The sequence below is a fragment of the Legionella rowbothamii genome (assembly GCF_900639985.1).
In the GTDB taxonomy this organism is placed as follows: Bacteria; Pseudomonadota; Gammaproteobacteria; order Legionellales; family Legionellaceae; genus Legionella; species Legionella rowbothamii.
On the sequence record NZ_CAAAIM010000007.1, the window covers coordinates 1 to 115,343 of the forward strand.

Consider the following 115,343-nt stretch of genomic DNA (forward strand, 5'->3'; position numbering starts at 1 on the left):
GGCTCTTGAGGCGACATTGTACAATTCTTTTTTTTTTTTTGCTATAAGAGCGGTAAGAAATAGATCAGTAATTCCCTACCCTGAATTTGAGTACATGACATAAAATACATGGAGCCTGGTTGCAATTACTAGGCCACGCCACCCATGGGTTTTATAAATGGGAAACCACAAATTCGGACATCAGCGCTGTAAATTGTCGTGTTGCCTGATTAGCAGCTACTACACCACCATAGGGATTATCTGCAGGGCATGGGATTTGCAAGCTAATAATTTTAGACCCCATCACTTTATTATCTGAAACGCGAGTCAACACTACCTTGGCTGAAAACTGGACAACGCTAGGCTTTCTTAGGAACGTTTGCTCCAAAGATAGTAATTGAGTGTCTAGACGATAATCAGCACCCTGGCTGTATGAGCTGGAAAGCACCGCATAGAAAACACCTGTTTTTTGTAAACTTTGTACCATTAACGGATAGAGCATATCCGCAGGTGGATTACTCCATGAATTTTTTACGAAAGATTCAAGCTGAAAAGGCTTATTCACATAAAGCATTTGCTCTGATTGATAGCCTGCAGCGGCATCAGGTTGAGTTACCCAAAGTGCAATACGTTGAGGATGTTTTGTTAGTTGTTTATTGCTATAAGCCGTTAATTGATACTGGTTCGTCGCAGGAATTTTAACTGGTGAGCAAGCAACAAGCAGCAAACTAATCAAACACAGCCCTAAACTCTTTAATCTTCTCATTACTTATTCTCCAGGCCCTGGTTTTGGAGCTGAACTCCCGCGAATCACTACTGAAGGGTTTTGACGCATTTCATTACTAACCTTTTCAAGGTTTACTGAAATAGCATTTAATCGACGTAATAATGTAGATGCAGGCGCCAAAGTTTCTTGGGAGAGTTTTTCTAAAGTGTTTCTTCCTGATCCCATAGTACTCGATACGCTTGTTCCCGCATGACTTAAGCTATCAGCCATTGTTTTAAATTTAGCTACACTAGTTTGCAACTCTCGTAGCAATTGCGGAACCTCTTTACTGGATTTAGCAATATTAGTCAAAAAGACATCTGCATTTTTTATACTGTCATCAATATGCTCACTATTCTTTGCAACCACCTGGGTTAGCTTTTCCACATTATGTAAAATATGAGACACATGTCTGGCATTTTCTTCATTGAAAATATGTTTCGCTTGAGTACTGACATTATTAATACTCTCAGAAACCTCTTTTAAAAGATTATCTAATTGGTTAAACAAGGAAGGTTTTGCTGGAATAACTGGGTAGGGTTCTCCCGGAAGCTTCACTATAGGAGTCAAGTCAGCACTGCTCGCACTTAAACCAATATAGGTAACTCCGGTAATTCCCTGAGAAATTAAGGTTGCGGCCGTACTCTTAGTAATTGGAGTCCCATCTTCAATCGCTAAAATGAGCTCCACTTGTCTCGGATCATTCTTATTCAATTTTATTTCATTAACATAACCTACTTGCACTCCATTAAACTTAACTGGAGCATCTTTACTTAAACCCGAAGCAGCCTCATGCAAATACACGGTAAAGTTACTATATGATTTTTGATTAAAACCAACAGATAGCCACAACATGGCAGACAAAAGCCCTGCGAATAGAACTAGGATGAAGACACCTATTAGGGTGTAGTTGGTTTTTGATTCCAAAAAATTGATCTCCGAAACATTAATCTTGAGTTAGGAACTCTATATTTTACTGAAATAATCAGCGATTAATTCGTTTTTATTTTTCATTAAGTCATTAATGGGCTCTACACTCAAAATTTGCCCATCGCCAACAAAGGCTACACGATCGGTGGTACGTTTTAATGACTCAATGTCATGGCTTACCATAACAATTGTAAGATTTAATGCGTCTCGTAAAAAAACAACTAAATCGTCAAAAAGTCGTGCACTACGCGGATCCAAACCCGTAGTAGGCTCATCAAGAAATAATAACTCAGGATCCATAGCAATTGCACGTGCTGCAGCCGCCCTTCTTTGCATTCCACCACTAAGTTCTGAAGGCAATTTGCCGGCGGCCTCTTTCGGCAAGCCAACTAAAGCTATTTTTAATAATGCCAACTCCTGCATGAACTCCGGATCCAGTTCCGCAAATTCTTGCATAGGGAACATCACATTTTCTAAAACATTCATCGCAGCAAATAAAGCACTGTGCTGAAACAACATGCCCCAGCGGCGTCTCAACATAAATGCCTGATGTGCATCAAGACGGCTAATATCCTGGCCAAATATTTTAATATCGCCGGCAGTTGGTTTCAATAACATTAACAAGCTGCGTAAAATAGTGGTCTTACCGCTGCCCGAGCCGCCAATAATAGCCAGAATTTCGCCTTGGTTTACCGTCAAATTAATGTCCCTATGCACCCATTGACCACCAAGAAAATTCTTCATCCCTTTGATTTCAATAATAGGGTCACTCATCTATAACTTCATCCAACTGTAAATAATTGAGTAAATTGCATCGGCAATAATAATTAAAAATAACGACTGAACTACACTTTTGGTCGTCTGACTTCCAATATTATTTTCTGTGCCCGGTTCAACTCTAAATCCTTGAAAACAACCTACTAAAGCAATGATTAAAGCAAATGCTGGTGCTTTATAAAGCCCAAGTCGAAATTGAGAAATACCTACAGAATCCCTTAATCGCTCTAAAAAATCAATAAAACTAATACCTAACATATTTTGGGCCATGAACATGGAACCTAAAATACTAAAAATGTCAGACCAGAAAATTAATAAAGGAAAAGTTATTAATAGTCCTATGACCTTTGGTAACACCAAATGCTCAGTTGGCGAGAGCCCCATAGTTAACAGTGCGTCAATTTCTTCATTTATCTTCATACTGCCTAGTTGCGCCGTAAATGCGGAGCTAGTTCGTCCAGCCACAATAATTGCAGTGATTAAAGGGGAAAATTCGCGAAAAATCGCCATTCCGGATAAATAGGCAATAAACGAGTTAGCACCATATGTAGTTAATTGCAGCCCCATTTGGTAGGCTAAAACAACACCTATTAAGAATGAGAGCAAGGCAAGAATGGGCAATGCCTGAACACCTGTCGAATCCAAATTTGACATAATGCTGGGAAATTGAAAACGCCGCCAGTTTCCAAATGCATCAAAAACTCGAGTACCAAGATCCCCAATCAAAACAACTAATCCATCAACCTGACGTAATTTTTTCTCTGCTGTTTTACCCAGCTGATAAAAAATATTTTCTTTCTTTGGAGCAGGGATTTTATAGGATATTACATCATGCTTGTCTGTAATTAAATTAAGAAGCTGGTGCTGTCTTTCAGAAAAATCGAGCAATTCAACTTGATTATCACGGCGCTTTAATTCGTCAATACATTGAATTAAGGTTAAGGCACCAGCACTATCAAAATGGCTAATCTCTTTACCATTTATCCGAACTTTCTGTGCTTTAGGTAACATTGTAGCAGTAAAGTTTTTGACTACATTACCAACATCCATAACAGACCAAGCACCTGTACAGTTAAATTGATCGAGCTGCTCATCAAATGTTAGTTGCGGGCTATTATGTGCCATAAGGTTTGATTTTAATAAAAATTATCACAAGAATAATACGAATATTGCTGAAGCGCAAAACTAATCATTTAATTTGGAACGAAGCCCATATTAGTATTGATCTAATATGGGCTCCTCCTGTTTAAGGCCAGAATTTAGATTAGTTCACTGTAAGAGCGGAAATCTTTTCATTCACAGCGCCCACAACATTTGCAGTCTCTGTATTAAACTCAAAGAACTTACCTCTATAAGCACAAACTGCAGCGTACCCCACTCCCAATCCAAGAATGAAATAAGCAAGATTGCCAAAAAAGTTTTTTGCCCAACCACGATGTTGATTTATGGTTTTCATATCATCAGTAGTTTCATCAAAAAGCGCGCGAGTTTGCTCTTGGTAATGCTGTAAATCACCATCTTTAATGTATTTATCAGTTAACTGTTGTAGTGCATCATGAATACGCCCTGTTGCCAAGGTTGCGCCTTCATACGCAGCTCCTTTTGCAGCCATTCTGGCGCGCTTCTTATCAACATTTACTAATTCAGACTCAATGTGAGCAGTTTCCAGCCTTCTAGTTACTTGGAGCTGAGGGTCAAGAGCTTCGTTATTCTCATCAACTAGACCTTCATCTCCCAAGCTAGGAACTAAATCAACTTCCGGTACTGAGAGCATTCTTTCTTTTGCTGCTATAGCTCTAGTAACTTGATCGTGTAAATCTATAAGTACTCTTTGCTTTTCATCAGAAAGTTTTCTACAAATAGTATCACCAACAAAATAATTATTATTTTTGTTTGCTTTATATTTTGTTTTAAGAGCTCCAAGCATTTCCTGGGAAGTGCATTTATCTATTTGTTCAAGAAGTTCTTTTTTGTTTCTTACAACTTTATTAAAGCTATCGGTAAGCTTTTGAGTATTTCTTCCCATTAGACACCTCAGTAATATTAATTTTGCAGATTGCGCATAAAGTAACCCAAAACAAACGAAAATACTAGTCAATCAGACAAATTAATCTCCAAATTTTTGTTAAGAACAGAAATAGCCGATGATGTGATATTTAATCCTATCGAACAATTGTTCTCCCTCTCTGCTCTTTTTTGAAAAAATCACTCGCTCCTCTCCTATTTCATGTGGTTTGTATTGCTATTTTATGATACAATTCACTTCATTTTTTCAAAACGAACACCAGGTATGCAAGGTAACAAAAGTCAATTTGACTCACGCGAACGCTGCCTTATTAAACTTGCGTAACGCCGGCTAAACAGAGGAGAAAGCATGCCTTTAGCGCCCAATACTGACGAATTATTTTCTGGCTTTTCAAAACTTTCCCGTGAAGAACGCTTTAAAAGATTACTTGCTTTAGGTGCAGTCACCCCTGAAGACATTGCGTTTCTCAAAAATGGCGGAGTAAAAGATTTAAATCTGGCAGATAAATTAATCGAAAATGTTATTGGCTATTTCCAGCTTCCTTTAGGCGTGGCAACCAACTTTAATATTAATGGCTTAGATTATGTCATTCCTATGGCTGTTGAAGAAACCTCCATTATTGCCGCTCTCTCCAAATCAGCCAAATGGATTAGGCAATGTGGAGAAATCAAAGCTTGGGTTCATGGAGATTGCATTCTCGGACAAATCCAATTAGCCCAAGTTCAAGACTTCGAAAAATTCTCTCATATTTTTACCAAAAACCGCCAATACCTTATTGAAAAAGCGAATAAAGATGTTGCAGCCAATATGGTGAAACGTGGTGGTGGTGTGATTGATTTAAGTTTACGCCATCTAAAAAGAGCAGATGGTAAAGACATGGCAGTAATTCATTTAATGATGAATAGCTGTGATGCCATGGGTGCCAACATCATTAACCAAGTTTTAGAATACTTAAAAGCTCCCATTGAAGAATTAACTGGTGAAGAAGTCACCATGTGCATTTTGTCTAATCTTAACGACCAAAAACTGACAACAGCGCAAGTGACGATCCATACTATTGATCCTATCCTGGGGCAAAAATTACAAGAAGCCTCTCTTTTTGCCGAAATGGACTCCTACCGTGCAGCTACCCATAATAAGGGTGTGATGAACGGCATTGACCCTGTACTTATTGCTACTGGGAATGATTGGCGCGCTGTGGAAGCAGGAGTGCACGCCTATGCTGCTCGAGAGGGCCAATATCAAGCAATTACACGATGGCGTTATCAAGATGGCGTTCTTACTGGACAATTGACTGCCCCTATTATCGTGGGCACTATTGGCGGTGTAACCGCACTTCATCCTACGGCCAAAATGTGCTTACGTATGATGAATATCAACTCAGCTAATGAACTATCTCAAGTAATTGCCTCTGTTGGATTGGTACAAAATTTGGGTGCCCTAAAAGCCCTATGCACCGAAGGAATCATTCAAGGTCATATGAAGCTGCACATTGATAACCTGCTCTTAGCTGCAGGAGCAAATGAAAATGAAATGCCTGAATTAAAAGAGCGCCTACAAAACTGGCTGCAAATGCACAAGCGAATTAGCCTCAACAACGCTCATGATTTACTCGCAGAAATCAGACAAGCGCCGATTGCTGTATGAAATGGTTAATCCCTGCTAAAACTTTTTTATTAGGCGAATATGCGGCGGTCGCGGAAGCTTCTGCAATCGTGCTAACGACTACCCCCTGTTTTCAACTCTCGCATAATACTGCCCCCGGTTTGGTCGGGATTCATCCACAATCGCCAGCAGGTTTATGGTGGCAGCAACAAAAAAATATAGAAACAGGCCTATCCTGGCATGATCCCTACGCGGGCATAGGGGGAGTAGGTGCATCAAGCGCACAATTTCTCGCAAGCTACCTTGCTAGTCGCATGCTTCAAGAGAAGCGACCGGATATGGATAGCATGCTCGAAGCGTACTATCAGTCTTCGTGGACAGGCAAAGGTCTAAGACCGAGCGGCTATGATGTGATTGCTCAATCCCAACACGGATGCGTTTATATTAATAGACAAAAAGAAATAGTTCAGTGCTATAACTGGCCTTTCCATAACTTGTCTTTTTTTCTCATTCATACTGGAGTAAAACTGGCCACGCACCATCATTTACAAGATACCGCCCTACCCACCCAAATTGATTATCTATCAAACCTGGTTGATATGGCTAAAAATGCGTTTGAACAACAAAAGTCGGAGCAATTAATTGCATGTATCAACAACTATCATGCAAAATTAGTTGAATTAGGCCTGGTAGCACAACATAGCTTAGAATTAATTAACCAATTTAAAAGCTACCCCGAAGTGCTCGCAATAAAAGGCTGTGGTGCTTTAGGGGCTGATATTATATTACTCCTAACTTCGCGGAGTGAGGCTCCAGCATTCGAGTCCAGACTACAGCAAGAAAATCACACACTTCTAGCAACTGAAAATTTATTAAATTTTAGCCAACCTCTTTTACCACTATAAATCCCATTACCCAAAAACCTCAGCATCCTGCCAGCTCCCTGAAGAAGCTACGGAGCATCAAAAAAATGGCTCTGGCGAAACATCATTCAAAATTGGAACTAAATCTGAACTCACCCACAAATGACAACTACATATTTCTCAACCCCCCTCATTACCTAAAAAACCAAATAACAAAAAATAATTATAAAACTCAGCAATATCATAAATATACAAAAAACAACCAACTTATTCACTTTAGTACCAACAATGCCCTACTTGACAAAATAAATGAGGCCTTGAACGATAAAATTACAAAAAAAATGACAAAGATTGCAAAAAAACACTTGTAATTCTGCGCCAATACGGTATTATTTCAGCCTCTTTAGGGCCGTTAGCTCAGTTGGTAGAGCAGGAGGCTTTTAACCTCTGTGTCATAGGTTCGAATCCTATACGGCCCACCAGTTTTTTGTAGTACAGTGTAGTAGTTTTAAAAGTTTGCCCTTTAGGGCCGTTAGCTCAGTTGGTAGAGCAGGAGGCTTTTAACCTCTGTGTCATAGGTTCGAATCCTATACGGCCCACCATTCTTGGTCATAAAACCAATCAGTCGACCAAGAACATTCAGCACCCAAATTCACACCCCAATGCGCTCGTAGCTCAGCTGGATAGAGTACTTGGCTTCGAACCAAGGTGTCGGGGGTTCGAGTCCCTCCGAGCGCGCCATTTATAATCTTGCGAAATGTTGTTCCTATTAAATCTGAAAAAGCAAAGTGTACTATAATTAATAATTAATGGCTCTTCCCCATTTCCGGGGGCACTAATCAAGAACACAAAACTTTAACCCTTAACCTATAATTTTCAAAATTTCTAAATCCATAAGCACGACGTTGAATCAGCTTCATCTTCCGATGAAACCCTTCTGTAATGCCGTTGTTTTTAGTAAACCGCCACATTCTAACCACTTCTTCCCGCCATTGATATAATGTTTTACCTAGAGTCTTTAGTGAGTCGAAAGGACTTTCCTTTAGACTGGCAACGAGTTTAAGAAAGAGAGGTATTAAACGCGTACACTGCTTTGCGGTGCGATGTTTTCGCATGAGTAATCGATGTAATCGCTGTTTAAAGTAATATATTGCAGCAATGACAGGCTGTTTTTGCAAATAACGTTCCCGTCTATTGAGTCGCTTTACAGTGAGATTATTGGGATTGGTTCTCAATGCCGCCAAGAGACCTCGCTGATATTTCATTTCAGGGTCAATCTGCTGATAAGTCTGCAAACAGAATTGATTCAACAAACGTATCACATGAAAGCGATCGGCAACAATCATCGCATTGGGAAAGTAACGCCTGATTAACCTGCGGTAACTGGAACTTAAATCAATACAGACTACCTGTACCTTATCTTTTCCTTCTAACGTGTTGAGATAGCCTTCTAAATCCTTTTCTGAACGCCCCTCAACCACATCAAATATTTTATGTTTGGCCAAGTCACAAAAGGTTGTGGCATAACCCACTTTCCGATTAAATGAATGCTCATCCAGGCCAAGGACTCTTGGGCAAGGACGGTTTAATATCTTTTTATGACGAAGCTCATAACCGTAATGATACCAGCGCTCTACAGTCGATTTACCCAGCTTTAAGTCACGCGCCAAATCCTTTTGACTGACTCCTTTGCTGTGGTAGTGAAACACCTGTTTACGCAAACTCTCGCTCGCTCTTTGATATTTACCTATCCCGGGAAATCGTTGATTAAAATAGCGACCACAAGCAGGACAATAATACTTATGAGCCTTGATACACAAGTAACTGCGACGCAATCCAATCGACTCATGGCGGATTCGTCTTATGAAACTGTCTTTTTTACGTAACTTCTTATTACCGCAATGAATACAGCGAACAACACAACGATAAGTTACTTCGATATTTACCGGGTTCTCTCCACTCACCTTTTTAATAGAATATCCCGGTAAATTTAAGATACAATCTTTCTTAGGCATTTTAATCTTCCTTTTGACCGTCAAATCAAAGGGTTAGTCTAGACTAACTTGATTAAAATGCCCCCTTATTTGGGGTAGAGCCCCTTTAATTTAGAAAAAGATGCTCAACAACGAAAAAGCCAGTTGTCCAAGCTCGTTGACTCCCCCATAGAAATTAAAAATCTCTCTGATAAACGCCTCTATCTTGTGCAAATCGGCCCAATTAATGATTACCCCACTGCAAGAGAATTACAGCATACTCTTTCTCAAAAAATAAATGCTGTAAAAAATACCGAAACTTCCAAAAATCAATCCCCCTTAGCAACAGCAAATTCCACAGCTAATGGTAGTGATACGACACAAACCATGCCTGAAAATACTCAATTGTGGAATTTACGCAACGCAGATATTCGCGCGGTCATTGCTGAGGTTTCACGTGTCACTGGCAAAAACTTTGTGATTGATCCAAGGGTGCAAGGAAAAATATCCATTGTATCCGCCACTCCAATGTCCTCGCATGAGTTGTATCAAGTTTTTCTTTCGGTACTCCAAGTTTCCGGATATGCAGCAATCCCCAGTGGCGAAGTGATTAAAATTATTCCCAATATTGACGCAAAAACCCAGTCATCTGATCTGAGAACTCGTCCTCGAGGAGATGACATGATGGTTGCGGTGGTTCCTGTACACTATGTGCCAGCAGAACAATTAGTGCCAGTTTTAAGACCATTAATGCCCCAATGGAGTAGTGTGTCAGCTTATGGTCCATCCAATATGCTGATTCTTTCGGGACGTGCAAATAATATTAATAGCCTTGCAGATATCATAAAACAGGTTGATAACTCAACAGCCAACGGTATTGATATTGTTCCCCTAAGACATTCTTTAGCGATGGATATCGCCAATACATTGAAAGATCTGATAAAGGCTCAGCCCAATATGGCAGGAGGACGAACACAAATTTCTATTTCTGCGGATGACCGTTCTAACTCTCTTTTAATTAGCGGCTCCAAAACAGATAGAATACGATTGAGAATGCTGATTCTAAAATTGGACAGGGAGAGTTCAGCTGGTCTGAATAGCAATACTCAAGTGGTGTATCTCAATTACATGCGTGCCGAAGATCTGGTCCCTATTCTAGCCGGTATTGCTCAAGCAAACTTTAGTGGAAATGTAGGCACAACGATTGGAACCATTACCAGACCAGCCTTAGATAGTACAAATCCGGCTTCAAATCTTGTAAATAATGGCCAAAATAACCAATTAAGCTCATCTAGCAATAGTAATAACAGTGGCAGTGGCTTATCGTCATCTGCAGCGACAGCGAACACTTCTTCAGCCAGCACTCAAAATGAAGGTTCCACTAAACCCACGGTGCAAATCATTGGTGAACCAAATACTAATTCCATTATATTGAATGCCCCGGCTTCTGTTATCCGCGTTTTAAAGCGCGTTATTGCGCAATTAGATATTAAACCAGCACAATTATTAATTGAGGCCTTGGTTGCCGAAATTAACCAGGATGATGTGAATGATCTGGGTATTGAGTGGGGTTCGAATCAACAAACAGGTAAGCCAAGCAGCTTTAGAAATGGCTTTGCTATTCTTAATAGCCAAAGTAGAATCGATGATTTCCAAGCCCAGATTTATGCCCTGGCTCGAGCTCATAAAGCCAATATTTTATCAACACCCTCAGTTGTAGTGCTTGATAACCGGCAAGCCAAAATTCTTGTGGGTAAGCAGGTTTCTGTTGCTTCATCTAATTATCCAAACAACGCGAATGGCACTGCAGCTTCCACCAGTCCGTTTACCACCTTTGATCGGGTTAACGTAGCACTGCATCTTTATGTAAGACCCCAAATAACCCGAGGTAATGGCATTCAAATGCAAATTGACCAAGGTAATGATACTCTAGATCCATCTGCAGCAGCAGAGACATCAACTACACCAACATTTAGAATCAGTAGCATTGTGACCTCAGTGCATGTCGAAAGTGGTAATGTGGTTGTCTTGGGTGGATTAACACAAGATAGTCTGAGCAGTGACAATAATCGTATTCCTGTTCTAGGTGATATACCTGGTGTAGGCAGATTATTTAAACGAAGCATACACATACGTGATAAACGAGTCCTTATGGTGTTTATCAAGCCCATTATTCTGCGTAATGAACGTGATACGGTGCATGCAACTGATCAAAGATACAATCATACTCGCCAATATCAATTAGATTGGTTACGTTCAGAGGAAGCCTATCTGCAAAGTAACAACTCCACCGTGTTGCCTGCGTTGAAGCGAGCTGACTTGCCTAGGCCCTTTAGTCGTCCACCTTTATTAGTGACTAAATAAGCCATGGACTCTGAAGAGAAATCACTTAAAGTTCCCTACAGTTTTGCGAAAAACCATGGAATTGTTGTTGGAAGCGAATTGGTCGATGGAAAAGCTATTATTTACCATCTACCCAATGTCTCCATGCAATCGTTTGCTGAAATAAAGCGACTATTACAATGTGAGCTGTCTTTAAAACAAGTTGATGAATCAGCATTCCAACAGCATCTAGCAAATACTTATCAATCTAAATCATCTATTTTAGAAGCTGCTGGTGGGATGGAAGAGGATATGGATCTTTCGTTACTAGCAAGCCAACTTCCCGTCAGTGAGGATTTATTAGAAAATCAGGATGATGCGCCAATTATCCGTTTACTAAATGCCTTATTTACGCAAGCAATAAAGCAAAAAGCATCCGATATTCATATTGAGACCTATGAGGATCGTGTATTAGTTCGTAATCGTATTGATGGTGTTTTACATGAAGTATTGGAGATTCAACGAGCTATTGCTCCTTTGGTTATCTCAAGGGTCAAGGTCATGGCAAAGCTCGATATCGCTGAAAAGCGCATACCGCAGGATGGACGTATTTCATTACGCATTGGTGGGCATAACATTGACGTGCGTGTCTCTACCCTACCCTCGAATCATGGCGAACGTGTCGTGTTGCGTATTTTAGATAAGCAAGCGGCGCAATTGGATTTAAGCCTTTTAGGGATGCCGGCTCCAGCGTTAAAAACAATTCGCCAATTAATTGCCGAACCTCATGGAATTATTTTAGTTACTGGACCAACAGGCTCGGGAAAAACGACCTCATTATATGCAATGCTTACGGAATTAAACGAGGTTACGCGAAATATTTTAACCATCGAAGACCCTATTGAATATGATTTAGAGGGTATAGGACAAACTCAGGTTAATACCAAAGTCCAAATGACCTTTGCTAAGGGGTTAAGAGCTATTTTACGGCAAGATCCTGATGTGGTGATGATTGGGGAAATTCGTGACCTGGAAACAGCCGAAATCGCGGTTCAAGCAAGTTTAACAGGACACTTGGTGCTTTCCACCTTACATACGAATAGTGCATTAGGGGCATTAACGCGTTTACGTGATATGGGTGTAGAATCATTCCTTTTATCCTCAAGTATTGTTGGTTTGATCGCGCAACGCCTAGTTCGTAAACTGTGCCCGCATTGTAAGACAGTTCATCAATTAAGAGATGATGAAAAAGAGCTAATGAACCTTGCTCTTGATGCAGATGTGTCTAAAGTATATGAACCTAAAGGCTGTGATTTGTGTAATCATCTGGGATATCGAGGTCGAACCAGTATTTATGAACTAATAACCATTGATGATACATTAAGAGGAATGATCCATCGGAATGAAAACTTACAGCTGATGGAAGAATATTTAAGACCCACCATGCCTAGTATTCGTGATGATGGTTTCAAGCGAGTTCTTGCTGGTGATACATCTTTAGCGGAAGTACTTCGTGTGACCACGCAGAATTAAATAACAGTAAAACCTGGTTGCGAACAACCAGGCTAAATCTAATATTATAAGCATAATTTCAATACAACTTTTTTGAGGAATTTGGTTGCCTTCAACCACGTTTTCCCTTTTACTTAACCAACTTTCTCCAGGTGGTACCTTTAGGACCATCTTCCAATTCAATTCCTTGCTCGAGTAATTCAGCACGAATTTGATCGGCGCGTGCCCAGTTGCGGTCTGCTCTTGCTTGTAGACGTTGGGCGATTAATTGCTCGATAATCACCTTGTCATCATCTGCTAAACCTGCTTGTAAAAATTCTGAAGCATCGGACTGCAATAATCCCATCACCTCGGCAAGGTGCCTTAAGGTGGTGCCTAAAACTGGATTGGCGTTTTTATTCACTTCATGGCTTAACTGGAATAAAACAGATAATGCAACTGGTGTGTTAAAATCATCATTCATAGCTTTGTTAAATTCAGCAATCCAATGCTCATCCAACTCTCCATTACCCAAAATCGATACATCTTTCATCGTTTGGTAAAGACGAGTCAATGCCTTTTTAGCATTTATCAAATTCTCTTCAGAATAATTTAATGGACTACGATAATGACTACTTAACAAGAAATAACGAACCACTTCAGGATGATGTTCATTTAATACATCAGCAATTGTGAAAAAATTACCTAATGATTTAGACATTTTTTCATTATTTACCTGCAGCATACCAACATGCATCCAATAATTTGCAAATGGCTTGCATGTAGCAGCCTCGCTTTGCGCGATTTCATTTTCATGATGAGGGAACTGTAAATCCAAGCCTCCACCATGAATATCAAATTGCTCGCCCAGCTCTTCCATCGCCATCGCGGAGCATTCAATATGCCATCCAGGACGCCCTTCTCCCCAAGGAGAAGGCCAGCAAGGCTCACCAGCTTTGGCTTTTTTCCACAACACAAAATCAAGTGGTGAACGCTTTTCTTTAACTACTTCAATGCGTGCACCAGACATCAAACCATCTAAATCTTTATGTGATAATTTACCGTAATCCGCAAAGCTATCCACTTGGTAGCACACATCCCCATTACCACTCACATAAGCATTACCTTTTGCGAGTAAACGCTCAATCAAACGGATAATCGTGCCAATATGCTCCGTTGCTCTTGGCTCGTAATCAGGTGGCAAAATATTTAAAGCCTGCATGTCTTCATGCATAGCCGCAATGTAATGCGTTGTTAATTCATCAATGGAAATACCGCGCTCATTAGCACGTGCAATAATTTTGTCATCAATATCGGTAATATTACGTACAAAGGTTACATCATAGCCTTGGGAACGCAGATAACGCACAATCACATCAAAAGACACCATAGAGCGTGCATGGCCTAAATGGCAGTGGTCGTAAACCGTTATACCACAGACATACATCCCAATTTTACCTGGATTAATAGAAACAAACGGCTCTTTTGTTCTAGTTAGCGAATTAAATAAATATAACATTTCTGCCCCTTAGCTCACTTTTCCCCAAGTATCTTTCAAGTCAACCACACGGTGGAAAACACTCACGAACCCGTCTTTTTTCTCATTAACACAATAATAGCCCAATCGTTCAAATTGGAATACTTCACCTTCGGGTTGATGAGCTAAAGAAGGTTCACAAAGCCCTTGCATCGTTTGTAATGAGTCATGATTTAAAAATTGGAAGAAATCATCTTCACGAGCTGGATTGGCATCAGTAAACAAGCGATCATATTGTAAAACAGTTACTGGATAAGCATGCTCGCTCGATACCCAATGGATAACTCCTTTGACTTTTCTATCTTCAGGATTTTTTCCTAATGTATTCTCATCATAGGTACATCGAAGTTCAACCACCTCACCTTGTTCATTATGAATTACTTCATGACATTTAATTACATAAGCATGACGTAAACGTACTTCAGCGCCCGGTGATAAACGGAAGAATTTCTTAGGAGGTTCCTCCATAAAATCAGAGCGTTCAATATAAAGCTCTTTAGTAAAAGGAAGGTCGCGTCGTCCTGCCTCAGGATCTTGTGGGTTATACGATGCATTAAGCTGCTCAACTTTTCCTTCAGGATAGTTTTCAATCACTACCTTCAAAGGATCCATCACACACAAAGCACGCTTCGCAGTGCGGTTTAATTCAGCGCGAACACATTCTTCTAATAAAGTCATGTCAATAACTGAATCACTACGTGAAATACCGATCATTTCACAAAATTGGCGAATTGCTGCTGGCGGATATCCACGTTTACGCATACCACGTAATGTTGGCATACGGGGATCATCCCAACCAGAAACCGCATTTTTTTCAACCAACTCTCGCAACTTACGCTTAGAAGTTACTGTATGAGATAAGTTCAAACGGGCAAATTCAGTTTGTACTGGTTTTGCAGGTACTGGTAAATTCTCAATAAGCCAATCATACAATGGTCGATGATCCTGGAATTCCAAAGTACATAAAGAATGAGTAATTTTCTCTAATGCGTCTGAAATAGGATGCGCATAATCGTACATTGGGTAAATACACCACTCATCACCTGTACGTTGATGGTGCGCATGACGAATACGGTATAAAACCGGATCACGCATATTAATATTACCCGATTGCATGTCAATTTTTGCTCTTAATACATGCGTACCATCTGCAAACTCGCCCGCTTTCATGCGCTTAAATAAGTCCAGACTTTCTTCCATAGGTCGATTACGGTAAGGGCTTTCACGTCCTGGCTCTTGCAAAGTTCCCCGATAAGCTCGAATTTCTTCCATACTCAAACTGTCTACATAAGCCAAGTCCGTTTTAATTAATAGTACGGCAAATTCATAAAGCTCATTGTAATAATCAGATGAATGGGTCATATCACACCATTCAAAACCTAACCACCGTACATCATCAATAATGGCATTAACATATTCTTCTTCTTCTTTGATGGGATTTGTATCGTCAAATCGTAGATAACAGATACCACCAAATTCTTGCGCCAAACCAAAATTGAGGCAAATGGATTTGGCATGCCCTACGTGCAAATAACCATTAGGCTCGGGCGGGAAGCGCGTCACTAATGATTTATGTTTGCCGCTAGCTAGCTCATCAGTAATCAATTGTCTGATAAAATGTGCTCGTTTTTCGGTTAATTCTGTCATCGGTTTTTCCATCGTTTCCATATGATCGTTAGATCGTTATTAAATACTTGGTTTTGTAGGTCAGGCCAAGCCCAACCTGCATATAAATCATTGCTCATCCATCGCACAGCGCATGGAATGTATTAAGCTTGCTCCGGCTTGCAGCATATCATGTTTTGCCTGATATGCCTCTAAAATCTGATCAATCAAAGCAGCACCCACAATAACCCCATCAGCAAAACTGGCAACCTGTGCAGCCATCTCCGGTGTTTTTATGCCAAAGCCAACCATCAAAGGCAAATTTACTTGCGCCTTGCGTTGTTGATATTGAGTCTTTAATGAAGCAGCATCAAGAGTACTCGACCCGGTCACCCCTTTTAAAGAAACATAATACAAATAGCCTTGAGCATGCTCTTGAATTAAAGCCATGCGCTCATCAGTGGTTGTTGGTGAGCAAAGAAAAATACTATATAAACCATGCTCTTGCCAAATCGAATTGATACCAGAACTCTCCTCCGGCGGTAAATCCACTAAAATCGTGCCATCCACCCCAGCCTCGGCCGCGTGTTGGGCAAACAATTGATAGCCATATTGCTCGATCGGATTTAAATAGCCCATGATCACAATAGGTGTTTCGTTATCTTGCTGACGAAACTCTCTGACCATGCCTAATACGTCTGTAGTATGCACCTGGTGCGCTAATGCACGCTCCATAGCTTGTTGGATTACGATTCCCTCAGCCATAGGGTCAGAAAAAGGAATACCTAACTCCAAAACATCAGCGCCCGCCTTCACCAACTCATGCATTAACTGTACGGTTATCTCGGGGTAAGGATCGCCCGCGGTAATATAGGGGCTCAGCATTTTTTTGCCACTGGCATTTATCTTAGCTAAAACTTTGTCTATTCGGTTCATACGCTTATCCCATCAATACTTGCAACAGTATGCATGTCTTTATCACCACGACCGGATAAATTCACGATAATATTTTGGTCCTTTTCCATTGTCTTAGCCAGCTTCATCGCATAGGCTATCGCATGGCTAGATTCTAATGCGGGCATAATCCCTTCTACACGGGTCAGAGTACGAAATGCATCAAGTGCTTCCTCATCATTAATGGCTTCATATTTAACTCGACCAATGTCTTTTAAATAAGCATGCTCTGGTCCAACCCCAGGATAATCGAGGCCTGCGGAAATTGAGTGAGTATCTTGAATTTGTCCATGCTCATCACAAAGTAAATACGTGCGATTACCATGCAATACCCCGGGCTTTCCCGCAATTAGGGAAGCAGAATGCTGGCCACTTTCCAAACCTTTGCCACCCGCTTCCACACCGTAAATAGCTACTGAGTCATCTTTAAGGAAAGGATAAAATAAGCCAATTGCATTAGAACCACCACCAATACACGCCACTAACGCATCAGGTAACCGCCCTTTTTCTTCTAAAAATTGAGCACGGGCCTCCATACCAATAACGGTCTGAAAATCGCGTACCATCTGAGGGTAAGGATGAGGACCGGCCACCGTTCCAATAATATAAAAGGTATCATCAATATGACTGACCCAATCACGCATTGCTTCATTCAGTGCGTCTTTTAATGTTTTCGAGCCTGCGGTTACAGGTACTACCTCAGCACCCAATAATTTCATCCGATACACATTGGTTGCTTGACGTTTTACATCTTCAGCCCCCATGTAAACGACACACTCAAAGCCTAACTTAGCAGCCACTGTTGCTGAAGCAACTCCATGCTGCCCAGCACCCGTTTCAGCAATGATCCGTGTTTTGCCCATTCGCTTGGCAAGTAAAGCTTGACCTACGGTATTATTCACTTTATGCGCGCCGGTGTGATTTAAATCTTCTCGTTTAAGATAAATTTGTGCTCCACCAACGAGCTGACTTAAACGTTCTGCATGATAAAGGGGACTTGGACGGCCCACAAAATAATTCAATTCTCGACTTAATTCCGCCAAAAATTCAGGATCATAGCGATATTTATTATAAGCTTGTTCTAATTCTTTTAGGGCATGCATCAATGTATCTGCAACAAAAATGCCACCATAGGGACCAAAATGCCCGTGTTCATCAGGAAGTTCTTTTTTATTCATTGCGTATATACCTCACTATGTAAACTAGGCTGTAGAACCTAGTAGTCATGGTATTTAATTTAAGGCAAGCGTTGAAATACGCTTCATAAATTGCGTCATCTTAGTGTGATCTTTTATTCCAGGAGACGCTTCGATACCACTGCATAAATCTACTGCATAAGGATGGCAACTTTTAATGGCATCCAGCACATTCGACTCATCTAATCCTCCTGCTAATATGTATGGTTTTTCTAATCGTCGGGGAATGACTCCCCAATCAAAAGTAAGTCCCGTGCCCCCTCTTGCGGCATTTGAAGGCGTATCCAACAACACAGCACGTGCATCACTGTAATCTTTTGCCATTTGTTGAATGTATGCACTTGAATCCGAATGAATGGCTTTAATAAACGGTTTATTAAACTGCTGACAAAATGCTACCGATTCTGCACCATGAAACTGAAGTAGTTGGATCGGTAGTTCTTCAATAATTTGCTGTACTAATTCCACTTCGGGGTCGACCAAAACAGCTACTGCATCAACAAAGGGCGGACTGTTTTTTAATAAAATCTTAGCCTGTTCAACTGTGACATAGCGCGAGCTTTTGGGATAAAAAATTAAACCTATAGCATCAACACCTAAGTGAACAGCATGAGCAATGTCGTCACTACGCGTCATACCACACATTTTGACTCGCACACGCGACGGATTCAATTATTTCTCCCAAAGAAAAGCTGGTCCAGGACTATTTTGTAATATTCCAAATTCTTGAGGATAAGTTACTTGCACTAAATACAAACCATAGGCCGGTGCTGTTTCAGCGCCTAGTCGTCTATCACGCGCAGTTAAAACTTCTTCAACCCAAGATACCGGATGTTTTCCTGAGCCTACAGCAATTAAAACACCTGCTATATTACGTACCATATGATGCAAAAAGGCATTTGCAGTAATATCGATGATGACTAAATCATTGGCACGGGTTACCTGGATTTTATGAACATTCCGCATGGGTGTATTTGACTGGCATTCAACTGAGCGAAAGGATGTAAAATCTTTTTCACCAACTAAAAACTGTGCGGCTTGGTGCATTAAACGATGATCTAACTGCCTGTACTGCCACGTCATGTTACTGCGCAGTAATGCAGGCCGAATCGTTCCATTATAAATTATATACCGATATCTTCTGGCTGTTGCTGAGTACCGTGCATTAAATTCTTCTGGAAGTTCTTTGCCCCATTTAACACAAACATCTTTAGGCAAAAAGGAATTTGCTCCATGAATCCACGCCCTTATACTGCGTTCTTTATCTGTATCAAAATGAACCACTTGATTAGTTGCATGCACTCCTGTATCCGTTCTGCCTGCACAAACAACAGAAATAGGGCTATCGGCGACTTTTGATAAAGCATGTTCTAAGGCTTGTTGCACGGTATGCAAGCCCGTTTGTGCTTGCCAGCCATGATAGTGGCTACCATCGTACTCAAGCACTAAGGCAATACGCATTCATTATTCCTAAATAAAATGGCTCAATTTATATTACTGTATTTGCTTTGTCTATACCTTAGGCGATTCATTTTCAAAGTTTTGTCTATTCAAGCCTCAGATAGTAATTATTTTTCTTGATCCATTTGAATAGCCATGATAATTTCGTGGGCTTTATTTCGAAAAAGCACATTGAGACGCATTCTATGAGATGGAATTTTTTTTGTCGCAGCATTGCTACTTTAGCATTTGTTTTTAGTCATCCAACTTATTCTCAAGATTCAGAAAAAAACTTAGAACCGTTTTGGAGTTCAACAGGAAATTGGGTTGTTTCTTTTGGAGCTGGCGTTCAGTATCCTCAATGGAATGATCTAATGAGAGTTAATAATACTCCGAGCCCTTTAACTCCTCGCAGTAATAATCTATTTTCCACTCGCAACCAAAGTGAACCGGTGATTGGTCTTGCTTTAGGACGACGCTGGCAACATGATAGCGTTTGGTTTCCAGCCTATTCCTTTAACGCTGTATGGAAGTATTTTTTCAGGACTAATATTGGTAATACAATTCTCCATAATTCAGGTCCAGAATTATCTAACTATAAATATGATTGGGATTTGACAGCAAATATGCTCTTAGCTTCCGCAAAAGTGAACCTCTTTGAATATAGGAAATTTTCTCCTTTTGCGCATGCCGGGATTGGGAGCTCATTTAATAGAACATCACATTATAGAGAAAGAGCGCCGGTCGGTGTAACTCCTCGAGTAAGCCCACAATTTACCAATTTTAGCACCAGTGAATTTACGTATAATGTGGGTGCAGGTGTTGATCTTCTGCTTACACCACAATGGACTCTATCAGTTGGATATAGTTATCAGGACTTAGGACAAATTAGTTCTGGCCCTGGGAAAGGAACCTGGTCTAATCAATCATTAAACCCTGGCTCTTACCATTCCAATGAAGTGTTGGTTTCTGTAAGCTATACTTTTGGTGGAAACCAGACAATACAAGCAGATAAGTAGACTTTGGCACAAATCTGTAGGTTGGGTCCATGGCCCAACCTACAAAATATAACCATTAATATAATATCCTTTATCCCTCATTTAAAAGCACCTTGAAATCGCTTGCATTAGCACTACCTCTAATACATAATTTACCCCCTGCTTTTTTCCCGGATTACTATGTCAGCATCATTGATTGATGGAAAAACTTTATCTGCTCTCCGTCGAGATCAATTAAAACATCGAGTGCATGAGCTCATGCAACAAGGACATCGTGCTCCAGGTCTTGCGGTAGTACTTGTTGGTAATGATTCTGCCTCATCGGTGTATGTTAATAACAAGAGAAAAGCATGTGTTGAAGTGGGTATTACTTCCCACTCTTATGACTTGCCCGAAAAAACCAGTCAGGAGGAGTTAATCAAACTTATTGATAAGTTAAATGATTCCCAAGAGATTGATGGCATCCTCATTCAATTACCGCTTCCCAGGCATATTAATGAATCAGTAATCATTGAGCACATTAAGCCTGCAAAAGATGTGGATGGTTTCCATCCCTATAATTTAGGCCGACTGGCCCAACGCAATCCCCTACTCCGCCCATGCACTCCTATGGGTATTATGAGTCTACTTGACCATTATCAGCTGAACGTAAAAGGCAAACATGCGGTGGTAATTGGTGCATCCAACATTGTCGGGCGTCCCATGAGTTTGGAATTACTTGCCGCCGGAGCCACAGTTACGGTTTGTCATCGTTTAACTCAAAATCTCGAGCATTTTGTGCGTATTGCTGATTTCATTATTGTTGCAGCAGGCCATATGGACGTTATTGATGTGGATTGGCTCACTGAAAACCAAGTTGTTATTGATGTTGGTATTCACCGTCTTCCTGATGGAACGATTCGCGGCGATGTAGATTTTAAAAAAGCGCTTAAGAAAGTTGCCTGGATTACTCCGGTTCCTGGTGGCGTAGGACCAATGACTGTTGCCAGCCTCCTTGAAAACACCTTAATGGCAGCATCAAAACCAAAATAGAGAAAACCTGGTTGCAAGCAACCAGGCTACGCCTAATCTATTTTAAGACTATTTTTCTTCAAAAGAATCCCAATCAAACTCCCCGTTGATTTCTTCGAAATCATCTTTAAATTCTTCCCGCAGGCGTTTGCGCTCTAAACGTTCTTCTAGCATTCGTCGTACATTTTTTCGATGATCGGTGTCTGTAGCATCATCATCGTAACTATAATCAGAAAAAGATTGATCATCATAATCTTCATGCAGATCTCTCATCGCTGTCTCCTATCAGACTTTATCAAAAGGGCACGAGATACTGTAAAATTTACCCTTCTTACAAAGAGTATAGTAGAAAATTTTTTTAATCTGATATAATTCATCGCATTACTCCTAATGCGAAAATTATTTTATGCTGAGCTATCAACACGGATATCATGCCGGTAATTATGCCGACGTCATCAAACATATTGCGTTAACCCGCCTATTAAACTACCTCACGATTAAAGATAAGCCTTTGTTTTATCTCGAAACTCATTCAGGTAAAGGGATTTATGATTTAAAGAATAAACAAGCCGAAAAAACGGGGGAGTACAAACAAGGCATCAAGCTAATTTGGCCGGATCATAAAACTCTGCCCCCTGTTTTTCATAATTACACTCAAGCGATATCAGATCTCAATAAAAATAACGAGTTGAAGTACTATCCTGGCTCCCCCAGTTTAGCTATTAAAAACCTGCGCGATCAAGATCGGTTGTATTTTTGCGAACTTCACCCAACAGAGTTTGATGAGCTGAGTACCCTACCCCGTTGTAACAAAAAAGTACATTTCAGCAATACTGATGGGATTGCTGCAATGCATGCATTACTGCCACCACCTGAAAAAAGAGGTTTAATCTTTATCGACCCTTCTTTTGAAATAAAAGATGAATATAAAACAATTCCCGCTGCTATAAAACAGGCTGTTGCTCGTTTTTCTACAGGAGTTTATTGTCTTTGGTATCCTGTAGTTGATAGAAGACTCGTTGATAGACTGGTACGTAACATGAAAGATATCAAAGCCAATAGTGCTTTACGTATTGAGTTTAATTTAACGATGGCACCAATGGGAGGAATGTCTGGAGCAGGTCTTTGGATAATCAACCCGCCCTATACTTTTGTTGAGGAAATGAAAACTGCCTTAGATGCCTTGCGCATCTATTTTAACCCAGGGGTTTCCTCTTACCTTATCGAGACTTACTAATATGACTATTGCCCCCATCTCTGCATTCACTGATAACTACATTTGGGCTATTATTGATAAAGAGGCAGGGGCGTTTGATTGTGTTGATCCTGGCGAAGCACGGCCAGTACGTCAATTTGCTAAAGAACACGATCTGCAGCTGCGGTCTATTTTACTTACGCACCATCACCATGATCACATCGGCGGCGTTGCCCAACTCCTTCATGATGCTCCTCACTGTACTGTTTATGGGCCTCATGATTCACGCATTCCATACATAAACCATCATGTAAGTGAGCATCAAACTATAAAAGTTGGGCAATGCTCTTTTCGTATTCTATCTAATCCAGGGCATACATCCAGCCACATTAGCTATTATGAAGCCCAGCAAGGCTGGTTATTTTGTGGCGACACGCTTTTTTCAGCAGGTTGCGGCAGAGTATTTGACGGGACAATGGAACAATTACATCGTTCGATGGAACTTTTCAAATCATTACCTCCTGAAACAAAAGTGTACTGTGCTCATGAATATACCCTGCAAAATTTACGCTTTGCGGAAACAGTAGAACCACATAACCAGTCTATCCCAATGTACATCCAGAAATTACGAGCCCAAGCCAATCCTTGTACTTTGCCGTCGACAATAGAAATTGAGCTCTCAATAAATCCTTTTTTACGTACTCAAAGTCCAGAGGTGCAGACATTTGCCAAGCATCATGGTGCATTATCTATTAACCCATTAGATATTTTTGCGGCATTGCGTGAAGCGAAAAATAACTTCAAATAAAACACGAAAAGACTTAATTGGAGACGTTATGATTCAATAAGAGACAAAAAGGGTTTAATCATCGAACAAACTTTAGTACACTGACAAGCTAATAGCATTCATAGGTAAATACCTTTGAAAATAATAATAATAATAAGATTTTTATTAGGTATTCTCATTTTTTGTGGTATTGCCAATACTCATGCCACTTCCGATGTATGGGAAGTGCTTCGTGGTGAATTTAAACTAGACCATGAAGTTTCACGCGCCGAGGTCCAGGGACAAATCCGATGGCTAATTGCTCATCCAAGTTATTTGCAAAAAGTCTTTCGTCAGTCTCAGCCTTATATCTACCATATCGTTACAGAAATCAAGAAAAGAAACTTACCCGGAGAGCTAGCCTTAATTCCTATGATTGAAAGTGCCTTTGATCCCTTTGCTTATTCGGGGGTTGGTGCAGCTGGGTTATGGCAGATTATGCCTGGAACGGGGAAAGATTTGGGATTAAAACAAGATTGGTGGTTTGATGGACGACGCAGCATTGGTCCTTCAACTGATGCAGCCCTCAATTACTTGGTCTACCTCAATAAAACTTTTGATGGCAATTGGACACTATCCTTCGCATCTTATGATGCGGGGGAAGGAACTATATCTCGTGCCATAAAAGCAGCCCAGCAAGATAACCGCAGTACGAGCTTCTGGGACTTGCCTGTCCCCAGAGAAACCCAAATTTACGTACCACGACTGCTTGCCTTTGCAGAAATTGTAAAAAATGCGCAGCAATATAAATTATCAATTCCAGAAATTCCCTATCAGCCCTATTTCCAAGAAGTGAACATTGGCAGTCAAATCGATTTAAACCATGCAGCCAAATTAGCTGGAATTAGTTATCGCGAGTTAATCAAATTAAATCCCGGATTCAATCACTGGACTACAGCCCCTTATAAACCCTTTAAATTATTAATACCTGCTGAAAAGGTACGTCAATTTAACTTAAATCTAGCGAACTTTCCTGAAGAGAAACGAGTGAGTTGGACCAAACACCAAGTGCAGCAGGGAGATAATCTAGACACTATTGCGAATAGATATCATACAACGGTGAATTTAATTAAGCAGTTAAACCAATTAACCACAAATCAAATAAAACTCAATCAATCCATCTTGATTCCCAGTACTCGAAATGCACCGCTTGCTGCAACTCCTACTAAGAAAGAAATTGCCCTAGTCAAAACTACCTATTATAAAGCACCAACCCAATACAATGCTCCTGCCCCTGCGCCCACCTTGGCACTGGGAAGCCACCGTAAGATCCATATAGTGCAAGCATCGGATAGCTACCAACGCTTAGAAAAGATGTATGGTGTTAATGTGAACGACATTCTGACCTGGAATAAATTATCCAATAACCAACGTTTACGTGTCGGACAGCAATTAATAATCTGGAAAACAGTAAAGCCAACGCAGCAATATATAGTTCGCAACGGAGACACTTTAGATATAATCGCAAAACGCCACCAACTTCCATTAAATCAAATTCTTTCTTTGAATCCTGGACTAAAACAGAATACGCCTTTATACCTTGGGCAAAAAATTCTTATTGGATAAAATTCACCTTTGACGAATATTAGTAATTAATATAAAAAAACCTCACCATGACCATTTTTTGGGCACTGGAGCAAAACGGTTTACGTAGGGAGTGGGGATAATTATCAGAGGATACATCAAGGCTTAACCACGTTAATTGTTGAGGATTATTTTACAAGAAAACCTTAAGTAAGTTTCATGAATTGCAAGCTCACATGCGAAATATTGTATACAACCCTGTTAGTTCGTTCATTTTTAACTAAATAGTTACAAAAATTTTTAATTTCCGGCGTGAACCTTGCGAGAGTGAAATCAAAACTTGTGTTATACTGAAAATAACTTGTTTATAGTATTAATGAATATATGAAATTACTATTTGATTTTTTCCCTATAGTTTTATTTTTTATCGTATATAAACTTTCTAACATATATACAGCCACAGCAGTGGCAATGGTTGCATCATTAAGCCAAGTAGCATTCTACCGTTTGAAATTCCAACATTATGAAAAAATGCACTTAATCAGCCTAGCAATCATTATGGTACTCGGTGGAGCAACCCTCTTTTTCCATAATCCATGGTTTATTAAATGGAAACCAACTGGAATTTATTGGCTTTCTGCTTTGATATTCTTCAGCTCAAGTTTTATAGGCAGCAAACCATTAATTCAAAAAATGATGGAAGCCAATGTATCACTTCCCTCCAAAATCTGGCATAGACTTAACATTGCATGGTCTTTATTCTTTATCCTAATGGGAGCGGTCAATATTTATGTCGCCTATCATTACGATACGGATGCCTGGGTTAATTTTAAATTATTTGGTGGTGTAGGGTTTACCCTACTTTTTGTATTGATTCAAGCGTTTTACCTAACAAAACATATGGATGAAACCGGACTTGAGAAACAATAGGAGCCAGAATGAGACTCTTGCTAGTTGAAGATGACGAATTACTAGGAGATGCTGTAAAAACAGGATTAACCCAGTTTGGTTATATAGTCGACTGGCTCAAGGATGGGGAAGCAGCACGTGCAGCCTTAAAATCAGAATCTTTTGAATTAATCATTCTTGATTTAGGTTTACCTAAATTATCAGGATTGGGATTATTACAAAATATTCGTAATGACGGTAATCCTACTCCTGTAATTATTCTCACTGCACGTGAATCAGTTGAAGATCGTGTTAAAGGTTTAGATAGTGGCGCGGATGATTACCTAGTTAAACCTTTTGACTTGAATGAGCTCAGTGCCCGAATTAGAGCATTGGTACGACGCTCTCAAGGTCGTGCAGACGCCGTACTTCAGTATAAAAATATTACCTTAGACCCTGCTGCCCATTCCGTTTTTGTTGATGAGGTTCTAGTTAATGTGCCTCGTCGAGAATTTGCGCTATTGCAAAAACTATTGGAAAACAGTGGGCAAGTTTTATCACGTGAACAGCTCATGCAAAGTATTTATGGGGGGGAAGAAGACGTAGATAGTAACGCACTTGAAGTTCATATTCATAATTTACGTAAAAAGCTTAATGCCAATTTTATACGCACTATTCGCGGTGTTGGTTATATGGCTGAAAAAAATGATGGTATTGTGGTATCGTGAAATCGTCTATACGAAAGTTCTTATTATTTAACTTATTGTTGGCGATCACCATTACCACCACTTTAACGGCCATTGGAAACTATTATCTTGATCAGAAGGATATTCAAGATCATTTAGATACACTAATGGCTGTTTCCGCCTTATCGTACCAGGCTTTGTTAGGCGACGACCTCCATCAACGCCCCCTCGTAAAAATCCAAGAAGCACTAGAAACAATCCCCCAAAAGGTAGATAACTTTTATCAAAAAAGATTTTTAAATGATGAACCACCAGAAAATTACATGGATAAATTTAATTTTCAGGTGTGGACTAATGGCGGAAAATTATTATTACATTCCTCTACTGCGCCTAAAATTCCTCTTGCTTCAGAAGTTGATGGATTTAGTGATAAAAAAATTGCCGATCAAGATTGGCGTGTATTTACCACCTATAATGCGAAAGCTGGAGTTCGCACTGTTTTAGCCGAGCGCTATGATACACGGAACGAATTAGGGCATCGTATTGCTCAAGACGATCTCTACATCATGTTACTGACCTTTCCCTTATCGGGTTTGTTAATCTGGATTATTATTGGACGCGGTTTAGATAGTCTGGATAAGGTTGCCGAAGAAGTAGCAAACCGTGCACCTAGCCATTTGGAGCCTGTAGATTTGCAAGAAGTACCTGAAGAAATAAAACCAGTCATCGATGAGTTGAATAAATTATTTTTTAGATTGAAAGAAGGATTTGAACGGGAAAAGCGTTTTGCAGCAGATGCTGCCCACGAATTGCGTACCCCTCTTGCTGCTTTGAAAACTCAAGCCCAAGTTGCATTACATACGAATAATATTGAAGAAAAAAACCAAGCATTACAAAAATTGATTGCGAGCGTAAACCGGAGTACTCACGTTGTGCAACAGCTACTAACTATGAGCCGCCTAGTCCCTGAAGCTGCGCATATGGATGGGAAGGATGAGGTAAATTTAAGTCGTCTGGCTCGTGAGACATTAGCGATGCTTGCCCCATCAGCAGTAGAAAAACAAATTGATTTGGAATTTGAAACCCGGGCAGAGAGTCTAACAATTCATGGAAACTCAACGGCACTCGGTATATTAATTCGTAACCTTGTGGACAATGCGATTCGCTATTGCAATGAGAATGGGCATATTGTTGTACGTCTTTCTAAACTGCAACATGAAGTGATGCTTGAGGTCTGCGATAATGGTCCTGGTATTCCTGCTGAATTACGAGCACGTGTTTTTGAGCGTTTCTTCCGTATCTTAGGTAATAAAAGTCCAGGAAGTGGATTGGGACTTGGTATTGTTCAACAGATTTGCCAGTTACATAATGGTCGAGTTGAGTTGGATGCACCACAGACTGGAACAGGGCTTATTGTGCGAGTATTTTTACCGCTTGATACAGAAGAGTAGATTTAATCTTCCCGTTACTTATAAGTAGTAGGTTTGGCCCATCGCCCAATAAAACATAGAACCATGCCAGGATTCAATGCTGGGCTATGGACCAACCTACACGTCATTGTTCAAATAGCAGAAGCCTATCACTAACGCGTAGCCAAAATCTGCAATGCCTCACGAATTAACTGCTCGCAACTCTTAATGCCGTCATCAACCTTATTCACCGCTTTTAAAGCTTCTTGAGGTTTATATCCCAATGCTTCTAATGCACTAACTGCTTCATCCTGGCCACGAATTAAACTTACCGGTGTCAATAAAGCGTCGGCACGTGAATCAGTAAATTGCTTAATACTGTCACGCATTTCCACAACCAAACGCTCAGCAGTCTTTTTACCAATACCTGGTAACTTAGTTAGAAAAGCAGCGTTTTCCTGCTTAATGCATTGAATAAACTCATTTGGAGTTGTGCTGGAGAGAATGGCCATTGCCATTTTAGGTCCCACACCATTTACTTTAATTAATGCACGGAACAATGCACGTTCTTGCTTATCTAAAAAACCATACAACAATAGTGCGTCTTCACGAACCACTGTATGAATATGTAAACCGACGGAGCCATTTAGGCTATCCAACTGGAAAAAGGTATTTAATGAAGTTTCCACGTCATAACCGACCCCTTGGACGTTCACCACTAGCTTTCCTGGTTGATGTTTATCAACTATATGTCCATCAAGCCATCCAATCATCGTTTTCTTCTCCTTAAACTAACACTGGTTTTGCCTAAAAGTGCAGATAAATTATGACGCATGTGACTATGGCAAATAGCAATTGCCAAGGCATCGGCAGCATCGGTTTGCGGCGCTTTGTTTAATGCCAACAAACTTACCACCATATGCCCTACCTGAGCCTTCTCTGCAGCTCCATAGCCAACAACTGTTTGTTTGATTTCTCGTGCAGAATACTCGCTTACTTTTACACGGTGTGATGCAGCAGCAACCATAGCCACCCCACGTGCATGTCCTAATTTCAAGGCAGAACTAGGGTTTTGGTGCATAAATACTTGCTCGATTGCTACCTCTTCAGGAGTGTAATGATCCATTAATTGGCAAATGCCATCATAGATTTGTAAGAGCTTTTGGCTCAGCTCTCCAGTGGGTGTAGTACGAATACACCCGCTATCAACGTATTCTATTTTTTGGCCTACTTGCCTGATTAAACCATAACCAGTAATTCGCGAGCCTGGATCAATCCCTAGAATGACAGTCATTAGCTCATTGATTCTAAAAGTTTTTCTGAAAACTCAGCATTACTGTAAACTTCCTGAACATCATCTAAGTCTTCCAGCATATCAATCATTTTCATCAAGCTCTCAGCTGATTCATCGTCAATAGGCACTAAGGTTTGAGCACGCATCGTTAATTGCGATTGTTCCACAGCCAAGTTAGCATCACTTAAGGCGTTTAATACGCTATGGTAGGCTTCAACAGGCGTAATTACCTCTATTTGCCCGTCTTCCACTGAAACATCATCAGCCCCAGCCTCAATTGCAACTTCCATCACTTGGTCTTCAGAAGCCCCCGGAGCCATGAGAATTTCCCCCTGATTAGTGAATAAATAAGCTACCGAGCCATCTGTTCCTAAATTACCCCCATTTTTAGTAAAGGCATGGCGCACTTCAGAAACCGTACGGTTTTTATTATCAGATAAACAATCGACTAATACAGCAACACCACCTGGACCATAACCTTCATAACGCATGGCAACCATTGCCTCGCCATCCAGTCCACCAACACCACGTTTAATCGCATTATCAATTGTGTCGCGTTTCATATTCGCCGCAAGTGCTTTTTTAATTGCGTCGCGTAATCGTGGGTTAGAAGACTCTTCTGCTCCACCCATGCGCGCTGCTACCGTAATTTCACGAATTAATTTTGTAAATATTTTACCGCGCTTAGCGTCTTGAACTCCCTTGCGGAATTTAATATTAGCCCATTTACTATGACCTGCCATAACTGACCTCTAACTCGAATTAAATTTGCATACGATTATACATTCTCTGTTATTAAAAATCTTCATCCTTAGATTAGATAATGTGCCTCAGAATATGAGTATCTGTGCCAGAAAACACCCACATTAAGGCTTCGTCTAATACGGGCTATAAAATTACCTGTTTTCGTGGCAAACTAACCCCTTAAACGATTATATAAGGAGATAAACAGTGTATCTGCAAGGTTTTGGCAATTATCATCAAAGCGAGGCGGTCTCAGGAGCATTACCAAGTAACCAAAATTCTCCGCAACACTGTAATTTAGGTCTTTATGCAGAGCAACTAAGTGGCACTTCATTTACTCGTCCTCGTCATGCAAATCAGCATAGTTGGCTTTACCGCATACTGCCTTCAGTAGTTCAAGGTAATTATGAGCCATACAAAAATGAACTGGTAAAACCCTACCATCCGGAACAATCTCCTAATCCATTACGCTGGTCCCCGATTCACAATGCAGATAACGAGTGCGATTTCATTGATGGCTTGTTTCATCTTGCTGGATGTCATTTAGTTACGACTTATCTTTATCAGTGTACTCGTTCCATGCAGCATACCTATTTTGCTGATAATGATGGCGAATTGCTATTTGTACCTTATATAGGAGAAATCAACCTTCATACGGAGTTTGGTAAGTTGAATATATGCCCAGGTATGATTGCCGTAATTCCGCGAGGGGTTAAATTTAAAGTCGAATTAGTCAGCAAAGAAGCCAAAGGCTATCTATGCGAGAACGCGGGTAATCCTCTAACCCTGCCGCAATTAGGACTTATCGGCTCTAATGGTTTAGCTAATCCACGACATTTTAAATACCCAACTGCCGCTTACGAGCAGCAAGCTCAAAATGTTACTTTAGTTTGTAAAAATCAAAATAAACTATGGACAGCTCCCAGTACTCACTCTCCGCTTAATGTAGTCGCCTGGCATGGAAATTATGCTCCTTATTGCTATGACTTAAGCTTATTTAATACCATTAATACAGTAAGCTTTGATCATCCAGATCCCTCTATTTTTACCGTGCTCACTTCCGAGAGCGATACTCCCGGTGTAGCTAATCTTGATTTCGTTATTTTTCCTCCTCGTTGGATGGTTGCAGAACATACCTTCAGACCCCCTTATTTTCACCGAAACTACATGAATGAGCTGATGGGACTTATTCGCGGTGAATATGATGCGAAAAAAGAAGGTTTTGTGCCTGGTGGTGTAAGCATTCATAACTGCATGACCCCGCATGGACCGGATCAAGTAAGTTATGAATTAGCAACTTCGAAGAAATTAGAACCTGAGGCCTATTTAAACACCCTAGCCTTTATGTTTGAAACCCGTGATGTATGGAAAATTACTGAGCAAGCAATGGATGCTAAAGAACGACAAAGGAATTATGCTGATTGTTGGCAAGGTTTAACGCCAGCGTTTAAGCTTTAATAAAACCCTTTTACGCTCCGTAGTTTGTAGAAAAACTTGGGTAGGCTGAGTTAAAAAGCCCCAGCATACAAGGATTGTGCTACTTCCCATGCTGGGCTTTTCAGCCCAGCCTACTCTCTACCGACTACATAGGATTTAGAGTCTTAAAATAGATCTTCCTGAGTTAACCCTACTTTCTCTAACAAACCGCGTAGCGTTTTTAGCGCTTCGACCTGAATTTGGCGTACGCGTTCACGAGTAAGATCAATTTCTTTACCCACGTCCTCAAGAGTTGCTTTTTCGAAGCCGCGTAAACCAAAACGTCGAGCAATAACTTGCTGTTGGTTTTCAGTTAACTTATCCAAAAGCGATTCAATGTGAAGGCGAAGATTCTCATTGGTTAATAGCTCTGCCGGATTCACACTATTTTCATCGGCGATGGTATCTAACAAAGATTTGTTTTCATCATAGCCTATGGGGGTATCAACAGAAGCAACTTTATCATTCAGCCCTAAGAGCTTTTGCACATCTTCTAAAGGCTTATCTACCATTTCAGCAATTTCTTCCGGTGAAGGCTCATGGTCTAGCTTTTGAGTAAGCTGACGCGCTGCTCGCAGGTATACGTTAAGTTCTTTAACCACATGAATGGGCAAACGAATCGTTCTGGTTTGATTCATAATCGCACGTTCAATCGTTTGCCTGATCCACCAAGTGGCGTAGGTTGAAAATCTAAAACCACGATTTGGATCAAATTTTTCAACGGATTTCATTAAACCCAAATTCCCTTCTTCAATTAGATCAAGTAAAGGAAGTCCGCGATTAAGATAGCGTCGAGAAATTTTAACAACCAAACGTAAATTCGACTCAATCATTTTTTTACGCGCTGCAACGTCGCCTTTTAAAGCAAGCGTTGCATAATGAACTTCTTCCTCAGCGCTTAATAAAGGAGAGAATCCTATTTCACTCAAATACAATTGAGTTGCATCCATCATTTTTATGGCATTTTTGCCGCGACTAAAAGAAGGAAAAGCAGCATCATCCGAAAAATCAGGCAACTCAGATTCTTCCTCATCTTTTTCAGCGAGGACCTCAAAATCGTCATCATCCATCAAGAACGCATCGTCGTCAGTACTTACTTCAGACAACTCCTCATCCTTAAATTCCGTATCTTTAATTGACTCATCGTCATTTTGCATGATTTTCACCCTGTAATGTTTAGCCGTGTTTCTAGAATTTACACCTTTTCAGGCAGTCATCCCATCACGAATCCCTTACAACATGACGAGCTGCAACCATATAGTACCTATATTGTTGCTACAACCACTCATACAATGTCAACCTTTTTGTAAATAATTCAACGGGTTGACAGGAACCCCCGCCTTTCTGATTTCAAAATGTACACCTGTGTACTTATGATCAATGACTCCAGAAATAGCAATCGTTTGACCGGCATTCACATGTTGCCCTTCCGAAACCATAATTCGCGCATTATTGCCGTAAGCAGTTAAAAACTCATTGTTATGCTTTATAATAATTAAATTACCATATCCTGACAAACCACTTCCAGCATAAGCTACTGTACCACTTGAGGCAGCAATAACTTTTTCCCCAGACTTACAAGCAATATTTATGCCTTTTTTACCTTGATTTGGAATAAAGGTAGTAACGACACGTCCACTAACAGGCCACAACCATCCAGAAGCTGAACGAACGTAGCGTCGAGCTGGTGAGTGAATTACCTTAGGAGCAACACTAGGTGCAGATCGATAGGATTTAAATTGGGATAACCGTCGTTGCACAGGGGCTCGTCGAGCGCCTCCTCGTACATTTAAAACCTGGCCAATTCTTAATGAATAAGGTGGGGAAATATGGTTTAAACGCGCCAAACTGCGGTAATCCGTATCATAACGAAATGCTATGGCAAAAAGTGTTTCACCACGTTGTACAATATGGGTTCCTTGATGTCTGGAGTAGGGTCGCCATTTTGACTCCGTTACGGGAGCTAAATTGGACCCACAACCCACAAGCACGATTGCCAGAAAAAGATATACAGATCTTTTGCAAAATGTAAGTATCATGAATTGCCTCAAGCAAATATTTTCATTAAAAAAATCTGCCGCAAATGTTTCTAAAACTTAGGGAACGCTTATATTTTTCGTTATTCCGGCTAAATCCCACAGACAAGCCACAGAACATAGAGGAAGACATAAACAAGCGAGTGTTCTCATCTTATTAAGAATAACGTCGATTACTAAAGTATCAAATTAACGCCAGTTAACCAACTGGATAATTGATCAAACATTTTATAGTTGGTCATATCCAAGTGTAATGGGGTTATAGAAACATAGCCCTCTCTAACCGCACAAAAATCAGTTCCAGGGCCAGAATCAGCTTCCTCTCCGGGCAATCCAATCCAATAAATAGGGCGTCCGCGGGGATCTTGATCTTTCACTAAAGGCTGCGCTCCATGACGAGTCCCTAAGCGGGTAACTTGCAAACCTTTAATTTGATCGATAGGTAAATCAGGAACGTTCACATTTAAAATTGTTTGCGATGGCAAACTATGGGTACTTAATTTACTCACCAATTGTTTAGCAATATAAGCGCCTGTTTCATAATGCTGAATGGTGTCACCCACCATAGACATAGCAATTGCAGGCAAACCTAAATAACGTCCCTCCATTGCTGCCGCTACAGTTCCCGAATACAGAACATCATCACCTAAGTTAGCACCATCATTGATTCCTGAAACAACCATATCAAAAACCGGGCTCAAAAACCCAGTTAACGCCAAATGTACGCAATCAGTAGGCGTGCCTTCAACGCTGTAATAGCCATTCTCTAATTGCTTCACTTTCAAAGGGCGGCTTAAACTTAAGGAATTACTCGCCCCACTGCGATTTCGGTCCGGAGCCACCACATCAATATCCACAAAAGTAGACAATTCCTTAGCTAAAATAGTAATTCCTGGAGCATGCACCCCATCGTCATTGCTTATTAATATTTTCATTGTTAACTCACTGGGGACTCTAACCATTTCACAACTGCCAAATATTCTTCCAAGTCATGCTGGTTCTGAGCAATACTTGCTTGCAATTCTTTGTTATTAGCGTCTGTTTTTAATTTCTGCGATTGCGCGGCAATAGTTTCTTGTAATGCTAAAATTTTATTACCAAAACCTTGTGGACTTTGTTGTAATTTATAAGCCAGGCTATTCATTCTTCCAGCAATCTCTTGAATCTGATTACAGGTCATACCTTGTGGCTGTTGTTTTGGACAACTTTTTATTGCTTGTTGTAATTCATTGGGATGGGTTTGGTAATAATGTTCATCTTTTTTCATGCAAGATGTTAGTCCCAACGTTACTAATATTGCCACCAAGTACTTATTCATACTCAACCTCTTGATGTAAACTACAAAAAGTCGATATTATCATCAGATAACCCCTAATTCCATCTTAGTGAGAATTTCCACATGTTAGATTTTAAATTGCAACGTGACGAACACACTGGAGAACAATATTTAGAAACCTCTTTGTGCGGTAAACCGTTACTTACAACACCCCAATTAAATAAAGGAACTGCCTTTACTCACGAAGAACGAAGAGCTTTTGGTTTGTTAGGAAAACTCCCGCATCGAGTGGAAACGTTAGACGAACAAGTTAAGCGCGCGTATTTACAATATTCCAGTTACACCACGCGACTGCAGCAAAATATTTATCTAAATAACTTACACGATAAGAATCAGATCTTATTTTATAAATTATTGCATCGTCACTTAGGTGAAATGTTACCTACCATTTACACGCCTATTGTTGGCACCGCAGTAAAGCGTTTTAGCCATGAATACAGACAACCTAGAGGTTTGTATATTGCCCATTCAGATAAAAATTTAATTGATGAAATCATTGGAAATCGTTCTAATCCAGAAATTGATGTGATTGTGGTTACCGATGGTGAAGGAGTTTTAGGAATTGGCGATCAAGGTATTGGCGGCATGGATATCCCAGTAGCCAAACTGATGGTTTATTGCTTATGCGGCGGTATTAACCCTGTACGCACCCTTCCCGTATTCCTTGATGTAGGTACCAATAACCAAGACTTATTGAATGATCCATTATACCTGGGTTGCCGCCATCCACGAATTAGTGGTGCGGCGTATGATGAATTTATTGCAAGCTTTGTTCAGGCCATTCATAAACACTTCCCTAATGCCTTTTTACATTGGGAAGATTTTGGCCGCGGTAATGCCCGGCGTATCTTGGATCAGTTCCAAGATGAGTTATGTACCTTTAACGATGACATTCAAGGTACTGGGGCCGTTACTTTAGCGGCACTCATGTCTGCGTGTAATGTCACTGGTACCAAACTTCAAGATCAGCGTATTGTTGTTTTTGGTGCGGGCTCTGCCGGAACAGGAATCAGTGATCAAATTGTCGATGCCATGATACGAGATGGTTTAAGTGAAGAAGAAGCCTATAACCGTTTTTGGTTAATTGATAGACAAGGCTTATTGCTTACTAACGATGCCGAACTGACGGGAGCACAAAAACCTTATGCGCGCGACCCCAATGAGATTACTCAATGGCACACCAAGAAACAACACCCTTCACTCACGGATACAGTAAGACACGTGAAACCAACGATTCTTATTGGCTGTTCTGCTCAAGCTGGTGCTTTTTCACAAGACATTATTGAAGTAATGACCCAAACCTGTGAACGGCCCATTATTTTCCCATTATCAAATCCAGATGAAAAATGTGAGGCAAAACCTGAAGATATTTTAGCGTGGACTCAAGGGAAAGCATTAATAGCAACAGGAACAGCATTTCCTGCGATTGAATACCAAAATCGTATGGTACAAATTGCGCAATGCAATAATGCATTAGTTTTTCCAGGCATTGGTCTAGGGGTATTAGCAGTTAACGCATCAAAATTAACTAAAGACATGATTCTTGCTTCGGCAGAAGCCTTGTGTCGATTTGCTCCAAGTGAGAAGGATAGTTTCTTACCATTACTACCCTCTTTAGATGATGCACAAACTGTTGCTAAAGAAATTGCCATTGCTGTAGCTAAATCTGCAATCGCTTCGGGGCATGCTCAAAAAAATCAGGATGCGGATTTGGAAAAGTTAATTGCGGATATGTTTTGGATGCCGAGGTATTTGCCATTTAAGAAGGTTTGATTTTTGATGTAGGCTGGGCTGCAAGGCCCAGCAAATACCATTTGGGCAACTCCCAATGCGGGACTTTACAACAGCCTAGATTGTTTCTAACTGTCTATTTCACAAAATTAACTTTAATTGTTTTTAGCGTTGCTGTTTTAGGCTCCCAACTGCGCGCGTATTTAAATTTCAGCTCTGTATTTGCAGGATAAGCTTTCCCCTTCTTTAACTGAAAAACATAATGCATTTGACCACCTGCGCCAATCAGATTCGTTTTAGGTTTCTCATAAGCACTAGAACTTAAGGTTAAAAAACCATGGTCATATTTAACAATTGACCACTGAAATCCTGTTGTAGGGTTTGCAGGTAAGTTAATGACAAATTCAGGAGCCTTCGCATTCACTGTCATTGTTTCTTTATCTGCATAAGCCATAATTGATATCCCCAAAAGCAAGCAGCTGAGTAATACCCTCATTCTATTCTCCTTTAGATGCATCTATTGTTAGTTTAGCTTATTTTAAGGAAATTCTATTTGTAAGCAACTAATAGCACCTAGAAGACAGAATTACCCTGGCTTAACCACGGCATCCAGAATCTTGTTCTTCACATTGAACTTATGGATACAGCGGTTAAGCCACGATAATTCGTGCGAAAAGATTAAGTAAGTACCGACTTTAAACAACTGGAACCCTGCTTCTTGATACTAATTTGACTACAAAGACCAAATTTAATACCATGTAGCGACTTCAATCAGCGGAGAGTTTTATGTTTAATGCGCAAGACTGGCAAGATTTAAATTTTATTTTTGATTTAAGCGATGAGGAAAAGGATCGCAGCTATATTTCTGGTGTTTCAGAACGAGGATTTGAAGTATACACACGCAGGATGAATTTTTTTAAACCCATTGAGAGCTGTCCTGATTTTTTTCATGACCTATTCACAATATTACGTTGCCCCCTTGCTTTTTCAATTGGCTCAGTCATTGCTGCGTATAGAACGGTTATCGGAGCGGTTGCCCTCGCCGGGGATTTATTAATCACCATGGCAAGCCTTATTTTTATGAGCGACAAGGCCGTGGATACCGCATTGACAAACACAGGCAACGCATTAGCTTATACAGGCACAATGCTCCTTGGTACTGCTATGGGGCTCTTATTGGCCGGGCTTAGTATCCCTTACAATACCGTATCTTTAGCTACACGTATGTCATCCATGGTAATACCTCCTTTAGCTGATCTGTATGTAGAGCCAGAAAATTCTTTCATGTTCTAATAAACCTATCTCCCATACCCGTATTACGACTTCGTCTAATACGGGCTATAATTATTTGAAAAATAGAAAAATTCTGCAATTGACGTTTATGTTGATTCCCTTAAAATAGATTATTATCAACAGAGCTAATTTTCTTTGCCATAATATATTAAAGAAGTTATCCCTTACATAAGAGATCTTATGTTTGACAAAATTTATAATGCGGCACTGGAAGCCCAAGATGTTTATGAGCTAAACAAGAGCCTCGCAGATACACATATTGATGTACTTGATAGTTCGCCCCCCTATTTTACACCAGCGGGTAAATTAGCTGCGGGAGGGCACTATAAAGCCACAGAAATGTTACGTAACATAGGGGCTCTAGTTGATCCGATCGCTATGGGATATGCCTGCGCGGGCAATCATCGAATAGTCGAAGAATATCGCATAAATCATCGAGCAGATCCCAGTTCTATCGCCATGGGGTATGCCCTGGCAGGGGATCACGAAAGTGTCGAGCTCTATCGAATTAAATGCCAAGCCAATCCAAGCACTATAGCAATGGGCTATGTCCATGCTCATAATGATGAAAAGGTCGAGGAGTATCGCATACAATACCGAGCCAATATAAATGCCATTGCTATGGCTTATGCGCAGGCCTGCAATCACAGCAAAGTCGAAGAATATCAAACCCAACATAAAGCCGACGTTAAAGCAATTGCCATGGGCTATGCTCTTGCAGGGGAACACAAAAAAGTTAATGACTATAGGGTCCAGCATAAAGCAGATGTAAATACTATTGTGATGGGATACGCACTCGCAGGTAATCACAGCAAGGTGGAAGAATACCGCATCACCCATGAAGCGAGTCCCAATGCCATCGCGGTAGGTTATGCTCAAGCAAGTAATGATGCGAAGGTTGAAGAGTACCATTTACAACATGATGCTGATGTAAGTTCAATTGCAATGGGCTATGCACTGGCCAATAACCATGTTCGGGTTGAGGAATATCGCTTATTATATAGAGCGGATCCTGGCTTGATCGCCATAGGCTATGCACGCACCGGGAATCATGGCAAAGTAGACGAATATCGATTAAGACATCTGGTTAATCCTGATTTTATTGCCATGGGCTATGCATTAGCAGGTAATCATAGCCGAGTTGAATATTACCGTAAGCACTACAATGCGTCACTAAAAACTATTGCACAAGGTTATGCTCGTTCTAGTGAACCCGTTCCTCGTCTTTATTTTGCAGTAAATATACTCGTCCGGCATGGGCCTGCTGGTCACGCAATCATTGATGTAATGCACAGACTAAGAACAGGCCAAGACCGGCGTTGGAATCCTTTTTGGATGAATAGTGGAACCAAATTAGATCATATTATTTATGCAGTTGAGGGGCTAAAATTTACAGATCGCATTGAAGAACTGATTAATAATCCTAAATCAGAACTCTATATTGCGCTTAATACGCACCGTGCAGCCATTGTTAATTTATTTAGGTGGCTAGGATTTAGCCATGCACGCTCACTTATTTATGTTAAAGACCAGCTTTTCAAAATGAAACAAAAAAAATAAAAAATATCTCTCGTTATGCTCTTGATATTAAACCTTATAAAGGCGATTATTTTACTTTTTTGTAGGTGGGGACGCGCGTGGAATACGAAACTATGGAATTTGATGTACTTATCGTCGGAGCAGGACCGGCGGGATTATCTGCCGCGATAAAACTAAAACAATTAGCCTTAGCCGCGCAACAAGAGCTTTCTGTTTGTATTTTAGAAAAAGGGGCTCAAATTGGATCCCACATACTTTCAGGAGCCGTACTGGAGCCAAAAAGTTTACAAGAACTGCTACCAGATATCTGGCAAAATGCACCCCTCGATACCCCTGTGAGCGAGGATCAATTTTATTTTCTAACAAAAAACCGCTCCTATAAGCTCCCTACTCCAAAACCAATGCACAATGAGGGAAATTATATTATTAGCTTAGGTGAACTCTGTGGCTTCCTTGCAGAACAAGCAGAAGCCTTGGGTTGTGAGATTTATCCTGGATTTGCTGCAGTCAGAGCACTTTATAATGACCAAAATCAGGTTGTTGGTGTGGAAACAGGCAGTGTGGGTATTAATAAAAATAATGAAAAAACAGAGCATTACCAGCCCGGAATGCATTTACTTGCGAAGCAAACCCTCTTGGCTGAGGGCTGCCGCGGCCAATTAAGCCAAAAATTGATGGCTCGTTATCATTTAAGAGATAAATCAAACCCACAAACTTATGGTTTAGGAATTAAAGAAATTTGGCAGGTTAATGCAGAGAAACATGAGCCAGGTAAAGTAATCCATACTGTAGGTTGGCCCATGGACCATTCTACTTATGGCGGCTCATTTATTTATCATTTGTCCAAACAACGGGTTGCAATTGGTTTTGTTGTCGGCTTGGATTATAAAAATCCTTGGCTCAGCCCCTTTTCTGAATTCCAGCGCTTTAAGACCCATCCAATGGTGAGTTCACTATTAGCAGGTGGGGAACGTATTAGTTATGGTGCACGTGCTTTAAATGAAGGTGGATGGCAGTCACTACCTAAATTGACATTCCCTGGTGGTGCATTAATTGGTGATGCAGCTGGCTTCCTTAATGTTCCCAAAATTAAAGGTATTCATATGGCGATGAAATCGGGAATGCTCGTCGCAGAAGCCTGTTTTGACGCATTAAAACAAACTGAAGAAACACCAATTGAATTAGTTAGTTACCCCGAAAAAGTAAAAGGCTCATGGTTGGAACAAGAATTATATTCTGTTCGCAATATAAGACCAGGCTTTAAATACGGGTTAATTCCCGGATTAATCAATGCCGGTTTTGAAACCTATATTACGAATGGAAAGTCACCATGGACTTTGGCAAATCATGCCGATTATAAAAGCTTCAAATTAGCTAAAAAGGCTAAAAAAATTGACTATCCTAAACCAGATAATGTACTTACTTTTGATCGATTATCCTCAGTATTTTTATCAGGTACATTTCATGAAGAAGATCAGCCCTGCCATCTTGAGTTAAAAAAGCCTCAGCTGGCAATCGATGTGAATCTAAAAAAATATGCCTCTCCAGAAAGTAGATACTGCCCTGCAGGGGTTTATGAAATTGTTGAGAATGAAGATGGGCCACGATTACAAATTAATGCTCAAAACTGCATTCATTGTAAGACCTGTGATATTAAAGACCCACGACAAAATATAGTATGGAATGCTCCTGAGGGAGGCGGCGGTCCTAATTATTCAGGTATGTAAAAATAACTTAGGCTGGGTTAAAAATCCCATCCCCCTTTAGTTACTCGGCTATTAACTGACATTTGGCTTATTAAAAAATTGAATTACCGCGGCTTGACCGCGGTGTTCAGATTTATCTTAGGCTTCACTCCGAACTATTGGGTACTGTAGTCAAATAGGAATTCGAGTTGCTAATCGAAGGCACTATTGCCGAAATAACATCTATAAGTAGCAGGGCTAAATCTCTTCCTCCACCATTTCACTATCCGTTTGCATGAGAATAAGCTCATCCCACCACTTACTTACAGAGTATTGATTAAAATAAATAGCCAATTGGTTTGAGAGCAACTCTCTACGTTCTTTGTTGAGATATAAACTGCAAGTAAGGACCATCCTAATCGTCTCTTCACTAAGCTCCCAGCACTCATCATTCAGCTTTAAAAAAACAGTAGGAATTAACTCCTGGCGTTCCGCATCAGAGACGTAAGGCAAACATGCAGTAATTACTTGTATTACAGCACGTTTAATTTCTAAAGGAGCCTGAGCAAGCAATGCGAGAGAAGCCTTCAATACTTCGTTGCGCCGTGGCTCATTAAAATATGGAATACACCCTATACAATCATGTAATGCAATCTCACAAATACCAGGGTCTTTGTCATGTACTTTTAAGAGTATTTGCTCAAGAACCAACTGCTGTGAATGCTCTGCCAGATAAGGCATAAATTTAATAATTGTCTTGCGTGCCATATTGCTCACAAAAGAGTTTTTATCGTTACCCATAGGCAGAATCTGATCAAAAACTCGCTGGCGATTTTTTTCATCTAACCCAGGTATCAAAGGGGTAATCACTTGCAATGCCATACCACGAACGATAGAGTGGTTATCATTTACCCTTGGAATAATTACATTAAGCGCTACTTGGTGATTCTCATCGTTTAAATATGATATCAGCGACAGCATTGCTTGCAATATCATATAACGATGACTCCAATCGTTATCCTCCAAATAAGGTAAAATGACATTAAGTACCTGTCGATGTTGCTCATTATTAAGATAAGGCATCAATTGAAGCATGGCCTGTAATATGGCATCCCGAACAATCCAATTAATATCATTTAAATTAACAAAAATAACATTAAAGGCCTCTTCACGTTTCGCATCACTTAAATGAGGAATGCATACCCCCATAATCTCTAAAACAGCTTTTCGTATTCGCCCATTAGTGCTATCTAAGTTAGGAAGAACTGCATTAAATACGTCTGAACATTGTTCCCTATTGAAATAATGTATGCATGCAGAAATAATTTTTAAGGCCGCTAGGCTTATCTTCCAATCACCAATGCTAAATTTAAGAGAAAGTGCGCGAATCACTACATCACAACATGTATTATCTAAATAGGGTATGCACGTGGAGATAATTTTTAAGGCGTCTTCACTTATGAGCCAATTTTTATCATCCATCTTTAATACAATCAATTCACTTACTTTTTGGTGCCGATCATCATCAAAATAAGCCATGCATGTAGCAGCTTCAGGAAATGCATTTTCATAAATGCTATTTATTCCGTTCGATAACTCCCAAACAGCATCGTTTGTTTGCAAGCTACTCTCATGTTGGGATAGATGCTCACTTACGATTTGTTGTGCCACAAAACGAACCTTCGGCTCTCTATCATTTAATTTAGATCTTATAGCAGCAAACATCAACTCACGATTTTTATCATTAAAATAAGGAATACATACGGAAATAATTTTTAGTATTGTCTCTCGAATAGAAGAACCATCATCATTTAGTTTTGGAAGAATGATATCAATTAATTCTTGATGTCTCTTATCATTAAGACAAAGAATTAATACTGGTAAAATTTGTAATACGGTCAGATTGTCTTCCCCATCATGCCCTTGTCTAAAATCACCAGAAGAAAAATGCGGATACTTTTCCCAGATATCATCGATGATATGTTGTACTTCGCCCTTAACTTGCTCTTTATTAATGCTTAAAAACTGCATCAAATTAATGTATTTTTTATGGGTATCCGCATTATTCAACAGCTCATTAAAACAAGCGATCCGCTGATCTTCCGTCATAAGCGGAATCCAGTGATTTGCATGATGTATTACTAGCAAATGCCGTGCTAACTCATCCGGCAAATAAAGGTTAGAACCTATAAGCAAAAATATTAAACCATAAAGATGGGCGTCTCCCGTCTTGTCTTTAATGTATTCTCTAATTAATTCATCAAGATGATTGATATTATGCATTTTACAAAAGAACAGATGCTCATTGCCATGCCTTTTAGCCTTAATTAATTTTTTTAAACTTTGGATTTGCCAACGAAGATCATCATCTTGATTCCGAGAAAGCAAAATTTTGACAGCCCAATAAAGAGACTCATTGCGTAACTCGTCAATTAAGTTAACAATAACCTCTGAAGGCATATTAGGAAAAGCCAGTTTATCAACAACATCCGGCGTTTTTAAAAAGCTCTGGAGCACCACAGGACACGCTGCTGCCATAGCATGGGTTAGCATATATTAAAATTACCAAAGAAAAAGCTATAGAGAGTAGAACATTATACTCCCTGAGTGCTCTGGGTCAATTTATTATATACGATGATTTGCCTTTCCTAGAGAGATTTGTTCGATTTTTGTCTATAATTAATAAAGATCAATTTTTTGTTGTTCCTCAATAATTATGAAGGAGGATACACCTATGAAAAGCTATCTAAGTCCTCAACCATACGCTGTTGATCGTGTCAGTAAGATTAACGAGAAGACGATTAAACCAGAGCACTTTAAATCTTATAAAAACAATAAAACTGCTAAAGAAATTTATAAAAATGAATCTGAAGAACAAGCATGGACCGATGTTCTGGAAAAATTTAACCCATATCAAAAGCTTAAGCATGATTAATCTTTAATCAGACACATCGTTTCAGATTCTGTGCTTCGATCCTGGGTTCCAGAATGTTACCTCCAAACTGAGTGCTTTTTAAAAATTTTAAACTATGAAGCTTGATTCGCGCACCACTTCCTGATCCTGCTGTGCTCCATCTAAATTAGGGTCAGTCTTCGATGCATCTTTAAGTTTTTTCTGAAATTCAATAACTGCATCACAGAGTTGTTCTACTTCTCCTTTTTCAACCCAAAAGCTTTGAAAGGCTAAGGGAGATTGTGCAAGTAGAGTGTCTTTGAATATCGAAGCATCTTCTTTATTAGAGACAACTGCAAGTAATTTATTTAATACAGTAATTTTATCTTTTGTTTTCGCATCATGAGGAGTTATATCTCCAGCACCATAAGCATCAATTTTTCTTTGGATTACTCGTGTAAGGTAGCTTGCAGCCTGAGCCACATTCATGCATTTCACATCGTTATTGTATGTGACTCGAGTAAATAATCTGGAGTGATTAGGATTTATTTCCTGAGCGCTCTCATCTGCCTGTGTTAAATCCTGCACCATCTGAAACTGAACATTATTCTGAGATAAATCGGATTTTCCTAAATGAAGCGCACCTTTAATCCATATTTTTCCATTGTGAGGAAGAGTGTGCCACATCATATCAAATAGAGTTAATGTGGCGGCAGACATTGCGCACGCCATACCCAACGTAGGAGCTATAGACGGAAAAAGCATAATAAAAAGGACTGAACCTACTGCTGCAGAAAGTAATCCCAGCACAAATAAATTATTAATTGCAGCCTGAACATAGTGCATACGCTGGCTACGATCGGACCATGATTCATAAGCTCTATAAAAATTAATTCCCATCATTACTGTTTGATGGGTGAAGGCTAGACTTAAACTACTTAAAAAGAACCATGGTCCTAAAGCAAAACTAAAGCCAAGAAAGGCTGATAACACCGCCCCATAAAGAGAGATGCTCGCTAGAACAGCACAGCTGACTGAAATAATCAGGTTAAGCCACTGATCCAAATTTTTATTATTAGCTTTGGTAAGCTTATAAGCATTCAATAATGCGTTAATAGTTAATAAAATCCCAATAAAAGGTAACATAATAAAGAATAAAGGAGACCCACCAAAAGCAGAGTACCATCGGGTATCAGCCATAGTTGAAAATAAAGCGACTTCTTGAGTTTCTCTAATGTATGTAATTGCTTTATGGAACTCATTAACTAACATTAATCACCTGTTATTAGAACAAATTAAGGTTACGCCGTGTGCTCCTGAACGTGGCACAGTGATGATCTGTGCTTTTGTTCAGAATAACGTACTTTTATTGAGCCTGGTTATAAGCAATCAGGCTCCAAAGACTATTTACTATTGACGTAAATGTGGAAATAAAATTACATCACGAATTGATTGCGAATTGGTAAATAACATAACCAATCTATCAATTCCTATCCCCTCTCCTGCAGTTGGTGGTAATCCATATTCAAGGGCTTCAATGTAATCGCTGTCATAATGCATTGCTTCCATATCCCCAGCATCTTTTTCCTCTACTTGCTTACGGAAACGCTCTGCTTGATCCTCTGCATCATTTAACTCAGAGAATCCATTCGCAATTTCTCGGCCTGCGATGAAGAACTCAAAACGATCGGTAACTTCAGGGTCCTGATCATTACGACGTGCTAAAGGTGAAATTTCTGTAGGATATGCCGTAATAAATGTAGGTTGAAACAGTTGGTGCTCTACAGTTTCTTCAAACAGAATCATTTGCAGTTTACCTAAACCATCAGTTTCCTTATACGCAAACCCTTTTTCTTCAAGTTGCTTACGACAGAACTCAATACTTTCTAATTGTTGGGCACTAATTTCTGGATGGTAGTGCAAAATCGCCTCTTTTACCGTCATGCGTGCAAATGACTTATTAAAATCAATCACTTGACCTTGATAATCAATCTGACGGGAACCAACCACTGCATCACATAAAAACTGTAATAGTCGTTCGGTAAAATCCATCAAATCATTATAATCAGCATAGGCCTGGTAGAACTCCACCATAGTAAACTCAGGATTATGGCGCGTAGAAAGCCCTTCATTACGGAAGTTGCGGTTGATTTCGTAAACGCGTTCAAAACCACCAACAACCAAACGTTTTAAGTACAGTTCTGGAGCAATACGCAAATACATGGTCATATCAAGACTATTGTGATGCGTAATAAATGGACGTGCAACTGCCCCACCAGGAATCGGATGCATCATGGGAGTTTCTACTTCGAGAAACTGATTTTTATCCATAAATTGTCTAAATGCTTGAATAAGGCGTGAGCGAGCTAGGAAGGTAGCGCGGCTATCTTCATTTGCGATTAAATCGACATAACGTTTACGGTATTTTACTTCCTGATCCGCCAAACCATGAAACTTATCTGGTAACGGTCTTAGCGATTTAGTCAATAATTCAACGTGTTCTGCGTTTACTGTCAATTCACCGGTATTCGTTTTAAATAACTCCCCACGAACACCAACAATATCACCTAGATCCCAATGCTTGAATTGCTCATATATTTCAGGAAGATCATTGGCTCTGATGTAAATTTGAATACGGCCAGAGACATCCTGAATGTGAAAAAAGCTGGCTTTTCCCATGATACGTCTTAGAACAATTCGCCCGGCAACTGCGGCTTTAACATGCTGTTCTGCAAGCACTTCTTTTTCTGATTCAGCATATTCATTAACTAAATCAGCAGTTAAATGCTCACGACGAAACTCATTAGGAAAATTAAATCCTGTTGTACGCAAGTCTGCTAATTTCTGCTTACGAATAAGATAGACTTCACTTTCATCTAAATGTTCTACTTGTTGCTCATCTGTCATGCTGCACCTACTCCTGCCTTTAAACTGGCTTCGATAAACTGATCTAAGGCACCATCCAATACGGCTTGCGTATTGCTTGTTTCCACACCGGTTCTTAAATCTTTAATACGGGATTGATCTAATACGTAAGAACGTATTTGTGATCCCCAACCTATATCTGATTTGCTTGCTTCCAACGCTTGTTGCTCAGCGTTTTTCTTTTGCATTTCCAATTCATACAATTTAGCACGCAATTGCTTCATTGCTTGATCTTTATTGCGATGCTGACTGCGATCATTCTGGCATTGCACCACAATGCCACTGGGCGCATGGGTTATACGTACTGCAGAATCCGTTCGGTTAACGTGCTGTCCACCTGCACCTGATGCACGATAAGTATCAATCCGTAAATCTGCAGGGTTGATTTCTATCTCAATGTCATCATCAATTTCAGGAGAAAGAAATACCGCAGCAAAAGAGGTATGTCGTCGGTTTCCAGAGTCAAAGGGTGACTTACGAACCAAACGATGCACCCCACTTTCCGTGCGCAACCAGCCAAAAGCGTATTCGCCACTAAAATAAATCGTGGCACTTTTAATTCCCGCAACATCACCGGGTGAACATTCAATGAGTTCCGTAGTGAACCCATGTTGCTCGCCCCAACGCAAATACATGCGCAATAACATTTCAGCCCAATCCTGGGCCTCGGTACCACCGGAACCTGATTGAATATCTAAATAGGCATTACAGGTATCCATTTTTCCAGAGAACATGCGTCTGAACTCTAACTCAGCAACTTTTTGCTCAATAACTTGTACTTCAAGTCCTATTTCATTAATTGCTTGCTCATCATTTTCTTCTCGAGCTAATTCAAATAACTCAATCGAATCAGTAATGGACTGGCCTAATTCGGTTAAGGTTAAAACAATATTTTCAAGTTGCGTTCGTTCTCGTCCCAAAGCCTGGGCAACTTCAGGATTATCCCATACAGAAGATGATTCCAGCTCCCGAACTACTTCCTCTAAACGCTCGCGTTTGACGTCAAAGTCAAAGATACCCCCTAAGCGCTTCCACTCGCTTATCCAGATCTACCAGATTAAGGTTAATTTGGTTTACTTCCAACATAAGTGTCTCATTTAAAAAATTAACTTCGCATTCTACCGCGAAAGTGCTTTTCTATCTAGAGTCAACTTAAATAACTGTGTTAAATATGACAAAACTGTGCCACCGTGCCGGCACAGTTCTATAATGAGAACAGCTGAAGATTAATGGGCTAAAAATTTTAAGGAGTGAGGCAGCAATTTGGATACCCCTGGCAGCCCAAAGCTAGTAAACAACCCATTATCTTGATAATCAGAAGGTAGTGCCGGATAATTACTATTAATCGAATAGCTCCAAGTATATCCTCCATCCCGGCTAACCGCTAATAATGGATAATTTTTAGTGCCATTAGAATAACCACCGGCAGCAAAACAGGTAGTTCCTCGGCACTGAACTGCATTAAAGTAACCCTCTATCATCGTATCATTTGTCATAACAGGATAAGCACTAGTAATTCTATAAGTCCATGTTTTCCCACCATCAGTACTATTTGCTAATAAGGGAAAATCGCCATTTCCGTTACTGTAATCTCCTCCGGCAACACAAATAGTACCACTACAACTTGAAGTATAAACTTGGCCAAAAGCATTCGTCGACAGAAAATCAGAGGGAAGCTGAGGAATAGAACTATCCATCGTATAAGTCCAAGTCTGACCTTTATCTGAGCTTGTAGCAATTAAGGGATAGGTACTATTTTGGTTATTTTCATAACGTCCTACAGCAATACAAGCATTACCACTGCAACTCGCACTATAAAACACAGCATTATTAGAAAAATCGCTAACAAGTGTGCTGCTATTAATTGGAAAGGTCCATGTAGAACCATTATCAGTGCTTAATCCTACCAAAGGATAATAAATATAACTAAAAGTAGTGTAAGAACCTACAGCAATGAAATTAGACCCCGTTGCATCCACCGCATTAAGAACCCCTTGATCATGGAAATCAGCCGGTAGTGATGTTGAGCTATTATCAAGTGTATTAGTCCAAGTCGTTCCCTGTGTTTGGCTCGTTGTAATGAGTGGGTATGTTAAAGAAAAATGGGCCAACGAATAGTTACCTACAGCAACACAAGTTGTTGGAGTACATTTTACATTTGAATACCCCAGACTGGTACCAAAACTATCAGGTGCAGGTAAAGATGCGTAAGTCCAATTAGTAGTATTATTAGTTCTAAAAATAAGTGCAGGATACCCTTTAGTACCATCAGAATAACCACCTGCCGCGACGCAAGAAAGTCCGCTACACGAAACACCTAATAAACTTCCACCAACAAAACCTGCTGGCTGTTGCGCAGCACTAGTGGCAGTCATTGTGTAGTTCCAAGTTTGCCCACTATCAGTACTGCTTACAATAAGAGGATATGGTTGGGTACCATAAGTACCTACAGCAGAGCAATTGTTTTGTACACAATCAACACTCATCAATGTAGGTGACATGACAACATTATAAGCAGGCAACCCACTCGTTAAAGCAGATGGAAGGGTTGGTCCTGTAACCCCGGAAAGGGTATAACTCCATTGTGCGCCATTATCAATGCTCGTAGCAACTAAGGAATTAGACTTGATACCATTGTAATACCCTCCTACCGCAACAAAAGGTGTTATAGAAACCACGCTAACATTTAAAGGTACCGATGCGGAAGTACAGCTGGATGCTTTACATAGGAAAAAGGCACCTGAAGCAGCTCCGTTAATGTCTAGCTGTAATACACAACTTGCTTTGGCAGCTAGGGTAAGGGGGAAAGTACAATTCCCATTACTAACATTAGGTATTGCTGTTGATGGAAGACCTTTTAAAGTGTAACCGCTACGTGTTGAATTTGTATTATTAGTTATCATGTAATATGCAGAAACACTTTTTCCAGCAGGTACAGTGGTCGGCAGTGTGGTCCCAGCTTTAGGACCTATTGTAAAATTAGCGCCAGCTGTTGCCTGAGCAGAGACAAACAGAGCAATAAGAGACAAGGCCAAATTATATTTTTTATTCATTTTATGAAAATCCTGTTCCAATGAAATTAAATTATGTAGCTGATTTGCGCAACTAATTGATTCGCATAAAGATTGCGAATGCCATAGGTAAATGGTACTGGAGCAGTATAATCACCAGCAATAATATGCCCGCCTTTAAATTCGCCCTTACCAAAGCCACTGAACCGATAACCTAATCCCACGCGAACATTCTGGTTCACATCAACATCAACACCAGCGCCAAGACTGTAACTAAATTGTGAGTTATTATTATTACTGAAGTAGGGTGTACTATTTAGGTCACCTGTTACTACAGTTGCAGTACGAAAACGTCCCAAATCATTAAATGCAGCTCCTAAGCCTAATGAAGCATAGGGATGATAACGCTCATGTGTAGTCACTAAGAATTTAGCGGATGCAAGAACTTGCTGTGTTTGAAAGCGATACTGGTAACGATATAAGGTAGAGGTTTCCGGCTCAATACCCGCGGTATTAAAGCCGTGCCCAGTTACAGGCCCAAAATAGCTGTATTCGACCCCTGCTTGCAACAACACATTATACCAAGGTAATGAATGTTCTAAACCTATAAATCCCCCAATAAAACCGTCACTGTGCACATCTTTTGAACTTCGATAAGTATAAACACTATCATCATCACCCAAGTAAGAAACGCTACTACCGGCATTAACACTGGCATATCCACCAATAAGGGAAACTACTGAACGATAACTGGGAGTCATGGATTTAATACCTGATTCACCTGCCAAAGCAAATGAAGAATAGAAGCAAGCCCCGGCTACGCCAAGAACAGAAATTCCTAAACGCATATCATTTATCCTTAAATTTATTTCTTTAATAATCTGCCGCTTACTTACATCATGACCTGTAAATAGCTCTACACCCAGTGATGGTAACATAATATTTTTTGTGTACAAGTAAGATTGGTTTAGTGTTGGCCTGACAAATAATGCCATCGCATTACCGCGGCTTATAAATTTATTTGATGTAGCCTGAGGGCGGGCAACCAGGCTATATCTATTATTATTCAAAGTGCCAGGATAAACGCTGAGTATTCCATGAATCTGTAAACGATTTGCTAGCTGACCATCGTAAACTGAGCACAAGCGAAGTCCTTTATTAGGTAACAAAGCATCTAGGCCTGCGTTGATGAGCAAACTATTGGGTGCAATAGGACCCTTAATGGATTAATTTTTATAGTCAAGAGCGGTGGCGAGAAAAATGAAACCTGGTTACTTGCAACCAGGTTACGTTTTTGATGGTTAAACTGTTTTCATTGCAGCACGGTATGCTTGCAAGTTCATTAGGAATTCTGCTTCTGCATGAGAAAGATGGCAACTATCAACAATCTCTTCGCGATTTCCACCCATTTCCAGGATTTTCATTGCATGCTGGTATCCACCATCATTATCGCGTTTATTTTCTAAACCTTGGATTTGACTATCCATACTAACTAATTGTGAGTTTAACTCTTTAAGTTGCTTTGAGAATAATAAATCAGCATGGATTAAAACAGGATGGTCTTTAGCAATTTGTTCTACAGACTTAACAAGACTTTCCATACGCTCTTCAAGGCCCATCATTTTTTTTCGCTGAGCCCATAAAAAATTTCCAAACAACACGAAGAGCCCTACATTTAAACTCATAATAATACTATTTATCATTTTATTTCCTTATTTCCCTACAACGACACTATGAACCTGTTTATTTAATGCTGGATTAAGAAGGCGTTTGTTATTTCTGTCTACAGCAATGATAATGCTTACCCTGCGATTTAATGCCCTTCCTACCTCTGAAGCATTATCAGACATAGGATATTGCTCTCCATACCCTGTTACCATCAAGCGACTCGTATCAATACCATAAGAGTTTAAAACACGACCTACTGCAGCTGCACGAGCGGCTGAAAGTTCCCAGTTTGATGGGTATTGCGGTGTTTCTATTGGCATGTTGTCAGTATACCCTTCAATGGAAACAATAGCATGTGATTTTTTAAGCTTTCCGGCAAGCCGCATCAATTTTACTAATGCATCTGCCTTTAAATCTACATCCCCAGAGCCAAATAAAGCACCTGATTTGATGTCTAGTTCAATCCAACCTTTCTGCCGATTAATCTTATAGTTTTTATCTTCTAACTCAGACAAAGATTGATTTATTTCATCTAAACCATCTTGATATTGCCCGTATACTTTCTTCGTATAAGGCCCCTTTTTTTGATCCTCCTTGGACTGCTCTTCATGTTCTTTATCCATTTTATTAAAAGCTGTTTTCATCCCTTCAGAAAGCGATTTATACTTTGCGGTATTCACGGATGAAATGGCATACATCACCACAAAAAACGCAAACAGTAAGGTAATAAAATCAGCGTATGAGATAACCCAACGATGATGATCTACGTGTTCCTCAGTCTTTGATTTTCTTGATCTCATTTTTCTTTTGCTGTCCAAAATTATTAAGTTTTAACAATAAAATGCCGGGACTTTCACTGGCTGCAATAGAAACCATGCCTTCCACAATCATTTCATCATAATGAACCTGACGAGCAATGCAAGCTCTTAACTTATTTGCTATAGGTAGAAAAACCAGATTCGCTAATCCAACACCATACACAGTTGCAACGAAGGCAACAGCAATACCTGCCCCTAGTTCATTTGGCTGAGATAAATGGCGCATTACTTGAATTAATCCGAGTACAGCCCCTAAAATTCCTAAAGTTGGGCTATATCCCCCCATACTTTCATAAACGTGGGCTGCACGTAAATTATTATGCTCAATGCGATCAATTTCTGCTTCTAAAACTTCTCTAATCGTCTGCTTATCCACCCCAATGACTAATAACTCTAACCCTTTATTAATCAGCGGCGTTTTTTCTACTTCTAAATGATCTTCAAGAGAGAGCATTCCCAGTTGACGTGCCTTTCGCGCTAATTCAAACATTCGTGTTCTGCACGCCTCGAAATCAAGATGAGGTGGTTTAAAAATCCAGGGTAAGATCTTTATTGCCCGCTTAAAGGTATGTAGTGGTGACTGCACGAGCACCGCTCCAATAGTACCTCCAAGGACAATAAGTAAGGCAGAAAAATTGAATAAAGATTGAAGAGTACCCCCTTCAAGCATTTGCCCAATAATGATGGCGAGAAAACTGGTCACCAGACCCATAAATGTTAGTGCATCCATACGTTCTACTATTCCCTACTATTCCGGTAATCGTGATTTAACACGATGTGTTGCTTGACTAAGAATTTGTGAAACACGTGATTCACTTACTCCTAGAACCTCCCCAATTTCTTTCAAATTCAAATCGTGTTCATAATACAAAGACAGCACCATTTGCTCTTTATGGGGTAACCCTTTAATTACCTCTGACAAACGGCTCATTAAATCATTATGAAACACGTTTGCGTGAGGCTCAGTAGAGGTTTGTCCATCCTCTCCTTGCAATGCATCATCCGTCACGCCTAAATCTTCAAAACCGTATAAGTGGCTACTGGCTGAGTCTTGCAGCATTTCATGATACTCATTAAGTGGAATACCAAGCTGGGCGGCAATTTCAAAATCTTTTGCCTCGCGCCCCAGTTGATGTTCTACATGCTTAACTGCTTCAGAAATCATTCTTGAATTTCGGTATACTGAACGCGGAACCCAATCATTTCTTCTAACCTCATCGAGCATGTACCCTCTAATGCGAATTCCAGCATAAGTTTCAAATGAAGCGCCTTTGGAAGAATCATAATGCCTTGTAGCCTCTAACAAACCAAGCATCCCAGCTTGAATTAAATCATCAAGCTGAACACTACTTGGTAAACGTCCCAACAAATGATGGGCAATGCGTTTCACTAACAAAGCATGATTCTTTACCAGCGTTTCCTGGATTTGTTGATTTACTTTGCTGTAAGCAGCCAAAGCATCCACGACACTCTCCTTATCGCAAACTACCCATCAAATTTATACTTCATCCATTACTAAACGCTCTAAAAAGAAACTTGTATTGCCACCCAATAAAGACTTTAATGGCCAATTAGCTACACCTGCAGCAATTTCTCTTATAGAAGCCGCAGCATTGGAATCTGGATAAGCCATTAGTACAGGTTTTTGATTTTTAACCGCCTTATGAACATGCTCATCAAACGGTATCGCTCCTAAATAGTCTAGCTTAACCTCAAGAAATTGCTCGGAAACTCGGAATAATTTATTAAATAAATCACGCCCATCTTTCTCACTTCGAACCATGTTGGCTACAATATGAAAACTTGGCCATCCATAACGCTTACTCATCACTTTAATTAATGCATAAGCATCAGTGAGTGAAGTAGGCTCGTCACAAACGACTACGAGTAATTCCTGAGCAGAGCGAGTAAAGCTTAAGACCGTATCCGAAATTCCTGCAGCAGTATCAATAATCAAATAATCCAAATCTTCAGTGAGCTGATTAAACGCATCAATAATCCCTGCATGTTGTCGACTTCCAAGTTGAGCCATAAACTCAGTGCCGGAGGCTGCTGGAATTATTTTTAAGCCATTAGGGCCTTGCAAAATCACCTCGTTTAATTGACATGCCCCTTGAATTACATGCGACAAATCATATTTGGTATGCAAGCCCAGCATAATGTCGATGTTTCCTAAGCCTAAGTCAGCATCCAAAAGCATCACTTTATGATTCAGCTGGGACAATGCAACGGCTAAATTTACCGAAACATTACTTTTACCCACCCCGCCCTTACCTGCCGTAACCGCAATGATGTTCATTGGCTTAACTCGAGATAAACTTCTCAGGCCCGAAGCTTGATCGCCAATAATATCATTAACTCTCAACATAATATTCTCTCCCAGCAGGCTGTCGCTCTTTACTCATGTAGTTGGCTTCTACTGGGAACAATTGCTGCTCTTGCTGAGCAAATAATTCAACAAGCTGATGGCGTGTAGCTAATTTAATATCTTCTGGAACACGTTGACCGTGTGTTAAATAACTGATGCGCAATCCTGTCTCAATTGCCGCACTTAAAGCACCACCAATTGCTTGGGCCTCATCCAGTTTAGTTAAAATACATTGATCCACACAATTAGTTTCATAGCGATGAATCGCATCAACCAATACTTGATAATGACTTGTTGCAGGTAGAACCAATACCTTAGAAATGGATTGCATGTGGTTGCTTAAAATTTGCATTTGCCGAATGACCCGCTCATCGGAAGGATTCATTCCTGCGGTATCGATAAGAATAAGTTTTTTATCACTTAATTGACGCAATACGCGAGATAAGGACACTTCATCATTGGCAAGACATACTTGCACACCCAAAATCTTCCCATAAAGCATTAATTGCTCTTGCGCTGCCATCCGGTAAGTATCCATAGTAACCATACCTAACTTGTCTGCACCAAAGCGTAGGGCAAAGCGCGCACCAATCTTGGCAAGGGTTGTTGTTTTACCAACACCGGTAGGCCCTAAAAATGCATAGATGCCACCCTCTTCGATTCGACGCGTATCACGAATAGGTAATTGCTCAGTAATGTGGGTTAAAATGGCTTGCCAAGCGCGTTGTTGATTTAAGTCAGGACGTACAGTACGAGTCCAAGCTGCTGCCGTTGTTGGACTAACACCTAAATACAAAAGCTTTTGTAGTAAGACAGTATGTAAAGGCTCCGTACTTCCCCCGACACTACCACCTCTTAATTGGGCTTCAAGCATGCCACGCAGAGTTTGAATTTCCATACGCAAATCATCAAATGGTGTTTGGGTTTGGAATTTATCGACTTGACTTGGTGGTTCTGCACATGCAACCGCAGCTTCAGTTGAAAGAATCGTTTCATCAAAATCAATCGCTGCGACGATTTCAACTCCACCATCAACATCACTGCTGGATAAAATAACTGCATCAGAACCAAATGTCGCCTTAATTTGCTGCATTGCTGTTCGTGTATCTGCGGCGACAAATCGTTTTAATTTCATAAAGCTCCCCCTGCTATGACGCGTACCCAATCGTCAATATTAAAAATTAAGTACTACTTCCGTTTTTTTATATAAAACAACTATTTACCTGAAAATTCATAAAAAGTCAGCCCCTTTTATGTTTATAATATTGTAGGCTGGGGCCCTGGGCCCACAAAAACATCGAGCCACACCAGAACTTAATGTTGGGCCATGGCCCAATCTACAATTCATTACAAAAATTCTATATTACTTACCCCACGGTGCCAATGATTCTTATTTGTTTATTATCAGGAATTTCCTGATAAGATAAAACATGGAAATCATGGGATATATTACGTACAAATCGAGCTAGTACAGAGCGTATTCCAGGTTGAACGACCAATACGGAACTTTCTTGTTTTGCTTGCTGCTGCATAGCCAGCTGCGCCAAAGAATGTTGTATTTTATCAGCCATACCAGGCTCAAAACTTACTCCATTGGAATTACCACTTTGAATCGTATTCTGCAGTAATTGTTCCAACTCTGGTTTTAACGTAATAATGGGTAGCTCTTCATTCATACCGCTTATTTTCTGCGTAATTAATCGAGATAAAGCAATGCGTACTTGGCTAATTAAAAATTCACTATCCTTAGACTTTGGTGCCATTTCTGCCAAAGTTTCAACAATCGTGCGAATATCGGTTAATGGTATATGTTCCGCGAGTAAGCCCTGAAGAACCTTATTGACCATTCCCAAGGTTAATCCATCAGGTACTAGTTCTTTCACCAACTTAGGTGAAGAAATTGCAAGCTTATCTAATAATTGCTGTGTTTCTTCATAGCCAAGTAGCTGCTGGCTGTTCCGTTCGAGAATTTGACTTAAATGTGTGGCAACTACGGTCGATACATCAACCACCGTATACCCTAAGGTATGTGCCTGTTCTTTTTGTGCTTCACTAATCCATACGGCTTCCATACCAAACGCAGGATCCCGGCCTTTTATTCCATCCAATTCCCCAAATACTTGCCCAGAATTAATTGCCAAAGAGCGATCTGGATGAATAACCGCCTCTCCCATAATCACGCCCGCAAGGCTAATTCGATATTGGTTGGGTTTCAAGTCAAGGTTATCACGCACATGCACGGAGGGAATTAAGAAGCCTAATTCTTGAGATATCTTCTTACGTATCCCTTTAATGCGTGCTAACAAAACACCCCCTTGAGAATTATCAACAAGCGGTATCAATCGATAACCAACTTCAAGGCTAATCACATCCACGGGATTTACATCATCCCAGGACAATTCAGTTGATATACTTGGCCCTTGAGCTGCAGGCGTATCGCTTTCTTTGACCACCTTCTTTTTGTGTTTTTCTTTTTCTTGCTGTGCAAATAAATAAGCCATTCCTCCAAGCCCTACGGACAAGAGAATAAATGCAACATGAGGCATTCCAGGAATAATACCAATCACGCCTAAAATAGCTGAGGCAATAATTAAGGAGCGGGGATTAGCAACAACTTGAGAAACGACTGCTTGCCCCATGTTTTGTGCACTGGAAACACGCGTGACAATAATTGCAGCTGCAGTGGATAAAACTAATGAAGGTACTTGCGCAACTAAGCCATCACCAATAGTTAACAAAATATAATTGTGTAAAGCATCAGAGATACTCATATTATGTTGGAATACACCGATGATTAAACCACCAATAATATTAACTACGAGAATCAGAATCCCCGCAACCGCATCCCCGCGTACGAATTTACTCGCACCATCCATCGAGCCATAAAAATCAGCTTCCTGAGCCACTTCCAGGCGACGCTTAATTGCTTGCTCTTGATTGATTAGGCCAGCATTCAAATCGGCATCAATCGCCATTTGCTTTCCAGGTAAGGAGTCCAAGGTAAAACGAGCGCTCACCTCCGAAACACGTCCCGCCCCCTTGGTGACCACCACAAAGTTAATCACCAGCAAAATTATAAACACTACCAAACCAACAGTGTAATTACCGCCAATGACCACCTCACCAAATGATTGAATCACATGCCCTGCAGCATCTGTCCCATTATGTCCATTCAATAAAACAACACGGGTGGAAGCAACGTTTAGCGCTAAACGAAGCAAGGTAGCAAGCAAAATAACTGTAGGAAATACTGCGAAATCCAAAGGTCTTTCGCTATAAATTACTGCCAATAAAACCACTAGCGATAAAGCGATATTAAAGGTAAAAAACACATCCAGTAAAAACGGTGGTAAGGGTAATATCATCATGCCAAGCATGACTACTAGCATAAGTGGCGTGCCTAAACCTTGGCGCATCCAAAATTGAACATGTTGCCAGGCATTTTTAGTACTGCTCATTAAACATCCTCCTCACGCGCTAATTCAGGTGGAATAGGCACATTTTGTAATACTTCCGGCTTATGGTCATAACGTCTTTTATCACTTAGTTGAAACACGTAAGCTAATACTTGTGCTACTGCAACATAAAGTCCTCTGGGAATCTCCGCATTCAATTTAGTCGAAAAATAAAGTGCTCGTGCTAAAGGAGGCACAGAGATAATTGGGATGTCATGTTCTTTAGCAGCGCCATTAATTTGAAAAGCGACTAAATTTTTTCCTTTCGCAATTACAATAGGAGCTTTACTTCCCTTTTCCTTATACATCAGTGCTACGGCATAATGAGTTGGGTTAGTTAATACAACACTGGCTTTGGGTAATTCCGCCATCATTCGTCGTCTGGCAATTTCTTGTTGTGCGCGACGAATAGCATTTTTAACTTCTGGCTTTCCTTCTGTGTCTTTATACTCTTCGCGCAATTCCTGTTTCGTCATCTTTAAACTTTTATTGTGCTGATACAATTGAAAAGGGACATCCATCGCAGCAATTAAAAGCAAGCTTGCAGAAACCCAAAGAAAGGATTTGATTACAATCAGTGCACCAGTACTAATGGCTATTTCAACAGGCGTATGCGCTAAAGCGAGCAACATCGGAACTTGTAGATTAAGGACTACAACGGCAACTACAGCCACTAAAACGAACTTAAAAAAGGACTTAATCATTTCGACAAAGTTCTTGAGCGAAACCATACGCTTCATGCCTTGTAATACGTTTAAGCGGGAAAATTTTGGTTTTACAACTTGGCCGCTAAATATCCAGCCTCCCATTAAAAGGGGTGCGGCTAAAGAAACAAGGAAAATAACAATCAGCAGAGGAAATAGCGCCAAAACACCCATTTTAGCTGTAAAAAACAAACGCTCCAAACTGACTACGGGAGTAATAATTATTTCCGTATCAAACTCAAACGCCTCGCGCATCATCAATGCTAATTGCGTTGATAACTGTTTGCCAAAAACCAAAAAACCTAGTGCTGTAAATAATAAAGCAAAGGTAGTATTAAAGTCTTTCGAACGAGCAACCTGACCTTTTTGACGAGCTTCTTTAAGTCGTTTGGGCGAGGGCTGTTCGGTTTTTTCATCGTTCTCTTGTTCTGACATTAACGTAACATCCCTACTACAAAGCGCATTCCATCATCAATAATATCTGTCATCTGAGCTGCCACACTAGGCAAGCCAATTTTGATCACTACAATACCCATCACCAACGTAATAGGAAAGCCTAAAGAGAAAATATTTAACTGTGGCGCTGCACGCGCCATAACCCCAAATGATAAACTAACTATGAGTAAAGACAATAAAGCAGGAATAGAAATTAGTAATGCTTTTTTAAACATCCATCCGGAAAAAGTAATAACATTCCATAACATAGTGGAGCTTACCGATACCTTACCTATAGGCATTGTTCTAAAACTATCCATTAACGTTTCGACAATGAGTAAGTGTCCATTCAAGGCTAAAAAGATTAAGGTCATCATCATTAAATAAAGTTGACCAACTAAAGGGACACTTGCCTTACTGGCTGGATCAACCATTACTGCAAATCCCATCCCTGTTTGCATGGAAATAATTTGCCCACCTAAAATAAACACTTGGAAAGACAGCTGCAACACAAAGCCCATCAACATACCTAATAATACTTCCTGGGCAATATATAAAGGATAAGCAGCATTAAAATTAAGAAAACTAAGTTCTGGAGGCACTAAAGTTGAACAAATCCAACTTAAAACAAAAAGAAAAATAATCTTCACTCGAGTCGGGATGAGCACTGAGGAAAAAACAGGGACAGCAATTAATAATCCGCCAACACGTGCAAACGGCCAGACAACCTGGCTGACATAACGTATTAATGTTGGATAATCAATATTCATTGCCGCATTAACCTATTAAATAAGGAATATTACTAATCAAAGAGCTTGTATAATTGATCACCGTTTTTAATAGCCATGGTCCTGCAAATATCATCACTAAAAAAGTGGCAAATAATTTGGGAATGAAGCTGATACTTGATTCATTTATTTGCGTTGCAGCCTGAAACATAGAAACAACTAATCCAACCAGCATACCAGGTACAACTAACACAGTAATCAGCAACAGCATGAGGTAAACACCTTCACTGAATATCGCAACAACCGACTGCGGTGTCATTTGCTCTCCCTGTAAAAATACATAAAAAATCTTAAGCGTAGCCTAAACAGCAAAACTCGATGCCAAAGAACCAAGAATTAATGTCCAACCATCAACCATGACAAACAGCATAATCTTAAATGGTAATGATATAATTAAGGGCGATAACATCATCATCCCCATAGCAATCAATACGCTCGACACAACCAAATCGATAATTAAAAACGGTAAAAATAAAATAAATCCAATTTGAAAAGCTGTTTTCAATTCGCTGGTAATAAAAGCAGGAATAATCACACTCATCGGCAAATCATCTAACGACGCAGGCTCTTTATTGGCGAACTTTTCAAATAAAGCCAAATCATTTTTACGGGTTTGATTGAGCATAAACTGCCGCAATGGCGCTTGCGCGTTCGCCATAGCCTGAGGAAACTCCATGGTTTCGGCTAAATAAGGTTGAATAGCAGTATCATTAATTTTATTAAATGTAGGTGCCATAACAAAGTAAGTCATGAATAAGGCAATACCAATTAATACCTGATTTGTGGGAGCCTGAGCCAAGCCAATTGCCTGACGTAAAATGGACAAAACAATAATGATTCGTGTAAATGCGGTCATTGCCATCAATAATCCCGGTAAGACCGTTAGCACAGCCATAAAGATTAAGATTTGCAAATTGACGCTATATGATTCGCCGCCATGAGAGCCCGGTTGCACTGTCATTGCGGGTAAAGATAAAGAGTTTGCTGCTTGCGCCACAAAAGGTAAAACACTTAATAAAGCACCAAAAATTACATAACTTTTTATTTTCATCTTATGATTTCACTACTGCCGATTTAAGCAGCTCCGCAAATGAAGGTTTATTTGGTGCATCAAAACCTGGAGGTAACTCTTCGCCAAAATCATACAGAAGTGTGATGTGACCGGAACCAGAACCCAGTAATAAATATCGTGTACCAACTTTCAACAACATAATCTTTTCTTTAGGCCCTAGAATCATACTAGCAACAGATTGAAATCCTTTAGACGCCCCCAAGTGTGCTCCTTGCAATCGCTTTACTACCCAAGATAGAACCATGATAACTAACAGAACAGAAAACAAGCCCAGCACCAGGCGCACAAGCTCGTTTTGAGTAATTGCGTGCTGAATCATCTTAATCGTCTAATCCGCTCAGCCTTGCTCACAATGTCTGTTAATCGAACGCCGAATTTATCGTTAATTACAACAACCTCTCCATGAGCAACTAAAGTCCCATTAACTAATACATCAAGGGGATCTCCTGCTAAACGGTCAAGAGGGACAATGCCTCCCTGGTTTAATTGCAGTAAGTTGCGAATGGTCATTTTAGTACGACCAATTTCTACCGTTACCGAAACAGGTATGTCTGAAATCAGCGCCATTTTTTCTTCGTCATTTTCATGAGGCAGTGCACTTACTTGTTTTGGTTGCTCCATTGCTGAATCTGTCATCTGAATCCCCTAATAACTAATATGCTTGATTATCTTTACAGCGCGTTTATCACTTGCCGTGCCTTGAGTTGCTGTAAAACCCGGTGTCCCTTCAATATCCAGTGTAACGATTTCCTTCATTTCTACCGGTATAAAATCACCCGCTTGCCAAGCCATCACTCCACCCAAAGTCGTTTTTGCTTGCGCCATGGCCGAGCTAACGATCAATTCAACATCCATTAATTCTTCTTTTAAGGAATTGACCCAATTCGGATCGATTTCATCCTCTGGACGGGCAGCACCTAACTCTAATTGCTCTTTAATCGGTTCAATCATGGAATAAGGTAGAACAAAATAAAAATCCCCTGTTTCCTTACCAAAATCCAAAGTAAAGCGCACCACCAACAACATTTCTTCAGGTTCGGCGATGTTCACGAGTTGAGGGTTTGTTTCATCATTAAATTTAGTAATGTCTAATTGAGTAATGGGCTTCCAGGCTGACATCAAATCAGCAACCAACTTTTTGGATACGGCATCCATCACCCGCAACTCAGTTGCAGTAAAGTCAGTGCGATCTTTTTGAGCGAAGAATTGAGAACTACCACCAAAATAATAATCAACCAAGTCATATACAAAGGTACTATCAAACATGATAATTCCTTTGCCGCGCAAGGGCTTGAATTTATAGACATGCATCAAACTGGGATTGGGAAGGCTTTCCATGAAGTCACGATTTTTAACAATTTGTAACTGGTCTTGAGTAATATCAAAGTCTTTGGCAGTTAATTGGTAAATATCTGCGGCAAATGAACGTACTGCGCGATCATAAATTCTTTCGAGTACAGGTAACTTACCTTTTATGATCCGTTCTTGACTCGAAAAGTTGAGTGTTTTAACTTCACTCTCTTCAAAAGTAATAATAAACTCAGAAGCTCCATCCCCAGCCGCATCGACTTCATTCTGCTTAGCAGAACTACTTTTTTTTCGGGAAGGTTTCTTCTTGGCTGCTTCTTGAGAAGCTGTACTTTGTGCCTCTTCCTCAGAAGAATCATCAACTGACTTTAGAAGAGCATCTATTTCTTCTTGTGATAAAACATTTTTCTCAGCCATAAGCAATCCATACTAAAAATACTAAAATTTAATACTGTTTTTTGATGTTTCTATGCAAATTGCATATATTTTTAAAAATTAATTAAAAATCAAACAGCTGATCCATTTAGACTACGCAATTTGACATAAAAAAGAGGCCCTCGTCAATGAGTTAACAAAAATAAGGCTTTGCAATAAGAAATACTGTAATGAAAACGAACTATTTGTATTTACCACCAAAATATAGCCAACAATTTCTTTTCAATCATTATCTAAATCGTTATAGTTTTATATCGTCACTAATCAGGCAATGGTACATGCACAGTAAAAAAATCCTACTGTCCAATTTTAGCCATGCAATGTTTAGTCAATCTTTATGTTTACGCCCAGAAAATGAACATGAGTTGATTGAATACAGCGCCCAGCATCCAAAGCAATCGATGCTTCCTCGTGGAGCAGGATTAAGCTATAACGACAGTTGCTTCAATACGAATGGCTTTATTGTTGATACACAACGATTCAATCACTTAATCAGTTTTGATGTAGATACGGGCGTTGTTGTCTGCCAAGGAGGCCTGCCTATTAAGGATTTGTTTTTAGTACATCCAAATTTTATTCCACCAGTAATCCCTGGAACAATTCATGCAACCGTTGCTGGGGGTATAGCCCACGATGTTCATGGAAAAAATAATCCTCATGCAGGAAGTTTTGGCCATCATATTCTTTGGTTTGACTTGCTTTTAGGCACAAAAAAAATACGCTGCAGCTCAGAAGAAAATCCTGAATTATTCCATGCCACAATTGCAGGCCTTGGATTAACCGGAATCATTATGCGTGCAGCCATCCGACTACAAAAAAAAACGCGACTGCTGCAAATCAAACGCGAGCAATTTAGCGCTTTAAGTACCTTAACTGAAGCTATGGCGAGTTATGGCCGTGAACATGACTACCAAGTTGCATGGCTGGATCTGTTGCATACAACTCCACGCTCTGTGCTCTCATTAGCAAATCATTGTGTTTCAACTACGCTTCCCCTTCAAAGAAACAAAGCGCTCACAGTACCTAAGCTGCCCTTTGGCTGCATTAAAAAATGGAACATAAAATTATTTAACTCTCTGTTCTTTAAACAGCAAAAGGCAACTGAGACACTTGAACTCCTTCACTTTAATAATCCACTTGATAAATTAAATCATTGGAATCGACTCTACGGACCTAAAGGACTAATGCAATTCCAAGCGGTATTTGCTCGAGAGCACGCAACAGAAATCTTAGATCAGTTAGTACAATTAATAAAAGTATACAAAGCAACGCCAACTCTTGCTGTACTTAAACTATTCAACCAAGCAGGCCTTGGCTTGCTTTCATTTTGCCAACCAGGTTTTACTCTGGCTGTTGACTTTATCCATAATGACTATGCGCTGAAAGCTGTAAATGCCATGAATCAATTAATTGCAGAGCGTAATGGACGAGTATATTTAGCCAAGGATCAGTTACTCAATGAGGAACAGTATCAACAAATGTATGGGCAACAAAATGAATTTTCTTCCGTATTAAAACAGTATGGATGTAGTACTGAGTCGGATCTAGCTCGACGTTTAGGAATAATAAAATGACACAAAGAACATGGGTAATTTTAGGGGCAACATCAATTATTGCAGAGAAATTCGCCCATATCGCAGCCCAGGCAGGGCATCGCTTACGTTTAATTGGTCGTCAAGCAGAGCAATTAAACTTAATAGCACAAGACATTCAACTGCGTTATCAAATTCCTTGTGAGCATTTTATTCTGGATATGACCGCAGAACCGGCAGCCTTACTTACTGCTTTAAATAAAAGTGAACAAGAACTGGATTTATTTATTGCCCATAGTGATTTTACCGAGAATGACCAATTAACCCCACAATCAATACAGCAATTAATCCAAGTTAATATTCAAGCAACTGCCCTACTTATCAATACCTACCTAAATACAACACAGACGCAACATCATCTGCTGTATTTAAGCTCGGTAGCTGCCTGTCGTGGACGTGCTAAAAATAGCCTTTATGGTGCAACTAAAGCATGCATTGAAGTTTATCTGCAAGGCTTACAACAAGGGGCAAGCCACAATCAACAAATTACAATAGCACGCCTAGGCTTTATTGATACGCGTCAAACCTATGGCCGACCAGGAATCTTTTATGCAGGGTCTCCCAAGACTTGTGCCCAAGCCTGCTGGAATGCTTTGCACAAAAGAAAACGGCTCATTTATTATCCTTTTTTTTGGCGAGGAATTATGGTGCTCATATGTCACATGCCTTTTTTTATTTATAAGAAAATGGGGTCGGTTTAATTTTTCTTTAAATACTATACCTGCTGAGTCTAAAGTTAATCATCCATGCTCCCATATCTTTCCAATGCTCCAAAGTACGTTCCATGGGGTATTCAATAATCGGCATTTCCATTTTCCAGTTTCAAAACGCCTTTTTATTGTAGAGGCGAGTAAAATGGTTACAAAATATACATTGCAGCAAGCCATTTACCGAGGATAAGTAAAAAATTACTCTCTCCTTTAAACTCAATTCGTGCTTGCAGGAAGCGTGGTGAAACTTCTCTATAGAACGGTATTATGTGGAGCAAATTGCCCTTGCAACAAAATATAAAGCATGTATACTTTGCGCATTTAGTGATCAGTTAAGCGAGTGACATCGATGAAATTATACTTCCCAACTTTTTTTAGCGCATCATATGAAACAAGAATTAACCGAAAACTACGTCAACCAGAAATATTGGCTTGGGACAATAAAGACTATAAACGGTTATGGACATTAAAAAAGCATGCAGAAAAAGTGGCCGCAAGTATTCACGAATTAGAGTCGTTTGTACACGATGAAGAAACACTTAAGACTTTAAATAAGTATGCCACGATAGCATTTGAACGAGTAATTGCAGGTCACACACTTGATCCAAAGCAACACATTAATCCATTAAACAATACTTTGTATCGCTTGAAAAATGAAATTTCAGATTCTGAATGCTGGGATATTACTTTGAGTTGTTTGAACGTCATGTCGAATTCGTTCATTACCGGACTAAGTGGTGCTGGTACTCTTTTATTTGCCGCTGCCGCGCTTACCGGTCCTGCCAGTGCGGTACTTTTCTCTTTGGGAATGGCAGCTTTAGCTGGCGCAATCACCATTCTTGCTGCTTATAGTTTGTATGTTGATGTACGTTTTATAGCTGAGGAACAGCTTAGGGAAATTGAAAGCGGTATTAATTTTATAACCAAATACATCCCTGAAGATACACCTAATTCGGTTAACGTGTACGCATTTATTTAATCCTGAGGAAGCTCCTAGAAGGGTTTACTACCGCTTTGGGGAGCTCCTTTATTGTAACCCTTCAGCATTGATTACCGCTATTTATCGAGGTGTGTCAAACTACCCTTTCACACATAAAACCTGCTTCAAAGTATAAACAATCTCAACTAAATCAATTTGCGCAGCCATCACCGCCTCAATATCTTTATAAGCCCTAGGTGTCTCATCCAATGTGCTTGCATCCTTTTTACATTCAACGCGATCCAGTGCTCGTCTATGCTCATCCAAATTAACCAATTGCTTCGCCTTAGTACGTGACATAACACGTCCTGCACCATGACTGCAACTATGATAACTTTCAGGATTGCCTAATCCACGAACAATAAATGACTTAGCCCCCATTGAGCCCGGGATTATTCCCATTTGCCCTTTTTGCGCCGAAACCGCTCCTTTACGAGTAACCCAAACCTCCCTTCCAAAATGTTGTTCCCGTTGCACATAGTTATGATGGCAATTTACTGAATACTCATTACAAATGATGTCGCGTCCTAAATGGTTACTCACAGTATCGATAAGAAGTTTCATCATAATGCGGCGGTTTTCTGCTGCGAAATTCTGTGCCCACTCAACTGCATGACAATAATCATGAAAATAAGTACTTCCTTCAGAGAAATAGGCTAAGTCTTTATCCGGTAAATGAATGGCATGTCGCTGCATGTCTTGTTTGGCCAATTCAATAAAATGAGTTCCAATCGCATTGCCAATACCTCTTGAACCACTATGCAACATAAACCAAATGGCTTGATGTTCATCCAAACAAATTTCAATAAAATGATTCCCTCCACCTAAAGTACCTAAGTGATTAATATTATTTGTTTTGATAAAACGCGGGTATTTTTCACAGAGTTTATCAAAAGAAACAGCTAAAGAATGATTCCATTGCTGGGTCACATAATTTGGAATCACGGTCCACTGTCCTATCTTTTGTCTCGGACTGCTGCCAACAGGAATTGCCTCTTCAATTTTACGGCGTAATAGACCTAAACTATCAGGTAAGTCCTTGGCCATTAAATTGGTCCGAACCGCCATCATGCCACAACCTAAATCGACACCTACCGCCGCCGGGATAATTGCTTTTCTTGTGGCCATAACTGTACCAATAGTAGAGCCTTTGCCCACATGTACATCAGGCATCACTGCTAAGTGCTTATAAATAAAAGGTAACGTAGCTAAATTTGTAAGCTGTTTCTGTGCCTCTTCATCAAATAAAACTCCATCAGTCCATGCTTTGATTGGCACATTTGACGTAGTAATCATTTTCATTTCTTTTCCTGTTTCGTTCTAAGACCGGCGAAATCAGAGACTGACTTATATAGTTTACATATAATACTATCTTAAAACATATATTGATGCTTCATGTGTGTGGAAACAATCCATGTTACTCTTATTGGTTTTGTTCTAGCGGTCAAATTAGGGTCTGTTGACAATTCACCGACCGCCTACGTGCGGCGGCTTGTCTGCCGCATCCAGTAGATCTCCATCATTGGCAAATTTCTTCATATAGATCACGCCATTCGGGATTAAGTTTCTCGATTAGGTTTAATTTCCATTGTCTTGGCCAATTTTTAAAACGTTTTTCACGACGAGCTGCTTCAATATACACTTCATGCATTTCATAATAGACGAGTATGTGGACGTTATATTTGGCTGTGAAGCCAAGAGTAAATTTATTTTTATGCTCCCAAGTGCGCTTAATTAGGTCAGAGGTAACTTATAATATCCCCTCGACTACCATACGAAGATTAGGCTTATTATAAATTCCATGCTGTAGCATGCTCTTCCTTAGCTTGAACCATAACTCTTCATTAGAAATGAACTTATTTTAATTTAACCATCTACTGGATGGCGCGGGCAAGCCGCGGCACGTAGGCGGTCGGTGAATTGTCAACAGACCCTAATAATGCTTAGCAGATTTATTTCTTTAACCTAGGTGCAACATGTTAATGAGACGTGTTAAACCCTTGCCGGGTGAATATTTTTTACAAATAGTGTATATTACGCGAACTTTTATTGTTTATTATTCGGCTTATGTTTCTCAGTTTGTTCCAATCTGTCTTTAAATCTTCAGCTGTTAGCACTGCTCTTGCAAAAATAAATAATGATTTTTTTGCTAATCCCACTATTTATTCCTTCAATGCGGGCAACAGTCTGTATTTTGATGAGGCCTCGTTGCAAAAAACAAGCTCTCTTGATGATGAGCGACGTCTCTACATCTGGGTTTCGCAAATCACTCGGTATTTTAAAGTAGGTACTGACATAAAAGGTACTAATTCTAAAGAAAATACTAGTACTTTGATTAGTAAATTTCTAAAAGAGATTAACACGCTTAAAGACAGCACTAAGAAATTTTTATGCACTGACGAACACGCCTTAAATTGTTTAACACTCACTCTTTTATTCAGTAATAATAAAAATGACTGGAACACCACCCTAGAACTAATACGTAAATATCCCCCCCTTTCCCCAACCATATTAGTGCAATTAGAGTGGTTTTACGATTTTATATTTAACGCAGCCTCGCCGTTATCATGCGAACAATTATTTGCCACACAGTCTGAGCAATTACCCTTAAGTTCTCAGCCTGTATTCCCAATTATCAAATTCATGATTTTGGCCCAACATTACCTGCAAAATCCCAACAGCACATTTAGCGAACTAATTTATCTTAAACTTCCATTTACAGAGCCAAGCACTAAGTTGGAGATTTTAGCCGCACTAATTCAACAAGGTATTATTGCCACTCAATTTACTAAGCATCCTTTTATTCATGATTTGCAAAATGAGCTAAAACAAATTTTTCGAGTTGAATTTCAGAACCTAGAAAAAGAACCAGCCATCAAAAAATCGCTTAAAAAACCAGAAGACAAATTATTTTTAGAGTATTTTATTATTGACTCATTAAATAATATCAAGGAACTAGAACAAGCAGAGCAACTCGTTGGCTTATCTCAACTCATCCGCTCATTCTCTATGAAAACACTTGAATTTTACAAGAAAACTAAGGAGAGCAGTTGTTTACTGGTGCAAAAGCTTTTTGCTTTAGGAAAATACACAGAAGCTTACATGCTGCATGATGACGTCATCCAGTTTGTGGTGCATTCAGATAAAGAAATGATCGACGCCAGAATTGCTTTATATTGTGTATGCTGCCGACTCGAACAATGGTTATCAGGTAGCCCCCCTACACTTATATTTAACTCAATGGAAAAGCCTTATATCGAGAAATTTAAACAATCAAAACTTGATTTTAAAATGGGAGCACTTGCTACTGAGCAATTATTTAAACTGGCAAAAAAAATAGTTCAACAATTTGCGCAAGCACAAGATAAAACAAGCCAAGATCAGTGTAAGAGCTATTACAACATCCTTATTAAAAAATACTTATCGTCAGCGCAGCAAAAAACAGTTACTAAACTTTTTGAGTCATCTTTAGTAAATAAAGTTAAAGAACTATCTGAAGTGACAACCACATCAAAACAAAAAAAGAATAGAACACCTTCAATTCAACAGGTTCAGAAACCATCGGAAAAACAACAGGAAATACCAACTACACTCGGCCCCACACCAACCCCAATCACTCCCCCCACCTTGCTCGAAGAGCCGGTGGTGCTTCACGAGATGAGTGCTCAAGAAAAAGCCCCCGACCTGAACTGTGTCCCATCTGTGGTTCAAACCCCAAAGCCTATTTCTAAAACGAGTACAGCTGACGACGCTCATCCAAAAATGACCCAAACTGAAGTTACGTGCCCAAAACCAAAGAAAAATAATCAAGAAAAAACAGTACCTTCTGCCAAAAAAACATCAGCGTCAACAAAGCAAGCCCCGCTTATTGCAAAGCCTATAGCAGTGCAAACTCATCCAATAAAGGTGGTAACAAAAACTTCATCCAAGAAAAAAAATAATAAAGCTACTGAACCTACTTCCGTAGGGGTTGTATCTCAATCACCCTTAGTACTTAGCAAAACAAATGACGCGGGTACGCCGGTAAAAACTGTAGAGCAAACTACACAGCTTCCTCCCCATTCATTTTTTACCGCAGTAAAACCTGCTTTATATCTAATACGCTCACAAATACCTCAAGAGTTACTGCAACTCATTGATGAATTACGAAAAGAGTTTCCTAAGGCAGTATTTTATTTAACTGGAGCGGCTCCAGGAAATATATTGGAAAATAAAGAGCCAAATGACTATGATCTACTGGTTTTAAATACCTCATTGTTTGAACTCCAAAATGCCCTTGCAAAGAAAAAGATTTCTTCAGAACAGCGCAGTGTGAAATACCCCATTTTATATTGTCCCTTAACCCCTAATATCACTATTGATTTTTCTATGAAATTTTTAGCATCAAAGCAAACAGCTCAAGAATTATTAAGGGAAGATTTTCTGGCGCGAGACTTTAATCTCAATGCCCTCTATATGGAGTTTACGGATAAAACTCAATTCCCTATCTTTAGCTTTTCTAATGCCTTAGCCAAAAGAGCAGAAAAAAAGATAGTACCCGTGTCCGACTCACCGGTTGAAACACTTAAGCAGGATCCCACTCGTTTGTTTCGTTTAGCAAAATTAATGATTAGTTATCCTAACTATACCTTAGACACAACCCTGCAACAGGCATTAATAGAGTTACAAGCTCAATGGCCTGATATTTTAAGTACCTATTTACAACAGGATAAAGCAAATCTATTCAGAATGAATCATGCTTTAAGAAAGTTATTCTCAAAATGCAGCATGGAAGCTATCAACGAGACATTTGCTAAGCTGCATGTATTACCCTTATTCACTGGAAACTCAAAAACATTAAGTGATACGGCTTGTTCACGAATTCCTAAAAGCCTTCCTAAAGAATACCATTGCTTTAGTTGGGTTTTAGCTAACTCCTTGCAATATTTAGAGGAGAAAAAGCAAATTTATTGTCCACTTCTAATCACGTTAGCACTCAGCCCAAATGAATCGTTGTGTATGCAATTTGCTGCTCAAAAAATAAATACGAATGTAGTCAATATGCAGATAATCGAAATGATTACTGAGCCCACATTAATCGAACTTCTTCAGGAGTTCCATTTGATAGAGTCATCGCCTAAGCCCTCGTTGTAATCAATTGAGTAGCCCGTGTTAGCTAATACGGGCTACGACGCCTCAGAAACTGAGTCATTTTAAGATATGGATCATCGGCAGAATGGTTTTTATTAAGCCAAAAAACTGCAAAATATAAATTATTAAAACAATTAATACTAAAATGTTTAAAAGGCTTTTAATTGCACCAGGCATTGGGATAAATGCATTGATTAGCCATAAGACCACTCCAAAGACAATAATTATCGCAATCAGGTTCAGTAGCTCGCTCATAAATTTCCCTTTTTAATTGCTAGTAATGAGATTATAGCATAGAGAGAATTTTTTTTGTTCAAAAAGCAATCAGATAATGAAGAACTTATTTTGCTTTTTCAAAGAACGTCCCCTGATTATAAGCAGCTAATAGCCTTTTAAAGCATCGTCAATTTAACTTTTGTTAACCCAAGAAAGAGCCGCAGGTGAAGTAAAGAAAAAAGAGAGCCCAAACTCTGGGCTCTTGCAGTATGAACCGCTGGGAGATGCCTAAAACCAAGGTTGTGTACCACCCAGGGATTTAGATACAAAGGGTTTGGAATGAGGATTGAGTCCGGGAGAAATAAAATGGTTGGGGTTGAAGGTATTGGATTGAACCTGGCGGGGTTGAATAGACAGCTCAAATACCCCCTGATTAGTTCTATTTTCTTGACCAGAAACCCCTTGGTCTGAGAGTTCATCGACCACGCGCAATACGGCCTGTTTGACCGGATGAATCTCTTCCCCTGAACAACTACTATGCAGCCCTTTCCCATAGATTAAAGTAAGCGCTGAAATAGAGTCCTTTGCCTTCATCTCCTGCTGCACACGACTTTTGAGTCCGAAATAGACCATACCAAATGACATTCCATGCAAGTCTAATCTTACCTCATTCTTCATATCATCCAGCTTAAATTGCTCTATGGCCTCATTAATCAAGGCTTCTGCCAGTTCGGCATCCGGCTGCTTACTCTTGGCAATCGCATCTAAGGTGCTGTTGTAGGTAATGGCATTGGCCAAGCCTTTGGTTACAGCCATCTTATGTACAAGTAAAGAGTACTGAGGTTGATGCAATTGAGACAGGCGTTTAATGAGTTGATTTAGAATTATCGTATTAGGGAAAATATGCTTATCCAGCATCTCAGTCAATAACGAAGTGACCTCATCCAGGCCTTTGTCTTTTAACTGTTTGCTGTAGAAAATGTAAGTGCGTTTATCAGCATCTGCTTTTATATTGCACCCTTCTATTCGCATTATTAATAAATTAAAAGGAGCGCCTTGGTTTCCAGTATTTTTGTTTTGCTGTCTAGTTAATCTCATCGATGTAATCCAAAAATCAAACTGGCAAAGATGAATTCAAAATAGATATTTATTGAACCATGATTTGGGCGCCGCTGCTGGCTATATGTAGTATAACTCTACTGGATATTTGTTTTATTTTTCAAAAGATCGCGAATTTCAATTAATAATTCTTCTTCGCGCGTCGGAGGAGTCTCTTTTTTCTCCTCTTTTCTTATGAGAGACATGCATTTTACAGCAACAAAAATTGAAAGAGAAATTATTGTAAAATCAATGATGGTCTGGGTAAATTCGCCCCATTTGACTACTGCATCTCCTACCGTGATTGATTTACCAGCAATATTAATTCCGCCTAAAAGCAATCCAATCAAGGGCATGATGATTCCACTCACTAAGGAGCTCACTATTTTGCCAAATGCAGCGCCGATTACCACCGCAACAGCTAAGTCAACCGCATTACCTTTGACGGCAAACTCTTTAAACTCTTTCATAAAACTCATGTTATCTCCTTATAGCGAGTTTTGATTTGAAACTACGTAGCCCATACTAGACGGTGGCCTAATACCATATTACGCTGCGCTAATATGGGCTACATTTTATTTTTTATTGCGAATTACGAACCATGTCCTTGATTTCATTAATTTTCGCATCTAAATCAGCAGGAACAACTCCTCCACCTTGTGCCATGTCATCACGTCCACCACCTTTACCACAAAGATGACGTACTAAAGCTGCAGCTGCCGGTACTTTTCCTAGAATATTTTTGCTCACACCAGCAATCACATTCATTTTATCTTGCTCAATAACAAAGAGTACAATAACCGCTGAATCTAATCTGGATTTTAATTGATCTAAAGTGGCGCGCAGAACCTGACTGTCAGCTCCTACAAGCTGTTTCACCAATAAATGCACCCCATTGATGTCTTCCACTTCATTAGCAAGATCGGCACCTGATTTCTGAGCTTTCTCATTTTGCAGCTTAGCAACTTCCTTCTCCAGGTTTTTACCATCGAGAATTAATTGGGAAACTTTCTCTGCTAAAGTAGCCACATTAGTTTTCAATAATGAAGCAAGCTCAGCCAGGAGATCTTGTTGCTGATTAACCCAAGCTAAAGCATAGCTTCCGGTAACTAGTTCAATACGGCGTACTCCACTGGCAATACCATATTCTGCAACAATCTTAAATAAGCCAATATCGCCGGTACGTCGTGCGTGCGTTCCACCACAAAGCTCTTTAGAAAACTCGCCCATGGCCAATACACGTACATCATCTGCATACTTCTCACCAAATAGAGCAACCGCACCACTCTTTTTAGCGGCTTCAATGTCCATGACTCGAGTTACAACTTCATTATTAGCACGAATCTGCTCGTTAACCAAAATTTCAATCTGTTGTATTTGAGCAGCTGTTAGTGCCTCAAAATGAGAGAAGTCAAAGCGCGCACGTTCTGCATCAACTAGAGAACCCTTTTGCTGTACCTGTGGGCCCACAATAATTTTTAATGCAGCATGTACTAAATGCGTGGCGGTATGATTTAAACGAATTGCTTCTCGGCGTTGTGCGTCAATGTGCGCATCAACCAATTGGTCCACAAAAATGGAACCTTCAATCACTTCACCATAATGCACAATAGCTTGACCATTCTTTTGCGTATCGTCCACCCGGAAGCACAATTGGTTTGCAAGCAGAACACCTCGGTCCCCTACCTGTCCACCACTTTCAGCATAAAAAGGAGTATGATCAAGTACCACAGCACCTTTCATACCCGTGCTTAAGGACTGGACCTCTGCCCCATCTAGCAATAAAGCAATGACTTGCCCTTCCATTCTGTCTTTTTCATAGCCGTGGAAATCTGATTGGTAGTCAAGTTGAGATGCAGCATGATAATCAGTTGTAAACTGACTGGCAGCTTGCGACTGTTCTCTTTGTTGTTGCATTAACTGGTTAAAACCATCCATATCAACATATAAACCCTGCTCTCTTGCAATGTCGGCTGTTAAATCAACGGGAAAACCATAAGTGTCATAAAGCTTGAATGCGATTTGTCCGGTAATTTCCTGACCACCTAGAGAATGCATTTGCTCTTGTAATAGACGCAATCCTTGATCCAAAGTACGCGCAAACTGATTTTCTTCTTGAGCTAAGATTTTTTCTACATGCACTTTGGCAGTGACTAGCTCCGGATAAGCATTCCCCATAACATCAATTAACGGCTGTACTAATTTAGAAAAGAAGGGAGTTGGTAAACCCAGTTTATTCCCGTGACGTACCGCACGGCGAATAATTCTTCTTAATACATAACCACGCCCTTCATTACCAGGGATAATGCCATCAGCAATTAAAAATGCGCAAGAACGGATGTGATCGGCAATAACTTTTAAGGAAGTGTGATTAAGATCAGAAATAGTGCCCAGCTTAGCAATGGATTTAATTAGATATTGGAATGAGTCAATTTCATAGTTACTGTGCACGCCTTGTACTACCGCCGCAAGACGCTCTAACCCCATCCCGGTATCAACAGAGGGTTTAGGTAATGGGTGCAAATTACCGTCTTTATCACGGTTAAATTGCATGAATACTAAGTTCCAAATCTCGATGTAGCGATCACCGTCTTCATCAGGGCTTCCTGGAGGGCCACCAGCAATGTCCGCGCCATGATCGTAGAAAATTTCCGTACATGGACCACAAGGACCGGTATCCCCCATAGACCAGAAATTATCTTTTTCTCCACACCGTGAAAAACGTTCAGCAGAAACCTTCATTTCTTTAAGCCAAATATCCTCTGCTTCTTGATCGTCTTTATATACAGTAATCCATAGGCGTTCTTCGGGCAAACGCAAAACTTCGGTCAAAAATTCCCACGCAAACTTAATGGCTTCTCGTTTAAAATAATCGCCAAAGCTGAAATTACCCAGCATTTCAAAAAAGGTATGATGACGTGCAGTATAACCAACATTTTCTAAATCGTTATGTTTTCCCCCGGCACGAACGCAACGTTGTGCAGTGACTGCTCGTTGGTAAGAACGAGTTTCAAGCCCTAAAAATAAATCCTTAAATTGCACCATACCTGCATTGGTAAACAATAAAGTAGGATCATTAGCAGGAATCAATGAGCTGGACTCTACTGCCTGATGGCCACGTTGTGCAAAAAAATCAGTAAATGCTTGTCTAATTTCAGAACTTTTCATATTCAAATCGATACCAAATAGAGGGGAATGACTAAAAGAGTAAACGTAGGTAATCCATACGCATCAAACCCCAAATTGAGTTAATTCTTGCTACAGTTCCAACTCCTTTGTTACCTGAGCAATAATATCCATACTAAATCCACGATAAAGTAAAAAACGCTGTTGTTTCTGCATATCACTAAATGACATATCTTCCTGACCTTTGCTTTTTTTCTGCCAAACATCTAAAGCATAAGTCAACCAATTGTCCTCTTCTTGCAGCAAAACATCTTGAATTATGTCTTTATCGATCCCTTTACTATTTAATTCCTGGCGAATTTTTAAAGGACCATAGCCCTGGCGAATACGTGAACGAATGTATACTTCGACAAAACGATGATCATTTTGTAAATCCATTTGTTGGCACGTATCCACTGCTTCTTGGGCTTCGCTCGAGCTAAACCCCTTCTGCCTTACTTTATCATAAAGCTCTATTGCACCGTGCTCACGCCTAGATAAAAGGCGCATAGCACAGTCAAATGCTTTAGTCATCAACAGCCTCAAACTCATCTTCTGTTGCAGAAGCCAGCATTGGTTGCTTCTTCTCTAATAATTCAGAGCGAATTTGCTTCTCTAGATCAGCAGCAATTTGAGGATTATCCTTGAGATACAAGCGAACATTGTCTTTACCTTGACCAATTTTCTCTTGTTTGTAGCTGTACCATGCACCAGCTTTTTCAATGAGGTTCAATTGAACTGCCAAGTTAATAATTTCGCTTTCGCGAGAAATACCCTCATTATAGAGGATATCAAATTCAGTCATCTTAAATGGTGGAGCTACTTTATTTTTAACCACTTTAACGCGAGTCTCGCTACCTAAGATCTCTTCACCTTTCTTAATAGACCCAATACGGCGAATGTCTAAACGTACAGAAGCATAGAACTTTAATGCATTACCACCTGTAGTAGTTTCAGGGCTACCAAACATCACACCAATTTTCATACGAATTTGGTTAATAAAAATTACCAAGGTATTTGAACGCTTGATATTAGCAGTCAGTTTACGTAATGCCTGAGACATAAGACGCGCTTGTAAGCCTACGTGAGAATCACCCATTTCCCCTTCAATTTCTGCTTTAGGTGTTAATGCAGCAACCGAGTCAACGATAATCACATCAACGGCAGCAGAACGCACGAGCATATCGGTAATTTCTAAAGCTTGCTCACCAGTGTCTGGTTGAGAAACTAATAACTCATCGACATTGACTCCAAGTTTTTGGGCATAGCTTGGATCTAAGGCATGTTCTGCGTCAATAAATGCAGCGGTGCCACCCATTTTTTGACACTCAGCAATAACTTGCAGAGTAAGAGTAGTTTTACCAGAAGATTCAGGACCATAAATTTCAACGATTCGGCCTTTGGGTAAACCGCCTATTCCCAAAGCAATATCCAAACCTAATGAACCGGTTGAGATTGCTTCGATATCACGAGATACATTGCTGTCTCCCATACGCATTACTGAGCCCTTACCAAATTGGCGTTCAATTTGCGAGAGAGCTGCTGATAAAGCTTTTTGTTTGTTCTCTTCCATAGTTTTTTCCAGGTAGAAGTTAATGCAAGGACAAAATTATCACACAGATAAGAACAACCAGCAAACTGAATTAAGCAGGATTGATGGGAATATTTTTTAGGAGGGAAAGAACACCAGTTAAAGCCTCTTCGCAGGCAGCCAAACGAATATCATGGCGAGTGCCCGAAAATTGCCTCCTCACGGTTTGAGCACTACTCATATCTTGAGCAAACCAGCCAAAACATACAGTACCAACTGGTTTCTCCGTACTTCCTCCATCGGGACCAGCAATACCTGTAACGGATACGGCGATCTGTCCAGCACTGTGCTGTAAAGCTCCAGTTACCATAGCTGCCGCAACGGGCTCACTAACTGCCCCATACTTAAGAAGTAATTGTTTAGGAACCGCTAGCATTTCTTCTTTTGCTTGATTACTGTAGGTGACGAAACCGCGTTCAAACCAAATTGAACTTCCAGGTATTTCGGTAAGAGCTCCAGAAACTAATCCGCCAGTACATGACTCAGCCGTAACTAATTGCCAATTCTTTTTTTGTAGCAGGGTTGCTATTTCGAGGATTAAGGAGTTCATTAAGCACCAGAAAAGAGATCGAACCTTGGCCTAAAACCGTTAAATACATCTCCACCGACAGCCCGCAAGCAAACCGCGGCATGTCGGAGAGGTGTAAAAGCTTAAAGCTAAGAAATCTTAGTGGCCTTGGCCTTCAGCAGGTTGTTGTTGTGGAGCAGGAGCAGCACCTTGTTGTTGCTGAGCATTGTCAGTAGCTACTGGTGGTTGTTTGTTACCATGCTCACCGCAAGCAGTTAAAGCTAATGCCAAAAACCCAGTCGCAGCAATTAGAGCCAAACGATTCATATTAATTCTCCCTATTAGTTTTATATAATTCCATCTTGAGTTTAGCAAAGAAATTTAAATTCAACCATGAGGTACTGATAATTAAAAGGAAAAAGACCTTTCCTAATACACGGGAATATTTTGAGATACTGACTTCCCGAGGTGCTTTTGTTAGAATCGAGGCAATTTTATTGTTAGCCCATTACTATGACTGCTGCACACACGCCCATGATGCAACAATATTTGCGCATCAAATCTGAATACCCCGATATGCTATTACTTTATCGTATGGGTGATTTTTATGAATTATTTTTCGATGATGCAAAACGTGCGGCTCAATTGCTTGACCTTACGTTGACACATCGGGGCCAATCTGCTGATAAACCAATTCCCATGGCTGGTGTACCTTATCATGCAGTAGAAAACTACTTGGCAAGGCTAATCAAAAAAGGGGAATCCGTCGCCATATGCGAGCAAATAGGTGATCCCGCCACGAGCAAAGGCCCGGTGGAACGACAAGTAACCCGTATAATTACCCCAGGGACAGTCACTGATGAAGCTCTGCTGGATGCTAAAAAAGATAACTTATTACTCGCATTGCATCAGCAAAAACAAAAAATTGGTCTCGCTTGGGTTGATTTAAGCAGCGGCCGATTTCATTTACTTGAACTCATAGAAAGCACTCAACTCAGTGCGGAGTTAACCCGCTTACAACCCGCTGAATTACTCTTGCAAGAAGCGTCTCCTTTGGAAGAGTACTGCTTGAACTTCCCTGTGAAACAAAGGCCAGGCTGGGAATTTAATATAGACAGTGCGCAACATCGTTTACGCGAACAATTTAACGTAAGCGATTTGGCAGCCTTCGGCGAACACGACTACCCTACTGCCTTAATTGCTGCTGGAGCGCTATTATCCTATTTGCAAACAACTCAGAAACAGGCCCTACCTCATTTAAATTCCATCACTCTGGAAAACTCCCAGGATTATTTACAACTGGATGCCTCAACGCAAAAGCACTTGGAATTATTTGAAAACGTGCAAGGGAGTCAAGAAAACAGCCTAATATCCGTGTTGGATAGAACGGCATGTACCATGGGTGGTCGTCTTTTAAAACGTTGGTTAAGTAGGCCGCTCAAACAACATCATTTGATCCAAGCGCGGCAACAGACAATTAGCGAAATGATTCAGCAGCAATCTGAGGTTGGATTACATCAGCTTCTACGCCAGGTTTGTGATGTAGAACGTATTGTGTCACGTATCGCACTTAAATCAGCCCGCCCACGTGATTTGCAAGCATTAGGCAATACAGTAACTCTGCTTCCCGAGCTTAATGCAGCCCTTAGGCCCCTTCAAAGCATGCTTGCTCTAGAACTTAAAGAGCACACCAAGCCTTTACCTGAATTGCAGCAGCTGCTTGCCGCAGCAATTATTGATAATCCTCCTGTGTTAATTCGTGATGGTGGTGTCATTGCTCCAGGCTTTGATGAGGAACTTGATGAATTAAGAATGTTAAGTACTCGTGCTAATGAAACTCTAGATAAATTGGAGCAAGATGAGCGGCAACGTACTGGCCTGTCCAGCTTAAAATTTGGCTTTAATAATGTTCAAGGCTATTATATTGAGCTATCAAAAGCTCAATCAGAAAAAGCGCCAGTCCATTACCATCGAAAGCAAACATTAAAAAATGTTGAGCGCTACATCACCCCAGAACTCAAAGTCTTTGAAGAAAAAGTTCTTTCCGCTCAGGTAAAAGCCTTAGCGCGGGAAAAGTGGTTGTATGAAAACCTATTGGAAGAAATCCAGCGCAGTATTAGGGAACTCACCCAACTAGCCCGAGCATTAGCGCAATTGGATGTATTGGTTACACTGGCTGAACGCGCCCAGAGCTTAAATTGGTGTTGCCCAAAACTAGTTACTCAGTCACAGATATCTATTGAGGATGGCCGTCACCCAGTTATTGAAAATTTACTGCAAGAACGGTTTATCGCAAATGACTTACGGCTAGATCCATCACAAAATATTTTATTGATCACTGGGCCTAACATGGGTGGAAAGTCCACCTATATGCGACAAACTGCACTAATTGTCCTTTTAGCGCATATCGGCAGTTTTGTGCCCGCAAAAACAGTGACCCTTGGACCGATTGACCGCATTTTTACCCGGATTGGCGCAAGTGATGACTTAGCCTCTGGTCGATCCACCTTTATGGTTGAAATGACGGAAACCGCACAAATTTTAAGACAGGCAACTGAAGAAAGTCTGGTTTTAATTGACGAAATTGGACGTGGAACCAGTACTTATGATGGTATGGCCTTAGCATATGCCAGCTGCGTGTACCTTGCCACATCAATTAAAGCGTACACTTTGTTTTCTACTCATTATTTCGAGTTAACTAATTTACCCGAACAATTTTCCTGCATACGCAATATACACCTACAAGCCTCATTAGATACAGGACGAATTATATTTTTATATCGTGTAGAACCTGGAGCTGCCAATCGCAGTTATGGCTTGGAGGTTGCTGAACTAGCCGGCATCCCTGCAGCAGTACTTAAAATCGCCCATTCTCATTTAAATCATATGCAAAATAGCACCCCAACCATGGTGCAATATCAACCAGTAGTTGCAGCCCAATCCCCAATATTGCATGAATTAGAGCGTATTGACCCAGATCAATTAACTGCTAGAGAAGCTCTTGATTTGATTTACCGGTTAAAGCAAATGGAGACGGTGGATGCGAGGTAGCCTGGTTGTACTCTGCCTAATACTTCTCATTGTATGCTCCTCCCCTTTTGCTAAAAGTAATGATGCCCTGTCGATTACAATCACTGGCATCAGCGGCAAAGTACAAACAAATGTCGAGAAACATCTGCAAGAACTTCAGCAGTTAAAACCATTAACTGCTTTTTCTCAAGATGAATTACGTGAACAAATCATCAAAGCAGTACAACCTTTTGGCTATTTTAAAGCCGAAGTATCTATTGATCAGCTCAATGCGAAAAATCTTGTTGTATTCGTACATGCTGGCCCACAAATTTTAATTTCTCGATTAACAATCGAAGTCATTGGTGAAGGGGCACATAACGTGGCAGTGCAAAATGCTTTAAAAAATGCCCCCTTACGATTAGCAACTCCCTTACTTACGGAAGACTATAATCTAACCAAACAAAATCTTCTTAACGCAGCAGAAAGCCAAGGCTATATGCACGCTAATTTTAAAACAAATGAAATTTTAATTGATCAAGTACGCTATACCGCCGAAATTACCCTGATCTTTGATACAGGCCCTCTATATTATTTTGGCCAGGCCCAATTTGATCCAACTTATATCAATCCTAAACTACTGCATCGATTTGTTCCCTTTCATCCTGGGCAAGCCTATTCGGGGGATAAAATTCTGCAACTTAACAACGATTTATCAAATAGTGGATACTTTAGTTCCGTGGTCGTAAAGCCACAAATTACCGACAACTCAACTGCCCCTGTACTGGTTCATGTTGAGCCAGTACCAAAATATTCATACACTTTAGGTGCAGGGTATGGAACAGACACTGGAGTTAGAGGCCGTGCAGCCCTGCATGTCATTCCGGTTAACCGCAATGGCCATAAATTTAATGCTCTTGCACAAGGGTCGTTTGTACAAAGTGCGTTGCAAGGTCAATACGTTATTCCTGGACTCAACCCAGTTACCGATCAATACAGCATTACGGGAAATTACTCCAATTTAAATTACAGTGCAGGGTATAGTAATGCCTGGTTACTGTCTTTAGCACAACAACACCATCTGGCACGCTATAAGCGAATACTTTCAGTAAATGGCCTCTACGAAGGATTTCATTACAACGCACAAAAAAATACAAAACAATTTTTGCTCTATCCCAAAGCCACCCTATCCTTTATTAAAACGCAAAATATCTTGTTCTCCCCATCAGGTTATAACATTACCCTTAATGGTTTAGCTGCAAGCACTGCAACCTTATCAACCATTAATTTTGCCCAATTTTCGGTAGATGCTAAAGCAGCCTTAAGAATTGAACCCTGGCGTTTACGCTTATATGGGCATGCAATACAAGGTTTTACTGCCATTGATAATATTACACAACAGCCTCTCTCCCTCGCCCTGTTATTAGGGGGTATGGACAATTTAAAGGCATATAGCTTTAACTCCATTGGCCCCGGAAGAATATTAACTTATGCAGGCTTTGAGATTCAAAAAGAGACGAAAAAAAATTGGTACCTGATTGCCTTCTATGATCTCGGCGATGTGTATAATCCAAGTCCAGCCGCGTTCCAACATGATGTAGGAGGAGGATTGATGTGGGTATCTCCAATTGGTCCCATCAAGGTAGGATTAGCACAAGAAATTAATAATCATTGGCAACGCACCAGTCATAGTCCACGGTTAGTTATTAGTATGGGGCCCGATTTATGATTCGCTTCCTGGTAAAAACATTATACTGTTTGATGCTGTTTTTTATTTTACTCGCAGGAATTGTGGGTTCTTTAATTTCTACAACTCCAGGATTAGAAACCTTAATTGATTTGAGTCGAGCCTATATTCCTGGCACCCTAAAAATCCAACGAGTTACCGGTAGTTTGCTCAGTGACTTTACCTTAGAATCGCTTGAGTATCAGCATCAAAATACCAACATAAAAATAAACCGCCTCCAGATACAATGGCATCCAGGCCCCTCGTTAAAAAATCATCAATTATTAGTTCAGTGGAATACCTTAGAAGGAACACTAAACCCGGAACAAAAGTTCAGTAGCCCACAGGGCAAGCTTACCGCAACAGCAACCCTTCCAGACTTAAGCGTGGAATTAAATACCCAAATAAATCCTTCTGCTGAAGAACATTGGCAAATGAATGCCAGACTATTAGGAGCTGTGCCATGGCAATGGACTTTTAGTGCCAATATGTCCCCCATTCCAGGTACGTCTACAAAACATACTGGCTTGCATGCCAAATTATCTTTAGATGGCACAACGAGCGCGAAGAATAAGGGAAACTTAATATTTACCCTCTCTCCTGGCACCTATCAAGTCCCAGATAATACATCTATTCCCATGTTAGAATTTAAAGGTGGCAAAATCAATGTAGCCCTTTCGCCACAAAAACTGTCTGGTTCAGGCAGCTTTATGATTGATCCGCATAAGAATTTAAAACTAGCATTTCAATTACCGAAGTTCTCGCTTGAAGACGGCTTTACTGCTAAACAAAAACTGAATAGTGAACTTCGTCTAGAAATTAACAGCCTGGACTTTTTAGAAAACATCAGCCCTGTGGTGGAGAAACTAAAAGGACAATTAGAAGCCTTACTTAAGGTAACAGGTACTATTGGGAAACCACAAATAGATAGTCAATTACTTCTAACTAAGACCAGTCTATTTATTCCCAAGCTAAAATTGAATTTAGATTCGGTTGATCTTGATATTCGCAGCAAGAAAAAAGCTTGGGATGCCCATGGATCTATCACCTCTTCAGGACATATGTTGCTTCTTAAAGGCAAGGGCTCTCTTGATACCACTTATGTTGCGGATCTAAGCCTTGAGGGCAGCGATTTCCCCCTGATGGAAACCAATGAGCTCAACATCACGATTTCCCCACAGCTTAAATTCCATGCAACCCCTACTGTACGTGCGATTTCAGGCTCCGTACTCATTCCCAATGCGCTAATAAACCTTCAAACATTTAGCAATAGTGTGTCGTTACCCGATGAGGTTGTTTATAAGCAACAAAGACCTGAATCCCCCTCCTCCATTACTGGTAGCAGTATGGATATTTTAGTTAAGCTTGGAGAAAATGTTGCATTAAATGTTAAAGGATTAAAAGGCCATCTAGACGGTGCTTTAAATCTAAAGCAACAGCCTCAAGGTGCAATCAATGCTTATGGCGAATTGTCTGTTCGTGACGGTACTTATAAAGCATACGGGCAAGACTTAACCATTAAGCAAGGTGAATTAATCTTTACCGGCGGCCCCATTGATAATCCAGGTATAAGTCTTCGTGCGGCAAAAAAAATTAATAATACCTCAACCTATACTAATGCATCTCAGCTTTTTGATTTTAATAGCTCAAACTTGCAAAATACTGGTTTTGGCGACACGATTACTCTGGGTGTGGAGGTAACGGGTAGATTAATGAAACCGCAAATCCAACTTTATTCAGAGCCAGCGATTTTTTCTCAGGCAGATATTCTGTCCATGCTGGTACTGGGACGTCCAGCCAGTCAGGCAAATAAAGCTGGCGCACAATTGCTTTTAACTGCCATTTCCTCAATGAACGTTGGCGGCCGGAGCAGTACTCAACTATTAGAACAATTGAAACAAAGTTCAGGCTTAGATTTTAACGTACAAACCAACACGAATTACAATCAATTAACGAACACAGTAAGTGACTCAACCGCTTTTGTTGTGGGGAAATCCCTTTCCAAACGACTTTATTTGAGCTATAACATCGGCTTGTCACAAACTGATACCAACATGTTAACGTTAAAATACATGCTGAATAAGTTTTTTAGTATCCAAGTCAGTACCAGCGATACGAGTAGTGCAGTTGATTTTTTATATACTTCACACAAGAAAAAGCACAAGAATACCAAATGATCGTGTACAACCCATTAAAGAGACAATACTTATGACCGATTACAACATCCCCCTGCGTTTAACACGTTTAAGAAGCAATCCAGCAACGCGCGCACTAGTTAGAGAAACACGGCTGCATACTCAGCAATTGATTATGCCCTTATTTATCAGTGAAGAATTAACAGCTCCTAAAGAAATCAGTGCAATGCCAGGGCAATATCAGTTAAGTCTTGATTGTCTTCCCAAAGAAATTGAAACCCTAAGTGCATTAGGTATTCAAGCCGTGCTGCTTTTTGGTATTCCCAAACACAAAGATGCTTATGGAAGTGAATCATTTAACGACGCAGGTATTATCCAACGAGCCATAAGAATAATACGTTCGGTGAATAAAGACATTTTAATTATTTCTGATTTATGTTTTTGTGAATACACCGATCATGGCCATTGTGGGGTAGTTTCGAAAGAACGTATTGATAATGATAAAACTTTAGAGCTTCTTGCTAAACAAGCAATTAGTCATGCCAAGGCCGGGACTGATTGGGTAGCTCCTAGTGGTATGACAGATGGTATGGTTAGTGCCATTCGCGAAGCTCTGGATTCTGCAGGATATCAAAACATACCCATTTTAAGTTACAGTGCAAAATATTGTTCGTGTCTGTATGGTCCATTCAGAGAGGCAGCGCAAGGGGCACCTAAATTTGGCGATAGAAAATCCTATCAGATGGACCCAGCTAATGCTAATGAAGCAATTCGTGAAACCGCACTGGACCTTGATGAAGGTGCCGATATGATCATGGTTAAACCAGCCGGGTACTACCTAGATATAATTGCTAAAATGAAGCAAAACTTCCCTGAGGTTCCTCTTTGCGCTTATCAAGTTAGCGGTGAATATTCCATGATTAAAATTGCAGCACAACATCAACTCATTAATGAAGAACAAGCAATCATTGAAAGCTTAATTGCGATTAAACGGTCTGGTGCTGATTTTATTATTACTTATTTCGCCAAAGATATTGCCTGTTTTTTGGACAGCAATTCATAAAGTATATATAATAGTCACCTTTTTTACGATATAATCAGCCCGCGTTGTATAGAGTAATAAAATTACAATTAAATTGGCCGCGGGCCAATTGCTTATAATTACAATGGAGAAATAATGAATTTATTTGCTAAAAGCCTTTCAGCAGTAGCGTTGAGTTTAAGCGCAATCACTTCTTTTGCTGCTCCGGCTTATTTAATAACTCACAATAATACAAGTGAAGAATCTAATGCATTTGTCGCAGGTGCCCCATCAATTTACCCAACGCCACCTTATTCAACTCGCAAAGTTTATTGGAATTTGGTTAAGTTAGCGTGCCATGGTCACACTACTAATGGCAAATGCCCTGCTGTCATTAAAATGGCTACTAATACTGCAAATCCAATCGTAGTTGGTACAGTTGAGATGGAAGTTAGTACTGGCGATATTAGTCCAAAGCAAATTGTAGGCAATGGTTACACGCTAACTGTGACTGGTCCTGGCGAAGCGACTATCAACAAAAACTAGATTTCCTATAACGTGCCTGGAATGACCTTGGCACGTTGTACACGTAGATTTATTCCCTTCAAACCTAATACTCTTTTTACTTTCGCATTATTGGCGCCCATTTACATGGACGACTACGTTCCACTCTGCGATTGCACAATTTTAAAATTTAGGCAGACTCAAATAAAAAAGCCACGCAAGCGTGGCTTTTAACTCTTTGAAAAAATTAAAAATTATTTCATTGGTGCAGGTGCTACTTTATCAAGAACCCAAACAACTTGCCCACCTACTAGATCAGCAGCAAACTTACCATTATCAGAATCAACGCTATAGGAAGATGTTGTAGACAATTGTTGATAAGAATGAATACTTGGTCTGCTACCTGGGAATAGGTGAGTATATCCCAAATCAAATCCAAGATTTGGTTTCATTTGGTAATGAGCACCTACCGCAACCGCCCAGCGATCAACGTCTGGTAAACGAATGTTTCTGTCTTTATTATTAGTTGGGCTCTGATCATACCCACCACCAAGACGAAGCATTACACGGTCATTAACATGATAGTTCGCGCCAATTGCAACACGCCAGGCATCAGAAAAGTTTTCTGGTACAGAGCTAATAACATTCGCCTGGCTCACAGGAAATGGAGGCGTAGAGCTGATGTTAGGAACAGGAACATTATTCAATTTAATGTCTTTGAACGTACTCCACGCAGTATAAACAACTGAACCTAATAAAGCGAGTTTGTCATTAACATCTTGATAACCACTGATCGTTACCACATCTGGAAATACAATTGAATTACTGAATAGATCATAGTTTTTCCAAACATTAGAAGCTGGAATTTCGGGTGAAACTAAATCAAAATCATTTGCCAAACGGCCTTTAAAGAAGCTATGTCCGTTGAACACATGTCTTACTCTAGATTGGTAATTTACCCCAATACGAGTATGATTATCATTAAACATTGCCAAAACACCCGCATGGAAACCTAAGCCCCACGAAGCACCTTTATTCTTACTCGATGAGTCCACAATGGCAGGGTCCTCGCCAAGATAATCGAATAAAGCTGGCGCACCAACCATTTGATTGAACTTAACACGTGACCACTGGAAATCCATACCCGCACCAATCGCAAAATGCTCAGATACTTGAGTACCAATTTCAGGAGAAATATTCGCAGTTAACAACTCAGTAAAGGTAGCAGAATAACGCACTGGAGAAGAAGGCTTCCAATCTGTAGCCAAACCAAAGGGGGCAGTAACACTTAAACCAAGTGTAGTACGCTCACCAACTGGTAAAGCAAAATGAGAGGATGGGACAAAACCATTATAATCCCCGGCTAACCCGCGATAGTATTCACGATAAGGAGGCAATCCTGCTGTATTAAAAGTGCTCGAGCCATCCATTTGGATAGTAGGGAATATGCCTACTCCACCAAACACTGCTTCTTTTTCATGAAGAAGAGCCAAACCAGCGGGGTTGTACCAACCAGTTGACGCGTCAGCAGCTTCTGCTGCAGCACCAGCGGCGTAGTTACCAGTTGTATAACCAGCACTTTCTCCATATAAAGCAAAACCAGCCGCATGAGCTGCACCAGTTGTTAACACACCAAGAACGGCTGCACTAACCAGCGTTCTTAAGGGCTTATGCATATTCATCACTCCTATACACTCCTTTAATAATCAGTAGATCAACAGTTGAATAAAATCCATTCGATGGAAAGAGTGTACCTTGTTTTCAAATCTTTAAAAACATTTTTTTCTGTTTGCATTCAATAAGTAAGAAATATTAATCCATGATGACTCAATTGAATCCATCATTGGCAATTAATGAGCATTTGGGTCGGGGATTTCGTCGATGAATAGCAATTTTAGTTTATCTGCAGAATAATTTTTAGGGTTATATCTGCTCAAAATAACCTCTGATTTAAAGCATAGTGATAATTTGTCTAAAGAATCTTGTATCCCTACTTCAGTCCATGCTAAGGTGTACTAATTTAGTGCGGAAATAGACCATGCAGCAGATCGTAACAAAATTTGGCGGGACTAGTGTTTCAACGCGTAGTACTTGGAATAATATTGCATCAATTACTAAAAAGCACCTAAGCACTGGGGTTCAGCCAGTCATCGTTTGTTCTGCGTTAACTCAAATTTCAAATAAACTTGAAAAGGCAATTGATGCAGCTCTAATTAATGAGCATCAAAGTATTTTACTTGATATTCGTAATAGTCATCTTAACCTTGCTGAAGCATTAGAAGTTAACCCTGAAGTCATCACCAATGACCTACACCAATTAGAACAATGGCTGACAGGTATTGCCTTACTAAAGCAAGCCCCAGCCAAAACTCATGCGCAAATACTAAGTATGGGGGAATTAATGATGACCCGTTTGGGGCATCAATTTTTAGAACGCCAGGGAATTTATTGCAAATGGTATGATGCTCGTGAGTTATTAACTAGCACCCCCTTCCCTGATGGCCTATCAGCAAATTATCTTTCTGCTCGCTGTGAAAGCGAACATGATCCTGAGTTGGTGGAGAAATTCCTTTCTAGTGGTGCTCAGGCGATCATCACCCAAGGTTTCTTTGCTGCAAACCCCGAGGGTGAAACTGTATTATTAGGTCGTGGGGGGTCTGATACTTCTGCAGCCTTGCTTGCCGGGAAATTACAAGCCGCGGGCTGTGAAATCTGGACAGATGTTCCTGGGATTTACACTGCCAATCCTCATCAATTACCGCATGCACGCCTATTAAAAAAATTGAATTATGATGAAGCTCAAGAAATTGCATCCATGGGCGCGAAAGTATTGCATCCTAACTGCATTCCGCCTGTCCGTCGAGCCAATATTCCCATGTCGGTGAAATACACTCAATTACCAGAACATTCAGGAACTTTGATCACCAAAGATATTGATGAATCAGCTCCGTTTATTAAATCAATTCAAATTAAAAACAGCATCCTGCTTATTTCTATAGATACCTTACATATGTGGCAACAAGTTGGTTTCTTATCCGATGTATTTTCTGCATTTAAGCATCATGGCTTTTCTGTAGACTTACTGTCTTCATCCGAATTCAATGTGACCTTATCGCTGGATATTAATACGAAAATACACGATCGGGCAGCAATCAATGCATTATTAGATGAACTAAACCAATTTGGCCGTGCAAAACTGATTGAGCCATGCAGTGCGGTTAGTCTAGTAGGGCACCATATTAGAACGGTATTACCCCAACTTGGTCCTGCTTTAGAAGTTTTTGATTCCAAGCAAGTGTACTTAATGTCATTAGCCTCTAATGACTTAAACCTAACATTTGTAGTTGATGAGTCTCAGGCAAATTTATTGTGCCAAAAACTGCATCACTTATTAATCGAAAATAATCCTCAAATTTTCTATTATTCTAAAAGCTGGCATGAAGAATTTGGAGCACCTTCTGTACGATTCGTCCCCTGGTGGGAAAAAGAGCGTGATCGTTTATTAACTACCGCGATACAGCATTCTCCTTGCTATGTCTATCATAGCCCAACACAAGCAGAACGTACGAAACAATTATTAGCGTTAAAGTCTATAGACACCGTATTCTACGCAATTAAAGCAAACCCCTATCCTTCTATTTTGCAAACCTTAGAAAAGGAAGGTGTTGGCTTTGAGTGTGTTTCGATTCAGGAACTTGATAGAGTCTTAGAATTATTCCCAGAAATCGATCGCAAACGTATTTTATTTACACCAAACTTTGCACCCAAGTCTGAATATGAATATGCACTGAAGGTCGGTTGCTATATCACCATCGACAGTCTGTATCCATTAGAAAACTGGGCACCATTATTTAAAAACAAAGACGTCATTATTCGTATTGATCCTGGTACTGGGGCAGGCCACCATAAACATGTATCTACCGCTGGTAATGAATCCAAATTTGGTATTACCCAAAATGATATAGGTCAGGTTGTGGCGCTAACTAAAAAGCATAATATTCATGTAATTGGTTTACACGCACATTCAGGTAGCGGCATCCTTACTCCAGAATTGTGGCAACAAACTGCATCCATGTTAGCCTCACTAACCCATCAGTTCCCTGAAGTTAAGGCGATTAATCTAGGCGGTGGCTTAGGGATTGTTGAAAAACCAGGGCAACAACCATTAGACTTCGCCAATCTTGATGCCTTACTCATGGCAGTGAAATCACGCCATCCGCACTTGGAACTATGGCTAGAGCCCGGACGTTTTTTTGTAGCGGAAAGTGGTGTTATTTTAGCCAAAGTAACTCAGTGCAAAGAAAAAGGTAAAGTTCGATTTGTCGGCATTGAAACGGGGATGAATTCGTTGATTAGACCCTCCTTGTATGGTGCTTATCACGAAATCGTCAACTTAAGTCGTTTGTATGAAGAAAAAGCTGGTTTTTCTCACATCGTTGGCCCTATTTGTGAATCAGGAGATACTCTTGGTTATGATCGCTTATTGCCGGTAACTCAAGAAGGCGATATTTTATTGATTGCAAATACAGGTGCCTATGGGCGTTGTATGAGCTCTCATTATAATTTACGCCCACCCGCTCAAGAACTTGTCTTGGCATAAAAGTTTTACCGTAAAAGTGGCCTGGATGGGGCGAAGCACCATCCAGGCTATGATTCATCTAAGTTGACTGTAAGGAGTTTTACCTCAATCATGCTTGTTGATAGCCATCAAAGAAGTCAAGCGACTAACCCGACTCAATCCTTCATCGTACAAGCTCCTGCCGGCTCTGGAAAAACAGAAATATTAACGCAACGCTATTTACGATTGTTAAGTACGGTCACCGCACCAGAACAAATCATTGCCCTCACCTTTACTCGTAAAGCAGCAAGTGAAATGCGTGAACGCATTCTCTTAGCCTTACAGCAAGCTGCGCAAAATACCGAAGCTAAGAGTGCTCATCAACAGATGACGCTTGAATTTGCTCAGAGTGCGCTTCAGCGCAATAGCCAATATCAATGGGATTTACTTAATCAGCCCAGTCGCTTAAGAATTGTCACTATTGACTCGTTATGCCAAAGCATTAATCAGGCTATTCCATTACTGGAGAAACAAATTGCCTATTCACAAATTACTGATAAAGCAGAAAGTCATTATTTAAATGCAGGCAGAGCGTGTATTCAATTTGCTTTAGCTAATCCGGAATACCAGCATGCAATTAAAGCCCTCTTATTACATGTAGATAATCGCCAAGAACGGTTATTGGATTTATTTAAAGAGCTCCTCGCTCAGCGTGATCAATGGCTCTATCCCCTTTTTCAAGCAAGGACACAAGATAAATCTATTTTTGAACAAGCATTAAGTTTAATCGAGGAGCATGAATTAGCCCGTTTTAAACAAAGCCTTCCCTTTCAGTTGGCTGATGAACTTGTACAACGGGTACGTGAGCTCGCACGTATTGAAAATAATCCTGATTCACCTCGCTATTTGCTGCAAAATTGGCAGGACTTTCAACAAACAAATCAGGAAATTGCAACGGCATTGAGCAAAGCGTTATTAACAGGTGACTTGAGTTTACGTAAAAGTTTTGATCATCATGTGGGCCTGTTAAGTAGTTCCTGCCCGGCTGCTGAATACAAACAGCTTAAAAATGCCAGCAAAGAACTATTAACACAATTGGGTGACTATCCAGATTTTCTGGAAGCATTAATCCAAGTTAGTAATTTGCCTAAGCCTGAGTACGATCTAGAACAGTGGGAGGTATTACAAGCTCTATTTCTATTACTACCGCTCCTTGTAGGCCATTTGTATCTGCTCTTTAGCGAGTATAATGAAGTCGATTTTACGGCGATTTCACAGCAGGCCCTCATCGCTCTGGGTGAGTCTGATAATCCTACTGACTTAGCCTTATATTTAGATAATTCCATTCACCATTTATTGGTTGATGAATTTCAAGATACTTCCATCACACAATTTGAATTACTCAATAAATTAGTTCATGGTTGGCAGCCGGGAGATGGTAGAACATTATTTCTGGTGGGCGATCCCATGCAATCGATTTACCGCTTCAGACAGGCAGAAGTTGGCTTATTTTTCCGTGCAAAAGAACAAGGAATTGGTCCTGTGCAACTCACCTCATTGGAGCTTAGTTGTAATTTTCGTTCAACCGAAACCATTGTCAGTTGGGTTAATCAACAGTTCGCACAAATATTCCCACAAAACGTGGATATTGAGTCAGGCGCCGTATCCTTTCATCCCAGCGTTAACGTGATTCAGAACGATAAACACAGTGCTGTTTATGCATGGCAATTTCAAAGTCGTGAACAAGAAGCAGAAAAAATGATGCAACTTATTCAAACGGAGCTGCAAACTAATCCAGAGCAAAGCATCGCTATTTTAGTACGGTCACGCAGCCAGCTTGCCGAAATTATTCGCTTATTGCGTCAATATCAAATTCCCTACCAGGGGACAGACATTACCTTATTGGCAAACCTGCCTCACATACGGGATGTTTGGTCACTAACTCAAGCTTTATTATCACCAGCTAATCGCCTTACGTGGTTATCCATGCTACGTAGTCCTTATTGTGGTATGTCTTTAGCAGACATACATACCATTGCCCAATTTAATAAAAAGAAATCCATTTATGCTGCTTTATTACAGTTAAATAAAATCTCTGGGCTAAGTGAGGATGGATTAATTAGAGCTCAATTTTTTATTCGTATTATGCAACAGGCATTGTCTCATCGCTATGAGAGCAAGCTATCAACTTGGGTCATTAATACCCTTAATGCCTTGCAAGTTGATAAGGTACTGAATCAAGCACAACTGAATGACTTAGAGCAATTCTGGACCCTACTCGATCGCTACGAGCTCGATGGGCGATTGGCAAATATGAAAGAATTCATACACGAATTTAATAAACTTTATTCCCAGCAAGTAACACCATCCCTATTGCAAGTGATGACTATTCATAAATCGAAAGGCTTAGAGTTTGATACTGTTTTTTTACCAGGTTTAGGATCCCAAGCGAACCGTGGTGATTCACCAATGCTACGCTGGCTTAATTTACCCACCCAAGATCAAGGTAATTTATTACTCATGTCCCCCATACAGGCAGCGCATCATGATCGTTGTCCAGTCTATGATTATCTGGGGCAATTGGATGAGGTCAAAGGAAGCTATGAAACACAACGCCTGCTTTATGTTGCCGTGACGCGTGCCAAATCACGTTTATATCTGATGGATCATAGCGAAAAAACGTCAAAAAGCTCGTTTCGTAGCTTATTAAAAAATCAAAACTTTGCTGATGATGAATCTGCCGGCAGTATGGAGGAACAAGAACGCCCATTGCCCAAATTAGCACAACTCCCCTTACATCACTACCAAGATCAACAGCTGGAGATGGATGAGCCCTTTTCGAGGAATGCGCCCTCCACTTTAGTATCGAACCTACCCCGTTTAACCGGGATTGTGACTCATCAACTTTTACAGTGGATCTGTGATAATCACCCTGAGTCATTAGATGATGTGCCCTGGAATTTAGCACTCTACGAATTCAAAAAGCTAGGCTTTGATGAATACATGCAAAAACAGGCATTACTGGTGCTCCAAGAACAAATAACTCGCCTTGTTCAAGATCAAATTGGTTCCTGGATTATCGCCACCCATGATAAAGAACAAAACGAATATGAATTGCTAGTGGCTCCACAAAGTCGACCAATTACGCGCATCATTGACCGAACTTTTGAAGAAGATGGCAAACGATGGATCATCGACTTTAAAACAGGTAAGGAAGATAAAACTACCTTAATAAAACATCAGGCTCAGCTAAATGAGTATGGCTCGTATCTCTCCGAACGCACACATCTTCCCATTTACTGTGGAATTTATTACCTACCTACAAATCACTGGGTAAAATGGCAATACGAACCCACTCATACTCTGTAGTATTTATTGCTCTTGTTATGAACAAGCCCCTGAGCTATTATTCGTCTTTTGCATAAAGGTTTGTAATGACTGTTGAAAGCACTGTAATAAGCTTATTAAATACACTAAAAGACCCCTTTTTAGATCGTACTGGCAAAGAAATGAATTTACAGAGCAAGGTCGAGACTACAGCAGATAAATTGATTATCAATTTACTAGCAGGTTTCCCCGCACTCTTGCTTGAGGCGAATTATAAACCGCTGTTACTTTCCGCATTACAAACTCAATTTCCCAATCAAGAGATTACAATTACTATTGAGCAATTGATTAAGCCACATCGAACCCAATTAGTTGGTAAAGGACTGCGGGGCGTCAAAAATACCATTGCGGTCGCCTCAGGTAAAGGTGGGGTCGGTAAATCAACCGTAACCGTTAATTTAGCCACCGCTTTAGCCCGTACTGGCGCACGTGTGGGTATTCTTGATGCGGATATTTATGGTCCGAGTATGCCGCTTATGCTAGGAAAAACAGAACCCGTACAACTTAAAGGTGATTTCTATTTACCGGTTGAAGCTCATGGAGTCCAAGCCATGTCTATTGGTTATTTAACCAATGATGAGCAAGCCTTGATTTGGCGTGGCCCTATGCTTGCTAAATCATTAATTCAGATGTTGGACATTACTCTTTGGGATGAATTGGATTATTTGTTTATTGATTTGCCACCTGGAACGGGGGATATCCAGCTTACCTTAGTACAAAAAATCCCGCTTACTGCTGCAATTGTAGTTACCACCCCACAAAACGTTGCGACCTTAGATGCACAAAAAGCGATAAACATGTTTTCTAAAACTGGAATCGATGTCCTTGGTGTTATTGAAAATATGTCCACCCATATTTGCAGCGAATGCGGGCATCAAGAAGCCATCTTCGGTGCTGGCGGTGCCGAGGCTTTGTGTGCAACCCATCAATGCAGCCTATTAGGACAACTTCCGCTGAATAGCTCGATACGCGAACATTGCGATGAAGGCCGTCCAACAGCAACTCAAGCGCGTAGCAATTTAACTGATGCATTTATAAAAACAGCCATGCGTGCCGCGATTGCTCTTAGCAAAAAACCTATTAATTATGCGGACAAGTTCCCTCCGGTTGTTATGGAATAAAAAAAGTGGATCCTGCTGCCTGCAATTACCTCTTCTCATATCTTATTAAAAGAGCATTACAAACAACTAGGTCACTTAGACCTTTTAGGACCTGTAGTGGTGATGGAACTTGATTGCGAATTTGCCTCTAAATATGAACACTATGCGAAAGGCTTGGATTTACTCAAGACCTGCCTACAATTGGTAAACAAGTGGGTGAATCCCTTTCGCGAAACTTTGTCCCTGAATTTTCAGCAATCAATCCACTTCAAAAATTACCAACACTTTAGAAATTTTTAACCAGGGTTAAAGAGCAAGAACAACATGCATATTACTAAACTTAAGCAACAGGTGAAAAATTCCCTGGAAAAGGAAACAAGTCCGGTAAGTCAAAACAGGAATTCATTTTACCCACAAGCTCCGGCAGTTGACACCAAGGCAACGAGAAATAGTTGTTGTGTTGCCCAGTAATTGAAACAAATTTTATATCAAAAATGCTCTCCTAATTCCCACGGTCATGCAGCGGGAAGGGCAAGGGATGTTCCCGGCCATATTATGGTAAAAGCCTAATAGCGTTTTGGTATTTCTTGTGTATATAATGCTGAAAAACTAAAGAATTTGAATCATGCAACGACTATTGATAATAACAACAACCCTGCTGTATTCTTGCCTCAGTTTCGCAAAACCAAGTTATCAAATTGATCTCATTGTCTTTGCGCAACACTCTTCATCTGCACAAAATTCGGGGCATAACTTAGATTCTCCACTAATTCCAATGACCTACACGAATGCTATTTCCCTAAGGTCTAGTTCAGAAAAAACACCTAAGCCTTATTGCTTACTTTCTAACTCCTCCTCCAGCTTAAAAGATCAATATTACTTACTAAGCCGCCGTTCCCCTCATCCAGTTCTAGGGCATTATTCATGGAGACAACCTGCGAATAGCCAGAGCACTGTTGCACTGCCTCTGGTAGAGCATAATGGATGGCAAATGCAAGGCACTCTGCGTATAACGCAAAGCAATTATTATAATTTCGATGCGAATTTGCAGATTTCTCCTCCTAACAACCCGCAAACATCAATGACAATAAGTCAAAAACAACGTTTAAAAGGAGATACGGTTTATTATTTAGATAATGATCATTTGGGAATGGTCGTGAAGATTCATCAAGTATCATAGCCAGACTATAGATCCCTTTCTCCAGATTTTATAGATTGTAGGTTGAACCCATGGCCCAGGAAGTGAGTTTTTCCTTTGTTGCGCCATAGAGCCAACCTACGAAGGATTAATTAAGAATTTTTAGGCATCCCAGACTCCATGTACCAATCAAGCCTCGCTCCTATATTACGCAGGGATAAAACGCGTACAGTTTCTATCTACGATCTACCCTCAGAGAAAAGCTGTTGATATACAGAATCGCCACCGTTAACTATATTGCGAACAGCATTATCTAGCTCTGTACTCGGATCACCCGTATATGGCGCAAAGAAATTATTCATTCTATTAACCATATTTGAGCCTGGCCGTCTCGATTCGCCTATCTTATTAAACTGATAGAGCGCTGCTCCGGTTAGAAGTAGACATATACCCGCCCCCAGCCGAGAATCAACAAAAAAAGCGGGCAGTGCGATTACATTGAGCAAGCCCACTACGATTGAAGTATTCTTCACTTTTTCCGTACTTATTGCTTGTTTTGGCATAGACAACTCCTTTTGCAAAATAATTCTAATACAGACTATTGGAGCACCAATAAAATTGCAAGTGTTCTTAACTGTACGTAAAACCCTCATCATTTTTTCAATACAGATTGTATTTCAAGCACAAATTGATTACAATTTCACCAAACGATTCATTAATATCTGAGGCTCTATGCCAAGTCAAATTAGAATTATTAATGCAGTTAACCTGTGTCTACAACAGAAAGAAAATATTGAATTTGCCTTAAATCGTTCAGGAGTTTGTGCAGGCCTTGCTGGTTTATATGTAAAATACAGTCTAGAAAACAAAACCCATCAATTTTTTTCCATTCTCGAGCGTTTAGCAAATTTGTCTCCAATTTACCGCATTGGAAATGATCCGCTAATTGATGACTTTATCATTCAAATAGAAAATGTCTACAACCCAGAGGATTATAGTGGGCATCAACTAATTCAGGGGGATTTGGACCGAATACAGCATGTTGGTGCAAAGCCCTTGCGCAATGAGTTTAACTTGGGTTTCGTTGCTGAAGAGCAAGAATGGGCAAAGATCTTAGAGTCAATTACCCACACAGATCGCTCCTATTATATTAGCAGTCACGATCATGCGATTGCCGTTTCTTTTAAAAATGGAAAATATTCCATTTACGACCCAAACTACCAACAAAAAACCAAAGAATTCGCTTCTGCGAAAGAAGTCATTCAAGAGCTTAAAAAGTGCTTTGGATATAAAGATGATGTGTTTGGACTTACTATTCGCGCCTTTGCAAATCCCAATGCCCCTGCTGTAAACTACCCGACTCAAACAGAACTTCATCCGCTCATCACTCCAAGACCGATGAACGAAACAGAACAGCGTGCCTTTGAATTTGCAGCTGTAGCACGCGATATCACGACTGTAGATTATTTAGCAAAGAAAGATGCTGTTTATTGGGAAGATTTAACTAAGGCTCATTTAATTCAAGAAGTCATAGAAATCTTGTTAAAACAGCCTAAATCAGTCTCCGTACAAAAAGCCTTGCTCCGAAGCATTGGGCTTAATTTTTATATTGGAAATATTGAAACAGCAAAAAAGCTAATTGCTCATTATCAAACACACTACCCTAGTGCAGAAGAACAAGAGCTTTTAAAAGAACAAGTGCAAGAAATACTTATTAACCCGGTAACAAATCATTCTCGATGCCTGAAGACAATAGCTAACTTCAACGAATTTATTAACCTTTGCGAACACTTAGGACTGACGCCGGAGCATCAAACCTATATTGACCACTTGCGATTCCTAAGCCTCGTGCACCAGAACGACCCAAGAGTACTAGAAAGGTTTTTAGGTGATCTATCATCGGAACAGCTAGTAAAACATATTCAATATGCTGCAATCACCAATCAACAACAATTACTAGATATATTACTTAATATTCCTATCAGCTCAGAAGCCATAAAGACTGTTTTTACCCCCAACGTAATTGAACATATTGGTGTTGTGAGTTTAAAAAAATTGCTCGATAAGGGATTTATTCCTAATGTCGAGGATGCCCAATTACTACCGCGCTGCATGAATAGAAAAGATAAATCTATTTTTAAATTAATCGCCAGCGCCTGGGTAGTGCAAAGCAAGCAACAAGGCTTATGGGAACAGATTACCAAAGGTCAGGCAAAAGAATTAGATCTAAGGACCACCATAGGTTCAATTTCTCTTTTAGGTATTTTGGTCTTTTTACATAAAGAGAACCTTATTAAGACAGCACCTGTTAATTTTTCCGAGGACCAGTTACAAAGCGCATTAATGATTTCAATCATGGATGGCAATGCTGAAATGAGTATATGGTTGCATAAAAAAATGCTAGAGCACGGCTATACGTTGGATATAGATACTTTGCAGCATTTTTATGAAGACGCATTAGAGCATGAAAATTTAACCGTGCTGAACATCCTTGCAGAAATAGGTTTTGATGTCCTACCTTTAGGAAAAAATATCGATAAACTATTAGCTTTATGCCGTGATAATAACAATTACTCCATCATTTTTAACTCATTTGATGCCGCACAACCCAAGGTAAAACAATACATTGTGGACAGCAGTTTACGAATGAACCTTGTCCCTGTTGCCAGATATTATGCACAACATGCCCCTCAGCTCTTTAATGTTGCATTGAATAGTTCATTAAACAACCAGCCCAAATTAATAAAGCTAAATCAGGCCGCTCGTTTTCTTCCTCCAAATACACTGACTGTAGAACTTCCAGACCCAGACAATAAAACATTTATTGCGAATTGTTTTAAACAAAAATTACCTCATCTAGCAGGAGCATTAAGCCAGACTGTTAACTGGACTGAAAAGGAATTAAGTGAATTATGTGATGACTTAATTAGGACCCAAAAGGAAGAGGCTGTGATTAAGCTAATCCAAATATATCCTCAGTTAAAACAAAGACCGGAATTAATTCCGCTGCTAATCCAAAATAGTCTGCTTGACGTGATTACTCATTTGGCGCCAGAAGAACAAGCTCTAGATGTTAAGCAATCTGAAGAGTTATTTGTTGCAGCCCTTGCTCATAACAAAAAAGACTTGGTAGAGAAATTTTTAACTCCCAACCGCCTTGCCACGCTTGAGCAACCGCTCATGAGCTTAGTAGAACAAGCTATTACTCGAGGCCATTATGACGTGATTGAAACACTAGTTCAATCGCCAATTGATTTAGGATTGAATTACAAAGCACTTTTTCTATATAGCTGTGCTCAAAAACAAGGAAAAATAGCGAACTTGCTTCTTGCTAAAGAGCCTAATTTAGATGCAGAAGAAATAAGTGAGGCAATTCAACAACTTTTTGGTGAGCAGCCTCAATCAACTTATTTTGAAAACACCTATCAACAAAGCTATGGCAGACTGTATCAACTTTTATTAAAAATTGGTTTAAAAAATCCAAGAGAAGAACTTCTAAAAGCTATTAAACATCCTGAAACCGATCTTAAGTTTCAAAAAACCAGCCTGTATTTATCGCCTTTAAAACGAGCGCTAAAAGAAGAAAATGAACCGCAGTTTAACATCATGTTTAGTGAGGCAAATGATTTACCTCCCAATGTGGATGAAAATGTACTGAGTTTCTTACAAGATCCTGTAACTACGGGCAAAATATTACCCCTGTTCCTCAGAAAATATACATTAGAAGCATTGCTTTCTGAAGCGCTGACCCAACACCAATGGGAGGTGGTTGCCAATTTACTTGAACAATCCCAGCTAAATATTTTGGGTATTGAACTGCAAAAGCAAGTCCACGACAATGCCGAACAGATCATGATGGCCTATATTGCGAATTTAGAGATTCATTTTAGTAAAGCAGATATGCGACCTCGTTTATTTAATTTGCTATTAACTCAGAGCTCTAATGCGCTCCAACACATAGCCTCTCCTTGGAATAAAGAAATTCAAGAGGGCCTAACTCGCATTGAATTGGCGATGATTGCAAATAATCTTAATTTGGATAAGCAAATTTATCGCCATGCCTTCAGTAAGATATCCTCCGAGTTAACAACGCAACAACAAAAGTGTACTCAAGCCATAGAACATTATCTTAGTCATCGAGATAAAACCCTAGGTTACTTATCCTATCTTTTTGATTATTCCCGTGGTAAAACGCGCGCTGAGCATTATGAAAATCTCATTAAATCCGCAGAAACCAAAGAAGAACTTTATGTGATTGAATATGCCATTTTAATTAATTCGCACAGTAAACAATTTAAAAAAGATATGGTTCAAGGGCTTGAATTAACCGATGAACACAGCGCTAGAGAACAACTAAAAAGAAGCATCAAAAACTCTCGCCTAGGAAAATACGTATCGCAATTAGACGAGATTATTGAACGCATTAACAAAAAAGCGAATGCGAATGATACAGCTCCAACTGCGAGCTTATTTCAGGAGGAATTAGCTAATTTAAGAAAAATATGTAAACCACGAAGTGCTTTAGAACAACACTCATTTTTCCAAGCCCAAGAGCCTACTCAACAAACGGGGTTCTGGCATTGGCTTACTCATTTGTTTCGTGGTGAAAATAAGGATAAGTTGGCTTCATTACCTTAAAAATGCATGGAATACCCCCGAACTAGACTAAAAAATGCGTCACCAATGGTGTGCCACTATGAGTTTTCGTTAGAAAACATTCCGTCTTGCCTTGTAAAATAGGAATAATTAAGTCCAACATCTAAAATAAATTTACACATGTACTGCAATCCTATATATTCGGGCTTTTATTTAAAATGTGTTCTAAGTGCACGGTTAAATATGGGGAATGCTCGTATTGAATACATCACCATTACAAAGCTCAAAAAGTATTATCATCTGGCTAGTTGGCGTTTCCTTTTTATTATTTCAGTTTTTTTTACAATTATCATCCGGAATCGTTATCGGCGCAATCATGCACGAACAAGGCCTGTCTGCACTTACGGCGGGGCTTTTAAGCAGTTCATTTTATTATGTCTATACGAGTTTACAAATCCCCGTAGGCTTACTGTTTGATCGTTACAATACTCGAACATTATTATCCGTTAATGCACTGTTATGTGCCTGCGGTTGTTTTATCTTTGCGATGGGGCATACCCTGCCTGTATTATTCTGTGGTCGCCTGATTATTGGTGCTGGTTCTGCTTTTGCTTTTGTGGGTTTAACGCGAGTCTTACGGCAAAATTTCGCCTTAAAACAATACGCATTTATGATTGGTTTATCTGAAACCTTAGGATTTACTGTCACCGTAACGGGTATGGTGGGTATGGGAGCCCTAATTAGCCAAATTAGCTGGAGATATTTCATTACTATTGCAGGCGCTATAGGAATATTTATTGCTGGCTTATGCCGTCTGGTTATTCCTAGTAATAAGCCTAAACCGCAAAACCAACAGCAATACAACAAGCAATTAGTGCTCATGCTAAAAGATAAACTGATTTGGATTAATGGTTTATTTGTCGGGCTAGAATTTTCAGTAATCACCGTTTTTGCAGCAATGTGGGCAGTCCCTTTTATCCAGTTAAAATTGCATTGTGATATTAAAACAGCAAGTATACTGACCTCTATGGTGTTATTCGGCGCTGGCTTAAGCTGCCCTATCTATGGCTGGTTGTCTATTATCCTCAGCAAGCGCAAGCCGCTAATTCATTTTTCTTGCATATCAACTGCATTACTGCTTTTGATTGTTCTTTATTTACCAATGCACAGTACCCTATTTGCCGGACTCTTTCTCTTTTTAATTGGACTACTCTGTGGTGCTTATATGCTTGCATTTACTATTGCTAATGAGCTTGCCCCATCGGAATCTTTATCAGCATGTACCGGATTTACAAATACCTTAGGAATGCTCTCTGCCCCACTCATGCAGCCACTAATAGGCTATTTTTTGGATTACTCGAGTAATAACTTGGGACATTATACTTTAGCGGATTACCAATTTGCGCTTTTGAGTGTTCCTATAGCCTTAGTTATTGCCAGCATTTTGTCACAATACCTACCTGAAAAAAGCAGTAATGGGATAGAGAATATTCAAAAGGATAATTCTACCTTGCAGAAATGTACTCAACATTGAACATCCTTTAACTACCCAAAAACACTGAGTAGGCTGTACTGTTGCATGGCACAGAGTAGTTTAGGATACTCCCAATTCCGGGCTTTTCAGCCCAGCCTCCATCCGGGGACCATTTTTTTATCATTTTGCAAAAGCTTTAATTTAATGTAAAATTTCAACTCATTTTAAATGGAAATTGTTCAAATGGCTTTTATCATACGACAACTTATTCTAGGAATGGTACTATTCTTTTGCAACTATAACGCCATTGCTCAATGTGAATTACGCATAAATAATCTTACCGATAAACCAGCTTTCGCCTGGATTCAGTATGACCAAAGACTAAATGATCAAGTAGCTATTGCCCCTCACCGTTCTTTATTCATTGATTTATACTACGATGGCTATTGTCATAGTGGCGCTTATATCCAATTGTATCGTTATGCTTATGAATTATATTTTTCTGGCGTATTAGCACCGGAGCAAATAGTTGATATTACCCCTTAATCAGTATCTTATTATTAGAAGGACAACTTGATATGCCAATAATTTCTGTATCAGGTATTCACAGCGATGCTGGTGAAATAAACATTGAACTTGAAGATAACTATGACGCGACAATTGAGATAACAGGCTCACATAACATCACTATGCCTGTTGATGAAAAGCTATGTTTATTAGCCCTAGGTGGTAATGGCCTTGATGGGGAAATAGGCGCGGACGGTCAAGATGGCTCTCCCGGTATTGATGGATGTGATGCAGATAGGTACCGTTCTGGAAAGAGTGGTAGTCCCGGTGAAAATGGGGAGCATGGAAAAGCCGGTACTAATGGTGGCTCAGCAGGCAATGGCGGCAAAGTCGATGTTTGCGTAAAGCATGAAAATTTAGCACTTTTAGATGCAATTTCCTCAATAGATGTATCGGCAGGTATCCCAGGAAAAGCAGGAAGACATGGGCTGGGTGGACGTGGTGGGCAAGGAGGACGTGGTGGAGCATCTTATTCCTGGAGAGAGCCCTATACAGTAGATCGTACAGAACATTGGACCGATACCGAAGGAAATAGCCATAGCCGTGTAGTAAGCGAGACACACTATCGTGATCACTATTCTTCTGGGGGATTCAATGGTCGTGATGGTTTCGATGGAGGTGCTTACACCTACCCTTTACACCCAGGGGCAGAAGGAAAAACAGGCCAGATTCACTTTCATGTTATGCATAAAGAGACGGAATCACTTCATCTAGAGCCCTATAAATTAATTACGCGAGCTATTCACTTTCAATCTGCTGAAGGTAGTGGAGTATGGGAACCAGGCGATGTCATTACCGCACTCTATGGGATTGAAAACACCGGCACAACAATGATATCCCCACCTGAATTAATTCCGTTAACGTTAGAAAATAATGAGCTTTTGGAGTTAATACAAACAGGTAGCGTTACGGGTAGTATTCTGGCTGGTACAACACACTCTAGTGATTTAACTCCTTTGCGGTTTCGCATAAGAGAACCACACAGTCATACTGGAAATGAGCCGTACAAACCTACTGCAAAGGTTAATGTGGCAGCACAAAATACTCGCCTTAATCAGCCATTTCAACACAGCTGGGCTAACGATGTTCTAAACATACAATATCCGGTATTGCTAGAGCCCCAACCAATTTATTTCTCTATTGCGAAAGATGAATCTCACTGGTTGCAAGCAACGATAGAAAATATTGGCATAAAGCCTCTGGGAAAATATGCTGGACGTGAACTATTAGTTGAGATGACGGCCGTTGATACTAATTCTACTTTAGTTTCTGAGCACATTTCCTTATTAGGACCGCAGGAAAATCATCAAATAACCTATAATGAATCCTTTAAACCAGACGCGGAGCTCGGTGAACAACAAACTTATCATATGAGCCTGTATTTACAGCCAATTAATCGCAGTGATACAAAAACACCGATTCAAAGGCAAACAATAACCGGACAGCTCAGCCCTCAATATTCCCCTCCGGCGAACAAATTTATATTAGTTATTAATTGCAATACGACCAAGCAACAACTTAGATATTGGACAAAGTTTCTTGGTAAGTTATCAGGTGATAGCCAAATAGCTATTTGGAATACCTATTATTATCAAGGACTGAATTTGAATGGAAGCCCCTGTTTATTAGAAGATGCAGCTCATGGCACTATTATTATTCTGGATGACTTATTCCCAGAAAACACATCCAATAAACTACAACAGAATACTCATTACATTACTCAAGAACAGCTATTAAAGGCATCACAGCAGTATGATGTCTCATTGATAGCTTTAGGACCCCAAGCACAAGCGAAACCCTATGCGCACACCGATATGGTATCTTGGCCAGATCCCCCACAAGAGCATGCATCAGTAAAACAACTAATGGGCGTATTGCTTCATGAAAACATCAACCAATACATATCAGTGCATCAAGTCACTGTCCCCTTAGAAGAACGCTGGTTCTGCAGAGGAAGAGAACAAGCAGATGAGGTGCTTACATTAGTAAGAGTTCAACTGAATAAAGTGTTCCCTAATCGAACTTATCACCTAAGTGTTATGGACGTTGAAGAACATCAGGTCACTGTAATCGTGCGCCGTTTAGCAGATACATTAGAGCAAAATATCCATCAAATTTCATTAACGGATGAGCAGTTAGGTGATCCTGAAAATAATCATAATCTGATTGAGTCTGAGGTAATTGAGGGCTTATCTTTTTCGCAAAAATTAGATTTATTTATGCAAAAAAGTAATCCTTATCATCAGCATTTAGCTAAGGCAATCACGAAAGATTTATTGCATGAATTCAGTATAGTAATACAAACAGAGGCTTATGGTAGTTGGCTAGAGCGAATCATGCGAAAAAATCAGCGTGATTTTAGTTTGGAATTAAAAAAATTACGTCAATTGGTTAATTTATTAGAGCAATTTGTTCAGCACGGGGATTTTGAAAATGTTCGAACCTGGTCTCCACTTATAATTCGCATGATTGCTCAAGTGCACTATCATGCAAAGCAGCACTCTTCCTTTTGGACCCGATTCATTCATTGGTTTCTACCGCAAGCTAACGAGCAAATGATCGAAAGTAGTCTCTCGTTATGTAATAAGGTTTGGGATTTGCAAAGCAGGTGTTTAAACATTCCTATTCAAGAAATCAAAGCATCAGCGCAACGTGAGGAACAAATTATAAACCTTACTGTGGAACTGAGAATGTTTTTGAAAAAATGCGATGTGAGAAGCTCGGAACAATATTGTTGGTTCTTTAGTAAGCCGGAACTAAGTGATAGGGAGCGAAAAGCAGCGCAGCAATTATTGAGGATATGTATAGAGAGAACCGCTTTAGATACTTTAGATTGGCAAACGGTAGAGCATAGCCCTAAACTTAAAACCTTTTCTTCACAATTTAAACGATTATTTCCAGAGTTTATTCACGACGAATGTACGGTTTTAGCGATTAATTAAGGAGTTAAAGTACTAATGAAATGCCCAACGTGCCAATCTAAAGTAGCGCTCACACCCTTTGTTATATAGCCATATAAAATTTAATGATTTTTGTCACGGACAAAGATCTCTTCTATTGGCAATTGATTTCTTTTGCCTCCAGAGTGGACAATTTTATTACTTTTGGCTAAAATATAAAGCATTATTGTTTATCTAAAGGCTTTAATTCTTCATGAGTAACGAATATAGTGATAACTTAAAGAAAAGATTACTCGGGGAGTCAGAGAAATTAGCCCCCTTGGAAAATACGGTTAACATGGATGAATTAATAAAGTCAATAGGAATAAATGCTTGCAAATATGCAAGAGAACACATTACTGATGGAGGCACACAAACCAGGAATAATAGTTATCATCCTGATGTTAGATATAAGCTCAAAATGGAAGTAAGAAAGCTTCGTGAGGAAGAAATAGAGTTAAATTGGAAGACTGCATCGTTGAAATTACAGTCAAACCTTCGCACTTTTTATTGTTGTGTTGATACGTGCAAGAGATGGATGAGAGGGAACTGTCAGGAGCTTGCTTTTATGGCACTTGACTACGTGCTCCGACATGCTCCTTATGAAAATGTAAATGCAGAGATATACACGCTTAGTGGAGGCGATCATGCTTTTTTAGTGATTGGTCGAGCCCCCGAAAGCAGTGAAGCACAGCCTGAAACCTGGGGAAGCTCTGCTTATATCTGTGATCCCTGGGCTCAAAAAACTTATCCTGCAGCAGAATATTTAACTATCTTAAAAAACTTCACGCAACGTAAAGAAGGTGGGGCTGAACATCTAACTAGTGATGGAAAATTAACTTACACCAATCATGAAGCGCCATTTGATCCTAAAGAGCATCGACTTACGAAACTATCCGACTTATGCAATAGACCAAGAGATGCGTTTTCTTTGCGCGAAGAACTCGATGAAAATAAAGTTACTTTTATACGAGAGCAATTTGAACAGAAAACTTATGCAGTTATTGAATCCATAGAACTGCTGGACAGTAGACTAGAACATCTTAAAACCAGGTATAATAAAGATGCTCCTAAAGCTGAAATTATTGATCGAGTGAGAGAACAATTAAAAAAAACAGTTAATGTATTCAGAGCCCCCCTTCAGGATAGCACTTATTTCCTCCCCGCTAACCTGCAAGATAATCTTTCTAAATGTGAGCAAATAATTAAAGATGCCACCGATTTATCAGCAGATGAATGTCAACAGCTACAAAAACATCTCTTCTTTGGACTACTTGATAAAAATTCTTTTTTGACACAAGCGTTACGCTCTTTCGGTATTTATTCAAAATCTGAAACACAATATAAGAAAGCGGTTGATGAGGCCATGGATGCTGTTCAAAAAATCAGGCAACCACAGGGTGGTACCTCCTCAGAATGAGAGAATCACCCTATAGATTCCTAACAAACCTTCATTTCTTCAAATTTGTTGGGCTTACGTGCGCTCGCGGCCAAATCTAATATAGCCTAGAGATAACGCAGTGTAATCTGGAAGTCATGAGCGAAGCACATTCAATTTGATTTATTAAAAACAATCACCCGTATTATTAAAGCGTAATACGGGACGAAACATGTTATTACGCAATTACCTGTTCTTTAAATGATTGCTCCGTAACAAAACAAAAAGCACCTTTATTTTCTTTGGAGAAACCCGCAATGGAATGAGATGAGTCATCAGACTTCAATGTATTCAATAATTTTAACGTTAACTTAGGTAATCCTACATTAACAACACATTGATCTTTATCTAAAGATTTGATGGAAACAAACTGCGACATTTTTACCCGGTTTCCAGTAGGATCAAGCCAACCCGCAACGGCTGCACTCGTTGCATCTTTTTCTTTTAAATTCGCGGAGTAAAAACCATTATCATCACTCAAACGACAAAAAGTGGTACTAATGTCATGAGTATCTTTTTGGCCTTCACTTAAGATTAACTTGCCAAACCAAGTTTTATTTCCGGTAACAAATTGCTCTTTGTCATCAACTTGGATATGCCCATTGAGCTGGCTGGTTTGTAACGCCTGTAATTTAACTCCAGGGCGTAAAACTAAAGTTTCGCTGCTGTGATTTTCTTGTTTTAGCATATCTACTTTAAAATTAAATCCTTTTTTATTCTCTTTTTTAACTCCGAAAATCCAGCTGTCATTAATTGGGTTATAACGAATAAATGAATGCCCAACGTGCCAATCTAAAGAAGAGGTAGAGGTTTGTTCAATCTTTTCATTGCCTTCATAGAAAAAAACTAACTGATTGGTTTGGCCATCAATCAGTGCAGCTTTAGTATGGAACTTTTCGCCTTGGCGTTGCATCTCAAAAAAATATCCGTATTTATCACCACTTTCATTATTCACCATTCCCGAAAAAGTCCAACTACCAATAGTTGGATCAACAAGTTTGTTTTCAGGTTTTATTTCTTCTGTTGCAGCTGCAAATAAGCCTGTACTAATGAACAATAAGATCCCAAATAAAAAAGCACAACGTCGAATAGGTAACATATTAGTAATAACCTTTTAACTGTTGATGTGACCACAATGCGTTCCAAAATGCATCATCCAATACTGCGTCTACGGGCAAATAATACATATTCTCCGAACTAAACGAGCGACACTTTACTGCATCCTTTTCGGTCATAATAATAGGCGAGCTCAAATAGTTCAGATCCTGCGGCTTAAACTGATAATGATCGGGATAAGAACAGGTATCGAATTCTATCTCTAATTGGCTTAAAGTGGAATAAAAACGTTGCGGATTCCCAATTGCTGCAATCGCTTCCCATTTTCCACTAACTGACACAGGATTTATTTCCTTGCCAGTGCTAAGTTGCGTTATTTTACCAGGCCTTAGCTGCATCGGATACGCATTTTTCCAGCTACCCTGGTTTACAATAACAAAATCTACCTGACGTAAACGAGCAGCCGATTCCCGCAATGGTCCAGCCGGCAAACATAAACCATTTCCCAAACCTCGAGTCCCATCAATTACTGCAATTTCAATGGCACGCCCCATGCGATAATGTTGTAGCCCATCATCACTAATGATAATTTGGCACTGGTGCTTTTCTAAGAGATATTGCACTGCATCCATTCGTTTCGGGGCAATTACCACCGGGCATTGAGTTCGTTGCGCCAATAATAAGGGCTCATCCCCTACATCTTTAGCAGCGTCCTGTATGCTAACTTCATGAGGAAAAGTTTTGATTGCTGCACCATAACCACGGCTAACGATACCTACAGATAATCCTTTGGCTTGGAGTTGACGAGCTAGCTCAACAACTAAAGGGGTTTTACCTACCCCACCTACGCTAATATTACCCACGACAATTAGGGGTACTGGGCATTTAATTTGGCAATAATGCTCTAAGTACCAACGCCGAAAGGAAACAATGCCTTGATAAGCCCAAGAAAAAGGGCTAAGAACCCATCGCAACGCATGGTTTCCATACCATAAATTCTCGATGAATGAAGACATCAAATTAAGGCTTCCTCATATCGTAAATTAGTTTGTTGCACCCCGTGCAATTGCGCGTAATGTCCTTGCAATGCTAAAAGCTCTTGATGGGCACCCTCTTCTACGATTCGCCCATGTTGCATCACAATAATTTTATCTGCATGCTGAATGGTAGAAAGTCGATGAGCAATAACTAAAGTGGTGCGATTTTTCATTACCTCTTCCAAAGCGATTTGAATATAACGTTCTGATTCACTATCTAACGCCGAGGTGGCTTCATCCAAAATTAATATAGGAGCATCTTTTAAAATAGCGCGTGCAATCGCGATTCGTTGTCGTTGTCCGCCAGAGAGTAAAACACCATTTTCACCAACACGTGTATCATATCCCTCGGGTAATTTACTAATAAACTCATCAGCAAAAGCCAACTTCGCTGCATGAACAATTTGCTCTCGGCTTACATTCAAACGGCCATAAGCAATATTGCTCGCTAAAGTATCATTAAAAAGGGTAACATTTTGACTAACCAAAGCCATTTGTTCACGCAAACTACGTAAATTAATTTGGCTTATTGGCATGCCATCGAGAGTAATCTCACCCTGAGATATTTCATAAAAACGCGGTAGTAAACTAGCAATTGTTGTTTTACCACTTCCCGAATGCCCTACCAAGGCGATAGTGTTGCCTGCCTCAGCAGTAAAGCTTACATCATGTAATACCTGTTGCCCTTTACGGTATGCATAGGAAACATGTTTAAACGCAATTGCACCCTGTGCTCTTTGGGCTAGTATTGTGCCCTCCTCGCGCTCAATTGGTTGATCTAATAAATTGAATACACTCTCAGCCCCAGCTAACCCTTTTTGAATTACTGCATTTAAGGTCGTTAGGGTTTTCATTGGTTTAATTAATTGCAACATCGCTGCAATAATCGCTAAGAAAGAGCCCGCAGAGACAATCACCACAGTGGAAAGTTGAATCGCCGCAGCAATGATGGCTGCAATGCCAATCGCAATCACGATTTGCACACCAGACACATTAATTGCTTTGCTCACCGCAACCTTCATGTCATTTTGTCGTGAACGCTCTATTGCCTTACTAAATTTTGCAGTTTCATAATCAAGGCCACCAAAAATACGAACCACTCGATAACCATCAATTGCTTCACTAGCAATCTCGGTTACTTCACCCATCGTTTTTTGCACTTTATGACTAATGCGTCGTACACGTTTGTTGGTATAACTAACAATGAAGCCAACAAAGGGGATGGTTAATAAAAACATCAGCGATAATTGCCAGCAAATGACCATCATGACGGTCAATAATCCCAGAATCAAACACGTGTTTTGTACAAAATCGGTTAAAGCCTCAGCACTAACCTGCGCTACTTGTTCTACGTCATAGAGAATTTTAGAAAGCAATTGGCCTGAAGTGGCTTCGTCATAAAAATCAGCAGGTAAACGGGATACGTGAGTAAATACTTTTTCTCGAAGCACTTTAACTACAGAGCGAGCAACCCAAGTCATGCAATAACTTCCCAGAGAACTCACCAATCCTCTTAAGGTAATCCCGATTAAAACAATATAGGGGATTTTTTTAATGAATTCTATGTCGATGTTAATAAAGCCTTTATCAAAAAATGGCCGCATCATGTACGTAAAACCCGCATCGATTAGTGAATAAAAAATATTGGCGCCAATGCCTAATGCCAAAACAGGCCAAAATGGTTTGACATAAGAAAGCAAACGCTTATATAAGACGCTGGTTTTAACCGTAAGTTTAGTTTTCATCAATTAGGATTTTGAGTTGTTAGTAAATGACTCAGATTGTATCGCTTATTAACCCGAAGTGCTAATGATCAATACACTAAGATCACGATTAACCTGTTTTTTTTAAATTATTTTAACATTAAAACAATAGGTTAGGTGTTTGGAGGGCTTTTATCTTTTTTGTGTACGTTGGGCTGTTAAGTCCAGCAAACTCAGTTTGAGCGACTCCCAATTATGGGCTTAACAGCCCAGCCTACCTTCTTAATGGATACGCCACCACTCAAAAATGACGAGCCTCTCTTTAGGTAAGGGACGTGCAGGTCATTTTTACCCGAGTATACGCGCACTGAAAACCAATTTTTTGTATGTTTGCGTCAGAAACAGTACCAGGCTCCGTTGTTACTATTGCCCAAGAAAGACCTAATTCTTTAGCAAAATTAAGCCGAGCATGTAATAGCTTTTTTTGTAAGCCTTTTCCTCGATAAATAGGCAAAGTGCTAGTCACCCCTAAATCGCAAAAATCACCATACATAGCAATTACAGCGCCGGCTATAACCGTTCCTTGATCATACACAGCAAAAGCCCTTACACCATTAGCCTGTACGTATTGAAAAAATTGATCGCGTGCCTCTGGATAACCAAAACCTAAAGCCACTCGTGTAGCCCATTCATCTAACTGAGATGTATGTACTTCTTTAATATCAAAGGGGTCGGAGCGGAAATCAACTGGTTCATAGGCTTTTAAATTCAAGGCTGATACATTATTCAACTCGGTAACATGATAACCACGCTTACTTAAAAAAAGCGCTAGCTCATTCCCTACATAAGGACATAACTCAATATCCACGCGCCCATGATTTTGGTCCTGATAAAACTGTTCAATGCCTTCTATTTCAGACTTAAATTGTTTCGGCAGACTCCCAAATCCCCACCCTACTACCTGAGATAAATAAGAATCCGTCCCAGAAAAACAAGCAGCTCCGCCATTAATATCTAATATTTTTCCTTGAGCATATTGCTTGGTTACTTCAATATGGGTCTGTTTAATACACCCTTCCATTTGGGTGGCCAAATCTTTCGTGATGCATTTCATTTTGTTTTTAATCCAGCAACCAGCTCATGAACCAATCCAGGCCCCTGATAAACCAAACCACTGTATACCTGCACCAATGAAGCTCCGGCGTCCAGCTTAGCTTGAGCACTGTCACAGCTATTGATGCCACCAACTCCGATTAAGGTTACCGCATTACCAACATATTTTTTGAGCAAACGCAAACACTGCAATGAACGCTCCTGCAAAGGTTGGCCACTTAATCCCCCCACTTCTTGAGCATAGGGCAAATTTGCTAGCCCTTCACGAGAACAAGTCGTATTCGTTGCAATAATCCCTTCAATACTATGACCCAAAATCACTTCCGTCATTTGCTTTAGAGTTTCCTGCTCTTCATCCGGAGATACTTTAACAACCAAAGGAACATGGCGTTGAAACTTATCAGCCAAACGCTTTTGTGCTTGCTGTAATTGAGATAGTAAATCGGCAAAATATGCCTTCTGCTGTAATTGGCGCAAATCAGGAGTATTAGGAGACGATATATTAATGGTTATATAAGTAGCATGCTCATACACCTTATCCAAGCAATAAAGATAATCTTCCGCTGCTCGCTCTAAAGGCGTCTCTTTATTTTTGCCAATATTAATGCCTAAAATACCGTGATAATTTGCTTTTTCCACATGAGCAACCAAAGCATCAACACCCTGATTATTAAATCCCATACGATTAATAATAGCTTGTGCTTGAGGTATGCGAAATAAGCGCGGTTTAGGATTACCCTCTTGAGGTCGAGGTGTTACCGTTCCTAACTCAATAAAAGAAAATCCCACTTTAGCCAAAGCATCCAAGTGCTCGCCGTTTTTATCTAATCCAGCTGCTAAACCCACGGCATGAGGGAATTGTATTCCCATCGCCTGAACCTGATTTGACTTTGCTGTTTTAAAACAAGCCTGGGGGATAAAATGCAAGGCAGATAAGCTAAAAGAATGCGCCCTTTCAGCATTCATGCAAAACAATAAAGGGCGTACAATAGAATACAAATTAGACATCACACTTCTGCGCCCACACTCGAAGCATCGCATTTTCTGCTTTATGCAAATGATAATCCACTTCCCTGACTTCAACACCATAGTTTTCCTGTTGAAGTTGCAGTAAAACGGAGCCTAAAAGCTCTGAAGTTTTTCCTTCACGATCAATAAGTGGAAAAATACGCACTTCTTTTGCTACACGAGCCAACTCGCGAATTACATTTAAGTGAAAATCTAATGTTTGATCTTCCAAATCTGCAAAAAGATAATGAGCACTCAAAGCAAAATCAAAGGAAAAATCTGGATAAGGTAGATGATAATCTGCAGCACCGTAATAGCGGCCTTCAGCCTTGCCCTGCTCATAATCAGCAAAAAACTCTTCCATGCCTCGTTGGCGTTTCTCAATTAACTGATCCAAACTACCATATTCGCTAAAATCAAATTTATCCTGTTCTTTTTGTACTTCCTGTACCATTTCGGAAAAAATCATCACTGCTTTCGAGAACAAGGTATCTTTATCTAAAACAAATAAAGGATCACAACTTACAGCCTCATGCGCTTCATGAAATTGTTGCACATTAACTGCACTTGGGCCACATCCATATTCTAAAATTCGGGAATTCATATCTTCTTGAGATAAGTCAAACATCTCACGATATTCATCAACACTGTGTCCCCAGAGCACTAACTTCCGCATAAGCAACTCTCCTTATAAATATAAATCTCGATTGTAATCTGGATGGAGCACAGTGCTCTATCTAGGCTACGGCAGGACATTAAGCCTTCTACGCTTGTTTATGCCCTCCAACTTTGGCTTAAGATTAGGCGATTTTTTAAATCAGGTAAAGGAGCTTTTTATAAAATTAATATCAAAGATGGGTGAAAATGAAGCAAGGGATAACGTCATATTAAACATAACCCGCATTACGACTACGTTTAATACACGCTACAGTTTTATGTAATAATCAATATGCTCAACTACTTAGAGAAAGTCCCTCGTTACTAATAACCACATCAGCCAGCTTTTGAACCTGCATTTCTCTTGCTGAAAGCGCAAAAAAACCATAAGCTGCCGTGCCACCACCTGCAAGCCCCGCTGCAGTGCCCACAACGCTTGCAGTAATCATTGCCCCTTGAAAGCAACCTAAAAACGCACTAACAAGTGTAGTTATAAACGTGCCAGAAGCCGTAATTGTTCCAGCAGCGAATCCAATACCCAAACCAATTACCGCTCCCGCCATGCATCCAACAACGGCAGCGGCCAGACCAAGAACTAAACTGGCAAGCACCTTATTGCCCACACTCCAATGTCTTCCACAAGCGATATTTGTTTTAACGTAATCCGCAGCTGCGAGAAGAATACTATCCGTACTTACATTGGGGGTATAAATTGCACTGAGAAAAGTGGCCGTATTTTTTGCAACGATCAATGCTTCTGAATTTTTAATAAGAACAATATTTTTTCCTAAGCCAATTTCAAAATTCAATTCTTCTTTTAAAATCGAGACCAAAGCCAACAAATTACCACGAATCGCATTGTTTGCTGAAGTCCCATCTAAAGCTTTGCACAACCCCAAAAAATAACCATTCACACACAAAGAATTGATAGCCATATCCAGCTGTTGGTCATGCACTGCTGCCTTATTAAGAAATTTCTGACATTCCGTATAAAACGAGTCTAAACCGGTATGCCCCTCAGCAATGTATGTTTGAGCGCAATCTTTAAGCTCTTGAACTAAAGCATCATGTTCTGAATGATTTGCTAAATGGGTATCAAGTATCAACGTAAAATTGCAATAGTGCTCTAGATCAGTTTTTTTATAATTATAATAAGGATGAGTAACCCCATAA

At 40.0% G+C, this 115,343-nt stretch carries 94 protein-coding genes, 3 tRNA genes and 3 pseudogenes (1 of these 100 running past the window's edge); 39 read left to right on the forward strand and 61 right to left on the reverse strand.

Annotated elements, in window-relative coordinates:
• Positions 1 to 151: 151 nt before the first annotated feature.
• The 5 genes from E1P08_RS11875 to E1P08_RS11895 all read right to left on the reverse strand — a co-directional run bounded on the left by E1P08_RS11875 (position 152) and on the right by E1P08_RS11895 (position 4,478).
• Positions 152 to 745 (reverse strand): ABC-type transport auxiliary lipoprotein family protein, encoded by a 594-nt coding sequence (locus E1P08_RS11875; RefSeq protein ID WP_133137231.1) that lies wholly within the window; start codon positions 743 to 745, stop codon positions 152 to 154.
• Positions 746 to 748: 3 nt separating this feature from the next.
• Positions 749 to 1,672, reverse strand: coding sequence for an MlaD family protein (locus E1P08_RS11880; RefSeq protein WP_133137232.1), 924 nt, complete (start codon positions 1,670 to 1,672; stop codon positions 749 to 751).
• A 39-nt stretch (positions 1,673 to 1,711) separates the two neighbouring features.
• Positions 1,712 to 2,449, reverse strand: coding sequence for an ABC transporter ATP-binding protein (locus E1P08_RS11885; RefSeq protein WP_133137233.1), 738 nt, complete (start codon positions 2,447 to 2,449; stop codon positions 1,712 to 1,714).
• On the reverse strand, positions 2,450 to 3,577 hold the full coding sequence (locus E1P08_RS11890) for an MlaE family ABC transporter permease (RefSeq protein ID WP_133137234.1): 1,128 nt from the start codon (positions 3,575 to 3,577) through the stop codon (positions 2,450 to 2,452).
• A 139-nt stretch (positions 3,578 to 3,716) separates the two neighbouring features.
• Positions 3,717 to 4,478, reverse strand: a complete 762-nt coding sequence (locus E1P08_RS11895; protein WP_133137235.1) for a hypothetical protein — start codon at positions 4,476 to 4,478, stop codon at positions 3,717 to 3,719.
• A gap of 348 nt (positions 4,479 to 4,826) precedes the next feature.
• Here E1P08_RS11895 and E1P08_RS11900 point away from each other — a divergent pair, with 348 nt between their 5' ends.
• The 5 genes from E1P08_RS11900 to E1P08_RS11920 all read left to right on the forward strand — a co-directional run bounded on the left by E1P08_RS11900 (position 4,827) and on the right by E1P08_RS11920 (position 7,687).
• Positions 4,827 to 6,125, forward strand: a complete 1,299-nt coding sequence (locus E1P08_RS11900; protein ID WP_133137236.1) for a hydroxymethylglutaryl-CoA reductase, degradative — start codon at positions 4,827 to 4,829, stop codon at positions 6,123 to 6,125.
• On the forward strand, positions 6,122 to 6,988 hold the full coding sequence (locus E1P08_RS11905) for a hypothetical protein (protein WP_133137237.1): 867 nt from the start codon (positions 6,122 to 6,124) through the stop codon (positions 6,986 to 6,988). The genes E1P08_RS11900 and E1P08_RS11905 overlap by 4 nt, the downstream gene beginning before the upstream one ends.
• Positions 6,989 to 7,352: 364 nt before the next feature.
• Positions 7,353 to 7,428, forward strand: a tRNA-Lys gene (locus E1P08_RS11910).
• 44 nt (positions 7,429 to 7,472) lie between these two features.
• Positions 7,473 to 7,548 (forward strand) — tRNA-Lys (locus E1P08_RS11915).
• Between the two features lie 62 nt (positions 7,549 to 7,610).
• Positions 7,611 to 7,687, forward strand: a tRNA-Arg gene (locus E1P08_RS11920).
• A gap of 98 nt (positions 7,688 to 7,785) precedes the next feature.
• On the opposite strand, the gene E1P08_RS11925 is transcribed toward E1P08_RS11920, so the two are convergent.
• On the reverse strand, positions 7,786 to 8,961 hold the full coding sequence (locus E1P08_RS11925; RefSeq protein WP_133137238.1) for an ISL3 family transposase: 1,176 nt from the start codon (positions 8,959 to 8,961) through the stop codon (positions 7,786 to 7,788).
• An 84-nt stretch (positions 8,962 to 9,045) separates the two neighbouring features.
• Between E1P08_RS11925 and gspD the strand changes: the two are divergent.
• Positions 9,046 to 11,283: pseudogene (gene gspD, locus E1P08_RS11930) on the forward strand (type II secretion system secretin GspD); the annotation flags it as partial.
• 3 nt (positions 11,284 to 11,286) lie between these two features.
• Positions 11,287 to 12,774, forward strand: a complete 1,488-nt coding sequence (lspE, locus tag E1P08_RS11935; protein ID WP_133137240.1) for a GspE family T2SS ATPase variant LspE — start codon at positions 11,287 to 11,289, stop codon at positions 12,772 to 12,774.
• 109 nt (positions 12,775 to 12,883) lie between these two features.
• Here lspE and cysS read toward each other — a convergent pair whose 3' ends face one another.
• From cysS to truA, 6 genes are all read right to left on the reverse strand, one after another.
• Positions 12,884 to 14,251, reverse strand: coding sequence for a cysteine--tRNA ligase (gene cysS, locus E1P08_RS11940; RefSeq protein ID WP_133137241.1), 1,368 nt, complete (start codon positions 14,249 to 14,251; stop codon positions 12,884 to 12,886).
• 9 nt (positions 14,252 to 14,260) lie between these two features.
• On the reverse strand, positions 14,261 to 15,916 hold the full coding sequence (locus E1P08_RS11945; RefSeq protein WP_133137242.1) for a glutamine--tRNA ligase/YqeY domain fusion protein: 1,656 nt from the start codon (positions 15,914 to 15,916) through the stop codon (positions 14,261 to 14,263).
• Between the two features lie 87 nt (positions 15,917 to 16,003).
• A complete protein-coding gene (gene trpA, locus E1P08_RS11950) occupies positions 16,004 to 16,810 on the reverse strand; it encodes a tryptophan synthase subunit alpha (protein ID WP_133137243.1) in 807 nt (268 codons plus the stop codon).
• Positions 16,807 to 18,006, reverse strand: a complete 1,200-nt coding sequence (trpB, locus tag E1P08_RS11955; protein WP_133137244.1) for a tryptophan synthase subunit beta — start codon at positions 18,004 to 18,006, stop codon at positions 16,807 to 16,809. Before trpB ends, trpA begins: the two co-directional genes overlap by 4 nt.
• 54 nt (positions 18,007 to 18,060) lie before the next feature.
• The gene (locus E1P08_RS11960; protein WP_133137245.1) at positions 18,061 to 18,696 is read right to left on the reverse strand and encodes a phosphoribosylanthranilate isomerase; all 636 of its coding nucleotides are present in this window, start codon (positions 18,694 to 18,696) and stop codon (positions 18,061 to 18,063) included.
• Positions 18,697 to 19,485, reverse strand: coding sequence for a tRNA pseudouridine(38-40) synthase TruA (gene truA / locus E1P08_RS11965; protein WP_133137246.1), 789 nt, complete (start codon positions 19,483 to 19,485; stop codon positions 18,697 to 18,699).
• Positions 19,486 to 19,670: 185 nt separating this feature from the next.
• Between truA and E1P08_RS11970 the strand changes: the two genes are divergently transcribed.
• Together E1P08_RS11970 and folD are read left to right on the forward strand one after the other, a co-directional pair.
• Entirely contained in the window at positions 19,671 to 20,483 is an 813-nt protein-coding gene (locus E1P08_RS11970; RefSeq protein WP_133137247.1) for an outer membrane protein, read from the forward strand.
• 159 nt (positions 20,484 to 20,642) lie between these two features.
• Positions 20,643 to 21,494, forward strand: coding sequence for a bifunctional methylenetetrahydrofolate dehydrogenase/methenyltetrahydrofolate cyclohydrolase FolD (folD, locus tag E1P08_RS11975; RefSeq protein WP_133137248.1), 852 nt, complete (start codon positions 20,643 to 20,645; stop codon positions 21,492 to 21,494).
• Positions 21,495 to 21,542: 48 nt separating this feature from the next.
• Here folD and E1P08_RS11980 read toward each other — a convergent pair whose 3' ends face one another.
• The gene (locus E1P08_RS11980) at positions 21,543 to 21,746 is read right to left on the reverse strand and encodes a hypothetical protein (RefSeq protein ID WP_133137249.1); all 204 of its coding nucleotides are present in this window, start codon (positions 21,744 to 21,746) and stop codon (positions 21,543 to 21,545) included.
• 133 nt (positions 21,747 to 21,879) lie between these two features.
• Between E1P08_RS11980 and E1P08_RS11985 the strand changes: the two genes are divergently transcribed.
• The 6 genes from E1P08_RS11985 to E1P08_RS12010 all read left to right on the forward strand — a co-directional run bounded on the left by E1P08_RS11985 (position 21,880) and on the right by E1P08_RS12010 (position 28,043).
• Positions 21,880 to 22,710 carry a 23S rRNA (adenine(2030)-N(6))-methyltransferase RlmJ gene (locus E1P08_RS11985; RefSeq protein ID WP_133137250.1) on the forward strand — a complete coding sequence of 277 codons (831 nt, stop codon included), beginning with the start codon at positions 21,880 to 21,882 and terminating at the stop codon, positions 22,708 to 22,710.
• Position 22,711: 1 nt separating this feature from the next.
• The gene (gene gloB / locus E1P08_RS11990) at positions 22,712 to 23,476 is read left to right on the forward strand and encodes a hydroxyacylglutathione hydrolase (protein WP_133137251.1); all 765 of its coding nucleotides are present in this window, start codon (positions 22,712 to 22,714) and stop codon (positions 23,474 to 23,476) included.
• Positions 23,477 to 23,584: 108 nt separating this feature from the next.
• On the forward strand, positions 23,585 to 25,060 hold the full coding sequence (locus E1P08_RS11995; RefSeq protein WP_133137252.1) for a lytic transglycosylase: 1,476 nt from the start codon (positions 23,585 to 23,587) through the stop codon (positions 25,058 to 25,060).
• Positions 25,061 to 25,402: 342 nt separating this feature from the next.
• On the forward strand, positions 25,403 to 25,948 hold the full coding sequence (locus E1P08_RS12000) for a septation protein A (protein WP_058534867.1): 546 nt from the start codon (positions 25,403 to 25,405) through the stop codon (positions 25,946 to 25,948).
• 8 nt (positions 25,949 to 25,956) lie between these two features.
• The gene (locus E1P08_RS12005; RefSeq protein ID WP_133137253.1) at positions 25,957 to 26,634 is read left to right on the forward strand and encodes a response regulator; all 678 of its coding nucleotides are present in this window, start codon (positions 25,957 to 25,959) and stop codon (positions 26,632 to 26,634) included.
• A complete protein-coding gene (locus E1P08_RS12010; protein WP_133137254.1) occupies positions 26,631 to 28,043 on the forward strand; it encodes an ATP-binding protein in 1,413 nt (470 codons plus the stop codon). Before E1P08_RS12005 ends, E1P08_RS12010 begins: the two co-directional genes overlap by 4 nt.
• 131 nt (positions 28,044 to 28,174) lie before the next feature.
• On the opposite strand, the gene ruvA is transcribed toward E1P08_RS12010, so the two are convergent.
• Genes ruvA through E1P08_RS12025 form a run of 3 tightly spaced genes read right to left on the reverse strand, consistent with a single transcriptional unit; the run spans position 28,175 to position 30,038 of the window.
• On the reverse strand, positions 28,175 to 28,774 hold the full coding sequence (ruvA, locus tag E1P08_RS12015) for a Holliday junction branch migration protein RuvA (protein ID WP_133137255.1): 600 nt from the start codon (positions 28,772 to 28,774) through the stop codon (positions 28,175 to 28,177).
• Positions 28,771 to 29,295 (reverse strand): crossover junction endodeoxyribonuclease RuvC, encoded by a 525-nt coding sequence (gene ruvC / locus E1P08_RS12020; RefSeq protein ID WP_133137256.1) that lies wholly within the window; start codon positions 29,293 to 29,295, stop codon positions 28,771 to 28,773. Before ruvC ends, ruvA begins: the two co-directional genes overlap by 4 nt.
• Positions 29,295 to 30,038: a YebC/PmpR family DNA-binding transcriptional regulator gene (locus E1P08_RS12025; protein ID WP_133137257.1), complete on the reverse strand. Its 744-nt coding sequence runs from the start codon at positions 30,036 to 30,038 to the stop codon at positions 29,295 to 29,297. Before E1P08_RS12025 ends, ruvC begins: the two co-directional genes overlap by 1 nt.
• A gap of 208 nt (positions 30,039 to 30,246) precedes the next feature.
• On the opposite strand from E1P08_RS12025, the gene hmgA reads away from it, so the two are divergent.
• Positions 30,247 to 31,497, forward strand: a complete 1,251-nt coding sequence (gene hmgA / locus E1P08_RS12030) for a homogentisate 1,2-dioxygenase (RefSeq protein ID WP_133137258.1) — start codon at positions 30,247 to 30,249, stop codon at positions 31,495 to 31,497.
• A 143-nt stretch (positions 31,498 to 31,640) separates the two neighbouring features.
• Here hmgA and rpoS read toward each other — a convergent pair whose 3' ends face one another.
• The 4 genes from rpoS to E1P08_RS12050 all read right to left on the reverse strand — a co-directional run bounded on the left by rpoS (position 31,641) and on the right by E1P08_RS12050 (position 34,869).
• On the reverse strand, positions 31,641 to 32,672 hold the full coding sequence (gene rpoS, locus E1P08_RS12035; protein ID WP_133137259.1) for an RNA polymerase sigma factor RpoS: 1,032 nt from the start codon (positions 32,670 to 32,672) through the stop codon (positions 31,641 to 31,643).
• Positions 32,673 to 32,810: 138 nt separating this feature from the next.
• On the reverse strand, positions 32,811 to 33,554 hold the full coding sequence (locus tag E1P08_RS12040; RefSeq protein WP_133137260.1) for a peptidoglycan DD-metalloendopeptidase family protein: 744 nt from the start codon (positions 33,552 to 33,554) through the stop codon (positions 32,811 to 32,813).
• A 173-nt stretch (positions 33,555 to 33,727) separates the two neighbouring features.
• Positions 33,728 to 34,486, reverse strand: a complete 759-nt coding sequence (gene surE / locus E1P08_RS12045; protein ID WP_133137261.1) for a 5'/3'-nucleotidase SurE — start codon at positions 34,484 to 34,486, stop codon at positions 33,728 to 33,730.
• A 2-nt stretch (positions 34,487 to 34,488) separates the two neighbouring features.
• Positions 34,489 to 34,869 (reverse strand): hypothetical protein, encoded by a 381-nt coding sequence (locus E1P08_RS12050; RefSeq protein ID WP_133137262.1) that lies wholly within the window; start codon positions 34,867 to 34,869, stop codon positions 34,489 to 34,491.
• An 81-nt stretch (positions 34,870 to 34,950) separates the two neighbouring features.
• Between E1P08_RS12050 and E1P08_RS12055 the strand changes: the two genes are divergently transcribed.
• Positions 34,951 to 36,660 (forward strand): NAD-dependent malic enzyme, encoded by a 1,710-nt coding sequence (locus E1P08_RS12055; protein ID WP_133137263.1) that lies wholly within the window; start codon positions 34,951 to 34,953, stop codon positions 36,658 to 36,660.
• 94 nt (positions 36,661 to 36,754) lie between these two features.
• Here the strand turns inward: E1P08_RS12055 and E1P08_RS12060 are convergent, their stop codons facing one another.
• Positions 36,755 to 37,114: a protease inhibitor I42 family protein gene (locus E1P08_RS12060; protein WP_133137264.1), complete on the reverse strand. Its 360-nt coding sequence runs from the start codon at positions 37,112 to 37,114 to the stop codon at positions 36,755 to 36,757.
• A 290-nt stretch (positions 37,115 to 37,404) separates the two neighbouring features.
• Here E1P08_RS12060 and E1P08_RS12065 point away from each other — a divergent pair, with 290 nt between their 5' ends.
• The 3 genes from E1P08_RS12065 to E1P08_RS12075 all read left to right on the forward strand — a co-directional run bounded on the left by E1P08_RS12065 (position 37,405) and on the right by E1P08_RS12075 (position 41,177).
• Positions 37,405 to 37,911 (forward strand): hypothetical protein, encoded by a 507-nt coding sequence (locus E1P08_RS12065; RefSeq protein WP_133137265.1) that lies wholly within the window; start codon positions 37,405 to 37,407, stop codon positions 37,909 to 37,911.
• A gap of 180 nt (positions 37,912 to 38,091) precedes the next feature.
• A complete protein-coding gene (locus E1P08_RS12070; RefSeq protein ID WP_133137266.1) occupies positions 38,092 to 39,471 on the forward strand; it encodes a hypothetical protein in 1,380 nt (459 codons plus the stop codon).
• A gap of 77 nt (positions 39,472 to 39,548) precedes the next feature.
• A complete protein-coding gene (locus E1P08_RS12075) occupies positions 39,549 to 41,177 on the forward strand; it encodes an electron transfer flavoprotein-ubiquinone oxidoreductase (protein ID WP_133137267.1) in 1,629 nt (542 codons plus the stop codon).
• Between the two features lie 216 nt (positions 41,178 to 41,393).
• On the opposite strand, the gene E1P08_RS12080 is transcribed toward E1P08_RS12075, so the two are convergent.
• Entirely contained in the window at positions 41,394 to 43,688 is a 2,295-nt protein-coding gene (locus tag E1P08_RS12080) for a hypothetical protein (protein ID WP_133137268.1), read from the reverse strand.
• Positions 43,689 to 43,869: 181 nt separating this feature from the next.
• Between E1P08_RS12080 and E1P08_RS12085 the strand changes: the two genes are divergently transcribed.
• Positions 43,870 to 44,070: a hypothetical protein gene (locus E1P08_RS12085; RefSeq protein ID WP_133137269.1), complete on the forward strand. Its 201-nt coding sequence runs from the start codon at positions 43,870 to 43,872 to the stop codon at positions 44,068 to 44,070.
• 87 nt (positions 44,071 to 44,157) lie between these two features.
• Here E1P08_RS12085 and E1P08_RS12090 read toward each other — a convergent pair whose 3' ends face one another.
• The 19 genes from E1P08_RS12090 to fliM form a co-directional block, all read right to left on the reverse strand.
• Positions 44,158 to 45,300 (reverse strand): hypothetical protein, encoded by a 1,143-nt coding sequence (locus E1P08_RS12090; RefSeq protein WP_207387367.1) that lies wholly within the window; start codon positions 45,298 to 45,300, stop codon positions 44,158 to 44,160.
• A 138-nt stretch (positions 45,301 to 45,438) separates the two neighbouring features.
• Positions 45,439 to 46,935: a lysine--tRNA ligase gene (gene lysS / locus E1P08_RS12095; RefSeq protein ID WP_133137270.1), complete on the reverse strand. Its 1,497-nt coding sequence runs from the start codon at positions 46,933 to 46,935 to the stop codon at positions 45,439 to 45,441.
• Positions 46,932 to 48,039 (reverse strand): peptide chain release factor 2 gene (prfB, locus tag E1P08_RS12100; RefSeq protein ID WP_133137271.1). Its coding sequence is split into 2 segments (ribosomal slippage): positions 46,932 to 47,963 and positions 47,965 to 48,039, totalling 1,107 coding nucleotides; the frame shifts between segments, so codons are not numbered across the junction. The genes lysS and prfB overlap by 4 nt, the downstream gene beginning before the upstream one ends.
• A gap of 140 nt (positions 48,040 to 48,179) precedes the next feature.
• Positions 48,180 to 50,006, reverse strand: a complete 1,827-nt coding sequence (locus E1P08_RS12105) for a sialidase family protein (RefSeq protein WP_133137272.1) — start codon at positions 50,004 to 50,006, stop codon at positions 48,180 to 48,182.
• A gap of 26 nt (positions 50,007 to 50,032) precedes the next feature.
• Complete coding sequence (locus E1P08_RS12110; protein WP_133137273.1) at positions 50,033 to 51,109, reverse strand: outer membrane protein; 1,077 nt, start codon at positions 51,107 to 51,109, stop codon at positions 50,033 to 50,035.
• 156 nt (positions 51,110 to 51,265) lie between these two features.
• Positions 51,266 to 51,664, reverse strand: coding sequence for a DUF2802 domain-containing protein (locus E1P08_RS12115; protein WP_165485175.1), 399 nt, complete (start codon positions 51,662 to 51,664; stop codon positions 51,266 to 51,268).
• A 12-nt stretch (positions 51,665 to 51,676) separates the two neighbouring features.
• On the reverse strand, positions 51,677 to 52,432 hold the full coding sequence (locus tag E1P08_RS12120) for a flagellar motor protein MotB (RefSeq protein ID WP_133137275.1): 756 nt from the start codon (positions 52,430 to 52,432) through the stop codon (positions 51,677 to 51,679).
• The gene (locus tag E1P08_RS12125; RefSeq protein ID WP_133137276.1) at positions 52,407 to 53,180 is read right to left on the reverse strand and encodes a flagellar motor protein; all 774 of its coding nucleotides are present in this window, start codon (positions 53,178 to 53,180) and stop codon (positions 52,407 to 52,409) included. Before E1P08_RS12125 ends, E1P08_RS12120 begins: the two co-directional genes overlap by 26 nt.
• A gap of 18 nt (positions 53,181 to 53,198) precedes the next feature.
• A complete protein-coding gene (locus E1P08_RS12130) occupies positions 53,199 to 53,915 on the reverse strand; it encodes an RNA polymerase sigma factor FliA (RefSeq protein WP_133137277.1) in 717 nt (238 codons plus the stop codon).
• A gap of 33 nt (positions 53,916 to 53,948) precedes the next feature.
• Complete coding sequence (locus tag E1P08_RS12135; protein WP_165485167.1) at positions 53,949 to 54,818, reverse strand: MinD/ParA family protein; 870 nt, start codon at positions 54,816 to 54,818, stop codon at positions 53,949 to 53,951.
• The gene (gene flhF / locus E1P08_RS12140; RefSeq protein WP_133137279.1) at positions 54,805 to 55,953 is read right to left on the reverse strand and encodes a flagellar biosynthesis GTPase FlhF; all 1,149 of its coding nucleotides are present in this window, start codon (positions 55,951 to 55,953) and stop codon (positions 54,805 to 54,807) included. Before flhF ends, E1P08_RS12135 begins: the two co-directional genes overlap by 14 nt.
• A gap of 232 nt (positions 55,954 to 56,185) precedes the next feature.
• Positions 56,186 to 58,276, reverse strand: coding sequence for a flagellar biosynthesis protein FlhA (gene flhA / locus E1P08_RS12145; RefSeq protein ID WP_133137280.1), 2,091 nt, complete (start codon positions 58,274 to 58,276; stop codon positions 56,186 to 56,188).
• The gene (gene flhB, locus E1P08_RS12150; RefSeq protein ID WP_133137281.1) at positions 58,276 to 59,412 is read right to left on the reverse strand and encodes a flagellar biosynthesis protein FlhB; all 1,137 of its coding nucleotides are present in this window, start codon (positions 59,410 to 59,412) and stop codon (positions 58,276 to 58,278) included. The genes flhA and flhB overlap by 1 nt, the downstream gene beginning before the upstream one ends.
• The gene (fliR, locus tag E1P08_RS12155; protein WP_133137282.1) at positions 59,412 to 60,182 is read right to left on the reverse strand and encodes a flagellar biosynthetic protein FliR; all 771 of its coding nucleotides are present in this window, start codon (positions 60,180 to 60,182) and stop codon (positions 59,412 to 59,414) included. The genes flhB and fliR overlap by 1 nt, the downstream gene beginning before the upstream one ends.
• A 7-nt stretch (positions 60,183 to 60,189) precedes the next feature.
• On the reverse strand, positions 60,190 to 60,459 hold the full coding sequence (fliQ, locus tag E1P08_RS12160; protein WP_133137283.1) for a flagellar biosynthesis protein FliQ: 270 nt from the start codon (positions 60,457 to 60,459) through the stop codon (positions 60,190 to 60,192).
• A gap of 42 nt (positions 60,460 to 60,501) precedes the next feature.
• Positions 60,502 to 61,251 carry a flagellar type III secretion system pore protein FliP gene (gene fliP / locus E1P08_RS12165; RefSeq protein ID WP_133137284.1) on the reverse strand — a complete coding sequence of 250 codons (750 nt, stop codon included), beginning with the start codon at positions 61,249 to 61,251 and terminating at the stop codon, positions 60,502 to 60,504.
• A gap of 1 nt (position 61,252) precedes the next feature.
• Entirely contained in the window at positions 61,253 to 61,591 is a 339-nt protein-coding gene (gene fliO, locus E1P08_RS12170) for a flagellar biosynthetic protein FliO (protein ID WP_207387368.1), read from the reverse strand.
• Positions 61,588 to 61,893, reverse strand: coding sequence for a flagellar motor switch protein FliN (gene fliN, locus E1P08_RS12175; RefSeq protein ID WP_242602459.1), 306 nt, complete (start codon positions 61,891 to 61,893; stop codon positions 61,588 to 61,590). The genes fliO and fliN overlap by 4 nt, the downstream gene beginning before the upstream one ends.
• 24 nt (positions 61,894 to 61,917) lie before the next feature.
• Positions 61,918 to 62,997, reverse strand: a complete 1,080-nt coding sequence (fliM, locus tag E1P08_RS12180) for a flagellar motor switch protein FliM (protein ID WP_133137286.1) — start codon at positions 62,995 to 62,997, stop codon at positions 61,918 to 61,920.
• Positions 62,998 to 63,293: 296 nt separating this feature from the next.
• Here fliM and E1P08_RS12185 point away from each other — a divergent pair, with 296 nt between their 5' ends.
• The 3 genes from E1P08_RS12185 (at position 63,294) to E1P08_RS12195 (ending at position 66,296) form a co-directional block, all read left to right on the forward strand.
• Entirely contained in the window at positions 63,294 to 64,589 is a 1,296-nt protein-coding gene (locus E1P08_RS12185; protein ID WP_133137287.1) for an FAD-binding oxidoreductase, read from the forward strand.
• On the forward strand, positions 64,586 to 65,308 hold the full coding sequence (locus E1P08_RS12190) for an SDR family NAD(P)-dependent oxidoreductase (protein WP_133137288.1): 723 nt from the start codon (positions 64,586 to 64,588) through the stop codon (positions 65,306 to 65,308). Before E1P08_RS12185 ends, E1P08_RS12190 begins: the two co-directional genes overlap by 4 nt.
• Before the next feature lie 358 nt (positions 65,309 to 65,666).
• Entirely contained in the window at positions 65,667 to 66,296 is a 630-nt protein-coding gene (locus E1P08_RS12195; RefSeq protein WP_133137289.1) for a hypothetical protein, read from the forward strand.
• A 99-nt stretch (positions 66,297 to 66,395) separates the two neighbouring features.
• Here the strand turns inward: E1P08_RS12195 and E1P08_RS12200 are convergent, their stop codons facing one another.
• From E1P08_RS12200 to E1P08_RS17490, 3 genes and pseudogenes are all read right to left on the reverse strand, one after another.
• Positions 66,396 to 67,598 carry an RtcB family protein gene (locus E1P08_RS12200; RefSeq protein ID WP_133137290.1) on the reverse strand — a complete coding sequence of 401 codons (1,203 nt, stop codon included), beginning with the start codon at positions 67,596 to 67,598 and terminating at the stop codon, positions 66,396 to 66,398.
• 217 nt (positions 67,599 to 67,815) lie between these two features.
• Positions 67,816 to 68,043: pseudogene (locus E1P08_RS17485) on the reverse strand (GIY-YIG nuclease family protein); the annotation flags it as partial.
• Positions 68,044 to 68,049: 6 nt separating this feature from the next.
• Positions 68,050 to 68,148: pseudogene (locus E1P08_RS17490) on the reverse strand (IS5/IS1182 family transposase); the annotation flags it as partial.
• 215 nt (positions 68,149 to 68,363) lie between these two features.
• Between E1P08_RS17490 and E1P08_RS12210 the strand changes: the two are divergent.
• The gene (locus tag E1P08_RS12210; protein WP_133137291.1) at positions 68,364 to 71,429 is read left to right on the forward strand and encodes a nucleotidyltransferase family protein; all 3,066 of its coding nucleotides are present in this window, start codon (positions 68,364 to 68,366) and stop codon (positions 71,427 to 71,429) included.
• 54 nt (positions 71,430 to 71,483) lie between these two features.
• On the opposite strand, the gene E1P08_RS12215 is transcribed toward E1P08_RS12210, so the two are convergent.
• The 8 genes from E1P08_RS12215 to E1P08_RS17200 form a co-directional block, all read right to left on the reverse strand.
• Positions 71,484 to 71,681 carry a Thivi_2564 family membrane protein gene (locus E1P08_RS12215; RefSeq protein ID WP_133137292.1) on the reverse strand — a complete coding sequence of 66 codons (198 nt, stop codon included), beginning with the start codon at positions 71,679 to 71,681 and terminating at the stop codon, positions 71,484 to 71,486.
• A 249-nt stretch (positions 71,682 to 71,930) separates the two neighbouring features.
• Complete coding sequence (locus E1P08_RS12220; protein WP_242602452.1) at positions 71,931 to 72,740, reverse strand: hypothetical protein; 810 nt, start codon at positions 72,738 to 72,740, stop codon at positions 71,931 to 71,933.
• 98 nt (positions 72,741 to 72,838) lie between these two features.
• A complete protein-coding gene (gene mscL / locus E1P08_RS12225; protein WP_133137293.1) occupies positions 72,839 to 73,219 on the reverse strand; it encodes a large-conductance mechanosensitive channel protein MscL in 381 nt (126 codons plus the stop codon).
• Between the two features lie 103 nt (positions 73,220 to 73,322).
• The gene (gene alaS, locus E1P08_RS12230) at positions 73,323 to 75,908 is read right to left on the reverse strand and encodes an alanine--tRNA ligase (protein ID WP_133137294.1); all 2,586 of its coding nucleotides are present in this window, start codon (positions 75,906 to 75,908) and stop codon (positions 73,323 to 73,325) included.
• Positions 75,909 to 75,998: 90 nt separating this feature from the next.
• A complete protein-coding gene (gene recX / locus E1P08_RS12235) occupies positions 75,999 to 76,439 on the reverse strand; it encodes a recombination regulator RecX (RefSeq protein ID WP_133137295.1) in 441 nt (146 codons plus the stop codon).
• Positions 76,432 to 77,478: a recombinase RecA gene (gene recA / locus E1P08_RS12240; RefSeq protein WP_133137296.1), complete on the reverse strand. Its 1,047-nt coding sequence runs from the start codon at positions 77,476 to 77,478 to the stop codon at positions 76,432 to 76,434. Before recA ends, recX begins: the two co-directional genes overlap by 8 nt.
• Positions 77,479 to 77,548: 70 nt before the next feature.
• On the reverse strand, positions 77,549 to 78,046 hold the full coding sequence (locus tag E1P08_RS12245; protein WP_133137297.1) for a CinA family protein: 498 nt from the start codon (positions 78,044 to 78,046) through the stop codon (positions 77,549 to 77,551).
• Between the two features lie 117 nt (positions 78,047 to 78,163).
• Entirely contained in the window at positions 78,164 to 78,331 is a 168-nt protein-coding gene (locus E1P08_RS17200) for a hypothetical protein (RefSeq protein WP_165485168.1), read from the reverse strand.
• 186 nt (positions 78,332 to 78,517) lie between these two features.
• Here E1P08_RS17200 and mutS point away from each other — a divergent pair, with 186 nt between their 5' ends.
• From mutS to E1P08_RS12270, 5 genes are all read left to right on the forward strand, one after another.
• The gene (gene mutS / locus E1P08_RS12250; protein ID WP_133137298.1) at positions 78,518 to 81,055 is read left to right on the forward strand and encodes a DNA mismatch repair protein MutS; all 2,538 of its coding nucleotides are present in this window, start codon (positions 78,518 to 78,520) and stop codon (positions 81,053 to 81,055) included.
• A complete protein-coding gene (locus tag E1P08_RS12255) occupies positions 81,045 to 82,742 on the forward strand; it encodes an autotransporter assembly complex protein TamA (protein ID WP_133137299.1) in 1,698 nt (565 codons plus the stop codon). Before mutS ends, E1P08_RS12255 begins: the two co-directional genes overlap by 11 nt.
• Positions 82,739 to 84,916: a translocation/assembly module TamB domain-containing protein gene (locus E1P08_RS12260; RefSeq protein ID WP_133137300.1), complete on the forward strand. Its 2,178-nt coding sequence runs from the start codon at positions 82,739 to 82,741 to the stop codon at positions 84,914 to 84,916. Before E1P08_RS12255 ends, E1P08_RS12260 begins: the two co-directional genes overlap by 4 nt.
• 31 nt (positions 84,917 to 84,947) lie before the next feature.
• Positions 84,948 to 85,937 (forward strand): porphobilinogen synthase, encoded by a 990-nt coding sequence (gene hemB, locus E1P08_RS12265; RefSeq protein ID WP_133137301.1) that lies wholly within the window; start codon positions 84,948 to 84,950, stop codon positions 85,935 to 85,937.
• Between the two features lie 114 nt (positions 85,938 to 86,051).
• Positions 86,052 to 86,441: a hypothetical protein gene (locus E1P08_RS12270; RefSeq protein ID WP_133137302.1), complete on the forward strand. Its 390-nt coding sequence runs from the start codon at positions 86,052 to 86,054 to the stop codon at positions 86,439 to 86,441.
• Between the two features lie 212 nt (positions 86,442 to 86,653).
• Here the strand turns inward: E1P08_RS12270 and E1P08_RS12275 are convergent, their stop codons facing one another.
• Positions 86,654 to 88,075, reverse strand: a complete 1,422-nt coding sequence (locus E1P08_RS12275) for an OmpP1/FadL family transporter (protein WP_133137303.1) — start codon at positions 88,073 to 88,075, stop codon at positions 86,654 to 86,656.
• A 362-nt stretch (positions 88,076 to 88,437) separates the two neighbouring features.
• Here E1P08_RS12275 and E1P08_RS12280 point away from each other — a divergent pair, with 362 nt between their 5' ends.
• The 4 genes from E1P08_RS12280 to E1P08_RS12295 all read left to right on the forward strand — a co-directional run bounded on the left by E1P08_RS12280 (position 88,438) and on the right by E1P08_RS12295 (position 96,624).
• The gene (locus E1P08_RS12280) at positions 88,438 to 90,999 is read left to right on the forward strand and encodes a bifunctional aspartate kinase/diaminopimelate decarboxylase (RefSeq protein WP_133137304.1); all 2,562 of its coding nucleotides are present in this window, start codon (positions 88,438 to 88,440) and stop codon (positions 90,997 to 90,999) included.
• Between the two features lie 90 nt (positions 91,000 to 91,089).
• The gene (locus tag E1P08_RS12285; protein WP_133137305.1) at positions 91,090 to 94,326 is read left to right on the forward strand and encodes a UvrD-helicase domain-containing protein; all 3,237 of its coding nucleotides are present in this window, start codon (positions 91,090 to 91,092) and stop codon (positions 94,324 to 94,326) included.
• 65 nt (positions 94,327 to 94,391) lie between these two features.
• A complete protein-coding gene (apbC, locus tag E1P08_RS12290; RefSeq protein ID WP_133137306.1) occupies positions 94,392 to 95,465 on the forward strand; it encodes an iron-sulfur cluster carrier protein ApbC in 1,074 nt (357 codons plus the stop codon).
• Positions 95,466 to 96,069: 604 nt separating this feature from the next.
• Complete coding sequence (locus E1P08_RS12295) at positions 96,070 to 96,624, forward strand: CsiV family protein (RefSeq protein WP_133137307.1); 555 nt, start codon at positions 96,070 to 96,072, stop codon at positions 96,622 to 96,624.
• A 197-nt stretch (positions 96,625 to 96,821) separates the two neighbouring features.
• On the opposite strand, the gene E1P08_RS12300 is transcribed toward E1P08_RS12295, so the two are convergent.
• Positions 96,822 to 97,145 carry a hypothetical protein gene (locus E1P08_RS12300; RefSeq protein ID WP_133137308.1) on the reverse strand — a complete coding sequence of 108 codons (324 nt, stop codon included), beginning with the start codon at positions 97,143 to 97,145 and terminating at the stop codon, positions 96,822 to 96,824.
• A gap of 169 nt (positions 97,146 to 97,314) precedes the next feature.
• Here E1P08_RS12300 and E1P08_RS12305 point away from each other — a divergent pair, with 169 nt between their 5' ends.
• The 5 genes from E1P08_RS12305 (at position 97,315) to E1P08_RS12325 (ending at position 107,578) form a co-directional block, all read left to right on the forward strand.
• A complete protein-coding gene (locus E1P08_RS12305) occupies positions 97,315 to 101,220 on the forward strand; it encodes a hypothetical protein (protein WP_133137309.1) in 3,906 nt (1,301 codons plus the stop codon).
• 217 nt (positions 101,221 to 101,437) lie between these two features.
• A complete protein-coding gene (locus E1P08_RS12310) occupies positions 101,438 to 102,712 on the forward strand; it encodes an MFS transporter (RefSeq protein ID WP_278042991.1) in 1,275 nt (424 codons plus the stop codon).
• Positions 102,713 to 102,895: 183 nt separating this feature from the next.
• Positions 102,896 to 103,198: a hypothetical protein gene (locus tag E1P08_RS12315; RefSeq protein WP_133137311.1), complete on the forward strand. Its 303-nt coding sequence runs from the start codon at positions 102,896 to 102,898 to the stop codon at positions 103,196 to 103,198.
• Positions 103,199 to 103,230: 32 nt separating this feature from the next.
• Positions 103,231 to 106,161 (forward strand): collagen-like triple helix repeat-containing protein, encoded by a 2,931-nt coding sequence (locus tag E1P08_RS12320; protein WP_133137312.1) that lies wholly within the window; start codon positions 103,231 to 103,233, stop codon positions 106,159 to 106,161.
• A gap of 211 nt (positions 106,162 to 106,372) precedes the next feature.
• Entirely contained in the window at positions 106,373 to 107,578 is a 1,206-nt protein-coding gene (locus E1P08_RS12325) for a hypothetical protein (RefSeq protein ID WP_133137313.1), read from the forward strand.
• A gap of 196 nt (positions 107,579 to 107,774) precedes the next feature.
• Here the strand turns inward: E1P08_RS12325 and E1P08_RS12330 are convergent, their stop codons facing one another.
• From E1P08_RS12330 to E1P08_RS12360, 7 genes are all read right to left on the reverse strand, one after another.
• Positions 107,775 to 108,695 carry a hypothetical protein gene (locus tag E1P08_RS12330; RefSeq protein WP_133137314.1) on the reverse strand — a complete coding sequence of 307 codons (921 nt, stop codon included), beginning with the start codon at positions 108,693 to 108,695 and terminating at the stop codon, positions 107,775 to 107,777.
• A gap of 1 nt (position 108,696) precedes the next feature.
• Positions 108,697 to 109,668, reverse strand: coding sequence for a tetraacyldisaccharide 4'-kinase (gene lpxK / locus E1P08_RS12335; protein ID WP_133137315.1), 972 nt, complete (start codon positions 109,666 to 109,668; stop codon positions 108,697 to 108,699).
• Positions 109,668 to 111,434 (reverse strand): lipid A export permease/ATP-binding protein MsbA, encoded by a 1,767-nt coding sequence (gene msbA, locus E1P08_RS12340; RefSeq protein ID WP_133137316.1) that lies wholly within the window; start codon positions 111,432 to 111,434, stop codon positions 109,668 to 109,670. Before msbA ends, lpxK begins: the two co-directional genes overlap by 1 nt.
• Before the next feature lie 280 nt (positions 111,435 to 111,714).
• A complete protein-coding gene (locus tag E1P08_RS12345; protein ID WP_133137317.1) occupies positions 111,715 to 112,506 on the reverse strand; it encodes a GNAT family N-acetyltransferase in 792 nt (263 codons plus the stop codon).
• Complete coding sequence (locus E1P08_RS12350) at positions 112,503 to 113,504, reverse strand: quinone-dependent dihydroorotate dehydrogenase (protein WP_133137425.1); 1,002 nt, start codon at positions 113,502 to 113,504, stop codon at positions 112,503 to 112,505. The genes E1P08_RS12345 and E1P08_RS12350 overlap by 4 nt, the downstream gene beginning before the upstream one ends.
• Position 113,505: 1 nt before the next feature.
• Positions 113,506 to 114,189, reverse strand: coding sequence for a hypothetical protein (locus E1P08_RS12355; protein ID WP_133137318.1), 684 nt, complete (start codon positions 114,187 to 114,189; stop codon positions 113,506 to 113,508).
• Positions 114,190 to 114,466: 277 nt separating this feature from the next.
• Positions 114,467 to 115,343: the 3' portion of a hypothetical protein gene (locus E1P08_RS12360; RefSeq protein WP_133137319.1), read on the reverse strand. The gene runs 872 nt beyond the window's last position; only the last 877 of its 1,749 coding nucleotides appear in the window; its start codon lies beyond the right edge, outside the window — the gene reads right to left on this strand; its stop codon occupies positions 114,467 to 114,469.

Excerpts from the sequence above, each read along its gene's own strand:
- E1P08_RS12245 (WP_133137297.1), bottom strand. The coding sequence starts at position 78,046 with ATGAACTCCTTAATCCTCGAAATAGCAACCCTGCTACAAAAAAAGAAT.
- fliQ (WP_133137283.1), bottom strand. The coding sequence starts at position 60,459 with ATGACACCGCAGTCGGTTGTTGCGATATTCAGTGAAGGTGTTTACCTC.
- E1P08_RS12220 (WP_242602452.1), bottom strand. The coding sequence starts at position 72,740 with ATGAGATTAACTAGACAGCAAAACAAAAATACTGGAAACCAAGGCGCT.
- ruvA (WP_133137255.1), bottom strand. The coding sequence starts at position 28,774 with ATGATTGGATGGCTTGATGGACATATAGTTGATAAACATCAACCAGGA.
- trpA (WP_133137243.1), bottom strand. The coding sequence starts at position 16,810 with ATGAACCGAATAGACAAAGTTTTAGCTAAGATAAATGCCAGTGGCAAA.
- E1P08_RS12320 (WP_133137312.1), top strand. The coding sequence starts at position 103,231 with ATGCCAATAATTTCTGTATCAGGTATTCACAGCGATGCTGGTGAAATA.
- surE (WP_133137261.1), bottom strand. The coding sequence starts at position 34,486 with ATGAAAATATTAATAAGCAATGACGATGGGGTGCATGCTCCAGGAATT.
- cysS (WP_133137241.1), bottom strand. The coding sequence starts at position 14,251 with ATGTTATATTTATTTAATTCGCTAACTAGAACAAAAGAGCCGTTTGTT.
- E1P08_RS11905 (WP_133137237.1), top strand. The coding sequence starts at position 6,122 with ATGAAATGGTTAATCCCTGCTAAAACTTTTTTATTAGGCGAATATGCG.
- E1P08_RS12055 (WP_133137263.1), top strand. The coding sequence starts at position 34,951 with ATGTTAGATTTTAAATTGCAACGTGACGAACACACTGGAGAACAATAT.
- E1P08_RS12345 (WP_133137317.1), bottom strand. The coding sequence starts at position 112,506 with ATGAAATGCATCACGAAAGATTTGGCCACCCAAATGGAAGGGTGTATT.
- E1P08_RS11970 (WP_133137247.1), top strand. The coding sequence starts at position 19,671 with ATGAGATGGAATTTTTTTTGTCGCAGCATTGCTACTTTAGCATTTGTT.
- E1P08_RS12355 (WP_133137318.1), bottom strand. The coding sequence starts at position 114,189 with ATGCGGAAGTTAGTGCTCTGGGGACACAGTGTTGATGAATATCGTGAG.
- E1P08_RS12050 (WP_133137262.1), bottom strand. The coding sequence starts at position 34,869 with ATGAATAAGTACTTGGTGGCAATATTAGTAACGTTGGGACTAACATCT.
- fliN (WP_242602459.1), bottom strand. The coding sequence starts at position 61,893 with ATGGAGCAACCAAAACAAGTAAGTGCACTGCCTCATGAAAATGACGAA.
- fliP (WP_133137284.1), bottom strand. The coding sequence starts at position 61,251 with ATGAAAATAAAAAGTTATGTAATTTTTGGTGCTTTATTAAGTGTTTTA.
- flhA (WP_133137280.1), bottom strand. The coding sequence starts at position 58,276 with ATGAGCAGTACTAAAAATGCCTGGCAACATGTTCAATTTTGGATGCGC.
- E1P08_RS11925 (WP_133137238.1), bottom strand. The coding sequence starts at position 8,961 with ATGCCTAAGAAAGATTGTATCTTAAATTTACCGGGATATTCTATTAAA.
- msbA (WP_133137316.1), bottom strand. The coding sequence starts at position 111,434 with ATGAAAACTAAACTTACGGTTAAAACCAGCGTCTTATATAAGCGTTTG.
- E1P08_RS12270 (WP_133137302.1), top strand. The coding sequence starts at position 86,052 with ATGAATTTATTTGCTAAAAGCCTTTCAGCAGTAGCGTTGAGTTTAAGC.
- E1P08_RS12285 (WP_133137305.1), top strand. The coding sequence starts at position 91,090 with ATGCTTGTTGATAGCCATCAAAGAAGTCAAGCGACTAACCCGACTCAA.
- E1P08_RS12330 (WP_133137314.1), bottom strand. The coding sequence starts at position 108,695 with ATGTTACCTATTCGACGTTGTGCTTTTTTATTTGGGATCTTATTGTTC.
- fliM (WP_133137286.1), bottom strand. The coding sequence starts at position 62,997 with ATGGCTGAGAAAAATGTTTTATCACAAGAAGAAATAGATGCTCTTCTA.
- lpxK (WP_133137315.1), bottom strand. The coding sequence starts at position 109,668 with ATGTCTTCATTCATCGAGAATTTATGGTATGGAAACCATGCGTTGCGA.
- E1P08_RS12190 (WP_133137288.1), top strand. The coding sequence starts at position 64,586 with ATGACACAAAGAACATGGGTAATTTTAGGGGCAACATCAATTATTGCA.
- E1P08_RS12070 (WP_133137266.1), top strand. The coding sequence starts at position 38,092 with ATGTTTGACAAAATTTATAATGCGGCACTGGAAGCCCAAGATGTTTAT.
- E1P08_RS11980 (WP_133137249.1), bottom strand. The coding sequence starts at position 21,746 with ATGAGAGATCTGCATGAAGATTATGATGATCAATCTTTTTCTGATTAT.
- E1P08_RS12085 (WP_133137269.1), top strand. The coding sequence starts at position 43,870 with ATGAAAAGCTATCTAAGTCCTCAACCATACGCTGTTGATCGTGTCAGT.
- E1P08_RS12275 (WP_133137303.1), bottom strand. The coding sequence starts at position 88,075 with ATGCATAAGCCCTTAAGAACGCTGGTTAGTGCAGCCGTTCTTGGTGTG.
- E1P08_RS12185 (WP_133137287.1), top strand. The coding sequence starts at position 63,294 with ATGCACAGTAAAAAAATCCTACTGTCCAATTTTAGCCATGCAATGTTT.
- truA (WP_133137246.1), bottom strand. The coding sequence starts at position 19,485 with ATGCGTATTGCCTTAGTGCTTGAGTACGATGGTAGCCACTATCATGGC.
- hemB (WP_133137301.1), top strand. The coding sequence starts at position 84,948 with ATGACCGATTACAACATCCCCCTGCGTTTAACACGTTTAAGAAGCAAT.
- E1P08_RS12005 (WP_133137253.1), top strand. The coding sequence starts at position 25,957 with ATGAGACTCTTGCTAGTTGAAGATGACGAATTACTAGGAGATGCTGTA.
- E1P08_RS12195 (WP_133137289.1), top strand. The coding sequence starts at position 65,667 with ATGAAATTATACTTCCCAACTTTTTTTAGCGCATCATATGAAACAAGA.
- E1P08_RS12120 (WP_133137275.1), bottom strand. The coding sequence starts at position 52,432 with ATGAGATCAAGAAAATCAAAGACTGAGGAACACGTAGATCATCATCGT.
- folD (WP_133137248.1), top strand. The coding sequence starts at position 20,643 with ATGTCAGCATCATTGATTGATGGAAAAACTTTATCTGCTCTCCGTCGA.
- E1P08_RS12305 (WP_133137309.1), top strand. The coding sequence starts at position 97,315 with ATGCCAAGTCAAATTAGAATTATTAATGCAGTTAACCTGTGTCTACAA.
- lysS (WP_133137270.1), bottom strand. The coding sequence starts at position 46,935 with ATGACAGATGAGCAACAAGTAGAACATTTAGATGAAAGTGAAGTCTAT.
- apbC (WP_133137306.1), top strand. The coding sequence starts at position 94,392 with ATGACTGTTGAAAGCACTGTAATAAGCTTATTAAATACACTAAAAGAC.
- E1P08_RS12060 (WP_133137264.1), bottom strand. The coding sequence starts at position 37,114 with ATGAGGGTATTACTCAGCTGCTTGCTTTTGGGGATATCAATTATGGCT.
- flhB (WP_133137281.1), bottom strand. The coding sequence starts at position 59,412 with ATGTCAGAACAAGAGAACGATGAAAAAACCGAACAGCCCTCGCCCAAA.
- fliO (WP_207387368.1), bottom strand. The coding sequence starts at position 61,591 with ATGATTCAGCACGCAATTACTCAAAACGAGCTTGTGCGCCTGGTGCTG.
- E1P08_RS12105 (WP_133137272.1), bottom strand. The coding sequence starts at position 50,006 with ATGAATAAAAAATATAATTTGGCCTTGTCTCTTATTGCTCTGTTTGTC.
- E1P08_RS17200 (WP_165485168.1), bottom strand. The coding sequence starts at position 78,331 with ATGAATCGTTTGGCTCTAATTGCTGCGACTGGGTTTTTGGCATTAGCT.
- E1P08_RS11875 (WP_133137231.1), bottom strand. The coding sequence starts at position 745 with ATGAGAAGATTAAAGAGTTTAGGGCTGTGTTTGATTAGTTTGCTGCTT.
- E1P08_RS11895 (WP_133137235.1), bottom strand. The coding sequence starts at position 4,478 with ATGGGAAGAAATACTCAAAAGCTTACCGATAGCTTTAATAAAGTTGTA.
- mscL (WP_133137293.1), bottom strand. The coding sequence starts at position 73,219 with ATGAGTTTTATGAAAGAGTTTAAAGAGTTTGCCGTCAAAGGTAATGCG.
- E1P08_RS12215 (WP_133137292.1), bottom strand. The coding sequence starts at position 71,681 with ATGAGCGAGCTACTGAACCTGATTGCGATAATTATTGTCTTTGGAGTG.
- E1P08_RS12280 (WP_133137304.1), top strand. The coding sequence starts at position 88,438 with ATGCAGCAGATCGTAACAAAATTTGGCGGGACTAGTGTTTCAACGCGT.
- E1P08_RS12295 (WP_133137307.1), top strand. The coding sequence starts at position 96,070 with ATGCAACGACTATTGATAATAACAACAACCCTGCTGTATTCTTGCCTC.
- E1P08_RS12065 (WP_133137265.1), top strand. The coding sequence starts at position 37,405 with ATGTTTAATGCGCAAGACTGGCAAGATTTAAATTTTATTTTTGATTTA.
- recA (WP_133137296.1), bottom strand. The coding sequence starts at position 77,478 with ATGGAAGAGAACAAACAAAAAGCTTTATCAGCAGCTCTCTCGCAAATT.
- E1P08_RS12300 (WP_133137308.1), bottom strand. The coding sequence starts at position 97,145 with ATGCCAAAACAAGCAATAAGTACGGAAAAAGTGAAGAATACTTCAATC.
- E1P08_RS11945 (WP_133137242.1), bottom strand. The coding sequence starts at position 15,916 with ATGACAGAATTAACCGAAAAACGAGCACATTTTATCAGACAATTGATT.
- ruvC (WP_133137256.1), bottom strand. The coding sequence starts at position 29,295 with ATGACTGTCATTCTAGGGATTGATCCAGGCTCGCGAATTACTGGTTAT.
- E1P08_RS12000 (WP_058534867.1), top strand. The coding sequence starts at position 25,403 with ATGAAATTACTATTTGATTTTTTCCCTATAGTTTTATTTTTTATCGTA.
- E1P08_RS12080 (WP_133137268.1), bottom strand. The coding sequence starts at position 43,688 with ATGCTAACCCATGCTATGGCAGCAGCGTGTCCTGTGGTGCTCCAGAGC.
- E1P08_RS11985 (WP_133137250.1), top strand. The coding sequence starts at position 21,880 with ATGCTGAGCTATCAACACGGATATCATGCCGGTAATTATGCCGACGTC.
- E1P08_RS12255 (WP_133137299.1), top strand. The coding sequence starts at position 81,045 with ATGCGAGGTAGCCTGGTTGTACTCTGCCTAATACTTCTCATTGTATGC.
- E1P08_RS12200 (WP_133137290.1), bottom strand. The coding sequence starts at position 67,598 with ATGAAAATGATTACTACGTCAAATGTGCCAATCAAAGCATGGACTGAT.
- E1P08_RS12210 (WP_133137291.1), top strand. The coding sequence starts at position 68,364 with ATGTTTCTCAGTTTGTTCCAATCTGTCTTTAAATCTTCAGCTGTTAGC.
- E1P08_RS11900 (WP_133137236.1), top strand. The coding sequence starts at position 4,827 with ATGCCTTTAGCGCCCAATACTGACGAATTATTTTCTGGCTTTTCAAAA.
- mutS (WP_133137298.1), top strand. The coding sequence starts at position 78,518 with ATGACTGCTGCACACACGCCCATGATGCAACAATATTTGCGCATCAAA.
- E1P08_RS12040 (WP_133137260.1), bottom strand. The coding sequence starts at position 33,554 with ATGATACTTACATTTTGCAAAAGATCTGTATATCTTTTTCTGGCAATC.
- trpB (WP_133137244.1), bottom strand. The coding sequence starts at position 18,006 with ATGAATAAAAAAGAACTTCCTGATGAACACGGGCATTTTGGTCCCTAT.
- E1P08_RS12135 (WP_165485167.1), bottom strand. The coding sequence starts at position 54,818 with ATGTTGAGAGTTAATGATATTATTGGCGATCAAGCTTCGGGCCTGAGA.
- E1P08_RS12260 (WP_133137300.1), top strand. The coding sequence starts at position 82,739 with ATGATTCGCTTCCTGGTAAAAACATTATACTGTTTGATGCTGTTTTTT.
- fliR (WP_133137282.1), bottom strand. The coding sequence starts at position 60,182 with ATGAATATTGATTATCCAACATTAATACGTTATGTCAGCCAGGTTGTC.
- E1P08_RS12025 (WP_133137257.1), bottom strand. The coding sequence starts at position 30,038 with ATGGCAGGTCATAGTAAATGGGCTAATATTAAATTCCGCAAGGGAGTT.
- E1P08_RS11885 (WP_133137233.1), bottom strand. The coding sequence starts at position 2,449 with ATGAGTGACCCTATTATTGAAATCAAAGGGATGAAGAATTTTCTTGGT.
- lspE (WP_133137240.1), top strand. The coding sequence starts at position 11,287 with ATGGACTCTGAAGAGAAATCACTTAAAGTTCCCTACAGTTTTGCGAAA.
- gloB (WP_133137251.1), top strand. The coding sequence starts at position 22,712 with ATGACTATTGCCCCCATCTCTGCATTCACTGATAACTACATTTGGGCT.
- recX (WP_133137295.1), bottom strand. The coding sequence starts at position 76,439 with ATGACTAAAGCATTTGACTGTGCTATGCGCCTTTTATCTAGGCGTGAG.
- flhF (WP_133137279.1), bottom strand. The coding sequence starts at position 55,953 with ATGAAATTAAAACGATTTGTCGCCGCAGATACACGAACAGCAATGCAG.
- E1P08_RS12325 (WP_133137313.1), top strand. The coding sequence starts at position 106,373 with ATGAGTAACGAATATAGTGATAACTTAAAGAAAAGATTACTCGGGGAG.
- E1P08_RS11890 (WP_133137234.1), bottom strand. The coding sequence starts at position 3,577 with ATGGCACATAATAGCCCGCAACTAACATTTGATGAGCAGCTCGATCAA.
- E1P08_RS12090 (WP_207387367.1), bottom strand. The coding sequence starts at position 45,300 with ATGTTAGTTAATGAGTTCCATAAAGCAATTACATACATTAGAGAAACT.
- E1P08_RS12125 (WP_133137276.1), bottom strand. The coding sequence starts at position 53,180 with ATGGATGCACTAACATTTATGGGTCTGGTGACCAGTTTTCTCGCCATC.
- E1P08_RS12315 (WP_133137311.1), top strand. The coding sequence starts at position 102,896 with ATGGCTTTTATCATACGACAACTTATTCTAGGAATGGTACTATTCTTT.
- alaS (WP_133137294.1), bottom strand. The coding sequence starts at position 75,908 with ATGAAAAGTTCTGAAATTAGACAAGCATTTACTGATTTTTTTGCACAA.
- rpoS (WP_133137259.1), bottom strand. The coding sequence starts at position 32,672 with ATGCAAAATGACGATGAGTCAATTAAAGATACGGAATTTAAGGATGAG.